Raw genomic sequence first — 115343 nt, forward strand, 5'->3', positions numbered from 1 at the left:
TACAAGTTATGCCTGATGACCATAGTAAATCGGTACCACCCCTTCCCATCCCGAACAGGACCGTGAAACGATATTACGCCGATGATAGTGCTGCAACCAGTGTGAAAGTAGGTTATCGTTAGGCTAGTTATAGTGAGAAAACCCCGTACAGCGATGTGCGGGGTTTTTTTACGTCTGCAGTATCGACCGGCGGCGCCGTCACACAGTGTGCTACTGTCGACTGCGACACCTGTTCCAATCTGACACAGGCCTGTTCCGATTGCGGGGCAGCGCGGCGTGGCATGGCATTTGCTCTTACCTGATGATTCATCCAACAATCATCAGCAGGAGACATCCATGCAACACCCCTACCGCAAACTGGCCCTGGCCCTCACCGTGTCGGCCGCTGCGCTGACCTCGTTTTACGCGGCCGCCCACGGCAACGTCACCCCGCAAGCCGTCGACACCACGGGACTGCCCGTGCTGGGCGATAAATGGCGCGAAGACAATCCCTATAAAACCAACAAGCTCGCGCTGAAGATCGGCACCTCGGCCTATAACCAGAACTGTGCGCGCTGCCACGGCATCGAGGCCATCTCCGGCGGCATCGCCCCCGACCTGCGCCAGCTCGACAAGGACTGCGTGGGGCTCAAAGCGGAGGCGAAGAAGGCCGCCTGCTTCAAGGAGATGGATGGGTATTACCTGACCTCGGTCCGCCATGGCAAAGTGCGCAACGGCGCCGTCTACATGCCGCCGTTTGAGGGGGTGTTCAACCAGGAGGCGATGTGGGCCATCAAGACCTACCTTGAATCGCGGCGGGAGACACAGTGAGACGCCCAGTGAGAAGCCCGGTGAGCGCCGTCGCCGCCCGCCGGCGCGCATGTTTGGCCCTGGCCCTGGCCCTGTGCGCTGCCGTGCCCGCACGCGCCGACTGGCTCAGAATCGCCCAATCGGGCCACCTGAAGGTGGCGGTGTACACCGAGTTCCTGCCGTTCTCCGACAAGGACGCGGGCATCGACGTCGACCTGGCCAGGGCGCTGGCGGCCCGGCTGGGCCTGAAACTGAGCCTGCTGCCATTCCCCGCCGGCGAGAATCTCGATGACGACTTGCGCAACATGGTGTGGAAGGGCCACTACCTGGGCTACGGTCCGGCCGACGTCATGCTGCACGTTCCCGTCGACCGGCGCCTGATGGCGCAGAACGACAAGGTGCACATCTTCGCGCCGTATCACGTCGAGACGGTGCGCCTGGCGAGAAGCGCGAAGACGATACCGCAGTTCGACGGCCTCGACTCGCTCGCCGGCAAGCGCATCGGCGTTGAAAAGGTGTCGATCGCGGCGATGGTGATGCTGGGCGAAGCCAATGGCAAATTCCGCGACACTGTCCGCATCTTCCCGACGGCGATCGAGGCCGCCGCCGCCCTGAAAAACGGCGAACTCGATGCCGTGCTGGCCACCCGCTCGGAGATCGAGTCGGTACTCAAGGGCGATCCCGCATTCCCCCTCGAGGAAGTGGCGTTCCAGCGCCTGCCGCGCGCGGGCTGGGCGGTCGGCATGGCGGTGCGCAAGGACGATACGGAGATGGCGACCAGGCTGCAGGCGGCCATCAACGAGATGGCGGCAAATGGCGAATTGAAAGCCATCTTCGCCAGGTACGGGGTACAGGCGGTCAAACCTTAGCGAGGGGGGCGGGCCGCGCCGCCCGCTGCCGTCCTAAAACGCGTAAGCGGCGCTGATGCCCGCCATCCAGTTGCGCCCCGGCGCCGCCTCGTAGTAACGCTTGTTGGTGTCGCCGACGATCAGCGAGCCCACATACTGGCGGTCCAGCAGATTATTCACCCTGACGAACTGCTTGAAGCGCCACGGCCCCAGTTCCTGGCGGGCGTTGATGCGCGCGTTGATGATAGCGTAGCCGGGCGCCGGGATCTCGGCGTTGGCGTCTTCCGCGTAGGCGCGGGTGCTGGCGACGCCCTCGAGCGCGGCGCCGAAGCGGCCGCTGGCATCCTTCCACGCCAGTTCGGCAAAACCGTTCGCGTTCGGCACGCCCGGCAGGCGGCTGCCCTGGGCGACGGCGCCGAAGCCCTGGTCGTAGACGGCGCGCAGGGCGGTGAGGGCGAGGCGGGCGCTCAAGCCCCCGCCCAGGTTGGCGTCGACCGACACCTCGGCGCCCTGGCGCAAGGTCTTGCTGGCGTTCTTGTAGCTGGTGCGTCCGCCGGCGGCGCTGTCGACCACGAGTTCGTCGGTGGTACGCACCTGGAACAGGGCGGCGTTGATGCGCGTGCTGCCGCCGACGATGGCCTTGGCGCCCACTTCCAGGTGGGTGCTCTCGGCCGCCTTCAGGCCGAAATTGAAGCCGCCGCCCGTGCCCGAATAAAACAGTTCGTTCAAGGTCGGCGTTTCGAAGCCGCGCGCCGCGCTGGCATAGACATTCAGGTTCGGATCGATCTTGTAGAGGGCGCCCAGCACCGGCGTGGTGTGGCTGTAGTTGACGCCGCCGCTGTCGTTGCCATTGCCGAGGAAGGCGTCGTCGACGCGCACTGTCAGGCGGCTGTGGCGTACCCCGCCCGTGAGCACCCAGGCGCCGCCTTTCCACTCCGTTTGCGCGTAGGGGTCGAGGCTTGAGAGCACGTCCTGCTCATCGCGGCGCAGATTGCCCTGCACGCCGAACTGGTTGCCGATGAAGTTCTCGTAGCCTTTGCGGGCGTCGCTCGAGTGGCCGTAGTCAAGGCCGACGGTGGTGGTGAGCTTGCCGCCGCCCAGCGCCCGCACGAAGGCGTAGTTGACGTCGGCGCCGTAAAAATCGCGGTCGAAATCGACCACGCCGCCCGAGTGGGTCGACGCTGCCTGAAACGCCTTCGAGAAGGCCTGGAACTGGCGTACCTGGCGGTTGCCGCCATATACCATCAGGTGCAGGCGGTCGTCGCCGAACTGCTGGTCCCAGGCCAGGCCGGCCTGGGTGTGGCGGATGTCCTTGCGGGTGGCGTAGCGATCGGCCAGGGTGCGCTTGGGCGTTTGCGTGTCGGTGGTGTCGGTCTCGCCGGCGCGCGGGTCGCGCTGGTAGGTCGCCCAGGTCACGCCCAGCGGATCCTCGGTGGCGTCCTGGCGCAGCGTGTTGGCCACCAGGGTCAGTTTGCCGCCCTCGGCGGGGCGCATGGTCAGCTTGGCGAAGCCCTGGTCGCGCGTGGCGGCGCTGTGCGCGCGGTAGCCGTCGGTGTCGAAGCGCGAGGCGTCGAGCACGTAGCCGATGCCGCTGGCGGCGCCCTGGGCGTTGACGTCGATCTTGCTGCTGCCGTAGCTGCCCCCGCTGACGGTCGATTCGAGCGTCGGCCGGCCTTCGCCGTCGCGCGTGACGAGCTGAATCACGCCACCCGAGTGGTTGCCGTAGATCGCGGAAAATGGCCCGCGCAGCACTTCGATGCGTTCGGCCATGTCGAGGTTGAAGGCGGACGGCTGGCCTTGGCCGTCGGGCATGGTGGCCGGCACGCCGTCGCTGATCAGGCGCACGCCGCGCACGCCGAAGGCCGAGCGGGCGCCGAAGCCGCGCGAGGAAATCTGCAAATCCTGCGCGTAGTTCTGGCGGTTCTGCGCCACCAGGCCCGGCACCGCGGCCAGGGCTTCGGAGGCGTTGACGCGCATCTGGCCATCGCGGATGCGGGCGGCGTCGACGACGTCGATGGCGGCGGGCAAATCGAAACTGCTGTGCTCGAGGCGGCTGGCACTGATGACGACGACGTCCATCGGCTGCTGCGGTGGCGGTGGCGCCACGGGCGTGTCGGCGGCGGCGGCGAAACCGGCGGCGGGCGCCAGCACGGCAAACAGGCTGGCAACGGCTTTCAAGCGGAACGGCGCAAGCATGGATTCTCCAGAAAAAGAACGGACATTTTAAGTATTAAGCAATATACCTGCCATGCCAGATGCTGCACCGCACACTTGGCGCTGTCGCCGCCCCGCTGCACATGGCACGGTGCTTGCAGCGTTTTACGCAGGCGCGCAGCCGCGCGCGAGGATCGATCGTCAAAGGGTTTTACCGTGAAAAAATCGCTACTGTTTGCGCTGCTGTGTTCGGCAGGCCTGGCCGGCGCCGCACCGTTTGCCTATGTCCCCAATGAAAAATCGGGCACCGTCAGCGTGATCGACACCGCCACCGACACCGTCGTGCGCGAAATTGCCGCCGGTAAGCGTCCACGCGGCATCGCCGTCGCCCCCGGCGGCGCCCGCCTGTTCGTCAGCGACGCCAGCGCCAACGTCCTGCTCAGCTTGCCCACCGGCGGCGAGCGCCGTGGCAGCACGCCGCTGGGCAAGTCGCCCGAGGGCGTCGGCATCGCCGCCGACGGCCGCCTGGTCGCCGTGGCCGTCGAAGAAAGCAATAGCGTGACCCTGATCGACGCCGCAAGCGGCGCCGTGGTGGCCGACATCAAGGTGCAGGGCAAAAATCCGGAACACGCCGTCTTCAGCCCCGATGGCCGCTGGCTGCTGGTATCGGCCGAGGAGGCCGAGCAGGTCGACGTGATCGATGTCGCCGCCCGCCGCCAGGTGGGCAGCATCGCCGTGGGCCTGCGCCCGCGCGGCATCGGTTTTACGCCGGACGCCACGCGCGCCTACGTCGCCTGCGAGCTCGTCAACACGGTGTATGCGATCGACCTGGCCAGCCGCAAGGTGATCGCCACCATCCCCGCCGGCAAGAATGCCAACGGCATCGCCATGGCTCCCGATGGCAAGCAGGTGTGGGTGTCGAACGGCACCGACGGCACCGTGATGCGGATCGACACGGCAAAGAACGTCATCACCGCTACCGTGCCGGTCGGCAAGCGTCCGTGGAATATGGCCATCACGCCCGACGGCGCCAAGTTGTATGTGGCCAACGGTCGTTCCAACAGTGTCTCCGTCATCGACACGGCCAGCGCGCGCAAGCTGGCCGACATCGCGGTGGGGGAATTGCCCTGGGGTGTCGTCATCGAGTGAACGGAAACGTGACACCTGTTCCATTCTGGATCAACTGATCGGCACAGTCGCCCGCTGCCAGCCCCGCAAACGGGCTGGCACGGTGTTTGCGAATCCTCTGGGTGTGAACAAGCACACCGTCGGCCCAGACGGCATCCATTACAACACCACACTAGAGGACGACATGAATCTCGCGGACATCAGCAAACTGGGCGTTGCCAATCCCTTCAAGCAACGCTATGACAACTACATCGGCGGCAAGTTCGTCGCCCCCGTCAAGGGCGCATATTTCGCCAACATCACGCCCATCACCGGGCAGCCGTTTTGCGAAATCGCCCGCTCGACGGCCGAGGACATCGAACTGGCGCTCGACGCCGCCCACGCCGCCAAGGATGCCTGGGGCAAGACCTCGCAGACCGAGCGCGCCAATATCCTCAACAAGATTGCCGACCGTATCGAGCAGAACCTGACCCTGGTGGCCACGGCCGAGACCATCGACAACGGCAAGCCGATCCGCGAAACCATGGCCGCCGACATCCCGCTGGCGATCGACCATTTCCGCTATTTTGCCGGCTGCATCCGCGCCCAGGAAGGCTCGGTCGCCCAGATCGATCACGAGACCTATGCTTACCATTTTCACGAACCGCTGGGCGTGGTGGGCCAGATCATTCCGTGGAACTTCCCGATTCTCATGGCTGTGTGGAAACTGGCGCCCGCGCTGGCGGCCGGCAATTGCGTGGTGCTCAAGCCGGCCGAGCAGACGCCCGCGTCGATCATGGTGTTGATCGAGCTGATCGGCGATTTGCTGCCGCCGGGCGTGCTCAACATCGTCAACGGCTTTGGCCTGGAAGCGGGTAAGCCGCTGGCCTCGAACAAGCGCATCGCCAAGATCGCCTTTACGGGCGAGACCGGCACCGGCCGCCTGATCATGGGCTACGCTGCGCAGAACCTGATTCCCGTCACGCTCGAACTGGGTGGCAAGTCGCCCAATATCTTCTTCGAAGACGTGATGGATGCCGACGACGACTTCTTCGACAAGTGCCTGGAAGGCTTCGCCATGTTCGCCCTCAACCAGGGCGAAGTGTGCACCTGCCCCTCGCGCGTGCTGATCCAGGAATCGATCTACGAAAAATTCATCGAACGGGCCCTGCAGCGGGTGGCCGCCATCAAGCAGGGCAATCCGCTGGACGCCTCGACCATGATCGGCGCCCAGGCCTCGCAGGAGCAGCTGGAAAAAATCCTGTCCTACCTCGACATCGGCAAACAGGAAGGGGCCCAGTTGCTGGCCGGCGGCGCGCGCAATACGCAAGAGGGGGATCTGGCCGGCGGCTACTACGTCACCCCCACCGTGTTCAAGGGCGACAACAAGATGCGCATCTTCCAGGAAGAAATTTTTGGACCAGTCGTCTCCGTCACCACCTTCAAGGATGAAGCGGACGCCTTGCGCATTGCCAACGACACCCTGTACGGCCTGGGCGCCGGCCTGTGGACGCGCGACGGGTCGCGCGCCTTCCGCGTGGGTCGCGCCATCCAGGCGGGCCGCGTGTGGACCAATTGCTACCACCTGTACCCGGCCCACGCCGCCTTCGGTGGCTACAAGCAGTCCGGCATCGGCCGCGAGAATCACAAGATGATGCTCGACCATTACCAGCAGACCAAGAACCTGCTGGTGAGCTACAGCCCGAAAGCGCTGGGTTTCTTTTAAGGACATGCCATGAACCACGCGCTGGCCCGGGTGGTGGCCACCGATGCCGCCCTACAGATGATTGCCGAATTACGCCAGAAGCACGGTCCGCTGATGTTTTTCCAGTCCGGCGGCTGCTGCGATGGCAGCACGCCGATGTGTTACCCGGCCGGCGAATTCCATCTCAGCGACACCGATGTCTACCTGGGCAACCTGGGCGGCGCGCCGTTCTACATGGGACTCGAACAGTTCGCCTATTGGGAGCACACGCAGCTGATCATCGACGTCGTCAACGGCAATGGCGGCATGTTCTCGCTCGACAACGGCACGGGCCGGCGTTTTCTGACCCGGTCCCGCTTGTTCACGGACGACGAGTGCCGCCAGTTGCAGAACGCCGGCGCGGCCCCGCGTCATCCTGCGCAGGAAGCAGGCACATAGCACTACAGCAGCGCATAACCATAAGACCAAAACAGGAGAAAGATTGTGCAGAAGAAAATCATCACGGGATGTGTGCTGGGCTTGGCCGCGGTCGCGGCGGTCCAGGCGGCCAACGTCACCCAGGCCATGCTGTCGAACACGGCCAAAGACCCGAAAAGCGTGCTGTCGTTCGGCATGGGCACGGAAGGGCAGCGCTATTCGCCGCTGACGCAAATCAATACGCAAAACGTCGCCAGGCTCACGCCCGCCTGGTCGATGTCGTTTGGCGGCGAAAAGCAGCGGGGCCAGGAATCGCAGCCGCTCATTCACAACGGCAAGATGTTCGTCACCGCCTCGTACTCGCGCATATTTGCCGTCGACCTGAAAACCGGCAGCAAGCTGTGGAAGTACGAGCACCGCCTGCCGGACGGCATCATGCCCTGTTGCGATGTGGTCAACCGTGGCGCCGCCCTGTTCGGCAACTTGGTGATTTTCGGCACGCTCGACGCCCAACTGGTGGCGCTCGACCAGGACACCGGCAAAGTGGTGTGGAAGGAAAAAGTCGACGATTACGCGGCCGGCTATTCGATGACGGCCGCGCCCCTGATCGCCAAGGGCATGTTGCTCACGGGCGTGTCCGGCGGCGAGTTCGGGGTGGTGGGGCGCGTCGAGGCGCGCGACCCGATGACGGGCCAGCTGATCTGGTCGCGTCCCACCGTCGAAGGCCACATGGGCCACAAGTACGACAAGGACGGCAAGGCCAGCGACAACGGCATCTCCGGCACCACCAACAAGACCTGGCCGGGCGATCTGTGGAAAACCGGTGGCGCCTCCACCTGGATGGGCGGCACCTACGACGAAAGTACGGGCCTGGCCTATTTCGGCACGGGCAATCCGGCGCCGTGGAACAGCCACCTGCGTCCCGGCGACAATCTGTATTCGTCCTCGACGGTGGCGATCGACCCCAGCACGGGCCTGATCAAATGGGCCTACCAGAATACCCCGAACGACTCCTGGGATTTCGACGGCGCCAACGAGTTCGTCACCTTCGACATGGACGGCAAGCGCTACGGCGGCAAGGCCGACCGCAACGGCTTTTTCTACGTCATCGACGCCAACAACGGCAAGCTGCAGAACGCCTTCCCCTTCGTTAAAAAAATCACCTGGGCCAGCAGCATCGACCTGAAAACGGGACGGCCGAATTTCATTGCCGCCAACCGCCCCAGCGATCCCACCAAGGGGGAAGATGGCAAGAAGGGCAGCACCGTGTTTTCGGCGCCCGCCTTCCTGGGCGCCAAGAACCAGATGCCGATGGCCTACAGCCCCCAGACCAGGCTGTTCTATGTGCCCGCCAACGAATGGGGCATGGACATCTGGAATGAGCCGATCAGCTACAAGAAGGGCGGCGCCTTCCTGGGCGCGGGCTTTACCATCCGTCCCCTCAACGACGACTACATCGGCGCCATGCGCGCGATCGATCCGAAGACGGGCAAGATTGTCTGGGAAAACAAGAATGTGGCGCCGCTGTGGGGTGGCGTGATGTCCACCGCGGGCGGCCTGGTGTTCTACGGCACGCCGGAAGGCTTCCTCAAAGCGGTCGACGCCAGGACGGGCAAGGAACTGTGGAAGTTCCAGACCGGCTCGGGCGTGGTGGCGCCGCCCGTCACCTGGATCGACGGTGGCGTCCAGTACGTCGCCGTGGTCTCGGGCTGGGGTGGCGCGGTGCCGCTGTGGGGCGGCGAGGTGGCGAAAAAAGTCAATTTCCTCGAACAGGGCGGTTCCGTGTGGGTGTTCAAACTGCCCAAGGCGTGATGACGTTGGTGAGGACTTCGCTCCTGGGACCTTCGCGCGGTTGATTGTCTCCTCGGCGTGAATGGGGCGAATTTGATGGCGGCTTCGGCCGCCATTTTTTTATTTTTAGTATAAACGCTATAAATGATTGTTCGGTGGTGGCGCCTGTATCGGAAACGATCAGAAACTGAACAGGTGCTGGCTCAGTTGATCCGATCCGCAACAAGGCGCCGCCGTCGCCGCCGGCATTGCCTCCTTATTCGACGGGCACGCTATTTGCCACAGAGGGGGTACATCGTCACGATGTGTCCATCAATAAAACAACACGAGGAGAGACGGATGAACAAGATCATTCTGGCCGGCGCACTGGCCGCGCTGAGCCTGCAAAACGCCCACGCAGTCGACATCAAGACGGGCGACTGGACGGTGTCGGTGGGCGGCATCGTCAACGCCTATTACACGGCCGTGTCGTGCTCGGGCGACGCCGTCGGCGGGCTGGCGCTGGGCGCCCAGGCGCTCGGTTGCGGCGGGCAGGGCGATCGCACCACCATCGGCAACGGCCTGCTGCCGAACGGCCTGATCACCTCGGCCTCCACCAACAGCGGCGGCTACGACGTCAAGGCCCTGATCGGCATTTATAACTCCACCGCCACCGACAGCGCCATCGGCCAGAACAGCGTGGTCGACGTGCGCCAGGCATTTTTTACCTTCGGCAACGCCAGCATGGGCACCGTCAAGCTGGGCCGCGACTACGGCATCTTCGGCGCCAACGCCATTCTCAGCGACATGACCCTGATGGGCGCCGGCGCTCCCGTGCAAGCGACCCAGCGGGGCCGGGTGGCGCTCGGTCACATCGGCGCCGGCTACAGCTACCTGGGCAACTACGGCCAGATCAGCTACAGCCTGCCCAAGTCGGCCTCGGGCTTCGGCTTCGATGTCGGCCTGATGAGTCCGGTATCTGACACCCCGGTCGTCAGCGGCGCCATCTACACCACCAAGTCCAGCCCGCAACTACAGGCGCAAGTGACGATGACGGGGGAACATGTCAAAGCCTGGCTGGGTGCCAAGACGCAAAAGTTCAATGGGGCCACGCCCGGCATCGGCGACCTCACCATGACGGGCCTCGAACTGGGCGCGTCCTGGACCATGGGCGACCTGGGGCTGTTGGGCAATGTGCAGGGCGGCAAGGCGCTGGGCATCCTGTCGGACGCCGACCAGGGCGACACCAAGTCGAAAAATTATTTTGTCCAGGGCACCTATAAAACCTCGGACAAGCTCAAGCTGGGCATCAGTTACGGCATGAGCAAAAATGACGACAACACCGCCGGCACCCGCGGCCTGAAGTCGAACGCCAACCTGACGCTGGGCGCCTATTACTCGCTCAACAGCCTGATCACGCTGGTGGGCGAGGCGGGCCAGACCCGCTCGAAAGCGTTCAACGGGCAAACGGCCCGCATGAATGGCGCCGCGCTGGGCGGCATCATTTTCTTCTAAGGTAAGGGGCCGGCGTGCGCATGTGGCGAGGATTGTTCCTGTGGCTCCTGTGCCTGTCGACGGGGGCCGCGCACGCCGGCGTGTTGAACAAGACGGACCTGGCGCGCCGTTTTCCCGCGCCGCTGCTGGTGGGCGACAAGCAGGCCGATCTGCCCGTCTGGCCCCTGTTCAAGCAGAACGCCACGGCGACGGCGCTGGTCGGCTATGTGTTCGAGTCGGTCGACCTGGCGCCCATCCCCGGTTTTTCCGGCGTGCCCGTCAACCTGCTGGTGGCGATCGATGCGCAGGGCAGTTTTATGGACGTGGCCGTGCTGTCGCACCATGAACCGGTGTTTCTCGACGGCCTGGGCGAAGCGCCCCTGTTCGCCTTCGTCAAGCAGTACCAGGGCCTGTCGCTCAAACAATCGCTGCAGATTGACAGCAAGGCCAAGCGCAGCAATCTGCCCGATGGCAGCCGCGCCTACCTGGACGGCGTTTCCAAGGCAACCGCCTCGGTCCGCATCATCAACCAGAGCGTGCTATCGGCGGCCTTGAAGGTGTCACGCAAAAAACTCGGCTTCGGCGAGGGCGCCGAGCCGGACCAGCTCGCCCGCGTGCGCACCGAGTTGTTCGAGCGAAAGGATGGCACCAGCCTGCTGGCGGACGGCTTGATCGCTCACCTGCGCCTGACCAATCGCGACGTCGAGCACTTGTTCAAAGGCAGTCCCGGCGCCGGCCTCGATCCCGTCGCGCTGGCGCAGCCGGACGCCGTGTTCATCGACCTGGTGATCGCGCTCGCCTCGGTGCCCACCATCGGCCGCAACCTGCTGGCCCCGGCCAGCTGGACCAGGCTGCAACACCGGCTCGAGCCGGGCGACCATGCGCTGCTGGTGCTGTCGCAGGGCCGTTACGGCATCTTGCACGATGACTTCGTGCGCGGCAGCATTCCCGAGCGCCTCGTCCTCAAGCAGGACAATCTGCCCTTCGACATGCGCGACCTCGACCTGGACCTGCGCCTGTCCCAGCCGGCTTCCCTGCCGTCCGACAGCGTCACCGTGCTGCGCGTGATTGGCCAGGCCGGCCTCGATCCGGCGCGGCCGTTTGCCTTCACCCTGCCCATCACCCGCCTCAAGGGCATGATCTACCCGGAAAAAATTACCCGCGACGTGGCGTTCACCCTGCAACTGCCCGCGCGCTTTGTCATCGCGCCGGCCGCCAGCGACAAGGCCTGGGGCGGGCTCTGGCGCAGCCGTCGCATCGAGCTGGCCATCCTGGCCGGCGCCTTGCTGGTGCTCACGGCCGCGCTGCTGATGCAGGCGCGGCTGACGGCGAACGGGCGGCGCTTCGCCTGGTTCCGCTGGGGCTTTTTGCTGTTTACGATCGGCTTCATCGGCTACACCGCCCAGGGCCAGCTGTCGATCGTCAACATTACCAGCATCATCCAGGCGCTGCTGGCCGGGCGCACTCTCAGCTTCCTGCTCTACGATCCCATCAGCGTGGTGCTGCTGGCGTACACGGCCGTGAGCCTGCTGGTGTGGGGACGCGGCACCTTTTGTGGCTGGCTGTGTCCGTTCGGCGCCCTGCAGGAAGTGGTCGGCAAGCTGGCCGCCTGGGGCAAGCTGCCCCAATGGCGCTTCAAGGCGCATACCGATGCCCGCTTGAAATGGCTGAAATATCCGCTGCTGGGCGCCATCGTGGTGAGCGCGGGGCTGGCGCCGGCGCTCACCGACCAGCTGGTCGAACTGGAGCCGTTCAAGACCGCCATCACCCTCAACTTCGTGCGCGCCTGGCCCTTCGTCGCCTGGGCGCTGGGCTTGCTGTTGCTGGGCGCCTTCGTCTACAAATTTTTTTGCCGCTACCTGTGCCCGTTCGGCGCCGCGCTGGCGCTGCTGGGACGCGTGCGCCTGTTCGCCTGGATCCCCCGCCGCGAGCAATGCGGCACCGCCTGCCAAAGTTGCCGCCATCGCTGCGACTACCAGGCGATCGCGCCCAGCGGCAAGGTGGCGTACGAGGAGTGTTTTCAATGCATGGATTGCGTGGTGATATACCACAGCGACGATCAGTGCGCGCCCCTGATCATGGAGAAAAAGCGCGCCCGCACGATTCCCATCACACCCGTGGTCCAGTTCAAGGAGACACCATGAAACGCCGCAGCTTCTTGAGCGCCTCGCTGGGCGGCATGGCGGCGGCCGCCAGCGGCTGCGGCGCGTCCGGCGCGCGCCTGCACAGCGGCGCCGCGCTCGCTTTCGGCACCACCATTACCGTGGCGGTGCTGCACGAGGACGCCCAACTGGCGCGCGCGGCCATCGACGCCGCGCTGGCGCAGGCGGCGCACGTCGATCGCCTGATGAGCATCCACGATCCCGCCAGCCAGTTGTGGGCGCTCAACCGCGACGGCGCCCTCGCGCAGCCCCATGCCGATCTGCTGGCGGTGCTGCGCCAGGCCCAGGCGCTGTCGGCCTTGACGCGGGGCGCCTTCGACATCACCGTGCAGCCCCTGTGGCTGGCGTTTCGCCAGGCTGCCGAGCGCGCCGGCCTGCCCAGCGCGGCGCAGCAGGCCCAGGGCCGCGCCCGCGTGGGCTGGAAACGGGTGGTGGTCGAGGACGCGCGCATCCGCCTGATCGGCAAGAACGTGGCCGTGACCCTCAATGGCCTGGCGCAAGGGTATGCCGCCGACCTGGCGCTGGCGGCCGTGCGCACCCATGGCATCGAGCACGCCTTGCTCGACACGGGCGAATTCGCCGCCCACGGCAGAAACCAGGCGCAGCAGGCGTGGACCATCGGCGTGGCCGATCCCCGTGACAGCGAGGCCATGGCGGGCGTTGTCGGCCTCGACGGGCGCGCCCTGGCCACCTCGGGCGACTACGCCGCCGCCTTCACGGCCGACTTCGTCCATCACCACATTTTCGATCCCGCCACGGGCGACTCACCCACCGAGCTGGCCAGCGTGTCGGTGGTGGCGCCCAGCGCCATGCTGGCCGACGGCCTGTCGACGGCGTTCATGGTGATGGGGGCGAAAAAATCGCATGCGCTGGCGGCGACCCTGGCCGGGGTCGACTTAATGAGCATCAACAAGCGGGGCGTGGTGTGGCGCTCGCCCGGCTTTCCGCTGGCGCTGTGAGGGCCGGCCGTGCCGGCCCGCGCCGCCTATTTCAGGTGCGGCAGCTTGCGGTAGATGGTGTTTCTCGATACCCCCAGCGCGCGCGCCGTCGCCGACACGTTGCCGCCGTGCGCCTCCAGCGACTTGACGATGACGGACTGTTCCATCTCTTCCAGGTTGGCGCCGGCCGCCACCATGCGCGCGGCGTCGATGGCGGGCGCGCCGTCGTGGTCCACGTCGATGTCATCGAGAAAATCGTCGGGCATGTGCTGCAAGCCGATTTCGACCTCGTCGCCGGCCATGATGATGGCCGTGCGCAGCAGGTTGGTGAGCTGGCGGAAATTGCCCGGCCACTTGTGCCGGTGGAACATGGCGAGCACGGCCTCGGACACGCTGTGCCGCTCGCCATTCGATTCGGTGGCGAGGATTTTGCGCACCACCGTGTCCAGGTCGGTGCGCTCGCGCAGGGGCGGCAGTTTGACGACCAGGCCGTTGAGGCGGTAGTACAAGTCTTCGCGGAACAGGCCGCGGGCCATGCGCTCGCGCAAATTGTGATTGGTTGCGCAAATGAGTTCGACATTGACGGGAATCGACTTGCCGCTGCCCAGCGGCGTCACCATGCGTTCCTGCAGCACCCGCAACAGCCGCGCCTGCAAGCCGAAGGGCATGTCGCCGATTTCATCGAGGAACAAGGTGCCGCCATTGGCCTGCAAGATCTTGCCGATCGCCCCTTTCTTGCGCGCGCCCGTGAAGGCGCCGTCTTCGTAGCCGAACAATTCGGACTCGATCAGGGTTTCCGGGATGGAGGCGCAATTGACCGCCACGAAGGGGCCCATGCCGCGGGGCGAATCGTTGTGGATGGCCTGGGCCAGCAATTCCTTGCCGGTACCCGTTTCGCCCATGACCAGGATGGGAATGTCGCGGCCCAGCACTTTATTGACCTTGGCAATGAGCTGTTCGATTTGCGGGTCGCCCGTGTTCAGGTAGCGCAGGCCCGACAGGCGGCGCGCGTTCTGGGCCGACTGGACCGACTGGGCGGGCGCCGCTGGCGGGCTGGCGGGCAACCGTTCGCTGCCGCTGGCGATCGCCTGCACCTCGCGCGCCAGGCGCAGCTGGGCGCGGCCGTACACGCGCACGCCGCTGTGCATGCACAGGTTCAACAGGCCGGGGGCGGCGGTGCGGTAATGGTCGTAGATGCTCGAGACGGGCATGCCGAACAGCGAGCTGAAGGTATGCGACTGCAGGGCCGAAAAGGACAGGCCCAGTTGAAACAGGCCGTTGCGGTTGGCCGACAGGAAGCGCCCGCCCGGCGTGAACGAGGCGATGCCTTCCATCAGGGTGCCGATGAATTCGGGCCGCGCATGAAAGTGCAGGGTGATCGCCTCTTCGAAGGTGGCGGCAAACAGCTGGTTTTCGATCATCAGCGCGGACATGCGCACCAGCGCCATGGTGTGCTTGTGAAAGCTGCGCTGGTCGCCCGAAACGTCGAGCACGCCGATGACCTTGCCCTGGTGGTCGGAAATGGGCGCCGCCGAGCAGGTGAGGAAATGGTTGGCCGCCAGGTAGTGCTGATCGGCATGCACGAGCGCGGGCGCTTTTTCCGCGATCGCCGTGCCGATGGCGTTGGTGCCCCGGCTCTGTTCCGACCAGGCCACGCCCGGTTGCAGCGCCACCCGGTTGGCTTTTTCCAGGAAATCGGCGTCGCCCAGCGAGTGCACGATGACGCCGCTCGCGTCCGTCAGGATCACCATATTGTGGGTGTTGACGATCTGCTGGTACAAGGTTTCCATCGCGGGCAGCGCGTGCAGGTGCAGCATGCGGTTGCGTTCGATCAGCAGCTTCAGGTCGTTGAGGGCCAGGGGGCTGACATCGGGCTGTGCGCTGGGGCACAAGCCATACGACAGCGATCGCTGGTGGGACGTTGCGATGACACCGGGGACGTTCTCATTCCACCGCATCGTCGGGCTGGCTGTTGCATGCATGAATTGTCTCCATATGGCCCCTGGGGAGCTCTATATCTGGCACGGCGCTGTGACAAACTGCAGCAACTGCTCCAAATTGGAACAGCTGGAGGCGTGCCGCTTCGGCAGGCAATGGCATAGCGCAGATCTGTGACTGTCCCCTTCAAAGGGGGCAATGTCAAGCTAAACGAAGCAAGCTTGATGCCATGCGGGAGCACGAGCTTGGCGCGCGATCAGGGAAGGGCGATCTGGCCGGCACCGTGCAGCCAGGCGCGCAGGTCGTCAAAGGCGAGGGCGGCGTCGGGCTCGTTGAAAATCTCGTGGAACATGGGTTCGTACACGCGCAGTTGCGCGAGATGGGGCGGCAATTTTTCGTAGAAACGCAGGGCGCCGGCCGGATCGACGGCGCGGTCGCTGCCGGCCACGAGCAGCAAGGTGGGCACGCTCATGCTGGCGGCGTCGCGCTGGCAGTCGTCGATGGCGCGCAGCATCGAGCGCAACAGGCGTGCACTGATGCGCGCATGCACGAGCGGATCGGCCTTGTAGGCGGCGACGACGGCGGCGCTGTGGCACAAGCTGGCAGGATTGATGCCATTGGGCACGCCCAGCCAGGGCACGAGCGTTTCGGCCACCCGCAGCAAGGCGCGCTCGACGGGGGTGAGGCGCAGCGCCAGCGCGGGCGAAGACAAGATGAGTCCGCGCAAGGGCGCGCGCTGGGACAGGGCGAAACGGGCGGCGAACAGGCCGCCCATGCTGTGGCCGAACAGAAACGGAGGCGCGCTGTAGCGGTCGGCGAAGTCGTCGATGATGATCTGCGCATCCTGCAGCAGCGGCTCACCGTGGATGACGTCGCCACGCCGGCCCTCCGAGCGGCCGTGGCCCCGGTGATCGTAGCAGCGTACCGACAGGCCGCAGCTGTTAAAAAAATCAGCCACGTGCCGATAACGGCCGCTGTGTTCGCCAAGACCATGCATGACGACGACGCTGCCGCGCGCCTGGCCCGGCGGCAGCAAGCTGTCGGTCACGTGCAGCAGGGTCCCGTCGGCGGCGCTGATCTGGTGGCTGCCGAGCGCCACCAGGTGCGGCATTAGACGCCCCAGAGAACGTCGTTGCCGCCGTCGCGCGAGGCGCGCAGCATTTCCAGCAGGGGGAAGGCGCGCGTGCTGAAGCTGACCAGCTGGGCCCCTTCGTGATCGCTGTCTTCGGTCGCTTCGCTGTGGTGGGCCTTGACGTCACGCTGCATGTCGTCGGAGGCGGCATGGGCGCGCGTGTCGGCGATTTCTTTTTCCAGCAGTTGCACGGCCTGGGGCGCCTCGGCGGACGTGATGACGCCCCGATCGACCTGCTTGCCCAGCAGATCGAGAATGCGCTTGGCGTGCTCCTTGTACATGGTGACGTCGGCGGCCGCTTTGGAGTGGAAGGTAATTAACATAAAGGGATGGTCTCTCTAAAATAAGGCGGCAATGGCGAAACGATAACACGAGACGCGCGCTGGCTCAGGTCCCAAGCGTGCGCACGTATTGACTGATCAAGCACGCTGGCGCCGCCACCAGGCCAGCGCCAGCAAACCGCACAGGATGGTGAACAGGACGGCGCCCACCGGCGCCATCCATGACCCGGCCCGGCCCGCTTGCGCCAGCATCAGCACCACCCAGGCCAGGCCGGTCCAGGCCAGCGCGGTGGCCAGCTCAAAAAAATTGCTCAGAAAATTGCCCTTGGCGCGCAGGCGGAAATCGCTGCGCGCGGCCGGCCGGGCGCACCAGCGCACCACCAGCGCGGCGTTGGCGCTGGCGCCCGCCACGCACAGCCACAGCAGCAGCGCCGCGCGCGGCTGGCGCAGGCCGATCCAGATCAGCGGCGCCACCATCAGCAGCAGCGTCGGCACGACCGCCGCGGCCAGCTTGGCGCGCGCGATCGTCGATGACCGTGCGGGCGAGGCGCGCAGCAGGTCGGGCGCGTCTTCGGCGGCGATGATCAGCCACGCCAGCGCCGTCGTCAGCGAGGTGCACAGGAAAATGAGCGAGGCGCCCAAGCCCGGGATCACGGTGGCGGACTTGAACACCAGCATGAACGACAGGGGCAGCAGGTACAGCAGTTGCAGCAGCACCTGGGAAATGAGTTGCGGGTCGCGCACGATCAGGCGCCACTCCTTGAGCAGCACGGTGACCGCCAGGCTGCGCCGAAAACGGTAGCGCTGGCCGCCCGCGGGCGCGGCGCTGCTGCGCACCAGGCTGACCGCCTGCTGCACGCCGTGCACAAAAAAGCCGTGCGTAAAATGGACGGTGAGGGCGAAGGCGGTCGCCCCCAGCACGGCGATGGTGAGCAGGGGAAGGGCGTCGCCCAGCGCGGCGCGGCCGGGCAGCCACAGCACGCTGTCCGGGCCAAACGCCGCGCCCGCCACCGTGTGCGCCTCGACCCAGGCAAGCAACCGTTGCTGGGTCGGCCCCAGGGTGTTGGCATAGACTTGCGAGAGCAGGAAAAACACGGCGCCCACCAGCGCGCCCAATACCTGGCCCACCACGCGCGTGCGGCGGATGCCGATGGCGCGCACCAGCGCCAGCGTGAGGAGCATCGACAGCGAAGCGGCCAGCGCCGCCGTGCCCAGCACCACCGGATACAGTGCCAGCCAGCGGGGCTGACCCGTGAGCAGGCCGATGTGGGCGAACGGCGTGAGCAGGAACAGGTAGAGGCTGGCGCTGCCGATCACCACGGCGGCCAGGCGCACCACGAAAATGCTGCGCGAAGGCAGGGGCGAGGACAGCAGCAAATCGAGGTCGCCCCGCTCGAACAGCACTTCGACGCTGGCCTTGAGACCCTGCGAGAGCATCATGCTCAAGGTCACCGCGTACAGCAGCGTGATGGCGGTCAGGCGCGCCTGATCGAAGGCGCCGGCGGCGCCGGGCCCGTCCCCGATCAGCTTGAAGGCAAAGGCGTGCAGGGCCAGCTGGGCCAGCGCCAGCAGGGCCAGGTTGCTGCGGCTGGGGCCGCGCCGGCTGGCACCACCGAGCCGGTACACATACAGGCGCAGCTCGTGGCGCAGCAGCCACAGCGCACTGCCGGCCCGCAAGTTCACGCCTGGCCCGTCAATTGCAGGAACACGTCTTCCAGGGTGGCCTGGCTGGCGCCCTCAGTGGCGTCGCCGCTCTGGCTGCGCAATTGATCGAGGGTGCCCTGGGCAATCAATCTGCCGTGCTGAATGATGCCGATGCGCTGGGCCATCCGCTCGGCCACCTCGAGGATATGGGTGGTGAGCAGCACGGTGCCGCCCTTGCGTGTGTGTTCCAGCAACAGGTCCTTGACCTGGCGGGCGGCGGCGGCATCGAGTCCCGTCAAGGGCTCGTCGAGGATCAGCAATTGCGGCTCGTGGATCAGGGCGCCGGCCAGCGCCAGCTTCTGTTTCATGCCGCGCGAAAAGCCTTCAGTCAGTTCGTGGGCGTGGCGCGTCAGATCGAGCCAGTCGAGCAAGTGGCGCGCGCGCGCTTCGGCCACGTCCGCCTCGACGCCCCACAGGCCGGCGACAAATTCGAGGTACTCGGTGGGCTTGAGCTTGGCGTACAGCATGGGCTCGTCGGGCAGGTAGGCGATGGCCTGCTTGGCGCGCGCCGGGTCCTTGGCCAGGTCGACGCCCAGCACTTCCACCGTGCCCGCGTCGGGTGCGAGCAGGCCGGCGACCATGCGCAAGGTGGTGGTCTTGCCGGCGCCATTCGGCCCCAGCAAGGCATACAGCTCGCCCTGTTGCACGGTCAGATCGAGGCGATCGACGGCGGGGCGGCCGAAATGCTTGGTCAGGCCGTGCAGGCGCAGGGCAGGCGGCAAGGCGTTCATGGGCGCCTCACTGTAATTTGAACGAGCTCATGAACTGCTCGACCTGCTCCGCGGGCATCGCCTGTTCCTTGCCCATCACGATCACCTGGTAAAAGCGCTTCTCGCGCGCTTCGAAGTGGCCGATCAGTTTGATGGGGGCGCCGTTGCGCGTGCCGCTGGCCTCGACATCGAGGGCGGCGCGCTGGCCGCTGGCGCTCGACGATTGGGCGCTGGCTTTTTCGCGGGTGACGGTGGCGCCGATATTGCGCACCAGTGCCGTCTTCATGGCGCCCAGTGCGGCGCTGGCCCTGGCCGCATCGGGCGCCTCGGCGCTGCCGACGGCGTACATGGTGCCGTCGCGGTCGACCGCCGTCATGGTCATTTCCACCTTCAGGCCGTCGAGGTCGATGGTGCGCTTGTGCACGGAAGGCTTGTCAGGAAACATGATGCGGTAGGGCGCATCGGGGCTGCTGTAGTCGCGCAAGTTGTTGGCGGCGCTGCAGGCGAGGATCGTCAGGCTGACGGCAAGTGCCAGCAGCAAGCGTGACAAACGGGCGACGGTGGAACCGGTAGGGGAGGGCATGGTCATGGTTTGATGGTAGCAGGGCCGGGGGCGGGGCGCCAGTATTGCAATGAGCCCTTGGAATTGGGCGCATCGGGCTAATATACGGTCGACAAGCTCAACGAGGAATCACCAATGACCAATCACACCGCGCACCACACCGACACCGCCATCCTTGCCGGCGGCTGCTTCTGGGGCATGCAAGACCTGATCCGCCGCATGCCGGGCGTGCTGGGCACCCGCGTGGGCTACACGGGCGGCGACGTGCCCAACGCCACCTACCGCAACCACGGCAGCCATGCCGAGGCGATCGAAGTGGTGTTTGATCCGGACGTCATCAGCTACCGCAAGCTGCTGGAATTTTTCTTTCAGATCCACGACCCCTCGACCAAAAATCGCCAGGGCAACGACCTGGGCCCCAGCTACCGTTCCGCCATCTATTACACGAGCGCGTCCCAGCAAGCGGTGGCCGAAGACACCATCGCCGACGTCGACGCCTCCGGCATCTGGCCGGGCAAGGTCGCCAGCGAACTGGCGCCCGCGGGCGACTTCTGGGAAGCCGAGCCCGAGCACCAGGATTACCTCGAGCGCATCCCCAACGGCTACACCTGCCATTACGTGCGCGCCGACTGGGTGTTGCCGAAGCGGGCATAAGCTAAGGTGGGGGGCGTTCAGCGCTCCTGCACATTGCGCCGGTAGCCGATCGCTTCGGCCACGTGCGCGCGGCTGAGGCGTTCGCTGCCGGCCAGGTCGGCGATGGTGCGCGCCACTTTCAGTACGCGGTGATAGGCGCGCGCCGACCAGTGCCATTGCAGCATGGTCTCGCGCAACAGCCTGGCGCCGGCCTCGTCGAGCTGGCAGAACGCATCGACCTGGCGCGGCCCCAGTTGCTGGTTGCTGCAGCCTTGCCGCTGTAGTTGGCGCTGGTAAGCCTGTTCGACCCGCGCGGCGACCACGGCGCTCGCTTCGCCGGCGGCGGGCGCGGCCACTTCGAGGGGCGACAGGGTGGCGACATCGACTTGCAGGTCGATGCGGTCGAGCAGGGGCCCGGAAATTTTATGGCGGTAGCGGGCCACCAGTTCGCTGCTGCAGTGGCACTTGCCGGAGGCGTGGCCCAGGTAGCCGCAGGGGCAGGGATTCATCGCCGCGATCAATTGAAAGCGCGCCGGAAAGTCGGCCTGGCTGGCGGCGCGCGAGATCGTCACCGTGCCCGACTCCATCGGCTGGCGCAGCACTTCCAGCACCCGGCGGTCGAACTCGGGCAGCTCATCGAGAAACAGCACGCCGCAATGGGCCAGTGAAATTTCACCGGGCCGTGGCACGGTGCCGCCACCGACGAGTGCCACGGCGGAGGTGGTGTGGTGGGGGCTGCGATACGGCCGCACTTTCCAGTGGGCGACGGAAAAATCGCGCGTGAGCGACTGCACGGCGGCCGCTTCGAGGGCATCGGCGTCCGTCATGGGCGGCAGCAGGGCGGTAAAGCGCGACGCCAGCATGGTCTTGCCGGTACCGGGCGGGCCGACCATCAGCACATTGTGGGCGCCGGCGGCGGCAATTTCCAGTGCCCGCTTCGCCTGCAATTGTCCCTTGACCTCGGCGAAGTCGGCGCAGGCCAGCGCCGCGCCGACGGGCGTGCTGCGGTGGCGGCCGATGCGGGCGGCCGGGTCGCCGCCGGCGCCGCTACTAAAGTGCGCGCACACCTGTAGCAAGGTATCGGCCGGATAGATCTGGGCGGCGGCCACCAGCGCCGCCTCATCGGCATTGGCGCTGGGCAGCATGAATGCGCGCGGCGACGCTTCTCCCCGCTTGTGCATGGCGAAGGTCATCGCCAGCGCCCCCCGGATGGGCCGCAGTTCTCCCGACAGCGACAATTCGCCGGCAAATTCGTACTGGTCCAGTTCATTGCCCGGCAGTTGCCCGGACGCCGCCAGGATGCCGAGCGCAATGGGCAAATCGAAGCGCCCCGATTCCTTCGGCAAGTCGGCCGGCGCCAGGTTCACGGTGACGCGCCGGCTTGGCACCTTGAAACCGGCATTGGCCAGCGCGGCCCGCACCCGGTCTTTCGACTCGCGCACTTCGGTGTCGGGCAGGCCGACGATGGTAAAACTGGGCAAGCCCTTGGCCAGGTGGACTTCGACACTGACGGCGGGCGCGTCCATGCCATTGAGGGCGCGGCTGCGGAGTACGGCGAGGCTCATGGCGAATCCGGAAGCGTGAACAGGTTGGGCCATGCTAGGCGCAGTGCGACGACACTTTTTGAGAGGGGCCAAATGTGCACCGGGGCGCTGGTCAGGCGTCGCTGTTGCGTTTCTTTGGCGCGTGACAGGAGTGCTTGCGTCGGGATGCTGGCACTGATCCCGGCCTTCCGTTTTGCTTCTTCAGCGTTCTGGCTGGTCGACGAGGGAAGCCCATCTCGGCACTGGCACGCGAGAATGGCATCTCAGAACAGACACTCTGTACTTGGCGACGATATTTAAAAGCGCAGGGAGTGCCGGTGCCAGGGAATGGAAAAAATTCCGAGGAATGGTCCTCGAGGACAAGTTCGGCGTGGTGCTGGAAACGCCAGGATTGAACGAGGCCGAGCTGGCCGAATGCTGCCGCCGAAAAGGACTCTTCATCGAGCAGATCAAGGCGTGGCGTGGGGCGTGCCAGGACGCGAATGCGCATGGCGCGGACCGGTCATGAGAGCAGCGCGAGCAGAGCAAGGGGGACCGCAAGCGGATCAAGCAACTCGAGAAGGAGTTGCTGCGCAAGGACAAGGCACTGGCGGAAGCAGCAGCGCTGATCATCCTCAGAAAACAAGCCCAGGCGATCTGGGGGATCCCGAGGAAGACTGATCGGGACCCCGGATCGCCTGCTGGTGAAGAACCTGGTTGAAGGCGCCGTGGGTAGTGGTTGCCGTCGTGCCGTTGCCTGTGAGGCCGTCCGCTTAAGTTCGGTGGATTGGCTCCGCACCCCGCGATTGCTCGCGACGCACGCCGGGGTAGGCTACGTCCGACGGAACGGACGGTTCAATTGATTCCATTCATAGAATTTCCTCCTGAACAATTACAACAGCGACTTTCGGGTCGCACTAGCGGCTCGCGTTTGAAAAAGTCCATGCTCGCATTCGACGCCGTTGTGGGCTCGAATTAGCTGCAGATGACCAGGCGCCCGCGCTCACGCTATCTGCAAATGAGCTTGCAATCGTCGGCGCCGGCTCGCATTCCACAGCGGCGTGCTCGCGCTAATAGACATCGTCTCTTTTGGGTCTAGACAAGCAGGCGACGATGTCTCGAAAGTGCTATACGAACCCTTGTGGGATACGGAAATTGTCTGGATGGCGGCGCCTCGCATGGGTGTAGCTCAACCTGACGTTCGTAAAAGTTACTAGTCTACAATGTTGTCGAGCGATACGATATTATCGAGTCTAACCGGCAGCTTTCGGCCCAGGCTGTGTAAAAACGTGAAGTAAATCCGAGAACGAAAAATTCGGCCTCTCACAACAGCCGCCCCGCGATTTTCTGCGGGTCGGGAAGGGTAACCATACCATTGGAAATTTCGAGTTTTTGCGTTTTTACACAGCTCCGTCTAATCCGGTTGAAAATTAAGCGAACGGCCAGTGCTGCAATCGGCTCATCGCCATGCCCGAATAATGCTTGCCGCGCGCGAGCACCACTTAGCGCTGGTCACTCTAAATTATTTTTTTAAGTTGTGACAATTGAATAGAATTCATTGCATTTAAGTATGTATTCTTGACAGCATTGCAATCTCTGCGAGCTGTCAAATCGGCGGCGCAAGAAAGGTTGTTGTCATGAGTCTTGCTTTTATGTCGCGTGCCGTGATGCGGCGGCGCTTGCCGATGATGGGCATGAGTTTGCTGGCAGCGCTGTCGCTTCACGCCAGCGCATGGTCCCAGGATGTCACCACCTACGATGAACAATACAAACGCATCAAGGCACCGCGTGCCTACACGCAACTGGGGCCCGATCTGTTCGGTGACAGCGTCAATCTCTACAACGGTAGCTTGTCTTTTACGCAAACCGATGTGAGCTTGCCGGGCAATAGCCGGCTACCGGTGTCGATCGGTCGCAGTGTGCGGGTCGAACCAAGCATGATGGGAGGGCGGGCCTTCGGTTTATGGGATCTGGAGATCCCGCATATACACGGTGTCTTCCCCAAGAGCATAGGCTGGCAAAGCCAAGGCAGTAATCCAGCGCTGCGATGCGCGCAGTCGAGCGTCATTGCGCCGCGCGGGGAGTCTAACTCCTACTTTGAGCCTGACGAATTCTGGCAAGGCACGTATTTATACGTACCAGGCGTTGGCGACCAGCGCATCCTGGGGCGTACCAGTGACACAGTCGCCCTGTCTGGCCGGTCACTGTCGCAGTTTCCCGCCATCACCTCGCAATTCTGGCTGTTTTCCTGCACGCCGTCCCTCGACAGCGACACCACAGCCGGCAAAACCCAGGGCGATGGTTTCGTCGCCCTGTCCCCTGACGGCACCAGCTACACGTTTAACTGGATGGCGGATTTTCCCGTCACCACGCTGACCAAAGCCAATCCATCTTACAACGCCTTCAATACCGGCGGCGCGGAAGCATTGCGCGCATCGGCGAGCCGGGACACAGTGGCTGCCGTGATTCCAGGCACCGATGCTACTGGCGGCGGTCCCATCTTTCGCCTCCCACGCAATGAGGTCTGGCTGCTGCCGACCCTGGTGACTGACCGTTTCGGTAACTGGGTCCGTTACACCTACGATCCGGCGCATCCGCGCAACCTGATGTCGATCACGAGCAGTGAATCGCCATCCAGAACCATCACGCTCACTTATGCGGGGCCCGATGCCAACGGCTTCATGCAGGTGCAGACGGTCAGCGACGGCAGCCGAACCTGGACCTATTCGTATCGTGACGTCAGCAATCTCGCAGCTGGAACCCGCCGCAGTCTTGACCGCGTGACCTTACCGGACGGCACCGCCTGGGACTTTTCGAACATGTACGGCATGTTGCCCGGTAAATTGCAGGTATCGACCTGCACCACCCAGAACATGATTCCCTGGTCGCCGAACATTGGCAGCACGGCGCATCCAGTCGGGGCGCCCAGCATGGTCCACCCATCCGGCGCGATCGGCAGTTTTGCGCTGACCCCGACGACCCATGGCCGCTCCGATGTGCCGCCGTGCGGGCCAAACGATGACGTGCCGTCGATTCCCAATTTTTTCAATAGCAACTCGCTGAACAACAAAACCGTCAGTGGCCCCGGCCTGCCTACCATGTCGTGGAATTACGACTACGGCCCGGCCAACGCCAGCTGGAGCCCCTGCAATAACTGCGTCACCAGCAAAACCGTGACCATCACCGATCCGGCCGGTGAAATGACCACCCATGTGTTTGGCAACCGTTATAACGTCAGCGAAGGCAGGCCCGAACAGGTCAGCGTGGGCGGGCGCACCACCACCACGCTCTACCAGCCGTTCGGCGCCGGTCCCTATCCTGCGCTGATGGGTTATGCCAACGACCCTTCGGGAGATGCCGAGATGGCAGCGCGTCTGGCGCCGGTCAATCAGCGCATCACCAGCCGGCAGGGCGCGACCTTCACCTGGACGGCTGGCGAGTTCGACGAATATGCGCATCCGAGACTGGTGACCCGTACCAGCAGCCTGAACCCTGGCCGTAGCGAGCGCACCGTTTTCGACAACAACATCGGCCGTTGGATACCAGGCCAAACGACTTCCGTCACCGAGATCAACACCAACAAGGTGATGGTCTCGAACGTCATCAACGCAAGCACGGGCTTGATCGAGTCGGTCTCGCAGTTTGGACACCTGAACCAATCGATGACGTACAACACCGACGGCACCTTGCTCACAAAATCGGACGGCTTGCAACATGCCACCAGGTTTGACAACTGGAAGCGCGGCATTCCGCGCAACATCAGCCATCCGGACGGCAGCACAGAAAGCGCCGAGGTCAATAACGACGGCACGCTGGCATGGATCACCGACCCGATGGGCCTGCGCACCACCCTGAACTATGACAGCGGCGGCCGCCTGAACCGTATCGTCTATCCCGTTGCGCCGGGAGAGTCCGGCTGGAATGACACGACCCTGACGCTTAGCCAGATCAATGGCAGCGAGTTCGACCTGCCGCCCGGCCACTGGCGCCAGGATGTCGTCACTGGCAACGCCGTAACAAGCACCTTCCTCGATGCCCTGTTCCGTCCCGCCTACACCTGGACTTACGAAAACAATGTCGCCACCGGCCAGACCATGGTCAAGACCGAATACGACCACGCAGGCCGCGCGACCTTTTCCTCCTACCCGCAGCGTGGCTACGTGAGCGAACTGAGCCAGGGCGTGCGCAGCTACTACTACGCGCTGGGCCGCCCCACCGAAGTGCGCGCCGACAGCGAGCTGGGCGCCTTGTCGACTTACACCTCCTACAACAACGGCTTTACCAGGACCGTGGTCGATCCTCGCGGAAACAGCAGCACCACCAGCTTTCAGGCCTTCGATACGCCCTCGGAAGAATCGATCGCCGCCATCGCCGCGCCGGAAGGATTGAACGTTGCCATCAACCGCGACGTGTTTGGCAAACCCACCGCCATCACCCGCAGCGGCACCAGTCCCGCAGGCCTCTATGCCACGGCCACGCGCAGCTACGTCTACGACAGCTACGAGCGGCTGTGTAAAACCATCGAACCGGAAACCGGCGCCACCGTGCAGCAGTTGGACGCCGCCAACAACGTCAGCTGGCGCGCGCCCGGGTCGACCCTGACCGGCGCCGCCTGCGACCAGGCCAGCGTGCCGGCCGCCGGCAAGATTGTGTTTGGCTACGACAGCATGAACCGCCTGACCTCCACCACGTATGGCGACGGCAGCGCCGCCATCGGTCGCGATTATTGGGCCGACGGCCAGCCGAAAACCGTGTCCTCGTCGGGCGCGTTGTGGACGATGAATTACAACGGCCGGCGCCTGCCGACCACCCAGTCGCTCGCCTTCGAGGGCCAGACCTACACGCTCAGAACTGACTACAACGCCAACGGCCACCCGGTGCAACTGGCCTATCCGGCCGCCACCAACGCCATCGCCAACCAGAGCGTGAGCTACGACCCGGACGCCCTCGGCCGCCCGTCCCACGTGGGCGCCTACGCCAGCGCCATCGGCTACCACCCGAGCGGGGCGATTGCCGGTTTTACGTATGGCAACGGCAAGGTACGCAGCATGACGCAGAACACGCGCGGCCTGCCGCGGTTGTCGCAGGACGGCGGCGTCCTGCAGGATGTGTATGACTACGACCAGAACGGCAACGTCACCCTGATCACCGACCAGATCAATGCCGGCCCCGGCGGCGCCAACACCAGCCGCGCCATGGCCTACGATGGCCTCGACAGATTGAAGGACGCCAACGCTCCCGGCATCTGGGGCAACGCGAATTACAACTACGACGTGCTCGACAACATCCGCACCAGCACCGTCGGCGGCCGCGCCAGCACCTATCACTATGGCGCGCGCAATCTGCTCGACAACCTGCAAAGTACTGCATCCGGTTTTAATTATGCCTACGGCTACGACAACCGCGGCAACGTCACTTCGCGTGGCGGCCAGGGATTTGGCTTCGATCTCGGCAACCGCCTGACCACCGCCGCCAATCTCGACACCTATGTGTATGACGGCTTTGGCCGGCGCATCAAGACCGCGGCGGTCGATGGCACGGTGACGATCAGTGTCTACAGTCCGGCCGGGCAGTTGCTATATACGAGGCGAACGGGAGGGCCGAATCCGGCCCAGTCGACCCAGTACATTTATTTGCACAGCCACCAGATCGCCGAGGTGAAGAAATGAGCGCCCGTTTCTTGAACTTGTCGCGCGCGGTACTCGCTGGCCTGCTGTTGCTGATGCTGTTTACTGGCGTGCAAGCGCATGCGCAAAGCAGCAAAGCAGCCGTCGTCGCCCAGCCCAATGCGTTGCCGCCGCCGGGAGGGGACGAACCGAATGACCCGCCCTACAATGCGGCCGTTGCCGTCAGCCAGTCGGTGCCGACGACGATGACAAGCGGCTCGGTCAACACGGTCACGGTCACCATGGTCAATACAGGCACGACGACGTGGTCATCGGCCGGCACATACGGCCTGGGGGCGGTCAATCCGCACAACAATACGACTTGGGGGACTGCCCGGATCGCATTGCCGGCCAGTGTGGCGCCCGGGCAGGGCGTGACGTTGACGTTTTCCGTCACCGCCCCCGCCGTGCCGGGCACCTACAATTTGCAGTGGCAAATGGTGCAGGATTCGCTGGAATGGTTCGGTGCGCAGTCGAGCAATGTTGCCGTCGCGGTCAGCGCCCCGGCGCCCCGAAACGGCGCGCAGGCGGTCGAACTGCGCGTGCCACCGCTGACGCAGGGGCAAGTAGCCGTCCTCTCCGTGACGATGCAAAACACGGGTTCGACGACCTGGGCGGCGGGCAGCAATTACAAGCTGGGCTCGAAGAACCCCGACGAGACGGCGATCTGGGGCGTGCAATTGCTGGACCTGGCCAGCGATGTGGCGCCAGGCCAGCAGTACACCTTCACCTTCCCGATCACGGCGCCGGCCGCCGGCACCTACACGATGCAGTGGCAAATGATGCAGCGCTACGTCGAATACTTCGGTGCCCTGGCCAGCGCAGCGGTGACAGTGGGGGTGGCCTCTGGCGACACCGTCACGTATATCCACACCGACGCGCTGGGCAGCCCGGTGGCGCGTAGCGACAGTGCCGGCAATGTAATCAGCCGTACCAGCTATGAGCCCTACGGGCGCACCGCCAGCGGCGTGACGCCGACCATCGGCTTCACCGGGCATGTGAACGACGCCGATACAGGGCTGGTGTACATGCAGCAGCGGTACTATGATCCGGTGGCGGGGAGGTTTTTGAGCATTGATCCGGTGACGACCGATGCAAATACTGGAGACAGTTTCAACCGCTACGCCTACGTGGAGAACAATCCATATCGGTATATTGATCCGGATGGACGTGGTCTCGTCGATGGATTGATCAAAGTTTTGGTCAAGGTTGTAGTGGCGGCCGTTAAGACAGAAACGAAACAAGTTGCGAAAGGTGCGGCAAAAGAGGCGGTCAAAGACGGTGAAAAAGTTGCGGTCGAGGCTGCGAAAAGAGGGCCAAAGACTGATCCTACGGCGCCGCACAACGCGAAAATTCGTGAACTCGGTGATAAAGTCGAAGCCGAGGGTGGTGAAGTTTTAGCTGGAGGTGGTCGCAAACCCGAAGTGCTCGTTCCTACACCTGGCGGAATCAAGGGCGGGCGCCGTCCCGACATGATTTCCCGTGACGCAAACGGGAACGTTTCGGCCACGCAGGTTGGTAGGACAAAGGCTGACGGTACGCCAGTAAAACGTGAAGTTGAAGCCCTAAAGGATCTTAATGGGCCCGGGCAACTTCCGACAAATTTTGAAGGTTATACGCACTAATGGCCAGAATAAATTTGCAATATCATGCTCTGCCAGGCGAGTCAGCGGATCTGCTTGCGGCTATTGCTGCGGCGCGAAACCTGCATGTGGTTGTGTTAGGTGGACTACCATTTTCTGCGCTTGAGGTGCCGCCAACTGCCCTGCGACACCACTTAGAGGCGGCCGCAACGAATGACAATCGGAGGGACGTCTTCCTGTTGTGCGGTGAACCGGTTTTGGGAGCGCCTTCACGGTTGAAATTCTATGACCAGAACGGCGATGGAATAGTTGTGGCAATTGGTCCTTTGAGTTCAAAAGGATTAGTCCAATCGGCTTTAGCTGTTGAGACGGAAGACCCGTGCTTGCTTGGAATCGCGAAAGAGCTCATGAAGCGCTTGCGAAAAAAAACGAAGGTAGGAGTTACTGCTGTGAATACGGAGACTGGTGCGAGGGCGGAATACAAGATGTTTCGATACACCGCTGGAGCGGAAGAATTGGAGCGTGGTGGTTTTAGGATGTTGCCATTTGCAGGTGGTGTCGCGCTGCAGCTTGGGCTAGCAAAATAACCGACTCACTTGCTGCCCAACGCCGCTGCGCGCCCGCGAGGGGCCCAAACTCGCGTCTAGGAAAAGTTCGCTCTTTGCGTACGATTCGATGGGGGAAAACGCCGCTAAGCCCTTGAATGGACTAAGGAGAACGGCTGGACTTACGATAGAGTCGCGTCGGGCGGACGCTACTTGAGCATTGATCCAATAAGCCCCGATACTGATTCTGGGGGCAACTTCAATCGTTACAATTATGCCAATAACAACCCATACAATTACATTGATCCTGACGGACGAGAAGCCGAACCTACCTGTAGTTCCGGAGAGCAATGTGTTGTAGGTGTTCCAGGTAAGAGGCCTCCTAATGACGGGGGCTGGTCGGTTGCCATATCTATGACATCTGACTGGGCCACGAATAGTGGGCCGGCAGTCCGAAATTTTGACGCGCGATCAACCTCAACTCAAAATATGATGCATGCTCGACGCGTGAACGAAGCACGGACGGCATGGTATAAAAAGAATCAAAAGCTGTTTGCGGCGAAAAAACCCTTGGCGGCATTGACGAATTATAGAGGAGATTTCGGTATATTCGACTTAATTTGGTACGCCGGTTTAAATCCAACTCAACAGTTTGTTGGAAGCTATCGTATCGATATCTCCCCAATGGACGGCGATCATATTAAGTTTGACGTGAGCAATAATTCCAGCCTCAAATCTTTTCTGTATGGAATCGGTCCGGAGGCGGAGCGGAGTGAATGGAGTAATTTCGGGAATATGCGTCAAACGTACTCCTGGACCGAGGAGATAAAACGATGAAGTTACTTTCTATCTGGGCATTTTTTCTTGTTGGATTGGCGGGGTGCTCGAATGAGCCTTTTGATCCCGCTGGGACTTATAGATTTAGATCTCAGAATAAAATATTAGTGTTGAGTGTTAATGCTGATCGGAGTTATTCTATTGAGGTAAAGGAATCTAATAGTAATTCATATTGGATTCGTGGGCGCTGGCAAAGCGAGGATATAAAAGAAAAGACTATATCTTTTTCTGGCATTATTTGGGTCGGTATTGTACCGCATGCAGGGAATGGATTTTGGATTGCAAAACTCGATGGTCAACCAGCTCAAATTTGTTTGGATGGCGAGCAGCTAGAATGTTTCCACAAGCAGTGAAAGATTAAGATCGAGGTCCATCTTGCACGACCAGTCCGTTGCTAATACGAGGCGGCTGGTCGATGATCAAGGTAAGTACCACGTCCCAACGAGTTGATCAGCAATACTCTTCATAACAAAAAAAGCCACTCCCTCCGGCTTCCCGGATGCGAGTGGCTTTTTATTTAGCGGCCAGGCAGCGCCGGCTTAGCTGCTCAAGTTTCCCACCATTTGCTTGGTCTGGTACTTGATGATCATCTCGTCAAGCAGCGCCTTGATGATGCGCCGCTCCTCATCCGGCATGTGACTGACCGCCTCGAACTGCAGGGCCAGATCGTCAGACGGACCACGGTCAGTCTCGTCGAACACCAGCATGTCCAGGCTCAGGTGCAGCGCCTTGGCAAGTCTGACCAGCGCCTCCAGATTCGGCTGAGCGGTACCCGCCTCGTAGCGCTTGATCTGGTTCACGTGAATCTGCGCGGCATCGGCCAGGCCTTGCTGGGTGTAGCTCTGCGCCTTGCGGAACTGGATCAAGCGGGAAGAAAACATGGGCGGTAGCAAAAAGGTGATGGTGCCCATACTGTACCCCCCGGTATCTTAAAAGGTGTTCGACTAGTCCGTTATACGGTATAACAAAAGTACACTAAAAGGGTCTTGACGCATTTTTAGAGAAAGAGGGATTTATGCCCCGTATCCCCGATGCCGACCTCGAGCGGCTAAAGATCAACGTGTCGGTGCAGGGCCTGGCCGAAGCGCGCGGCATCGAGCTGCACGGCCACGGCGCCAACCTGATCGGTCGCTGCCCCTTCCACGCCGACAAGACGCCTTCTCTCGTGATCACGCCCTCGAAAAACCTGTGGCACTGCCTGGGCGCCTGCCAGGCCGGCGGCGGGCCGATCGACTGGGTGATGCGAGAAAACGGCGTGTCGTTCCGCCACGCGGTCGAGTTACTGCGTAACGATGCTTCTGTTTTAGCTGCCGGGGTTGGTGTGCCGCTGCCTGCCGGCCCGCGCACGCTGGCGGCGCCGCTGGTACTGGACGCGGCCGACGACGAACTGCTGGCCCAGGTGGTCGACTTCTACCACCAGACCCTGCTCGACTCGCCCGAGGCGCTGGCCTACCTGGCCCGCCGCGGCCTGACCGATCCGGAGCTGATCGCCCGTTTTAGAATCGGCTATGCCAACTGCACCTTGGGCTACCGGCTGCCGGCCAGGAACGTCAAGGCCGGCGGCGAGGTCAAAGCGCGCCTGCAGAAAATGGGCATCCTGCGCGAGTCTGGCCACGAGCATTTTAATGGCTCCATCGTCGTGCCGGTGTTCGACGGCGCCGGCAAGGTGACGGAAGTGTATGGCCGCAAATTGCGCGACGATCTGCGCACCGGCACGCCGCTGCATTTGTATCTGCCCGGTCCGCACCTGGGCGTGTGGAACGCAGAAGCCCTGGCCGAGTTCGACGAGATCATCCTGTGCGAGGCCTTGATCGACGCGCTGACGTTCTGGCAGGCCGGCTTCCACAACGTGACGGCCAGCTACGGCGTGTCCGGTTTTACGCCCGACCACCTGGCAGCGTTCAGATTGCACGGCACGCGGCGCGTGTTGATCGCGTATGATCGCGACGCCGTCGGCGACAAGGCGGCGATCACCTTGGCCGAACAGCTGATCGGGCTGGGCATCGAGTGCTACCGCATCGAGCTGCCGAAAGGGATGGACGCCAATGAGTACGCCCTAAAGGTGACGCCGGCAGCCAAGAGCCTGGGCATCCTAATTCGCAAGGCGGCGTGGATGGGGCAAGGCGATGTGCCACAGCAGCAAAGCGAGTCCGATCCGCAGCCGGCGCCCGAGCCCGCGCCATCGACCTTATTAGCCGCTTCCCCTGTGGTGCCGCCTGCGGCGGCGACCATCGCCGCCGACGTCAAGGAAGACGAAGTGGTGTTCACCTTCGCCGAGCGGCGTTACCGCGTGCGCGGCTTGCCCAAAAACCTGTCGCCGGAAACCCTTAAAGTGAACCTGCTGGTGGCGACGGGCGATGTGTTCCACGTCGACTCACTGGACCTATACAGCGCAAAAGGCCGCGGCCACTACCTGCAGCAGGCGGCTAAAGAATTGAACGTGCGCGAAGACCTGATCAAACATGACCTGGGCCGCATTCTGCTGAAACTTGAGGCGCTGCAGGACGAGCGGATCAAGGCGGCGACGACGACGGCGCCGGTGGTGCCGGCGATGAGCGAGGACGAACGGGAAGCGGCGCTGGCGATGCTGCGCGCGCCTGGCCTGCTCGATAAAATCGTGGCCGACTTCGACGCCTGCGGGCTGGTGGGAGAACGCACCAATAAGCTGGTGGGCTACCTGGCGGCGGTGAGCCGCAAGCTGGAACGGCCACTGGCGATCGTGGTGCAGTCCTCGTCGGCGGCCGGTAAAAGTTCGCTGATGGATGCGGTGCTGGCGATGATGCCGCAGGAGGAGCGCATCAAGTACAGCGCGATGACGGGCCAGAGCCTGTTTTACATGGGCGAGACCAACCTGCAGCACAAGATCCTGGCCATCGTCGAAGAGGAAGGCGCGAGCCGCGCCAGCTACGCCTTAAAACTGCTGCAAAGCGAGGGAGAGTTGACGATCGCCTCGACCGGCAAGGACGCCAACAGCGGCAACCTGATCACCCAGGAATACCGCGTCACGGGACCGGTGATGATCTTCCTGACGACGACGGCGATCGAGATCGACGAGGAGCTGATGAACCGCTGCATCGTGCTGACGGTCGACGAGGGCCGCGCGCAAACGGAGGCGATCCACGGCCTGCAGCGGCAGCGCAGGACCCGGGCCGGCCTGATGGCGAAGCAGAGCAAAGAGGCGGTGCTGACCCTTCACCGCAATGCCCAGCGTTTACTCAAACCGGTCGCGGTGGTGAATCCCTACGCCGGCCAGCTGACCTTCCTGTCCGATAAAACGCGCACGCGGCGCGATCATGAAAAATACCTGACCCTGATCGACACCATCGCGCTGCTGCATCAGCATCAACGAGAAGTCCAAGTGGCGCGCGGCGAGGACGGAGAACAAATCGACTACATCGAGGTGAGCCTGGCCGACATCGAGCAGGCGAACCGGCTCACGCACGAGGTGCTGGGTCGCAGCCTCGATGAACTGCCGCCGCAGACACGGCGCCTGTTGACGCTGGTGGCGGAGATGGTAACGGCGGTGGTGTCCGAGTGCGGTGAAGCGCCGGCGATGGCGCGCAAGACAATCCGCTTTAGCCGCAAGGACGTACGCGACAAAACCGGCTGGGGCGACACCCAGCTAAAAATCCACCTGGGCCGGCTGGCCGAGCTGGAATACCTTCTGGTGCACCGGGCCGAGCGTGGCCAGGGCTATGTGTACGAGCTGCTGTATGACGGCGATGGCAGCACGGCGCCCCACCTGGTAGGCTTGCTCGATGCCGGCGCCTTGCAGGGCTACGACAAGCGGCGGTAGGGGTCTGAACAAACGCGGTCGGGGCCTGGTCGGGCCGTGGTCGGCGGGTGGCCGGGTGGCGGTCGGGCGCCCTCATTTGCAACGAAGCCAATGGCGGCAAGGGCTGGTGCAAATGACGATGCACCGGAGGCGGAAAACGCACATCCAGCGGCCAACGGCCATGCGCCGGTCGTCGCCGTAACGGCAGGCCGATCATGACAGCCACGCGCTTGGTAAAACCGCTGCATGCGGGTGACCCGGCCATCGCCGGCGGGTTCCACGGTCACCTGGTCGGCTTCGTCGACTGGCTGCGGGCGATGCGCTACTCGGAGCACACGATCAAGACGCGCCGCATCGACCTGGGCTACTTCGTCGACTGGTGCGAAGAGCGCGGCGTGCGCACGCCGCAGGAAGTATCGCGGGCGATGCTGGAACGCTACCGGCAATACGTGTTCGGCTACCGCCGCCAACGCGACGGCTTGCCACTCTCGTTCAACTGCCAGGGCACGCGGCTGGTGGCGGTGCGGGTGTTCTTCCGCTGGATGACGAGACAGCATCATTTACTGTTTAACCCGGCCGGCGAACTCGATCTGCCCAAGAAAGAGACGAGATTGCCGCGCCATGTGCTCAGCGTGGCCGAGGTGGCGCAGATCATCAACGCGGTCGACACCGGCGCCGCCTTCGGCCTGGGCCTGCGCGACCGCGCCATCCTCGAGACGCTCTATAGCACCGGCATGCGGCGCGGCGAATTGGTGGGCCTGGAGGTGGGCGACGTCGACGCCGAACGAGGCACGGTGCTGATCCGGCTTGGCAAAGGCAAGAAGGACCGCATGGTGCCGGTCGGCGCGCGGGCGCTGGCGTGGATCGCGAGGTACACGGGCGAGGTGCGTGCCGGCCTGGCGGCAGACGACGAGACAGCGCTGTTCCTGACGCGCCACGGCGACCAGCTGACAGGCAAGCAGCTGTCGAACATCGTCAAGAAGGCGATCGACGAGGCGCGGCTGGAGCGCGTGCTGACGGGCGGTCCGTTAAACAGTTCGTGCCACCTGTTCCGCCACGCCTGCGCCACGCACATGTTGGAGAACGGCGCCGATATCCGTTTTATACAGGCACTGCTTGGACATGGCGATCTGGGCACGACGGAAATCTATACGCGGGTGGTGATCACCAAACTCAAGCAGGTGCATGAAGCGACCCATCCGGCGCGCTTGCGCAGCCGTGCGGCAGAAGATGGGGCCGTGCAGCAGACGCAACAACAACTCGATTGAACTTCGTTACGGCGTAACGGTCTAACTCTCAACAGGAGGGGATATGGCGAAGACGACAGCAGAACGGCAGGCGGCGTACCGGGCGAGCCGCTGCTCGGCGGGGCCAAACGGCGATGGCGAGCGGCGCCTGAACACGTGGGTGAACACGGCGACGCACCTGGCCTTGGCGCGCCTGGCCAGGCGAGACAAGGTGACGCAGCGCGAGGTGATCGAGCGCTTGATCCGCGCCGAGGACGATGGCGTGCTGGCCGGCCTGGCTGCGGACTCGCCGGAGTGGGATGCCTACTTCAAGATGACATAGATCGGTTACGCAGTAACGCGGGCCTTGATGCTTGCGGACAAGTCCGTAAAACCCCCTGAACGGTCGCTGCGCGATACTGCCAGCCGCTGCGCGGATGGCAACGGCCACGCTGTGAATCTAACTTGGCCCAGGAAGCGCGCTCCGGTGCGCCATGGCGCACCTCACTTGCCGCCGCGCTTCGCCGGTAGCCAGTAACAAGCCACGAAACAGCACAGCCCCTCCGGGGTACATCGGCCGCTGCGCGGCCGCTTTAACATAACGCGGCATTCTGCCAAATCGGCCCAGTCGCTACGCTGCGCTGCGCTTGGTGGGCCGATCGCTGCGCGCCCTTCGGGTTGACAGAATAGGCGTTATGTCTTGCGCCCCTGCGGGACTGCCAGGCCAGCATGTGCGCCTGCGGCGCAAGGCTTCGTCCAGGCGCTGCGCGCGTCCACCACACGGGATAACTCAGGTCAGGTGCACAGGGCGCGCTCCTGCGTCGCTTGCCGCCGCGCTGCGCCGTCAGTCAGGTCAACCCCAGCAACGGCAACCCCGCCGCCATCATTAACTATTAGGCAAATAAACGCTTGCCTCGCGCGCGCACGCGAGCCAAAATCGCGTCTAGGAAAAAATTCGCTCTTTACACACCGTCAGCCAGGGAAAAACCGCGCCAAGTCATTGAAGGGACTAAGGAAAACGGCCGCGCTTACGACAGGTTCGGGTCGGGTGGACGCTTCTTGAGCGTTGATCCGGTGGTGACGGACGCAAACACGGGATCAAGCTTCAACCTTTATGCCTATGCGAACAATAACCCGTTTGGATTTGTCGATCCTGATGGCCGTGATGGCATTGGTGCATTCGGTGAACCGGAAGTCGGCGTCGGCAACATTTGCAAGGCCATGTGCAGGAGAGTTCGGGCGAACATTGTGCAAATTGTTGTTTGTCTCGTTTGCATGGCCAATGACAAGCGGCCGCCGCCCCCGCCACCCAAGCCGCCTTTATCACAGAAGCCTGTGCCTGGTGGGCCTCAACCTGGTGGGGACCCGAAGCCACCTGAACCAAAAAGGCCGGAAACTGCGTCACCTTCACCGGAGCAAGGCCCCGGCGGGACCGCACCGCAGCCTACTTCTGGCCCCACTTCAGTGCCAAAGCCACCGGAGCCACCGCCACCTCCGCCTAAGGCGGAGCATCTGCCGAACTGACCCAGGTAAGGAAAACGATGGATAACCCCTCAGCTGCTACTGCCATTGCTTCTGGTTTCGATGCATTGGCCAAAAACGAGTATCCGACTGCTAGAGCCGCATTTGAGCAAGCTCTTAACAAAGGTGGCGGCGACGATGCCTTGGTTCATCTTGGCTGGCTGCTGGAACAAGGTTTAGGTGGCGAGAAAGATATACCTCGGGCAATGAAGCTTTATCGAATGGGGCTCGAGACCGAATCTGCAGATCTAGCTGCTTATCATCTGGGTTTGTTGCTGATGAAACGCGGAGACCAGAGAGAAGGGGCGGGGTTCTTGCAGAGATCTGCCGATTCCGGCAACCCTTCAGCAGCATACTGGCTCTACGCTTATTGTAGTGAATCGAACGATATTGAGTCCTTGGCTCTTGCAGATCAGAGCTTATTGCGAGCTGCTGAACTCGGTCATGCCTATGCACTTCGCGACATTGCGCGGCGGCGCATGCGTACCAACAAGGATCTCAGAGGAAAGCTCGCCGCCCGATTAGCGTATTGGAAAGCAAAATTAGTTGGGATGGCGCTGACGATACGTAACGCTCACGACTGGCGAGTTCGTTGATGTTCGTGATCAGCAGTCCTGAGCGAGGGGCCGGGGGCAGTGCCGCTCTTAGACCTGACCCCGGCTCGATCACCTCGTTGGGGCGGAGGCCGGCGCCATGCTGAATGTAAAAGCGGGTTGAGTTGCCGCGGACGCGGCTGACGGAGCGTGGGAATGCACGCGACGTCACTGGGCTTAGGGGGTATGGGTCCCGGCCTGCGCCGGGACGACGGTCTTGGGGGCGCGTCCGGGGTCAGCCCCTTTCACCTTACCGCAGCGTCAGGCTGTCCATCGAAAACGGCGGCGCTTCGCCCTTGAGGCAGGCGGCCAGCAGCTTGGCGGAACCGCAGGCGAAGGTGAAGCCAAGCGGCCCCTGGCCGACGTTGAGCCACAGGTTCGGATAGCGCGTGGCGCCGATGATCGGTGCGCTGTCGGGCGTCGCCGGACGCAGCCCCGCCCATGGCGAGATGTGGTCGTAGTCGGCCGCATGCGGCATGGTCTCGCGCACCTGGCGCGTCAGGCCGGCGATGCGCGCAGCGTCCAGCGATAGGTCTTCGCCGACCATGTCGACCATCGCCGCCACCCGCAGCGAGTCGCCGATGCGCGCGTACAGCACCTTGCGTTCGAAGTCGGTCACCGAGATTTCCGGCGCGCGGTCGGTGGCGCGGATCGGCGCCGTCAGGCTGTAGCCCTTGACCGCCTCGAACTGCAAGGCGAGATCGTCAGAAGGGCCGCGCTCGGCCTCGTCGAACACCAGCACGTCCAGGCTCAGGTGCAGCGCCTTGGATGCGAGCGATTACGCGCTGAAGGTCACGCCGGCATCGAAAAGCCTGGGCATCCTGATCCGCAAGGCGGCGTGGATGGGGAAAGGTGTGGCACCGCAGGCGGCGCCAGGGCAGCACGTCGAGACGGTGGAGTGCGTGAAGCCCGCGCCGGCGATCGATGCCGCTCCCGTTGCGCCGTCGGAGTCCGCCGGCTTAGCCGCTTCGCCGGTGGCGGTGCCCGCGGCGGCGGCCATTGCCGCCGACATCAAGGACGACGAGGTGGTGTTCACCTTCGCCGAACGGCGCTACCGCGTGCGCGGGCTGCCGAAAAATCTGTCGCCCGAGACCTTGAAGATCAACCTGCTGGTGGCGGTCGGCGAGGCGTATCACGTCGACACGCTGGACCTGTACAGCGCGAAGTGCCGCGGCCACTACCTGCTGCAGGCGGCCAGGGAGCTGACGTCTTGTTTGAGACTGAAAACGCACATCCTGCGGCAAACGGCCATGTGCCGGTCGTTGCCGTACTGGCGGGCGAATCATGACAGCCGTGCGCGCCAAGACGCCGCTGCACGCCGGCGATCCGTCGATTGCCGGCGGCTTCCACGGCCACCTGGTCGGCTTCGTCGAATGGCTGCGCGCGATGCGCTACTCGGAGCACACGATCAAGACGCGCCGCATCGACCTGGGCTACTTCATTGAGGGCGCGGCTACGGAGTACGGCGAGGCTCATGGCGATCCCGGCAGCGTGAACAGGTCGGGCCATGCCAGGTGCGGTGGCCCTGTTCCTATTGAGGATCGCCAAAAGTGTGCTGCTGTGTTGTTGGGGGCAGGCTGTGCTCGTCGGGAGCGGTGCCGAATCATGGCGTGGGCGTGCTGTTGGGGCCGTGCTGGAATTTCGGCACAAGTATATTGAACCAGCCGGATCGACCTCCGATCACGGTGGCGATGACGCCGCCCTGCGGACGATTGAAATGGTCGCCCTGCGGACCATGCGCCGCTTTCTCGCCCTCTGCCTACTTCCACAAAAACGCAAATATCACGGCATTCATGGTCGCATTGAACGCCGCGTGCGCCGCCATCGGCGGGAACAGGGAGCCGCTGCGTTTGCGCAGGTGGGCAAACAGCAGCGCCGTCAGGAACATCAGCAGCACCCACAGCGCCGCCGACAGGGGCCGCACGCGCCAGCCCGCCGCTTCCAGCACCAGTCCGTGGTGGCACAGGTGGACCAGGCCGAAGGCGGCGCATTCAATATACGTGCTGGTGCGCACGCTCCAGCGCTGTTCCAACGCTTTTTGTAACATGCCGCGAAAGAAGATTTCTTCGCCGATGGGGCTGAACAGCAGGGCCGGCAGCGTAAAAATCAGGTACAGCTGCGTCATCGACAGGCGCGTGGTGTCCATGTTGGCGCGGTAACTGCTGGCGATGCTCGTGTACCAGTGGTCGGCGCTGGCGCCAAAGAACATGATGCCCAGCGCGAAGCAGACCAGCGCCGCCATCATGCCCTCGAGCACCGCGTCGACGTAGTGCGACCGGGCGGCGGGGCGGCGCAGCCCGATGGCGCGGCGGCCCGCCTGGTTCAGGAGCAGCCATGGCATGGCCATCATCGCCACGAAGCTAAGCGGCAGCAAGGCCCGCAGCGGCTGCTCGCCCAGCAGGCCGGCGCCCCGCATCGCGCCGAACAAGGCGGCCAGGGCCAGCATCAGCGCCAGCGCGGCCGGCGGCGCCAGGCGGCTGCGCCAGATCGACGACGGCGCGGCCGCCGTCATCGGCGAGGGCGCTTGCCGGCGGCGGGCAGGCGCGTGCAATCGGCACTCGGTTTCATCAACGGTACTTTCGAAAGGGGACGCCCGAGGGCGATCAAAAAGCTCGATTGTAGAATCGACGTATAAGACGTGCAATTTTTTCGGATGCATACGTCTCGATGCGGCGGTTGACGGCGCCAGCCTATCTCACCATCATGCCCATTTCGCCCTGATAAGGAAACCCGCGTGTTTGCTCACCTGACATTTTGCGCCCCCCTGCCGTCGCCGGCTTCTCCGCGGGGCACGCCATGAGCGGCAATGGCGCCAGCCGGCTCGTGTATTCGACTGAAACGGGACGGCTGTGCCCGGATTGCGGGCAGGCCGTCGCCGCCTGCCGCTGCGCGCAGGCGAAGGCAGCGTCGGTCAGGGGCACTGGTCAGGTGACGGTGGCGCGCCAGACCAAGGGGCGTGGCGGCAAGTGTGTGACGGTGGTCAGCGGCCTGGCCCTCGATGGGGCGGCGCTGGCCGCCCTGGGCAAGCAGTTGCGTAGCCGCTGCGGCGCAGGGGGCACCGTCAGGGACGGCCTCATCGAGATCCAGGGCGATCATTGCGATGTGCTGCTGCTTGCCTTGAAGCAGGCGGGGCATACGGCAAAGCGCAGCGGCGGCTAGCCCCTGCCGGGGCACCGCCCCGGTGCCCCGCTTGCCGCTTGCGTCAAGGGTTTATTTCGAGATAATCACCGGCGGCACCGTCGACGACGGCGCGCTCGCCTGCGCCGCCATGCGCGCTTCCAGCGAAGCGATCTGCTCTTCCAGCACCTCGAGCTTGGCCCGGGTCTTGGCCAGCACTTGCGCCTGGATATCGAATTCCTCGCGGGTCACCAGGTCGAGCTTGGAAAAGCCCTGGGTCATCATGGCCTTGACGTTTTTCTCGACGTCCTTGACGGGCGAGTTGTCGATGGCCTGGCTGATTTTGCCCTGCAAATCATTGAAGAAACTATTCATATCCATGGTAATCCTTGTAGTCAACTATCAAGCGCACCAAGGTGGTGCGTATTTTGCCTTAAATCGGTGCGAACGACGCTGCGCGCTGTGCACCACGGCCGTCAAAACGTTTATTAAATGCCCATTTGGGACGAATAGGCGAAAAAACAAGCGTCCATTTGCAACTTCGGGCTGGCATGCAATCTGCTAATAGAACCCTGTCCAAACGATTTTCGGTCTCACACTAATTCTAAACCGCCATCGCATCACACGATTCAATTCACTAGGGAATGTCATGAAAAAACTGAATACACAGTTGAAACTCGTCGCAGCGCTCGCTCTGGTCTTCACGGCCCTGACGTCCACCACTGCCCGTGCCGCAGATGCTCCCACCCCAGACAATGCAGTGAGCTTCAATGCCGCGCTGACCACCGACTACCGCTATCGTGGCCTGTCGCAGTCGCGCGTGAAGCCGGCCCTGCAAGGCGGCGCCGACTATGTCAACAATCCTACTGGCCTCTACCTGGGTACCTGGTTATCGACCATCAAGTGGGTCACGGATGCGGGCGGCGACGGCGATATCGAGTGGGATATCTACGGCGGCAAGAAGGGCGAAATCGCCCCCGGCGTGAGCTATGACGTCGGCGGCCTGTACTATTTCTACCCGTCGAACGGCTTGTCGACCAGCGCCAACACCTTCGAGCTGTACGGCCAGGTGGGCTACGGTCCCGGCTACATCAAGTACTCGCATTCGACGACGAACCTGTTCGGCACCTCGAACAGCAAGAACAGCGGCTACCTCGACCTGGGCGCCAACCTGGACCTGATGGAAGGTCTGGTGCTGAACCTGCACGTGGGCCGTCAGAACGTCAAGAACAACAGTGCCTACTCGTACACCGACTACAAGGTCGGCGTCACCAAGGATTTCGGCGTGGCGTCGGTGTCGCTGGCGGCCATTTATGCCAATACCAAGGCCTACGTCAGCCCGTCCGGCAAGAATCTCGGCCGTACCGGCGTCGTCCTGAGCGTTTCCAAAACCTTCTGAGCGAGCTTCCCATGAAACTGATTACCGCCATCATCAAACCGTTCAAGCTCGACGAGGTGCGCGAAGCACTGTCGGCCATCAACGTGCAAGGTATCACCGTGACCGAGGTCAAGGGCTTTGGCCGCCAGAAGGGTCACACCGAGCTGTACCGTGGCGCCGAATATGTCGTCGACTTTCTGCCGAAGACCAAGATCGAAGCGGCCGTCGATGATGCGATCGTCGATCAAGCCATCGAAGCGATCGAAAAAGCCGCCCGCACGGGCAAGATCGGCGATGGCAAGATTTTCGTCTACAACCTGGAACAGGTCATCCGCATCCGTACCGGTGAGACCGGCAACGACGCTCTTTAAGGGGAACATCAGATGAATCAAACGTTGAAAAAATGGCTGACCGGCGTGGCCGTGGCCGTTTCCCTGTGTGGCGCCATGAGCGCTTCGGCCCAGGATGCGGCCAAGCCCGCTGACGCCGCCGCACCGGCCGCGACCGCCACCTCGGCCGTGACCACCAACCCGATCGCCGCCCCCACGGTCGCGCCAATGGCCGCCCCGGCGGCCGCCACCGCGGCCCCGGCTGCGCCAGCTGCAGCGCCAGCGGCGGCGCCGGTGCCGAACAAGGGCGACACCGCCTGGATGTTCGTCGCCACCGTCCTCGTCATCATGATGACGATCCCCGGCCTGGCCCTGTTCTACGGCGGCCTGGTGCGCTCGAAAAACATGCTGTCCGTGCTGCTGCAAGTGTTTTTCATCTTCGCCGTCATCATCATCCTCTGGTGCATCTACGGTTACTCGATCGCCTTTACCGAGGGCAATGCATTCTTCGGCAAGTTCGACCGCGCTTTCCTGGCAGGCATCTGGAATCCCACCACGGCCTCGTTCACCTATGCCGCTACCTTCAGCAAGGGTGTCGTCATTCCTGAGTTTGCCTATGTCGCCTTCCAGGGCACCTTTGCCGCCATCACCTGCGCCCTGATCGTTGGCGCCTTCGCCGAACGCGCCAAGTTCACCGCCGTGCTGGCTTTCATGGTGCTGTGGTTCACCTTCGGCTACCTGCCGATCGCCCACATGGTCTGGTTCTGGACCGGTCCGGACGCCATCAAGGATGCCGCCACCCTGGCAACCGAAACGGCCAAGGCTGGCTGGCTGTGGCAAAAAGGCGCGCTGGACTTCGCCGGCGGCACCGTGGTGCACATCAACGCCGCTGTTGCCGGCCTGGTCGGCGCCATCATGATCGGCAAACGCGTCGGTTACGGCCGTGAGTCGATGGCACCCCACTCGCTGACGATGACGATGATCGGTGCGTCGATGCTGTGGGTCGGCTGGTTCGGTTTCAATGCCGGTTCGGCACTCGAAGCGGGCGACGTCGCTGCCCTGGCCTTCATCAACACCCTGCTGGCCACCGCCTGCGCTACCGTCTCGTGGGTGTTCGGCGAGTGGATCACCAAGGGCAAGCCATCGATGCTGGGCGGCGCGTCCGGCGCAGTGGCCGGCCTGGTGGCCATCACCCCGGCCTGCGGTTACGTCGGCCCGATGGGCGCCCTGGTCATCGGCCTGCTGGCCGGCGTGGTCTGCCTGTGGGGTGTGAACGGTCTGAAACGCCTGATCGGCGCCGACGATTCGCTCGACGTGTTCGGCGTGCACGGCGTCGGCGGTATCCTCGGCGCCCTGCTGACGGGCGTGTTCGCCGCGCCTCAGCTGGGCGGTCAGGGCATCTTCGACTACGTCACCAACAAGATGTCGACCGACGCCTACTCGATCGGTTCGCAAGTGATGACCCAGGCCACCGCGGTCGGCACCACCATCATCTGGTCGGCGGTCGTCTCCGTGATCGCCTACAAACTGGTCGACCTGGTCATCGGCCTGCGCGTACCGGAAGAAGAGGAGCGCGAAGGCCTGGACATCACCAGCCACGGCGAATCGGCTTACCACTCCTGATCTGCCCGGTATTACAATCGGCCTGCGCCCGCGCAGGCCAGCCAAGGCGCCCCGCAAGGGCGCCTTTTTTGCATTCAGGCGCGGCGCGCTCCTTTAAAATGACGGTTTCGTCCCGATTTACTGTTTTCACAATTACCGAAGTTTCAAGGACATCATGGCTCCCCACCTCGTTACCGCCCTGACCGGCCCGCTGCTCGACCTCGAAAAGAAGATTTTGCAGGCCACCCCGGCCATCGAGCGCTGGTTCCGTCTCGAGTGGCAGGAGCACACGCCGCCGTTCTATTGCTCGGTCGACTTGCGCAACGCCGGCTACAAGCTGGCGCCCGTGGACACCAATCTGTTCCCTGGTGGATTTAATAATCTTGCCACCGAGATGCTGCCGCTGTCCGTGCAGGCGGCCATGGCGGCGATCGACAAGTATTGTCCGGACGCCCGCAACCTGCTGTTGATCCCGGAGATGAACAACCGCCATCCCAGCTACATGCAGAACGTGGCCCGCCTGATGCAGATTTTCCGCCAGACGGGCCTGCACGTGCGGCTCGGCTCGCTGTCGCCCGAGATCACCGAACCCACGCCACTGGCGCTGCCTGACGGCAACATGCTGGTGATCGAGCCCATGGTGCGCTCGGCCAATGGCCGCCGGCTGGGTCTGAAAGACTTCGATCCCTGCACCATCTTGCTCAACAACGACCTGTCGGCCGGCGTGCCCGCCATCCTGGAAAACATCCACGAACAGTCGCTGCTGCCACCCGTGCATGCGGGCTGGGCCATCCGCCGCAAGAGCAATCACCTGGCCGCCTACGATGAAGTGGCGAAAAAATTCGGCAAGCTGATCGACGTCGACCCGTGGATGGTCAACCCCTTCCACGCCCGCTGTGGCGAAGTCGACTTCGAGCAGCCGGACGGCCTCGAGTGCCTGAGCGACAACGTCACCTCGCTGCTGGCGAAAATTCGCAAGAAATACAAGGAATACGGCATCAAGGACCAAAAGCCCTTCGTCATCCTCAAGCCGGACGCGGGCACCTACGGCATGGGCATCCTGACGATCAAGGACGCCAATGAGCTCAAGGACCTCACCAGCGCCCAGCGCGCCCGCATGTCGATCGTCAAGGACGGCCAGCGCATCAGCGACGTCATCATCCAGGAAGGCGTGCCCACCTACGAAAACATCAAGGATGCCGTGGCCGAACCGGTCGTCTACATGATCGACCGCTATGTGGTGGGCGGTTTTTACCGGGTCCACGCGGAGAAGGGCGTCGACCAGAACCTGAACGCGCCCGGTTCCCAGTTCGTGCCGCTGGCATTTGCCCAGCAGCACGCGGTGCCCGACCTGAAAGCCAAGCCGGGCACGGCGGCGCCGAACCGGTTCTATGTGTACGGGGTGGTGGCGCGCCTGGGCCTGCTGGCGGCCTCGCTGGAAATGGAACGCACCGATCCGAATCCCGAGGTGTATTGAGAGGGGACAGGCCGGCGCAAGCGGCCTGATCCCGCGCCAGCGGCCATTTCGGGCTAAAATCAGGCATTAGCCATGATGGATGCCCCATGAAAATCGCCTTTCTCGCCGACCCGCTGTCAAGTTTTAAGATTTACAAAGACTCGACCTTCGCCATGATGCGCGAGGCGGCCCGGCGCGGCCACACCCTGTACGCCTTCGAGCAGCGCCACATGGCGCTCGAAAATGGCATCGTCAGCGCCGAGGTGGTGGAAATCACCCTCACCGGCGAGGCCGACGCCTGGTACAGCGTGGTCGGCGCGGCGTCCATGCAGCTCAATGCCTTCGATGCCATCATCGAACGCAAGGACCCGCCGTTCGACATGGAGTACGTCTACCTGACGCAATTGCTCGAACTGGCGCAAAGCCAGGGCGCGCGCGTGTTCAACGACCCGGCGGCGATCCGCACGCACAACGAAAAGCTGTCGATCGCCCAGTTTTCGCACTACACCTCGCCCACCCTGGTCACCTCGAGCGAGACGCGCCTGCGCGCCTTCCACGCCGAGCACGGCGACGTCATCTTCAAGCCGCTCGACGGCATGGGCGGGGCCGGCATCTTCCGCATCAAGGACGACGGCATGAACCTCGGTTCGGTCATCGAGACCCTGACGGAACTGGGCACGCGCACGATCATGGCGCAAAAATACATCCCCGCCATCGTCCACGGTGACAAGCGCGTGCTCGTCATCGACGGCAAGCCGGTGCCGTTCGCGCTGGCGCGCATCCCGCAGGCGGGCGAAGTGCGTGGCAACCTGGCCGCCGGCGGCATGGGCCGGGCCCAGCCGATTTCCCCGCGCGACCGCGAGATCGCCGAGGCGCTGGGGCCGCAACTGGCTGCCCGCGGCCTGCTGCTGGTGGGCCTGGACATCATCGGCGACTTCCTCACCGAAGTGAACGTCACCAGCCCCACCTGCTTCCAGGAGATCTTCGACCAGACCGGTTTCGACGTCGCCGCCGTGTTCATCGACGCCGTCGAAGCGAAGGCGCGGCGCTGACATGATCGGGATCCTGCTGCTCACCCACGCGCCGCTGGGACAGGCGTTCATCGCCGCCGTGGCCCACGTGTTCCGCGGCGCCACCGAGCGCTTCGAGGCGATTGACGTCACCGCCGACCAGGACATCGCCGAAGTGCACGACCTGGCGCGCGACGCCATCACCCGTCTCGACGACGGCAGCGGCGTGCTGGTGATCACCGACATCAAGGGCGGCACGCCGTCGAACTGCTGCAACTCGCTGACCATTCCCGGTCACGTCGAGGTCATCGCCGGCATCAGCCTGCCCATGCTGCTGCGCGCCATTACCTACCGCCGCGACACGCTCGACGTGGTGGTGGAAATGGCCCTGGCCGGCGCCCAGAGCGGCGCGGTGCGGGTCGATAATCGCATTCGCCTCTAGCGCGGCAGAGTAAGCGGTGGTATAAAAACGGGGACGCCGGGACGCCCGGACGGTCAAGCGCAGGCACGAGCAACCAAGACGACGAGAACATGATCCAACAAGAGCTGGAAATTATCAACAAGCTGGGCCTGCATGCGCGCGCCTCCGCCAAATTCACCCAGCTGGCCGCCAAGTACAAGAGCGAGATCTGGCTGACCCGTAATGGCCGCCGCATCAACGCCAAGTCCATCATGGGCGTGATGATGCTGGCCGCCGGCAAGGGCGCCAAGGTGCTGCTCGAGGCCGACGGCGCCGACGAGGGCGACGCCGTGACGGCGCTGTCGGCGCTGGTCAACGACAAATTCGGCGAAGGCGAGTAATGCCGGCCTACGGCGTGCGCACCTTGCAGGGACCTTCGATGGCATCGTTCACCTTGCACGGCATTCCTGTTTCGCGCGGCATTTCGATCGGCCGCGCGCACCTGCTCACGCCCGCCGCCCTCGACGTCAAGCACTACCTGGTGGCCGAAGAGCAGCTCGAGGCCGAGGTCAAGCGCCTGCAGGACGCCATCGCCGAAGTGCACCGGGGCCTGCAGGCGCTGTGGACCGAGCTGCCCAAGGACGCCCCCACCGAACTGGGCGCCTTCATCGACGTGCACGCGCTGATCCTGTCGGACCCGATGATCTCCGACGCCGCCATCGACATCATCCGCAGCCGCCACTACAACGCCGAATGGGCGCTGGTGACCCAGATCGACGAGCTGTCGGCGCAGTTCGACGAAATCGAAGACGAGTACCTGCGCGAGCGCAAGGCCGACATCCAGCAGGTGGCCGAGCGCGTGCTCAAGGTGCTGATGGGGACCGCCCAGCTGGCCATGCCGCGCCAGCCCAACGACGAGTTCCAGCCGCAGATGATCGTCGTCGCCCACGACATTTCGCCGGCCGACATGCTGCAGTTCCGCGACCGCTCTTTCATCGGCTTCGTCACCGACGTGGGCGGCCAGAACTCGCACACGGCCATCGTCGCCCGCAGTCTGGACATTCCGGCGGCGGTCGGCATGTCGCAGGCCTCGCAACTGATCGAGCAGGACGACTGGGTGATCATCGACGGCGACGCCGGCGTCGTCATCGCCAATCCCAGCCCGCTGGTGCTCGAGCAGTACCGCGCGCGCCAGGTGGTGCTGCAAAAAACCCGCAAGAAGCTGCTCAAGCTGAAGAAAACCCCCGCCGTCACGCTCGATGGCACCACCATCACCCTGCTGGCGAACATCGAGCTGCCCGAAGATTGCGGCCCCGCGCTGGAAGCGGGCGCCAACGGCGTCGGCCTGTTCCGCTCCGAGTTCCTGTTCATGGGCCGGGGCGGTCACGCCCACATGGTGCCCAGCGAGGAAGAGCAGTTCGAACAATACAAGAAAGCCGTGGTGGCCATGAAGGGCCGCCAGGTGGTCATCCGCACGCTCGACATCGGCGCCGACAAGCCGCTCGACCAGACCGAGCACACGGCCCTCAATCCCGCGCTGGGCCTGCGCGCGATCCGCTACTGCCTGGCCGAGCCGCAGCTGTTCCTGACCCAGTTGCGGGCGATTTTGCGCGCCTCCGCGTTCGGCAAGGTGCGCGTGCTGATCCCCATGCTGGCGCACGCGTTTGAAATCGACCAGTCGCTGGCCATGATCGAGCAGGCCAAGGCGCAGTTGCGCGAGGCGGGCCACAAGTTCGACGAAGGCATCGACGTGGGCGCCATGATCGAGATTCCCGCCGCCGCGCTGGCGCTGCCCATGTTCGTGCGGCGCATGGATTTTCTGTCGATCGGCACCAACGACCTGATCCAGTACACCCTGGCGATCGACCGCGTCGACTACGAAGTGGCGCACCTGTACAACCCGCTGCACCCGGCCGTGCTGCAACTGATCTCGATGACCATCGCGGCCGGTCACAAGGCCGGCATCGACGTCGCCGTGTGCGGCGAAATGGCGGGCGACGTCAAGCTCACCCGGCTGCTGCTGGGCATGGGCCTGCGCGAGTTTTCCATGCATCCGGCCCAGCTGCTGGCGGTCAAGCAGGAGATCCTGCGCTGCAACCTGCCGGTGCTCACGCGCATGACCAGCAAGATCCTGCGCACCATGGAGCCGCAGGCGATCGCCGACGCCGTCGAGCAGATGCAATCGATGTGACGCTTCTGCAGCACCGCCGGCCACCACCCCACCACAACCAGATTCGAGTCTCATGGCGTCCATTGGAATAGTCTCACCGCAAACCATGTCGTTTTCCCAGCCCCTGCGCCTGCAAAGCGGCGCGCAGCTGGCCGACTACACCCTGATGTACGAAACCTACGGTGAGCTCAACGGCGACAAATCGAACGCGGTGCTGGTCTGCCACGCCCTGAACGCCTCGCACCACGTGGCCGGAGTGTATGCGGACGATCCGAAAAAAGTGGGCTGGTGGGACAATATGGTGGGACCGGGCAAACCGCTCGACACCAACCGTTTTTTCGTGATCGGCGTGAACAACCTCGGTTCCTGCTTCGGCTCGACGGGGCCGATGCACAGCAATCCCGCCACCGGCAAACCGTACGGCGCCGCCTTCCCCGTGGTGACGGTGGAAGACTGGGTGGCGGCGCAGGCGCGCCTGGCCGACCAGCTCGGCATCGAGCAGTTTGCCTGCGTGATGGGCGGCTCGCTGGGCGGCATGCAGGCGCTGGCCTGGTCGATCATGTACCCGGCGCGCCTGCGCAACTGCATGGTGATCGCCTCGACGCCGAAGCTGACGGCGCAGAACATCGCCTTCAACGACGTCGCCCGCCAGGCCATCCTGTCCGACCCCGATTACCGGGGCGGTGATTTTTACGAGCACGGCGTGGTGCCGAAAAACGGCCTGCGGGTGGCGCGCATGGTCGGCCACATCACCTATCTGTCGGACGACGACATGGCCGAAAAATTCGGCCGCAAGCTGCGCAACGCCGCCGAATCGAACGACTACAAGTTCGACTTCGGCATCGACTTCGAAATCGAATCCTACCTGCGCTACCAGGGCGACAAGTTCTCCGAGTATTTCGACGCCAATACCTACCTGCTCATCACCAAGGCGCTCGACTACTTCGACCCGGCGCTGGCCCATGGCGGCGACCTCACGCGCGCCCTGGCAGCGACCGAAGCGGCGTTTTTCATCGCCTCCTTCACCACCGACTGGCGCTTCGCGCCCGAACGCTCGCGCGAGATCGTCGAAGCCCTCATCTCCAACCGGCGCCAGGTCACCTATGCCGAAATCGACGCCCCCCACGGCCACGACGCCTTCCTGCTGGAAGACGCCCGCTACATGAACATGGTGCGCGCCTGGTACGCGCGGATCTGGCACGGCATCGCACAAGGGGAGAGCGCATGAATATCGACCAGCTTGAAACAGTGCGCCCCGACCTGGCCTTCATCGCCCGCTGGGTCAAGCCGCACGCCCACGTGCTCGACGTCGGCTGCGGTGACGGCGCCATGATGGGCTTTCTGCAGGCCGACAAGGGCTGCAGCGGCTACGGCATCGAAATCGCCGACGACAAGCTGCTCGAGTCGGCCCAGCGCGGCATCAACGTCATCCAGCAGGACATGGAAAAGGGGCTCGGCCTGTTTGGCGACAATTCCTTCGACACCGTGCTGTGCCTGCAGTCGCTGCAGATGATGCAGCACGTCGAGCCGCTGCTGCGCGACATCGTGCGGGTGGGCGCCGAGGCGATCGTCTCGTTCCCCAACTTCGCCTACTGGCCGCACCGGGTGGCCCTGCTGCGCGGGCGCATGCCGGTGTCGAAGTCGCTGCCGTACCAGTGGTTCGACACCCCCAACGTGCGCTGCGCCACCATCTACGATTTCGAGGAACTGGCCGCCGAGTGCGGCCTCGAGGTGCTCGAGCGGGTGGCCCTGGCCGAAGACGGCAGCGTGGTGTCGTTCCTGCCCAATCTGCGCGGCAGCCTGGCCGTGTTCAGGCTGCGCAAGAAAGCCGGACCGCGCCCGTGAGCACGCCCGTCAAGCCCGCCGCCGCCGCCGCTGACGCCGCGCAGGCGCCGTTCGAATGGCGCCACCTGTTCAGCACGCGCATGCTGGCCGTGCTGTTCCTGGGCTTTTCGTCGGGCCTGCCGCTGTTCGTCATGCTCTACCTGATGCAAGCCTGGCTGGCCAAGGCCGGCGTCGACGTCAAGGCGCTGGGCCTGTTCGCCCTGGTCGGTTTTCCCTACACCTTCAAATTCCTGTGGGCGCCGTTCATGGACCGCTACAGCCTGGGGCCGCTGGGCCGGCGGCGGGGCTGGATGGCGCTGACCCAGCTGGCCCTGTTCGGCATCATCGGCGGCATGGGTGCGCTCGACCCGCGCACGCAACTGCCGCTGATCGTGCTGGCCGCCGGCGTGATGACCTTCGTCTCGGCCAGCCAGGACATCGTCATCGACGCCTACCGCCGCGAGATCCTGGTCGACGCCGAGCAGGGCCTGGGCGCGGCCGTCAGCGTCAATGCCTATAAAGCGGCCGGGCTGGTGCCCAGCGCGCTGGGGCTGGTGCTGGCCGACACGCTGCCGTGGGCGAGCGTGTTCTGGGTGGTCGGCGCGTTCATGCTGCCGGGCCTGGTGTGCACCCTGCTGGCGCCCGAACCGGCCGCCTACGGCACGCCGCCGCGCAATATGCGCGAAGCGATCATCGAGCCGTTCCGCGAGTTCGTCAAGCGTGACGGCCTGGCCAAGGCCGCCGTCATCGTCGGCTTCATCCTGCTCTATAAAATCGGCGACAGCATGGCCACCGCGCTGGCCACCAAGTTCTACCTCGATATCGGTTTCAGCACCACCCAGATCGGCCTGGCGGCCAATGCCACCGGCCTGTGGGCCAGCCTGGCCGGCGGCATCGTCGGCGGCCTGTGGATGGTCAAGCTGGGCATTAACCGCGCCCTGTGGGTGTTCGGCGTGCTGCAGGCGGTGGCGATCCTGGGCTTTGCCTGGCTGGCCCAGGTGGGCCCCAACCAGTTCCTGCTGGCCGGCGTGATCGGTTTTGAGTCGTTTGCCAGCCTGGGCCTGGGCGCCGCCGCGCTGGTGGCGTTTATTTCTCGCTCGACCGATCCGCGCTACACGGCCACCCAGTACGCCCTGTTCTCGAGCCTGGCGGCGGTGCCGCGCACCTTCATGAATTCGATCACCGGCTTCATCGTCGCCGAGACGGGCTGGTTCGTGTTTTTTATCGTGTGCTTCGCGCTGGCCATTCCTGCCATGATGATGCTGCCGAAGATCGCACCGTGGAACGCCAAATGACGCCCCGTGTTCACCGCATTGCTGCGCTCACCGTTGCCGCCGGCCTGTGCTGGTCTGGCGTGGCGGCAGCCCAGGCCCCCGTGGTCCAGGACGGCATCGCCGTCAAGCCGCTGCCGTCCTACCGGGTGCTGGCCTCCGAAGAGCAGCTCGAACGCGACGCCGCCCAGCAGTACAGCGCCCTGATGACCAGCGCCCGCGAAAAGCAGGCGCTGGTCCCGCCCAACGACCCGCAGCTCATCCGCCTGCGCGCCATCGCCAGGCGCCTGATTCCGTACACGGCGCGCTGGAACCCGGCCGCCGCCAAGTGGGACTGGCAGATCAATTTGCTGGCCTCGAAGCAGGTCAACGCCTTTTGCATGCCGGGCGGCAGAATCGCCTTTTACACGGGCATCATCAGCGCTTTGAGCCTGACGGACGATGAAATCGCCGCCATCATGGGCCACGAAATCACCCACGCCCTGCGCGAGCACGGCCGCGAGCGCATGGTCAAGAGCACCGGCACCGATCTGGCCGCACGCCTGCTGGGCGCCGGCGCGGCCGCCTATTTCGGCGTCGATCCCCGCCTGGCCGACTCGGCGGCGCGGCAGGCGGGCCAGCTGGTGGTGCTCAAGTTCTCGCGCGACGACGAGCGCGAAGCCGACCTGGTGGGCCTGGACCTGGCCGCGCGCGCCGGCTACGATCCCCGCGCCGGCGTGGCGGTGTGGCAGAAGATGGCGGCGCTGGGCAAGCGCCAGCCCCTTGAGTTCATGTCGACCCACCCCAGCGGTGCCGACCGCATCGAGCGCATCAACGCCAATATGCACCTGCTGCTGCCCCTGTACGCGCGCGCCAGGGGCGTGCCGCAGGCGCAGTTGCCGGCCTATCGCAGCACGGCACTGCCGAATTAAGATGGGCAGGCAGGCCGACAAAAACGCCTTCTGTCCGCTGCCCGTGGTCGCTGGCGTCGCGCCCAGCTACCTGTGGCTGCCGCCGGGCAGCGGCGAGGCCATGCTGGCGTTTTTACTGCGCCAGTTCCCCGCCATCGACGCCGACTCCTGGCGCCGCCGCATGGCCAAAGGCGAGGTGGTCGATGGCGACGGCCGCCCACTCGCGCCCGACAGCGTGGCCCGCCCCGGCATGCGCATCTGGTACTACCGCGAAGTCGAGGTCGAAACGCCGATCCCCTTTGAAGAGACGATCCTGTTTCAGGACGCGCACCTGGTGGTGGTCGACAAGCCCCATTTTTTACCGATGACGCCGGGCGGGCGCTTCCTGCGCGAGACTTTACTCGTGCGCCTGAAGGACAAGCTGGGCCTGCCGGCGCTCACGCCCATCCACCGGCTCGACCGCGAAACGGCCGGCGTTGTCGTCTTCTCCAGCGAGCAGCGCACGCGCGGCGCCTACCAGTCGCTGTTTCAGCAGCGCAGCGTGAGCAAGGTCTACGAAGCGCTGGCGGTGCCGCTGGCGCTCGACTATCCGTTCACCTACCGTAGCCGGATGGTCGACGCCGAGCAGTTCTTCGTCATGCGCGAGGAAGCGGGCGCGCCGAACTCGGAGACCATCGTCGAGCTGATCGAGCCGCGCGGCGCGCTGGCGCTGTACCGCCTGCGCCCGCACACGGGCCGCAAGCACCAGCTGCGCCTGCACATGGCCTCGCTGGGCGCGCCCATCGTCAACGACACGTTTTACCCGGTGGCGCTGCCGTGCAAGGGCGACGATTACGCCGCGCCCCTGCAACTGCTGGCGCGCGCGATCGCGTTCACGGACCCGCTGACGGGCTTGCCGCGGGAGTTCGTCAGTCAGCGACGTTTAGCGCAGGCAGGCGCTTCTATTGCTCCGCCTGGCGAGGACGATAATCGATAATCAGGGGCGCATGATCGGAAAACCGCTCGTCCTTGTACACCGACACCGTGTGTGCCTGCGCCGCGATACCGGGCGTGGCCACGTGATAGTCGATGCGCCAGCCGACGTTCTTGGCGTAGGCCTGGCCCCGGTTGCTCCACCAGGTGTACTGTTCTTCGCGCTTGTCGAGGCCGCGGTGGACATCGACAAAGCCCACTTCGCCGAAAATCTGCGAGAGCCAGGCCCGCTCTTCGGGCAGGAAGCCTGAATTTTTTTTATTGCCCTTGAAGTTTTTCAGGTCGATCTCGTGGTGGGCGATGTTCCAGTCGCCGCAGATGACCAGTTCGCGCCCCTGCGCTTTCAGCTCGAGCAGGTGCGGCAAAAACAGGGCCATGAAGCGGAACTTCGCTTCCTGCCGCTCGGGCGAGGACGAGCCGGACGGGCAGTAGACGGAGACGATGCTCAGGTCGCCGCAATCGATGCGCGTGTAGCGGCCTTCGGCGTCGAATTCGGGGCTGCCGAAACCGGTGACGACAGCGTCCGGCTTGACGCGGCTGTACACGCCCGTGCCCGAATAACCCTTCTTTTCGGCGTAGTGAAAATGGCCGTGGTAGCCGTGCGGCGCCAGGAACTCCTCGGTCATGTCGCCATGCTGCGCCTTGAGCTCCTGCACGCAGACGAAATCGGCCGTCTGCGCGCCCATCCAGTTGAAAAAACCCTTCTTGTGGGCGGAGCGGATGCCGTTGAGATTGGCGGAGATAATTTTTGGCATGGGCGGGGGAGGGCGAGAGGTTTACAATACAGCCATTTTTCGACAGGGACGATCATGGACAATTTACGGCAGCAGTTTATCGCGTTTTCGGTCTCGGCGGGCGTGCTGCGCTTCGGCGACTTCACCACCAAGGCAGGGCGCCAGTCGCCGTATTTTTTCAATGCGGGCCTGTTTCACGAAGGCGCGACGCTGGGCCGGCTGGCGCAGTTCTATGCCCAGACCCTGCTCGACTCGGGCGTCGAGTTCGACATGCTGTTCGGCCCCGCCTACAAGGGCATCACGCTGGCCTCGGCCACCGCGGTGGCCCTGGCCGGCAAGGGCCGCGACACCTCGTTCGCCTTCAACCGCAAGGAAGCGAAGGACCACGGCGAAGGCGGCACCATCGTCGGCGCCAAGCTGCATGGCAAGGTGGTGATCATCGATGACGTCATCTCGGCCGGCACCTCGGTGCGCGAATCGGTGCAGATGATCCGCGCCGCCGGCGCCGAGCCGTGCGCCGTGCTCATCGCGCTCGACCGGATGGAACGCTCGGGCGCCGACGGCGCACTGTCGGCCAGTTCGGCGGTGCAGGAAGTGAGCCGCGAGTTTGGCATTCCCGTCATCTCGATCGGCAACCTCGACGACCTGCTGACCTACCTGGCCGAGCACGGCAACGACCCGGCCCTGGCGGCGTCGACCCAGAAAGTGGCCGACTACCGGGCCCGTTACGGCGTGTAAAAAAGGGGGGACAGGCGCGGCGGCCTGTCCCCGGCCCATCAGGCGCTGAGCTTTTTCTTGAGCAGTTCCGTCAGCTGGGCCGGATTGGCCTTGCCTTTCGACGCCTTCATGGCCTGGCCGATCAGCGCGTTGATTGCCGCTTCCTTGCCGGCGCGGTACTGCTCGACCGACTTGGCGTTGGCGGCCAACACCTCGTCGATGATCGCTTCGAGCGCGCCGCTGTCGGAAATCTGGCGCAAGCCCTTCTGGTCGATGATCAGGTCGGCAATGGCGGCGTCGTTCGATTGCGCCGCCCACATCGCCGCGAACACTTCCTTGGCGATCTTGTTCGAGACGGTGCCGTCGGCGATCCGCTTGAGCAGCAGCGCCAGTTGCGTCGCTTCCACGGGCGAGTCGGCGATGTCGACGCCGGCGCTGTTCAGGGTCGACGCCACTTCGCCCATCAGCCAGTTGGCCGCCGTCTTGGCGTTGGCCTGGCCGGCGATCGCCACCACCGCCTCGAAGTACGAGGCCATCTCGTGCGAGGACGTCAAGATCAGCGCGTCGTATTCCGGCAGGCCGTAGTCGCCAATAAAGCGCAGGCGCATGGCCGCCGGCAGTTCGGGCATGTCGGCCTTCACACGCGCGATCCATTCCTCCGAAATTTCCAGCGGCGGCAGGTCGGGGTCCGGGAAATAGCGGTAATCCTGCGCGTCTTCCTTGCTGCGCATCGAGCGCGTCTCTTTTTTGTCCGGGTCCCACAGGCGGGTGGCCTGCTGGACCTTGCCGCCGTCTTCGATCAGCTCGATCTGGCGGCGCACTTCGTAGTTGACCGCTTCCTCGATGAAGCGGAACGAGTTCAGGTTCTTGATTTCGCAGCGGGTGCCGAATTCGACCTGGCCGACGGGGCGCACGGAGACGTTGACGTCGCAGCGGAACGAGCCTTCCTGCATATTGCCGTCGCAAACACCGAGCCACACCACCAGCGAGTGCAGGGCCTTGGCGTAGGCCACCGCTTCCTGGGCGCTGCGCATTTCCGGCTCGGAGACGATTTCCAGCAGGGGCGTGCCGGCCCGGTTCAGGTCGATGCCGGTCATGCCCTGGTAGTCTTCGTGCAGCGACTTGCCGGCGTCTTCTTCCAGGTGGGCGCGGGTCAGGTTGATGGTGCGCGTTTCGAACTTGCCGTCTTTTTCAAAGCCGAAGCTGACCTCGCCGCCGATGACGACGGGATCGGCGAACTGGCTGATCTGGTAGCCCTTGGGCGAGTCCGGATAAAAGTAGTTCTTGCGGGCGAAGATCGACTGCGGCGCGATGGTCGCACCCACCGCCAGGCCGAAGCGGATGGCCCGCTCGACGGCGCCGCGGTTCATTACCGGCAGCACGCCCGGCAGCGCCAGGTCGACGGGGCTGGCCTGGGTGTTCGGCGCGGCGCCGAAACGGATCGCGCTGCCGCTGAAGATTTTCGAGTTGGTGGTGAGCTGCACGTGGTTCTCAAGACCGATGACGACTTCCCATTGCATGGTGATTCCTTCTTCTGTTCTGTTCGGTTCAGTTCTGACTAGATGCCGGCAGGGGCGCGCGCGTGCCAGTCGGTCACTTGCTGGTACTGGTGGGCGATGCCCAGCAGGCGCGCCTCGGCAAAATAATTGCCGATGATTTGCAGGCCGACGGGGCGGCTGGCGTTTTTTTCGCCCTGGCCGAAGCCGCACGGGATCGACATGCCGGGCAGGCCGGCCAGGCTGGTCGAGAGGGTGAAAATGTCGGCCAGGTAGGCCGCCACCGGGTCGTCGGTCTTCTCGCCCAGGTCCCACGCCACGGTGGGCGCGACGGGCCCCATGATGACGTCGCAGGTCTTGCCCAGCACGGCCTGAAAATCTTCGGCGATCAGGCGGCGGATCTTTTGCGCCTTCAGGTAGTAGGCGTCGTAGTAGCCGTGGCACAGCACGTAGGTGCCGACCATGATGCGGCGCTGGACTTCGGCGCCGAAGCCTTCGGCGCGCGATTTTTTGTACATGTCGGCCAGGTCCTTGTAGTCGCTGGCGCGGTGGCCGTAGCGCACCCCGTCAAAACGCGACAGGTTCGACGAGGCTTCGGCCGGGGCGATGATGTAGTAGACGGGAATCGACTGCGCCGTTTTCGGCAGCGAAATGTCGACCAGGGTGGCGCCCAGCTGGACGAACTGCGCCAGCGCGGCGCGCACGGCGCTTTCGACGTCGCTGGCCAGGCCTTCGCCAAAATACTCTTTCGGCACGCCGATGCGCAGGCCCGCCAGCGGCGTGGCCAGCTCGCGGGTAAAGTCTTCGCGCAGGTTGCCCTGCTCGGCCGTCAGGCTGGTCGAGTCGCGCGTGTCGAAGCCGACCATTTCATTGAGCAGCATGGCGCAGTCTTCGGCCGTCTGCGCCATCGGGCCGCCCTGGTCGAGCGAGGAGGCGAAGGCGATCATGCCGAAGCGCGACACGCGCCCGTAGGTGGGCTTGATGCCGGTGACGCCGCAGAACGAAGCGGGCTGGCGGATCGAGCCGCCCGTGTCGGTGGCGGTGGCGGCCGGCGCCAGGCGGGCGGCGATCGCCGCCGCCGAGCCGCCCGAGGAGCCGCCCGGCACGGCCAGCTGGTCCCACGGATTCTTGACGGCGCCGAAGGCCGAGTTCTGGTTCGACGAGCCCATGGCGAATTCGTCGCAATTGAGTTTGCCCAGCGTGACCATGCCGGCGGCGGCGAACTTGTCGACCACGGTGGCGTTGAACGGGCTGACGTAATTGGCCAGCATCTTCGAGCCGGCCGTCGAGCGCCAGCCTTCGGTGACGAAGATGTCCTTGTGGGCGATCGGGATGCCCGTCAGCGGGCCGCCGCCGCCGACGGCCAGGCGGGCGTCGGCCGCTGCCGCTTGCGCCAGCGACAAGTCGGCATCGATGTGCAGGAAGGCGTTCAAGTCGCTGGCCTGGGCGCGCGCGAGATAGTGGCGCGTCAGTTCGGTCGACGAAATGGTTTTGGCGTGCAGCATGGTGGAGAGCTGCTTGAGGGTTTTTGTGTGCATGGCTTTGGATTCGGGTGACGGCAAGGTGGTGCGAATGGAACAATCGATGCGGTGATCTTGGCGCTTTGCGCTCATTCGATCACTTTGGGCACCAGGTACAAGCCGTCGGCGGTGGCCGGCGCCGGCGCCTGGTAGGCGTCGCGGTGGTCGGTTTCGGTGACCACGTCGTCGCGCAGGCGCAGCGGCAAATTGCCCAGCACGGCCGCCAGCGGTTGCGACAGGGGGGCCACGCCTTCCGTATCGATCGCTTGCATCTGCTCGGCCAGCGCGAAGATACCGTTCAATTCGCCCAGCGCGACGGCGGCATGCGCGTCGTCCATGTCGAGTTGGGCCAGGTTGGCGATCCGTTTCACATCTGCGAGAGTCAGGGACATAGAAGGTAGCGCGGCGCGGGCCGCGTTCGAGTGATTGGAGAAAGGGTGAAGTTTATACAACGCGGCGCTAAACAGGCATAAAACCTTGGCAATCCCGTCGAATCAGGCGTCGCCGGGCCCTGCAAATGAAGGGCTTTTCAGCAGATAACAGGCAAATTATAAGGTAGAATGGCGGGCTATTGCGTTGCCGGTACTGTATACACGCTGCCGCCGCAAGACCACCCCGCCAGCCCACCGTATTTTGCGCGCCTTCGCGCCGGCGACCGGGGGAAACGCTTTCCGCAGTTCCCTATCAATGTTTCGCGCATTCGCCTGCGCATCAGGACACACATGTTTGGTTTTTTACGCAGTTATTTTTCCAACGACCTGGCCATCGACCTGGGCACCGCCAATACCCTCATTTACGTGCGTGGCCTGGGCATCGTTCTCGATGAGCCTTCGGTGGTGGCAATTCGCCAGGAAGGCGGCCCGAATGGCAAAAAGACCATCCAGGCGGTCGGCAAGGAAGCCAAGCAGATGCTTGGCAAGGTGCCCGGCAATATCGAAGCGATCCGGCCCATGAAGGATGGCGTGATCGCCGACTTCACCGTTACCGAGCAGATGCTCAAGCAGTTCATCCGCATGGTGCACGACTCGAAATTTTTCCGTCCGTCCCCGCGCATCATCATTTGCGTGCCGTGCGGCTCGACCCAGGTCGAGCGCCGCGCCATCCGCGAATCGGCGCTGGGCGCGGGCGCCTCGCAGGTCTACCTGATCGAGGAGCCGATGGCCGCGGCCATCGGCGCCGGCCTGCCCGTGTCCGAGGCCACCGGCTCGATGGTGGTCGACATCGGCGGCGGCACCACCGAGGTGGGCATCATCTCGCTGGGCGGCATGGTCTACAAGGGCTCGGTGCGGGTCGGTGGCGACAAGTTCGACGAAGCCATCGTCAACTACATCCGCCGCAACTACGGCATGCTGATCGGCGAGCAGACCGCCGAGGCCATCAAGAAGGCCATCGGTTCGGCCTTCCCCGGCTCGGAAGTGAAGGAAATGGAAGTCAAGGGGCGCAACCTGTCCGAAGGCATTCCCCGCTCGTTCACCATTTCGTCCAACGAAATCCTCGAAGCGCTCACCGACCCGCTCAACAACATCGTCTCGGCCGTCAAGAACGCCCTCGAGCAGACCCCGCCGGAACTGGGCGCCGACATCGCCGAGAAGGGCATGATGCTCACCGGCGGCGGCGCGCTGCTGCGCGACCTGGACCGCCTGCTGATGGAAGAGACGGGCTTGCCCGTGCTGGTGGCGGAAGACCCGCTCACCTGCGTGGTGCGCGGCTCCGGCATGGCGCTCGAGCGCATGGACAAACTCGGTTCGATCTTCTCGTACGAGTAATGACTTGAGTTGAGCTGGCCTGTGATCCGGCGCCGCGCCGGATTCGTGTTCGATATTGCGGGTCCGCTACAACCCGGCCCCGCGGTTTGCACTGGAAGTCATGGAATATAGTCCCCCGCCGTTATTCAAACAGGGCGCCCCTGCGCGGGTGAAGGTGACGGTGTTCGCATGCATTTCAGTGGCGCTGCTCGTTCTCGACGCCCGCATGCACGTGCTCGACCTGGTGCGCCAGGGCGCCGCCACCGTGCTCTATCCCCTGCAGATGCTGGCGCTGGTGCCGCGTGACGCCAGTGTCAACATGGGCAGCTATTTCTCCACCCTGTCGGCCCTGCAGAAAGAAGTGCGCGAGCTCAAAAGCACGCAGATGGCCAGCGCCCAGTTGATGCAGCAAGCGCAGCTCCAGATGGCGGAAAACGCCCAGTTGCGAAAACTGATGGGCGCGCGCGAGCACCTGCCCGTCACATCGATGATGAGCGAAATCCTCTACGACGCCCGCGACCCCGCCAGCCGCAAGGTGGTGCTCGACCGCGGCACCCGCCAGGGCGTCGCCCTGGGTCTGCCCGTGATCGACAACGCCGGCGTGGTCGGCCAGGTCACCCGGGTGTTCCCCTTCACCGCCGAAGTGACCCTGCTGACCGACCGCGAGCAGGCCATTCCCGTGCAGGTGCTGCGCAACGGCCTGCGCAGCGTCGCTTACGGCCGCGGCCAGTCGGGCGTGCTCGACTTGCGCTTCGTCGCCCCCAACGCCGACATCGTCGTCGGCGACGTGCTGATCACCTCCGGCATGGACGGCATTTATCCGGCCGGGCTGGCCGTGGCCAAGGTGATCCAGGTCGAGAGCAATGCCGGCGGCGTGTTCGGCCGCGTGGTGTGCCAGCCGCTGGCCGGCATCGACCGCAACCGCCAGTTGCTGATCCTGATGGCCGCGCCCGACGTGCTGCCGCGCCCCGCGCCGGAAGCGCCCAAGGTGGCCGGCAAGAAGGCGCTGCCGAAAATGACGCCGCTGGAGAACGTGGCGCCGCTGCCGCCGAAAGAAGCGCCACCGGCGCCGTCCGCCGCGCTGACCCCGCCCCCGCCCGCCACCGCCACGCCTGCCGTCAAGACCCCATGAACCGCCCCCACTACATCCTGCAACCGGTCAGTCCGCTGTTCATCGGCGTGAGCCTGATGGGTGCCTTCATGCTCAACCTGCTGCCCTGGGGCCACTGGCTGGGGGTGCCCGATTTCGTCGCCCTGGTGCTGGTGTTCTGGGGCATCCACCAGCCACGCAAGGTGGGCATCGGCATCGCCTTTTTCATGGGGCTGATGATGGACGTGCACGATTCGACCCTGCTGGGCGAGAACGCGCTGGCCTACACGCTGCTGTCCTACCTGGCCATCATGATTCACCGCCGCGTGCTGTGGTTCCCCGTGCTGACCCAGGCCTTGCACGTGTTCCCGCTGCTGCTGCTGACCCAGTGCGTGCAGGTGCTGGTGCGCTTCATCGTGGCGGGAAAATTTCCCGGCTGGGCCCAGTTCATCGAGAGCGTGGTGGCGGTCGCCCTGTGGCCGATCGTCACCTGGATCCTGCTGGCGCCCCAGCGCCGCGCGGTCGACCGCGATCACACCCGGCCGATTTGAGGCTGACCTGCACCGATGACTGAAATTAAAGACAACGACCGCGAAATCCACCTGTTCCGGATGCGCCTGACGGCAGTCGTGCTGTTCGTGTTCCTCTGCTTCGGCCTGCTGGTGGCGCGCTTCGTGTGGCTGCAGGTGATCCACCATGACAAATACCTGGCCCAGGCCGAGGAAAACCGCATCGCGGTGGTGCCGGTGGTGCCCAACCGGGGCCTGATCCTCGACCGCAACGGGGTTGTCCTGGCCCGCAATTATTCGGCCTACACGCTCGAGATCACGCCGTCGAAGCTCGAGAACAACCTGGAGTCCGTCATCGACGAGCTCGCCAAGCTGGTCGAGATCGAGCCGAAAGACCGCAAGCGTTTCAAGCGCCTGCTCGAAGAGTCGCGCTCGTTCACGGGCGTGCCGCTGCGCACCCGCCTGACGGACGATGAAGTGGCGCGCTTTTCCGCCCAGCGGTTCCGCTTTCCCGGCGTCGAAGTGCAGGCGCGCCTGTTTCGCCAGTACCCGCTGGGCGAGGTGGCCTCGCACGTGATCGGCTACATCGGCCGTATCAACGCCAACGAGGCCGCCGCCATCGACAACCTCGATGACGCCGCCAACTACAGCGGCACCGACCATATCGGCAAGGAAGGTCTGGAAAAGAGTTATGAGCGCCAGCTGCACGGCCAGACCGGCTACGAGCAGGTCGAGCGCTCGGCCGGCGGGCGCGCCATTCGCACGCTCGCGCGCACGGCGGCCGTGCCGGGCGCGAACCTGATCCTGTCGATCGACATCGAGCTGCAAAAAGTGGTGGAAGAGGCCTTCGGCGACTTCCGCGGCGCGCTCGTGGCCATCGAGCCGGAAACGGGCGACGTGCTGGCCTACGTGTCGCGCCCCGGCTTCGATCCGAACCTGTTCGTCGACGGCATCGACAGCGCCAGCTGGAACGAGCTCAATACCTCGCTCGACCGGCCCCTGATGAACCGCCCGCTGTCGGGCACCTACCCGCCCGGTTCCACCTTCAAGCCCTACATGGCGCTGGCGGCGCTCGAACTGGGCCTGCGCCGGCCGGAGCAGGGCATCAACGACGCCGGCTTTTTCATGCTGGGCGGGCACCGTTTCAACGATGACAAGCGGGGCGGCCACGGCTACATCGACATGTACCGCTCGATCGTGGTCTCGTGCGACACCTATTATTACCAGCTTGGCAACGAGATGGGCATCGACCGCCTGCACGACTTCATGAAGCCGTTCGGCTTCGGCCAGATCACCGGGATCGACCTCGAACACGAGAAAATCGGCGTGCTGCCGTCGCAGGACTGGAAGCGCGAGCGTTTTAAAAAGGCCAAGCAGACCAACAAGTGGGTCGGCGGCGACACCATCTCGATCAGCATCGGCAACGGCTACAACACCTACACGCCCATCCAGATGGCCCATGCGATGGCGACCCTGGCCAACAACGGCGTGGTGATGAAGCCGCACCTGGTCAAGATCATCGAAGACGGCGGCACCCGCGCGCGCACCCTGACGGTGGCCAGGAACAGCGGGCGCATCCCGCTCAGGCAGGAAAACATCGACATCATCAAGCGCGCCATGGTCGGCGTCATCACCGACCAGAGCGGCACCGGTTTTAACGCTTTCCGCAACGCCGGCTACACGGCCGGCGGCAAGACCGGCACCGCCCAGGTGGTCGGCCTGCGCGGCGGTAAATACAATGCCGCCGCCACCCCCGAGCGACTGCGCGACAACGCCCTGTTTACCGCCTTCGCGCCGGCCGACAAGCCGCGCATCGCCATTGCCGTGGTGGTGGAAAACGCCGGCTTCGGCGCCACCATCGCCGCCCCCATCGTGCGCAAGGCGCTCGACTTTTATTTGCTGGGCAAGCGCCCCGGCGACAAGACCCGCCTGCCGGTGCCGAAGGAAGACCCGGCGGTGCTGCCGGTGGAAGCGCCGGCCGGCGTCAACAGCGATTTCCAGCCCGGCGGCGAAACGCCGGGGAACAAGGAATAATATGTCAGCCTTCCAGGAACGCCGCTCGCTGTGGCGCCGCACGCGCCACTACTTCACCGTCTTCGACGGCCCGCTGGCCATCATCCTGTTCCTGCTGCTGTCGACGGGACTGCTGACGCTGACCTCGGCCGGCATGGATTTTCCTGGCCGCGTCGAAGGACAGATCCGTAACATCGTGCTCGCCTTCCTGGTGATGTGGATGGCGGCCAACGTGCCGCCGCAGACCCTGATGCGCTTTGCCGTACCGATCTACACGGTCGGCGTGGCCCTGCTGGTGGCCGTGTTCATGTTCGGCATCATCAAGAAGGGCGCGCGCCGCTGGCTGCACATCGGCTTCGACATCCAGCCGTCCGAAATCATGAAGATTGCCATGCCGCTGATGCTGGCGTGGTTCTTCCAGCAGCGCTCGGGCATGCTGCGCTGGCAGGCCTTCCTGATCGCCGCCGTGCTGCTGTTCATTCCCGTCGGCCTGATCATGAAGCAGCCCGACCTGGGCACCGCGCTGCTGGTGCTGGCCTCGGGCTTCTACGTGATTTTTCTGGCGGGCCTGTCGTGGAAAGCGCTGGCCGGCCTGGTGGTGGCCGTCGGCGCCAGCCTGCCGGTGGCCTGGTCGGTGATGCACGATTACCAGCGCCAGCGGGTGATGACGCTGATCGACCCCACCTCCGACCCGCTGGGCAAGGGCTTTCACATCATCCAGTCGACCATTGCCATCGGTTCGGGCGGCTTGACGGGCAAGGGCTACCACAAGGGCACCCAGGCCTACCTGGAATTCATCCCCGAGCGCACCACCGATTTCATCTTTTCCGTGTTCGCCGAAGAGTACGGCCTGATCGGCATCCTGGTGCTGCTGTTCCTGTATTTGCTGCTGATCGGCCGCGGCCTGATGATCGCCGCCAATGCGCCCACCCTGTTTACGCGCCTGCTGGCGGGCGCCATCACCATGATCTTTTTTACCTACGCGTTTGTGAACATGGGCATGGTCAGCGGCATCCTGCCCGTGGTCGGTGTGCCGCTGCCGTTCATGAGCTACGGCGGCACCGCCCTGTTCACGCTGGGCCTGGGCGCCGGCATCCTGATGAGCATTCAGCACAACCGCAAGCTGGTGCAGACATGAGGCGCCCGCTCGCGCGCGCCGTGGCCGTGCTGGTGGCGCTGGCGCTGGCCGGTTGCGCCAGCGACGGCCACGTGCGCATGTCGCCGTTTCCCGCGCCGAACGCCCCCGTCGCCAAGCATGGCAAGCTCGATCCGCGCCTGCCGGCGATGCCCGCCGCCGGCTCCGGTCGCGGCGGCTACTACCTCGACGACGGCCCTGGCGAGAACCCGCCACCGGGCCTGTACGACGTGCCCGACCCGATCGTCAAGAGCGAGGTGCTGTCACGCTACGGCAATAAACCGTATGTGGTGTTTGGCAAAACCTACACGCCGCTGGGCGGCGACAGCAGCTTTGTCCAGCGCGGCGTGGCCAGCTGGTACGGCAAAAAATTCCACGGCCAGCGCACCTCGTCCGGTGAACTCTACGATATGTACCTGATGAGCGCCGCCCATCCGACCCTGCCGATTCCCTCGTTCGCGCGGGTGACCAGCGTCGAGACGGGCAAATCGGTGGTAGTGCGGGTCAATGACCGCGGCCCGTTCCACTCCAGCCGCGTGATCGACGTGTCGTACACGGCGGCCCTGAAACTGGGCCTGCTGGGCAAGGGCAGCCATGAAGTCGAGATCGAGCGCCTGCGGCCCGAGGACAGCGCGCGCAGCGCCAGCGCGCGCCGCAATGCGCCGGCGCCGGTGGCGCTGGCGACCATGCCGACCATCGCGCAAGCCGATGCCACGCTGGTGTCGTCGGCCGTATCGGCGCAGTCGGCCGAGGTGCTGGCGGTGATGGGCGGCGACCCCGCCGCGCTCGCCCGCGGCAGCGCCGCGCCAGTCGCCAGCGACGGCTTTTATTTGCAGTTGGGCGCTTTCAGCCAGCTCGCCAACGCCACCGAGGCGCGCGCCCGCGTACTCGCCACCGGCATCGTCGAACTGGTCGAAATCGTCCAGGCCGGGTCTTTGCACCGCTTGTTCGGCGGCCCCTTCGCCAGCCGCGACGACGCCCTGAAAGCGGCCGCGGCGCTGCCGGCCGGGCTGGCGGTCAAGGCGCTGGTGGTCAAACGCAGTGGCGCCGCGGCGGTGCAATAGTCGATATTACTTGCAGGCCTTGCTGTCGACATCCTGAAAACTGCCGGCCACCTTGTCGATCTTGCCGTGCTCGGTGTCGTCGATGGCGCGGAACTGGAAACTCAGGCGCGCCGGGCTGCCGCCGCGCGGCGACAGGCGCGCGCTGTGCACGCCTTTTTTCACGAGCGCGGCCAGCGTGCTTTGCGCCGCCGACTCCGACTTGAACACCCCCAGTGAAATGGCGTATTTCATGGTCGAGCTGTCGTTCATGATGAAAAAATCACTGACCCCCAGGCTTTTCAGCTCGCCCGCCTTTTTATCGGCGCCTTCCTTGCTCGCCTGCGGCGGAATATAGACGATGTAGCTGGTCGGATCGGCGCCGCCGCTGGACAGGCGCTTCATGCGCTCGCCCAGTTGCAGCGACGCGAGGCGCGTTTCAAAGCGGCGTGCCTCGGTCGCGCCGAAGCTGCCCAGTTCCAGGCAGGCGATGACGGCGGGCGTGGCCACGGGCGCTTCTTGCGCGAGCGGCGGTGCCGCTGCCGGCGGGGCTAGCGGGGCCGGCGCCGGCACCAGCCGCAGCGCGCCGGCGTTGAGCTGGTTCTTCAGGCGCGCCGGTTCGTGCTCTTCGCCGTGACCGAACAGGCCCTGGCTGTATGCCAGCAGCAGCGCATTGAGAGCGAGCAGGGACCAGAGGGCGAATTTGAGCACGGTTTATTCTTTCGAAAGAGAAGCGGCGTGCAGCCCGAGCAGCACGATATTGTCGATCAGCCGATGCGGCACCCGCAAGGCGGGGCCGATGTAGCGGGCGGCCCCGCCCGAGAGCAGGCAGGTGGCGGCGTGCGCCTGCGCCACCGCCCGTTCGATGGCGCCGGCCTGGGCGGCCACGCAGCCGGCCAGGATGGCGTCATCGGTATTGTCGGCAAAGCCGGTCGGCAGGGCGGCGTTGGCCAGCACCTGCGGCAGTTGCGCCGTATTGCGCGCCAGCGAAGAGGCCATCAGGCCCAGGCCCGGCAAAATCATCCCGCCGACGAAGCGCCCGTCGGCATCGATCGCGTCGACCGTGGTGGCGGTGCCGCAGGTGGCGATGATCACCGCCTGGCCCGGCAGCAGCGTGTGCGCGCCGATGGCGGCGGCGAAGCGGTCGCTGCCCAGTTGGGCGGGATTGCGGTAGCCGTTGCGCAGGCCCGCGCGTTCGGCCGTGGCCACGAACGTTTCGAGCGGCACGCCGGGCGCGATCTCGGCCAGCGCCGCCCTGAGCTGGTCTGCCATGGCGATGCCGGCCACGTTCGACATCAGCGCGCGCGTGGGCGCCGCGCCCGCCGCGCGCCAGGCAGTGGCCAGCTCGCCCAAGGCGGCGTGGGCGACGGCGCCATCGGCCAGCCAGTCGCCGGCGGCGGCGGCCAGCGGCGCCAGCGCCCACTTGATGCGCGTATTGCCGGCGTCGATCAGCAGCAGCATCTTAAATGGCGTCCAGGCGCAGCGAGACGTCGCCGGCGGCGATCGCCACCCGTCCCGTGTCGGTGTCGAGCAGCAGGCGGCCGCTGTCGTCGACGCCGGCCGCGCGGCCCTGCTGCAAGGTGACGCCGTGATCGATGATGGCGACCTTCTCGCCGGCCCAGGCGTGAAGCCCGTTCCAGCGGGCGGCGAAGGGGGCGAAGCCGTGGCGCTCGAATTGCGCCAGCGTGGCGGCCAGCGCCTCGAGCAGCAGCGCCACCAGGGCGTTGCGGTCCATCCGCGCCAGCCATGGCGCGGCCGCCACCTGGCGGCCTATTTGCTGTTCGAGCGCATCGGGCATGCGCAGATTGAGGCCGACGCCGATCACGGCCAGGGTCGCGCCGGCGCTGGTTTGCGTTTCGATCAGGATGCCGGCCAGCTTGGCGCCGTTTCTGAGCAGGTCGTTCGGCCACTTCAGCTGCACCGGCACACCCTGGCCGGCGAGCGCCTCGGCCAGCGCCACGCCCACCGCCAGCGGCAGGCCCGACAGGCGCTGCGGCCCGTCCGCGCCGGCGAAGCGCCAGGCCAGCGAAAAGGTCAGCGAGTCGCCGGCCGCCGACAGCCAGCTGCGCCCGGCCCGGCCCCGTCCGGCGCTCTGGTGCTCGGCGATGCGCAGCACGGGCGCGCCTATGGTGCCGGCGGCGCCGCGCGCCATCAGGTCGGCATTGGTCGATCCCGTCTCGGCGACCACCTCGATGTCGATCCGTTCAGGCGTGCTGCGGTGGGCCGCGATCGCCGCGGCCGACAGGCTTGCGCTGTGCTCGGCCATCGCCTATTTCTTTTCCGCTTTGGCTTTCGCGACCAGGAAGTCCATCACCTGCAGGGCGCCTTGCTGCATTTGCTCTTCCGTCTGCAGGGCCTTGTCGGCCTCGCCCGCCAGCGAGGGCGAGGTCATGAAACGGCCGTCGATGGCCACCACCGGCCAGTAGTCGACACGGTAGGCGGCCATCATGGCGTTGGCGCGGCGCAGTTTGGCCTGCACGCCGAACGAGTTCCACGCTTCGACGAAACGGGCACGGTCGATGCCGGCCTTTTGCGCCCACTCGAACGCCGCTTCCTCGGTGGCCAGGCGGTTGCGCTCGACGTGGATGGCGTCGAAGGCCTTCTGGTGGTTGGCCTCGACGATGCCGAGCGCGTCGAGGGTATAAAAGATGCGCTGCTGGACGGCGACGGCGCCGCCACCGGAGACGTGCACGCGGCGGAACACGATACTGGCCGCGTTGTTTTTCGCCCATGCCTGCAGCGACGCTTCGAAGCGCGCGCAATGGGGGCAGTAGTAGGCGAAAAATTCGGTGACTTCGACCTTGTTGGCGGCGTCGGTGTTTTGCGCTTCTGGCAAGGTCAGGTAGTGGGTGCCGCTTTTATAGTCGGCGGCGCGGGCGCCACTCGCGGCGAGGCTGGCCAGCCCGAGTAGCACGGCGCCCAGCAGGGCAGGGAGCGAACGCATGATCTGGATCCTTATTTTTGGTTGCGCACGATGGCGACATCGACACCGGCGTCGATCAGTTTGGCACGGGCCTTGTTCATCGATTCGACCTGGCCGTAGGGACCGACACGCACGCGGTGCAGGACGCCGGCGTCGCTGTTGCGGTCGGAGATGGCCGCTTCAAAGCCCAGCAGGGCCAGCTTGGCGCGGGTGTTTTCGGCGTCGCCCATTTCGCGGAAGGCGCCCGCTTGCAGGAAGTACACCACCTTGCCCTCGTCCGTGGTTTCGGCGCGGGCGGCGGCCACGCGCGCCAGTTCATGGTCGGCCGCCACCGCCGCCTTCGCCGGTTTCGGCTCGGCCGGCTCTTTCAGGTTGGCGATGGCGCGCCCCAGCGGATCGGCCTCGGCCGGTGCCGGCCGTGCTGCTGGCGCCACCGGCGCAGCCGGGGCGTCCGGGACGGCGGCAGGCGCCGCCTTCGGCTTGTCGGCAAACTGCTTGTTCGCTTCGCGCACCGATTCCTTGTTGCCGTACATCGGCTTGTTCGGATCGCTGGCCTGGCCCGGCGGCGTGTCGACCCGGGCCGGCTTGGCCTGCTTGTCGGTGAACGGCGTGGCGCCCTTGGTGATGGCCAGGGCGACGGCGACGGCGATGCCGAGGCCAATGATCAGGCCGATGATCAGGCCGGTGAGGGTGGAGCCTTGCTGGCGCGCGGGTGCTGAGGTTCGCATGGGTGCCTTGACGGAAGGGAGACTAGGTGATTGACCAGGGCGCGTTACATCTGGGCCGGCGCGGACACGCCGATCATGGCCAGGCCGTTGCGCAGCACCTGGCGCGTCGCCACCACCAGCGCCAGGCGGGCGCGCTTGAGGTGCTCGTCCTCGACCAGCACTTTTTCGGCAAAATAAAAGCTGTGCAGATTGGCCGCCAGTTCGCGCAGATAGAACGCCACCTGGTGCGGGCTCAGCTCGACCTGGGCGCGCGCCAGCATTTCCGGGTAGGCCGCCAGGGTCGCCAGCAAGGCCGTCTCGGACGGCGCCGTCAGCGGCGCCAGGTCGGCGTCGACCAGGCTGGCCTCGTCGCCGCCGGTCCACAGCGAGAGCATCTTGCAGATGCGCGCGTGGGCGTACTGCACGTACAGCACGGGGTTCTCGTCGCCTTCCTTGAGGGCGACGTCGACGTCGAAGATGAATTCGGTGTCGGCCTTGCGCGAGATGAGGAAGAAGCGCACGGCGTCGCGGCCCCGTTCGATGTCGCCGTTGCCCGACCATTCGATCAGGTCGCGCACCGTGACGTAGGAGCCGGCGCGCTTGGAGATCTTGACCTCTTCGCCGTTCTTCATGACGGTGACCATCTTGTGCAGCACGTAGTCGGGGAAGCCTTGCGGGATGCCGATGTTGACCGCCTGCAGGCCGGCGCGCACGCGGGCGATGGTGCCGTGGTGGTCGCTGCCCTGGACGTTGATGGCCTGGGTGTAACCGCGCTGGAATTTATTGACGTGATACGCCACGTCCGGCAGGAAGTAGGTGAAGGTGCCGTCGGACTTGCGCATCACGCGGTCCTTGTCGTCGCCGTAGTCGGTGGTGCGCAGCCACAGGGCGCCGCCTTCCTCGAACGTTTTGCCCGAGGCGATCAGGGCGGCGACGGTCTGCTCGACCTTGCCGTCCTTGTACAGCGAGGACTCGAGAAAATAATTGTCGAACTTGACGCCGAAGGCCTGCAGGTCGATGTCCTGCTCGTTGCGCAGGTAGGTAACGGCGAAGGCGCGGATCGAGTCGATGTCGTCGGCGTCGCCGCTGGCGGTGACGGGGGCGCTGTCGCTGCAGGCGACGGTCTTGCCGGCCTTGAAGTCGGCGGCGATGTCGGCGATGTAGTCGCCGTTGTAGGCCGACTCGGGCCAGCCGGCGTCGCCCGGCGCGTGGCCTTTCAGGCGCGCCTGGACCGAGTTGGCCAGGGTCTGGATCTGCACGCCCGCGTCGTTGTAATAGAACTCGCGGGTGACGTCATAGCCCTGGGAGATGAACAGCGATGCCATGGCGTCGCCCAGCGCGGCCTGGCGGCCGTGGCCCACGTGCAGCGGCCCGGTCGGGTTGGCCGAGACGAATTCGATGATCACGCTCTTGCCGGCGCCGCTGGCGCTGCGGCCGAACTGCTCGCCCTGTTCGATGATGGCACGTACCACCGCCTGCTTGGCGGCGGCGGCCACGCGCAGATTGATGAAGCCGGGACCGGCCACGTCGGCCGACTCGACCAGGCCGGCGGCGGCGGGATCGGCCAGCACGGCCGCGACGATGCCGGTTGCCAGTTCGCGCGGGTTCATTTTCAGCTGTTTGGCCAGCTGCATGGCGATATTGCAGGCGACGTCGCCGTGCGACGGATCGCGCGGTCGCTCGAGCACCACGCTTGGCGACAGGGCGGTGCCGGCGACGAAGGGGGCGAGGGCGGCCTGGATCAGGGCGGCGATATCATTTTTTTGTTGGGCGAGCATGGGCAAACAATCGGTCAGGGTGAGTCATGGAAAAAGCCGGCGCCGGGCGGGCCGCCGCAGCGCGCCAGCGTGTTCACGCCGCCCTCTGGGACGGCCTGAACGAGCGCGCAAGGCAAGCGCCATTATACTGGTTTGGCGGGGCTGAAATAGCTTGCCTGGTGTAAAGGCAAGACAAACAAAGACGGCGCCGGCCCCTTATATTGCCGTCGAATGCGCGGTGGAACGGGCAGACCCGTTAAAATGGCGCCTTTCTTCCCGCCCGCACAGCACCGCGCGCACACGCCAAAGAGTCCCATGACAGTCAAGCGCCCCACGCTCTCGATCAAATCCGCCCCCGCCAAGCGCGCCGGCGCCCGCGCCACTGGCGATACCAGCAAGTGGGGCGGCCCGAGAAAGACCAGCACCCCCGCCAGCACCCCGGCCGGCGCCCCCGCCAGCAAGTGGGGCGGCCCGAAAGCGCCGGCGGCCCGCCCGGCCACGCCCACGGCCGCGCCCGAGCGGGCGCCGACGCGCGCCCCCGAGCCCGCCCCGGCATCGGCGCTGCGCGCCAGCTACGACGTCAAACCGGTGCTGCAGCCGGGCTACCTGCCCCGCCTGAAGGCCGATTCGCTGGCGCTGTGCCTGCTGGGGGCGGCCAACGCCGTCGCCCAGGTGCGCAGCGGCACCACCTTGCCGCAAGCGTTGACGACGGCGTTCGGCGTCACCCAGGCCACGCCGCAGGCGCGCGGGGCGATCCAGGACATCGCCTATCGCACCATGCGCCAGCTGGGCCGGTCGGAAACGCTGCTGGGATTGATGACCTCGAAGGCGCCGGAGCCGCCCATGCTGGCCGCGCTGCTGTGCTGCGCGCTGACCCTGATCGACCCGCTCGACGGCGCCGACGCCCCCTACGAGGCCTTCACCGTGGTCGACCAGGCAGTGACGGTGGCCACCTCGCACCCGGACATGGCGCATGCAAAAAACATGGTCAACGCCGTGCTGCGGCGCTTTTTGCGCGAGCGCGAGGCGCTGCTGGCGACCGCGCTGGCGCAGCCGGTGGCGCAATGGAACTACCCGCAATGGTGGATCGACGCCGCACGCGCGGCCTATCCGCGCGACTGGCAAGCCATCCTGGCGGCCGGCAATGCCCAGCCGCCGCTGACCTTGCGCGTGAACCGCCGCAAGACCAGCGTCGACGATTACCTGCGCACGCTGAGCGAAGCCGGCATCGGCGCGCGCCAGATCGGCCCGTCAGCGGTACGGCTCGACAAGCCGATCGGCGTGCAGCTCATTCCCGGCTTCGAGGCGGGCCTGTGCTCGGTGCAGGACGCCGGCGCCCAACTGGCCGCGCCCCTGCTCGACGTGCGTGACGGCATGCGCGTGCTCGACGCCTGCGCCGCCCCCGGCGGCAAGACGGGCCACCTGCTCGAACTGGCCGAGCTCGATCTGACGGCCATCGACGCCGATCCCAAGCGCCTGCTGCGGGTCGAGGACAATCTGCAGCGGCTCGGTTTGCACGCCACCCTGAAGGCGTTCGAAGCGCAAACGACGGTGTGGTGGGATGGCGAAGGCTACGACCGCATCCTGGCCGACGTGCCCTGCACGGCGTCGGGCATCGTCCGCCGCCACCCCGATATTCGCTGGTTGCGCAGGAAAGGCGACGCGCTCCAACTTGCAACACTTTCATCCAAAATTCTCGACAACCTTTGGCAGATGCTGCGGCCCGATGGTAAATTGCTGTTCGTGACTTGTTCACTCTGGCCCCAGGAATCGGAGGCGCAGGCGGCCGCGTTCGCACAGCGCCATGGTGCCCTGCGGCTGGAGGCGCCGGGCCAACTGTTGCCGACCGGGGGTGCCGCCGAGGATCACGATGGCTTGTTCTACGCCTTGTTCCAGAAGCGTGCCGCATGACCGGTCCTGATTGATGCGCGCGCCACCCACCCTCCATGGCAGCGTCGCAACGCGCCCTGTCATGCAGGCCCGGTGGGGCGCTTGGAAGTGCAATTTATGAAGGCTCCGGTCCCCTTGTGACAACCCGATTTTTTCGTCTCCTCGCCTGTCAGCTGCTGCTGTTGTTCGCGTGCGCCCAGGCGTTGGCGGCCGACACGGTCGATATCGTCCATGCGCACATCGAGGCCAGCGACGAGGGCTACAAGCTGCAGGCGAGCTACAGTTTCGACCTGACCCACGACCTCGAGGATGCCCTGCTGGCGGGCATCAAGCTGTCGTTCACCACTGAAATCGAACTGACCCGGCCACGCTGGTACTGGGCCGACGACAAGGCCATCGCCGAGCGGCGCACCATCAACATCTGGTATAACCCCTTGATGCGCAAGTACAATGTGCAGGTGGCCGGCAGTATCTACCAGAGCTATCCCACGCTCGAGGAGGCCTTGCTGACGATCCGCCGGCCGGGCCGCTGGGTGATCGGCCCCCGTGGCGCGCTCAAGCAGGGCGAGACCTACACGGTCAGCCTGCGCATGTTCATGGACCGCCAGGCGCTGCTCAAGCCCTTGCAGGTCAACGCCATCAACAACGCCGGCTGGCAGCTCAGTTCCGGCCGCAGGACCTTCATGTACAGGGCGGAGTAGCCGGTGAAACAAGCTTTGCGTTATGGCGTGATGGTCGGCGGCGCCGTCGGCAGCATCCTGCTGTTCCTGCTCGCCTCGGCCTCCGACAACTCGGGATTTTTCGACCGCTACTATTCATGGCTGCTGGGCCTGAACGCGGCGGTGGCCGCCATGCTGGTGGTGTTCGTCGTGGTGGCCCTGTGGCGCCTGTACTCGCGCTACCGGGCCGGCAAGTTCGGCTCGCGCCTGATGTCGCGCCTGGTGCTGCTGTTCGGCGCCATCGGCATCCTGCCCGGCCTGGTGATCTTCGTCGTCTCGGTGCAGTTCGTCTCTCACTCGATCGAATCGTGGTTCGACGTGAAGATCGAGGCGGCCCTCAAGTCGGGCCTGAACCTGGGCGTGGCCGCGCTCGATCAGGCGCTGGCCGAACTGGGCTCGCAAGCGAATGTGGCCGCCCTGACCCTGTCGGGCCAGGACGGCGGCGCCACCCAGGTGATCCTCAACCGCATCGTCGACGAGCAGGACGGCATGCAAAGCGCCATGCTGGTCGACGCCAACGGCGGCCTGCTGGCGTCGTCGTCGGACAGCCGCAAGGTCGACCTGGTGGCCGACTTGCCCACCGTGGCCATGCTGCGGCAGGCGAACATGCCGCGCGGCTTCGCCCAGTCGGAAGGGGGGATCGAGCGCGATTTCACCGACAGCGCCGCCGCCGCCAGCGCCGTGGCCCCGCCCGACGCGCTCGACGCCGCCACCGGCCTGCGCCTGCGGGTGGTGCTGCTGGTGCCCGATCCGCCCGGCGTGGCGCCCCGTTACCTGCAACTGGTGCAGTCGGTGCCGGTCAACCTGGCCACCAACGCCGAGGTGCTGCGCAACGCCTATTCGGAGTACCAGACGCGCTTCCTGGCGCGGGTGGGCCTGCGCAAGATGTACATCGAAACGCTCAGCCTGACGCTGCTGCTGGCCATTTTCGGCGCCATTGCCAGCGCCTTCCTGATCGCCTCCAACCTGGCCCAGCCCCTGCTGGTGCTGGCCGAGGGCACGCGCGCGGTGGCCGAGGGCGACCTGTCGCCGCGGCCGATCGTGCAGACGCGCGACGAACTGGGCACCCTGACGCAGTCGTTCAACACCATGACGGGCCAGCTGTTCGAGGCCAGGAGCGCCGTCGAGCGCAACCGGGCCGCCCTGCAAAGCGCCAAGGCCCACCTCGAATCGGTGCTGGCGAACATGTCGGCGGGGGTGATCGTGCTCGACGCCGAGTTCATCATCGTCAGCGCCAACGACGCCGTCGAACGCATTCTCCTGCATGACATCGGCGAGAGCTACCTGGGCCGCGCCCTGCACGAGATCGAGGGCCTCGACGTGTTCGCCGCCGCCATCACCCGGGCGTTTTCGGCGCAGAGCGCGCAGACGGCGGCGGCCAGCGCCGGGGTCGGCAAGAAGCCCCGTTCGCACTGGCAGCAGGAGATCGAGATCCCGCGCCGCAGCGGCAGCAGCGACGACCATGACATCGCCCTGCTGGCGCGCGGCTCGCGCCTGCCGGTGGGCGCCGGCAACGGCTACATCGTGGTGTTCGACGATATTTCCGACGTGATCTCGGCCCAGCGCTCGGTGGCGTGGGGCGAGGTGGCGCGCCGGCTGGCCCACGAGATCAAAAATCCGCTCACCCCGATCCAGCTGTCGGCCGAGCGCCTGCAGATGAAGCTCGAGCACAAGGTGACCGGCGCCGACCTGGAGCTGCTCAACCGCGCCACCACCACCATCGTCAACCAGGTCGACGCCATGAAGCGCATGGTCGACGACTTCCGCGATTACGCCAAGGCGCCGCCGGCGGTGCTCGAACCGCTGCACCTGAACGGCTTGATCCGCCAGATCCTCGACCTGTACCTGGCCGGCGACGACAGCGACATCATCCACGTCAGCCTGGCGCGCGACCTGCCGGCGGTGATGGGCGACGCCACCCAGTTGCGCCAGGTGATCCACAATCTGCTGCAGAATGCCCAGGATGCGATGAGCGAGCGGGGGCCGGATGCGCCGCCGGCGCGCATCGACGTCACCACCGAGACGATCCATTTCGACAGCGCCGAGGGCGGCCAGGCCACCGCGGTGCGGCTGGCCATCGTCGACAACGGGCCCGGCTTCGCGCCGCGCATCCTGTCGCGCGCGTTCGAGCCCTACGTGACGTCGAAGGTGCGCGGCACGGGGCTGGGCCTGCCGATGGTGAAGAAAATCATCGACGAACATGGGGGACGGATCGATATTCAGAATCGCCAGGACGGAAGCGGTGCGTCCGTCCTGATTTTGCTGTTAAAGTTAGCGCCTGAGGCTGCACGTTTGGCATAAAGGTCGAATCGACCATACAATCACAGGTGGCATGGCTTTTCGACGGCTGCGTACGGCGCAGCCTTTTCGGCGTTATATCGTGGAAGGCAGGAAAAGAGATGGCAAACATTCTCGTAGTTGATGATGAAATGGGGATCCGGGAATTACTTTCGGAGATCCTCGGCGATGAAGGCCACGCAATTCAACTCGCGGAAAACGCCCAGCAGGCGCGTGATGCCCGCAATGCCGGCGCGCCCGACCTGGTGCTGCTCGACATCTGGATGCCCGACACGGACGGCGTGACCCTGCTCAAGGAATGGCAGCGCGACGGCTTGCTGACGATGCCGGTGATCATGATGTCCGGCCATGCGACGATCGACACGGCCGTCGAGGCGACCCGCATCGGCGCCCTCAATTTCCTCGAAAAGCCCATCGCCCTGCAAAAACTGCTCAAGGCGGTCCAGCAAGGCCTGACGCGGGCGCAGGAAGTGGCGCGCGCGCCCGTGGTGGTGCCCAGCCGTCCGCTGGCGCCGCCCCAGCCGGAAGAGCATCACGCCGTGGGCAGCCCCGGCCTGTTCGCTTCGCCGTCGATGCAAAGCGCCGGCATCGCCCCGCGCATGGGCGCGGCCGGTGCCGGCGACACGCACGGTCACGCGCTCAGTTTCGATCTGCCCCTGCGCGAAGCGCGCGATGCCTTCGAGCGCATGTATTTCGAGCATCACCTGGGCCGCGAAGGGGGCAGCATGACCCGGGTGGCGGAAAAAACCGGGCTCGAGCGCACGCACCTGTACCGCAAGCTCAAGCAACTGGGCGTCGAGCCGGGCAAGCTGGCCAAGAAGAACGTCTGAGTGCACTGATTGTCGAGGCCGCCGCGCCCGTGCTCACCACCCTGGTGACGGGCGCCTCGGCGGCAGCGCGCGAGCAGGCCATCGCCGCGGCCGCGCCGCCCGGCGCCGCCATTTTGCTCGAAGGCATGCCCAGCGGCCACACCATCCTCCCCGACCATCTCGGCGCCGTGCGCATCGCGCCCGGTTGCCTGTGCTGCAGCGGCAACCTGGTTTTGCGTGTAACATTAAATCGCATTATGCGGCGCCGTCCGGCACGATTGTTCATCGGCTTGGCGTCGACGGAGCACCTTGATCAGTTGCGATCGTGGCTGCTGGCACCGCCATACGATCAGCTGTTGGCACTGACCCCGGATCTGAGCAGTTAAGCGCAGCCTGGCACCCCCGCAGGACGCGCCAACGCTTGAAATCAGTCCCGGTGGCCCCACCTCGGTAGCAAGAGGCCGGAGCGCAGTGATCCCCCATTTCGTCTGGTCGAGCTAAGGAGTCAGCATGAACATGATTTACAACAGCGAGCAGTACAGCGTCGTCGAGTTCGGCGTGGACCGCGATCTCGAAGCCTTGCGCTTCGGCGGCTATGAAATCGTCGACAAGTCCGGCCGGCGCGAAGCGTTTATCGGTGGCAAGCTTGCCCAGTCGTTCAGGCGCGATGTCAACAATCTCATCGCCAGCGAGCCGACGATGGAAGAAATCGACGACTTTTTGGGGTCCTACGATGTGTTGATGCACCAACCCGTGCTGCTGCACTGATGGCAGCGACAAGCGAACCTGCGGGTTCGCTTTTTTTTCGCCCCCGTTATGCACGATTTCGCATAATTGACCGCATGATGTGAACCGGGCAGGCGTCGTTATGTTACGCTTTGCCCATGTGCCAACTCCTCGGAATGAACTGCAATGTCCCTACCGACATTGTTTTTAGCTTTACCGGCTTCGCCCTGCGCGGCGGCCAGACCGACACCCACCATGACGGCTGGGGCATCGCGTTTTTCGAAGGGGCCGGCGTGCGCCATTTCGTCGACCACCAGTCGGCCGTGGCCTCGCCCGTCGCCGACCTGATCAAGCGTTTTCCCATCAAGTCGAAGAACGTCATCGCCCACATCCGCAAGGCCACCCAGGGCCAGGTGGCGCTGGAGAACTGCCACCCCTTCGTGCGTGAACTGTGGGGCCGCTACTGGGTGTTCGCCCACAATGGCGACCTCAAGCAGTTTGCGCCCGTGCTCGACGGCGCCTTCCGCCCCGTCGGCAACACCGACAGCGAACTGGCCTTCTGTTACCTGCTGCAGCAGTTGCGGCGCCGCTTCGGCGATACGGCGCCCGCCTTGCCGGCCTTGCGCGTGGCGCTGGCAGAGCTGGTGGCCGAGATCGCCACCCACGGCGTGTTCAACCTGATGCTCTCGTCGGGCGACGCCCTGTTCGCCCATTGCTCGACCAAATTATGCTACGTGGTGCGCCAGCATCCGTTCAACACTGCCCAGTTGTCCGACGAAGACGTCAGCGTCGATTTTGCCCAGCACACCACGCCCGCCGACCGGGTGGCGGTGATCGTGACGGCGCCCTTGACCACCAACGAGACCTGGACCGAGTTTGCGCCCGGCGAATTGAAAGTGTTTGTCGACGGCCTGCCGCTCGACTAGATTCGTGCAAATTAGCATCATTTTTGTGCCCCATCCAATGGCAAAAATTCACTAGCGCAACAGAATGCGGTACAGTACAGGCATCGATCCTAAAAAAATGCCCGAGATGAATAACTCCGCCGCTGCTTCTTCCACGACCAGGGATTTTGGCGTGCGCGATTTTTATCTCGGTCGCCAGCCCATCCTCGATGGCGACAATGCCTTGTACGCCTACGAGCTCTTGTTCCGCAACAGCAATGAAGGCGGCGCCCAGTTCAACACGGGTCTGTCCGCCACCGCCGCCGTGATCGCCCATGCGGGCCAGTTGGGTCTGGACCGCGCCATCGGCGACGCCCAGGCCTTCCTGAATGTCGACGCGGACGTGCTGATGAGCGATATATTCCTCTTCCTGCCGCGCGAAAAAGTAGTGCTCGAGCTGGTCGAATCGTTCGACGCCACCGATCTGCTGCTCGAGCGCATGGCCCAGTTGAAAGAGCACGGCTTTCGCTTTGCCTTGAATGGCGTCAGCGCCGTCACCGCCAACGTCGAGCGCCTGCTGCCGCTGATCGATTTCGTCAAGTTCGACATGCGCCAGGTCATGCAGGTGTCGACCGCCAAGGTGGTGGCGCGCTTTCGCAGCGAAAACAAGAAGCTGATGGCGGAGAAGGTGGAAACGCGCGCCGAGTACGAGCGCGTGCGCGCCTTCGGTTTCGACTACTTCCAGGGCTATTATTTTGCCAAGCCGGCCGTCATCAGCGGGCGCAAGCTCACGCCCTCGCAGCTGGCGGTGATGGAGTTGATGAAGCTGGTCACCTCGGACGCCGACAATCTCGAGATCGAGCGCGCCGTCAAGCGCGACGTCACGCTGGCGCTGAACCTGCTGCGGCTGGTGAACACGCCGGCCATCGGTCTGCGCCACAAGATCGATTCGGTCAGCCAGGCCCTGATGGTGCTGGGCCGCCGCCAGCTCGAGCGCTGGCTGCAGATCCTGTTGTACGCCGATCCCCAGCAGCGCAGCCACAGCGCCTCGCCCCTGCTGATGCTGGCCACCACGCGCGGCAAGCTGCTCGAACTGCTGGCCAAGCGCCTGCGGCCGGCCCAGCGCAATGTCGCCGACATCGCCTTCACGGTCGGCATCATGTCGCTGATGGACGCCCTGTTCGGCCTGCCGATGGACGAGATCCTCGAGCAGATTCCCGTCATCGACGAAGTTAAGGATGCGCTGGTCTACCGCAGCGGCTTTTTCGGCGAACTGCTTAAACTGGCCGAATCGATCGAGCAGATGGATGGCGACGACCTGGTCGTGCCGACCCTGAAAGAGCTGGCCATCTCCAGCGACGAGCTGGTCGAATTCGAGGTGACGGCGTTTTCGTGGAGTGATTCGGTGGCGCGGTATGCCGTATGAGGAATCAAACAAAAGTGAACCCCTACTTTTGTTTGGGACTGGTCGGTAAGCCAGGACTTACACCGGCTTAGAGGCGCACGGCCAGTCAGGCAAAAATCACCGGCGGAGCCGGATGATTTTTTGGGGGGGGACGCAAACCCTCTGCGAATCGTGCTGCGCCGCGGTGAGGGGCGGGGCGGTGTGCGAATGTCCGTGGGTTTAGGCGCAAGTGGTGACTTTTGTAATGGGCCAAATCGGTCTGCGCTCCGTACACTTCATGGCATCGACACTTCGGGATCGCCGCCATGGCTCCAGTTCTTTTGCAGGTTTCCCATCTGAGCAAATCGTACGGCGCCAGGCGCGCCGTCGATGATGTCAGCTTCCAGGTAAGGGCGGGCCAGACGGTCGGCCTGATCGGCCCCAACGGCGCCGGCAAATCCTCCACCGTCTCGATGGTCTGCGGCTTGCTGCGCGCCGATGGCGGCGCCATTGCGCTTGGCGGCGCCAGCATCGGCATCGGCCGCTGCGAGGCCAAGCGCCAGATCGGCTTCGTGCCGCAGGACCTGGCCCTGTACGAGGACCTGTCGGCGCGCCAGAACCTGCTGCTGTTCGCCGCCCTGTACGGCGTCAAGGGCCAGCAGGCGCGCCGCCGCTGCGACGAGGTGCTCGACCTGGTCAAGCTGCGCGAACGCGCCGGCGACAAGCCGGCCACCTATTCCGGTGGCATGAAGCGGCGCCTGAACATCGCCGCCGCCCTGATGCACGATCCCCAGCTGCTGATCCTCGACGAGCCCACCGTGGGCGTCGATCCGCATAGCCGCAACGCCATCTTCGACACCCTCGAGCAGCTCAAAGCCCTGGGGCGTTCGCTGATCTACACCAGCCACTACATGGAAGAGGTCGAGCGCCTGGCCGACCACATCGTCATCCTCGACCATGGCAAGGTGCTGGCCGACGAGAGCCCGGCAGCGCTGCACCTGCGCCTGCCGGCACAGGCGGCGCTGCGGGTCGAACTGGCCACGGCGGCGCCCGCGGCCTGGCTCGCCGCCATCGGCGCGCTGCCCGGCGTGAGCACGGCCAGCGCGCAGGCCAACACCGTCGAGGTGCTGCTGGCCGACAGTGGCGCCGCGCTCGGCGTGATGGCCTACCTGCAAGCGCAGGGCGCGAGCGCGCTGCACTTCGCCACCGCCCGCACCAGCCTCGAAGACATCTTCCTCAACCTCACCGGGCGCTCGCTGCGCGACTGACATGACCGCCTTCCTCGCACTCGTTCGCAAAGACCTGATCCTGTTCCTGTCGGACCGCCGCGCCCTGCTGATCAACCTGGTGCTGCCGATCGCCATCGCCGCTTTTTTCGGCTCCCTGTTCGGCGGCCAGGGCCAGACCAGGACCGGCACCATCGACGTCGCTCTGGTGCAGCAGGATAGCGGCGACATCGGCCGCCGCGTCGGCGCCGCCCTCAAGGCCGACCCCAACCTGCACGTGACGGAGATGAGCGTGGCGGCGGCGCGCGCGGCGGTGGGCAAGGGCGAGCAGAAAGCCGCCATCGTGATCCCGCCCGGCTTTGGCGAGGCCGCCGGCGCCGCCCTGTTCAATGCCGCCCCCAAGCCCCGTATCGAGGTGTTGTACGACCCCTCGAAAAGCGTCGTGCTGGCGATGGTCAAGGGCCTGTTGACCCAGCAGGTGATGCAGATCGTCAGCGCCGAAATGTTCGGCGGCCAGGCCGGCCAGGCGCTGACGGCGAAGTCCCTGGCATCGCTGGAGGGGCGCGCCGATCCCGCCGTGCGCGAGTTCCTGGGCAGCCTGCAAAAGTTCCAGGCCTCGCCCGCCGCCCGTCCGGGCGCCGCTGGCGGCGCCGTGGGCGGCCTGTCGATGCCGTTTGATACGAGCGAGCAGCCGGTCACCTCCGGCCCGGTGGCGGCCGGCTACAACGCTTACGCCCACTCGTTTGCCGGCATGGGCGTGCAGTTCATCCTGTTCCTCGGTGTGGACATGGGCATCGGCATCCTGCTGGCGCAGCGCAGCGGCATTTTCAACCGCCTGCTGGCCGCGCCGATCGGCCTGAACACGGTGCTGCTGGCGCGCGCCGCTTCGGCCGCCATCATCGCCTTTTGCCTGTTGTGCGTGATGTTCGGCTTTGCCGTCGTTGTATTCAAGGTGAACATCGCCAATCCGGTCGGTTTTATCGGCGTGGCCGCCTGCTTTGCCATCCTCACCGCCAGCTTCGGCCTGTTGATCGCCGCCTTCGGCAAGACCCCGGAAGCGGCGCGCGGCATCGCCATCTTCGTCACCCTGCTCATGGTGATGCTGGGCGGCGCCTGGCTACCCTCGTTCCTGTTCCCCGACTGGGTGCAGAAAATCAGCCTGGCCGTGCCAACCCGCTGGGCCATCGACGGCCTCGACGCGATGACCTGGCGCGGCCTGGGCTTCGATGCGGCCGGCATGGCAATGGCCGCGCAGTTGGGCTTCGCCCTGCTGTTCGGCGCGCTGGCGCTGATGAAATTCAAGCGCGATCGCGCCTGAGGACAATCCGCGGCAGGCAGCGCCGGATCAGATCAGGCGGACCTGATCACCCCTGTTGCGTCCACCCCCGAGGCGACGCATGATCTGACGCGGTTTTGCGTTCCCCGCCAAATCATCCGGCTCTGCCGGTGATTTGCGCCTGACTGGTTTTGCGCCTCTAAGCCGGTGTGAACCCTGGCTTACCGACCAGTCCCAAACAAAAGTAGGGGTTCACTTTTGTTTGTCCGGGCCCTATAAATCATCCGGCTCTGCCGGTGATTTGCGCCTGACTGGTTTTGCGCCTCTAAGCCGGTTTAAAACCTGGCTTACCGACCAGTCCCAAACAAAAGTAGGGTTTCACTTTTGTTTGATCACAAATTCGGCGCCAGCCACGTCTCAATCTGCCCCAGCCCCACCTGGCGCCGCGCGCTCATGTCAGCCACCTGGTCGGCGCCGATTTTCCCCACCACGAAGTACTTCGACTGCGGATGCGCAAAATAGAATCCCGACACCGCCGCGCCCGGCGACATCGCATACGACTCGGTCAGCTCGATGCCCACTTCCTGCGCTTGCAGCACGTCCCACATGGCGCCCTTGACGGTGTGCTCGGGGCAGGCCGGGTAGCCGGGCGCGGGACGGATGCCGACGTACTGCTCGGCGATCATCGCTTCGCTCGATAACTGCTCGTCCGCCGCGTAGCCCCACAGGTCGGTGCGCACGCGCTCGTGCAGGTATTCGGCAAACGCTTCGGCCAGGCGGTCGGCCAGCGACTTGAGCATGATCGACGAATAGTCGTCATGGGCGTCCTCGAAACGCTTCTCGTATTTTTCGATGCCCAGCCCGGTGGTGACGGCGAACATGCCGATGTAATCGCGCACCCCCGACGCCTTCGGCGCGATGAAATCGGCCAGGCACTGGTTCGGCCGCTGCACCCCGTCCACCAGCGGCTTGACGCCCTGCTGGCGCAAGCCGTACCAGGTCAGCGCGACGCGCTCGCCGCTGTCGTCGGTGTAGACCTCGATGTCGTCATCGTTGACGCTGTTGGCCGGCAGCAGGGCGATGACGCCATTGGCCGTCAGCCAGCGTCCCTCGATGATTTTCTTGAGCAGCGCCTGGCCTTCTTCGAACACCTTGGTGGCCGCTTCGCCCACCACCTCGTCGGTGAGAATGGCCGGGAAGGGGCCGGCCAGGTCCCAGGTCTGGAAGAACGGGCCCCAATCAATATAACGGGCCAGCAGCGCCAGGTCGACGTTCTTGATCAGGCGGCGGCCGATGAATTTCGGCCGCACGGGCGCGAAGTCGAGCGCCGTCTTGTTGGCGCGCGCCTGCGCCAGCGGCAGGATCGGCAGCGCTTTCTTGTTGGCGTGCTGCTCGCGGATGCGCTCGTAGTCGACGGCGATATCGTCGATGTACTTGTCGCGCGACTCCGGCGTCAACAGCGACTGCGCCACCGACACCGAGCGCGAGGCGTCGGGCACGTAGACCACCGGACCGTCGTAGTTGTGGGCGATTTTTACTGCCGTGTGGGCGCGGCTGGTGGTGGCGCCGCCGATCAGCAGGGGGATCTTGAGCATGCGGAAATGGGGATCGCGCTGCATCTCGCGCGCCACGTGGGCCATCTCCTCGAGCGAGGGCGTGATCAGGCCGGACAAGCCGACGATGTCGGCGTTTTCCAGCTTGGCGCGCGCCAGGATTTCGGAGCAGGGCACCATCACCCCCATGTTCACCACTTCAAAATTATTGCATTGCAAAACCACCGAGACGATGTTCTTGCCGATGTCGTGAACGTCGCCCTTGACGGTGGCGATGACGATCTTCCCCTTCGGCTTGGCGACGATGCCGGTGCGCTGCTCTTCCAGCAGCTTTTCCACTTCAATATAGGGAATCAGGTGGGCCACCGCCTGCTTCATCACGCGCGCCGACTTGACCACCTGGGGCAGGAACATCTTGCCCTGGCCGAACAGGTCGCCCACCACGTTCATGCCGTCCATCAGGGGGCCTTCGATGACGTGAATGGGGCGCCCGCCATTGCCCAGCAACTGCTGGCGCGCTTCCTCGGTGTCCTCGACGATCCATTGGGTGATGCCGTGCACCAGCGCGTGCGACAGGCGCTGCTGGACCGTCCCCTCGCGCCAGGCCAGGTTCTGGGCGTCCTGGCGGTCGCCCGCCTTCAGGGTGCCGGCGATGTCGATCATGCGCTCGGTGGCGTCGCTGCGGCGGTTGAGGACCACGTCCTCGGTGCGCTCGCGCAGTTCGGCCGGCAGGTCGTCGTAGACGCCCATCATGCCGGCGTTGACGATCCCCATCGTCATGCCGGCCTTGATGGCGTGGTACAGGAACACCGTGTGGATCGCTTCGCGTGCCGGGTCGTTGCCGCGGAACGAAAACGACACGTTCGACACGCCGCCCGAGACGCCCGCGTGGGGCAGGTTTTCCTTGATCCAGCGGGTGGCGTTGATGAAGTCGACGGCGTAGTTGTTGTGTTCTTCGATGCCGGTGGCGATGGCGAAGATGTTGGGGTCAAAAATGATGTCTTCGGGCGGGAAGTTCACCTGCTGGGTCAGCACGTCGTAGGCGCGCTGGCAGATCTCCTTCTTGCGCGCGAAGGTGTCGGCCTGGCCCTGTTCGTCGAACGCCATGACGATCACGGCGGCGCCGTAACGGCGGCACAGGCGCGCCTGGCGGATGAATTCTTCCTCGCCTTCCTTCATCGAGATGGAGTTGACGATGGCCTTGCCCTGCACGCACTTGAGGCCCGCTTCGATCACCGACCACTTCGACGAGTCGATCATGATGGGCACGCGCGAAATGTCCGGCTCGGAGGCGATCAGGTTCAGGAAGCGCGTCATCGCCGCCTGCGAGTCGAGCATCGCCTCGTCCATGTTGATGTCGATGACCTGGGCGCCGTTTTCCACCTGCTGGCGCGCCACCGACAACGCCTCGTCGAACTGCTCGTTGAGGATCATGCGCGCGAACGCTTTCGAGCCGGTCACGTTGGTGCGCTCGCCCACATTGACGAACAGCGAGTCGGCGTCGACCGTGAACGGCTCCAGGCCCGACAGGCGCAGCGCCACCGGCACCTGCGGCAGCACGCGCGGCGCGGTGGTGGACAGCAGCTCGGCGATGGCCGCGATGTGCTCGGGCGTGGTGCCGCAGCAGCCGCCGGCGATGTTGATGAAGCCGGCGTCGGCAAATTCACGCAGCAGCGCCGAGGTGTCGGCCGGCAGTTCGTCGAAGCCCGTGTCGCTCATCGGGTTGGGCAGGCCGGCGTTCGGGTAGATGCACACGAAGGTGTCGGCCACCTGCGACAGCTCCTGCGCGTAGGGCCGCATCAGGGCGGCGCCCAGCGCGCAATTGAGGCCGATCGTGAGCGGCTTGGCGTGGCGCACCGAGTTCCAGAATGCCGGCACGGTCTGGCCGGACAGGATGCGCCCGGAGGCGTCGGTGACGGTGCCGGAGATCATCAGCGGCAGGCGCGCGGTATCCGGGTGCTCGTCGAAATACAGGTCGATGGCAAACAGCGCCGCCTTGCAGTTGAGGGTGTCGAAGATCGTCTCGACCAGCAGCACGTCGGCACCGCCGTCGACCAGCCCGCGCACCTGCTCGTGGTAGGCCGTCACCAACTGGTCGAAGGTGACGTTGCGCGCGGCCGGGTCGTTCACGTCGGGCGAGATGGAGGCGGTTTTCGGCGTCGGCCCCAGCGCGCCGGCGACGAAGCGGGGCTTGTCGGCGCTGCTGTAGTTGGCGCAGGCGGCGCGCGCGATGCGCGCCGCCGCCACGTTCATTTCATAGGCCAGGTGGCCCATGTGGTAATCGTCCTGGGCGATGCTGGTGGCGCCGAAGGTGTTCGTTTCGATCAGGTCGGCGCCGGCGGCCAGGTAGCGCTCGTGGATTTCCTGGATGATGTGGGGCTGCGTCAGGGTCAGCAATTCGTTGTTGCCCTTGACGAACAGCTCGCGCGCGCCGCTGCCGGCCGGCGCGGCGAAATCGACGAAGCGTTCCCCGCGGTACTCGGCCTCGCCCAACTTGTACTGCTGGATGATGGTGCCCATGGCGCCGTCGAGGATCATGATGCGGCGCGACAAAATATCGCGCAGCAAGGTCTCGGTGGGGGATACGGCGGCGTGGGTCGTGGTCATGGCAGGCTTTCAGAGGGCGGGAGGCATCCGTGATCGGGCGCGGACGGCCTAAAATTATACGGCATCATGCGCGCCGAGTTTTTCCGTCGAGCATAAAGCGGCACGGACCGCATCGGACGCACCGCCGCCAATGCAAGGCGTGTATGTATCGCTATGTTTCAAGAAGGCATTTGTTACAGAGCGATACAATACCCGCCCCCGCCGCAATCTTGCCGATACATACAGCATCCAAAATCCTGTGCAGGGGTGGCTACAGAGTCCACTCCACCAACTTTACGTTTGACAGGAATCAACATGGACAAAGATTTTTCGCAAGAATGGGATGCCCCGCGCGCGCGCGACACGCACGTGGTGGCCGCCAAGCACCAGCAGGCAACGCTCAAGCAGATCGTCACCATCCGCCTCGACACGGACACGCTCGACTGGTTCAAGGGCGCCGGCCCCGGCTACCAGACCCGGATCAACCAGATCTTGCGCCAGTACATGGCCGAGCACCGTGACGACGCCCCCGTCGCCAAGGCAAACTAACTTTCAAGTCAGACGTTTTCCTTCAAGGGAAAAGCCCTTGAGAAACTCGGCGGCAGGCAAGCGCTTGCCGCCCGGTTTTTGCAAGATGCTCAGGCGCAAGGCGCCGGCCCCCGGGCCACAGGCGACGACGATGCCGTCAAGGGCATTGGCGCGCAGTACCTGGCCGGGCGCGGCGCCGTCGCTGTCGGCATCGACCAGTTCGGCCCCCCATATTTTGACGATCACCCCATCGACCTGCGCCTGCGCGCCCGGGAAGGGATTGAAGGCGCGGATTTTTCGCTCGAGCACGGCCACCGGCAGCGCAAAATCGAGCCGCGCTTCTTCCTTGCCGATCTTGGCGGCATAGGTCACGCCCGCCTCCGGCTGCGGCGTGGCCGTCAGCGGGCCGGCCGCCATCGCCGTGAGGGTGTCGACGATCATGCGCGCGCCCAGCGCGGCGAGCACGTCGTGCAGGCTGGCGGTGGTGTCGTGCGGGCCGATCGCCACCGGCGCGATCGACAGCATGGGGCCCGTGTCGAGGCCTTCTTCCATCTGCATGATGGTGATGCCCGTGTGCGTGTCGCCCGCCTCGATGGCGCGGTGGATCGGCGCGGCGCCGCGCCAGCGCGGCAGCAGCGAACCGTGGATATTCAGGCAGGGGCGGATGTCGAGGGTGGCGCGCGGGAGGATCAGGCCGTAGGCGGCCACCACCATCACGTTGTAGTCGAGCGCCAGCAGGCGCGCATGGGCTTGTTCGGCCTGGGCGGCGCGCACGGGATCGGCGCTGTCGCGCCGCAGCGACAGCGGCTGCAAGACGTCGATGCCATGGGCGAGGGCGAACTGCTTGACGCTCGAGGCCTGCAACTGCATGCCGCGCCCGGCCGGGCGGTCCGGCTGGGTCAGCACAAGCGGCACCGTGAAACCGGCGGCGTGGATGGCGGCCAGCGCGGTGGCGGCAAACTCCGGGGTGCCGGCGAAGACGACTTTCATGGGCCGCCTCAGTAGCGCCGGCCGGCGGCCTTGAGGGCTGCCTCGCGCTCGAGGCCACGGGTTTCCTTGAGCATTTTCGCCTTGATGCGGTTGCGCTTCAAGGGCGACAGGTATTCGACGAATACCTTGCCCAGCAAGTGGTCCATCTCGTGCTGGATGCACACGGCCAGCAGGCCATCGGCTTCCAGTTCAAAAAAAGCACCGTCGCCATCCTGCGCCTTGACCTTGATGCGCGAAGGCCGCTCGACGCCGTCGTAGATGCCCGGCACCGACAGGCAGCCTTCGTCGTAGACCTGGCGCTCCGCGCTCGACCAGGTGATGTGCGGATTGATAAACACCTGCAGCTGGTCCTTGGCGTCGGTGATGTCGATCACCACCAGTTGCTGGTGCACGTCGACCTGGCTGGCGGCCAGGCCCACGCCGGGCGCCTCGTACATGGTCTCGGCCATGTCGGCGATCAGGGTGCGCAAGCCGGCGTCGAACTCGGTCACCGGCGTGGCCACCTTGTGCAGGCGAGGATCGGGATAACGCAAGATATTCAGTAAGGCCATGGGATGCTCTAAATTAGTAAAAAGTCAAAAAGAAGGAAACCAGCAACGCCAGGCGATAGCGATTGCATCACAAGTGGCGGGCCAGGCAGGTAAATAATGCCCTAAACCAACAACACAAGGGACGTAAGGGGCCTCGACGGGGCTGTTTGCCTTGCTAGTTCAAGGATTTATGGGCAGAATTTGATCCAGTTGGGCAACCTTTTCGTCCATTCGCCGATGGAACTGGCTGGTTCTTTGTATCGCCCCGCGCCTGATGCCGGGAGAGAACGCAACCGGGTTGCCGTTTTGATGCCGCATTTACGGACACACCACCGGACACTCCATGAAAAATTTTATCACAGTCGGCACCCGCCTTGCAGTGGCCGGGCTGTTCGCCGTGGCCGCCGCCGGCGCCGCCCAGGCCGCCGAGTGCGCCTTCCGTCCGAATGCGCCGGACCAGCACACGGTCGTGCGGGGCGATACGCTGTGGGATATTTCCGGCAAGTTCCTTGAGCATCCCTGGTGCTGGCCCCAGGTGTGGGGCATGAACCGCGCCGACATCGCCAATCCGCACTGGATCTACCCGGGCCAGATCGTCTATTTCGATCGCCGGACGGGGCGCCTGAGCCTGAACCGCCCCGGCAGTGGCGAGGACAGCGAGGGCCTGCCCACCACCCGCCTGTCGCCCCAGCTGCGCACCGAAGGCATGGGCGCCGACGCCATCGCCGCGATTCCCGCCGGCGCCATCGAGGCGTTCTTGACCAGTCCCCTGATCGTCGACGGCGATGCCCTGGACAAGGCGCCCCGCATCGCCGCCCAGGAAGACGGCCACGTGTTTCTCGGCAAGGGCGACAGGGTGTATGTGCGCGGCGATTTGCAGGGCGGCACCAGCTTTCAGGTATTTCGCCCCGGTACGCCGCTGCGCGACCCCGACAGCGGCAAGGTGATCGCCTACGAGGCCGTCTACCTGGGCAGCGTCGCCCTGCAGAAGGCGGCCCGGCCCGGCGTCGATGTGCACACGTTCACGGTGTCGAGTTCGGCCCAGGAAATCGGCGTGGGCGACCGGCTGGTGGCGGCGCCGCCCACGCCGCTGCGCAATTATGTGCCGCATCCGCCGGCCCGCCCCGTCAAGGCGCGCGTGCTGGGCATTTATTCGGGCGTCACCTTCGCCGGGCAGAACCAGGTCATCAGTGTCAATCGGGGCGCGCTTGACGGACTCGATGTCGGCGCCGTCCTGAGCCTGTACCATTTTGGCGAGACCATCGCCGACCCCGGTGGCAGCAAAGGGGTCATGGGGTTTGGCAAGGCGATGCTCAGACTGCCCGACGAACAGATCGGGACCCTGTTCATTTTCCGCGTGTTCAAGAACGTCTCGTACGGCTTGATCATGCAGACGACCCAGCCCGTGCAGACGGGCGACGTGGCCGCTTCACCGGAGTAAGATCGCCGTGCCCGGCACGGACCCCCACTCGCCGCCGTCAGCGCCGCCCCCGCCGGAACAACTTGCCCACTGGGTGCGCCTGACGCTCACCCCGGGCGTGGGACCGGTCCGGGGGCGCCTGCTGCTGGCGCATTTTCACCATCCGGACGCCATTTTCGCGGCGTCGCCGCCGCGCCTGGGCGCGCTGGTCGGCGCCGCCGTGGCGCAGGCCTTGCTGGCACCCGTGCCGGCCGTGCTGCGCCAGCTTGAAGCGGCCCTGGCCTGGGCCGGGCAGCCCGGCAACAGCATCATCAGCCTGCACGACGCCCGCTATCCACCCGCGCTGGCCCATATCGCCGATGCGCCGCTGCTGCTGTACGCCAGCGGGCGCGCGGCCTTGCTGCGGGGGCCGTGCCTGGGCGTGGTGGGCAGCCGCAATGCCAGCGTGCAAGGCAAAACCAACGCCGAGGTGATGGCGCAGGCGCTCAGCATGGCGGGCCTGACCATCGTCTCCGGGCTGGCGCTGGGCATCGACACGGCGGCCCACGTGGGCGCCCTGGAAGGGGCCGGTTCGACGGTGGCGGTGGTGGGCACGGGGCCCGACCTGGTCTATCCGGCGCGCAACCGCGCGCTGTGGCAGCGCATCGTCGAACAGGGCTGCGTGGTCAGCGAATACGCGCCGGGCACGCCGCCGCTCGCGCACAATTTCCCGCAACGTAATCGCATCATCAGCGGCCTGTCGCTGGGCGTGCTGGTGGTGGAGGCGGCTGCCCAGTCCGGTTCGCTGATCACGGCGCGCCTGGCCGCCAGCCAGGGCCGCGAGGTGCTGGCCATTCCCGGCTCGATCCACTCGGCGCTGGCCAAGGGCTGCCACCTGTTGATCCGGGAAGGGGCCCGGCTGGTCGAGTCGGCCGCCGACGTGTTGCAGGAGATCCATGGCTCGCCCATCGCCCGCCTGGGCGCGCACGAGCCGACCCGGGAGGCGCCCGGCGCGCACCCGCAACTGCTGGCGGCCATCGCGCACGGGCCGCTGGACGTCGAGACCCTCGCGCACGCCTGCGCGCGGGCGCCCCACGAGATGGCGGTGGCGCTGCTCGAGCTCGAGCTGGCCGGGCAGCTCGAGCGCCTGGCGGACGGCCGCTACCAGCGGGTGCTGCGTCCTTGACCCGGTGTTACTGGTGGCGAATCTTCAGGCGGTCGAGCTCTTCCATGAAGGCGGGCGAATGGACCGCCACCAGCGCGGCGATCGGCACCACGTACAGTCCGCCTTTTTCGCTGCCATGGGGGGCCGCCGCCTTGAGCATCGCCTCCGCCGCCGTCCACAGGCGCTGCAGGTGGGCCAGCAGCAGCGGGCTGTTGCGGATCCTGGCGTAGCTGTCCGGGTAGCTGGTGCGCACCACCTTTAAATAGCTGAGCACGTACAACATCATGTCGGCGGCGCCGCCGATATTGCCGTCGAGGGCGGCGTTGCCATCGGCCCGAAAGCGGGCATACAGGGGCGAATCGACCAGCGCCAGTTCGATCGCGGCGGCGCCCACGTAGGCGTTCAATTCATCGAGCAAGGTGGTGAAATCGTTGGCGGGCACTTTCGGCGTGCGCACCAGGTAGGTCTGGTAGCGCACCGCGGCGCCTGCCTTGATGGCGGGCGGCACGGCGGCGGCGGCCACCACGTAGGGCGCGGTGCTGCCCCGTACCAGTTCGGTCACATAGGTCATGCCATCGAACACGTAGACGGCCCGCCCGCCATGGCAGGCCGCCAGCGCCACATCGATGGCGTGATTGGCCTCGTGGTAGGCGGTCGGCAGGCTCGACAGGTTGAGCGCGCCCTGGCTGCGCAGCCACCACAGCACGTCGGCGCCCACCGCGCCGCGCAGGCGCGCCGCCTGCGCCGAGACCAGCGGCGGCAAGCCCGCCAGCATGGCGGCGTCGGCTGCGCTGCGGCCGGCCGGGGCGGCGCTGCCTGCCAGGCGCGCGCAATCTTGCGCCGTGTAGGCGGGGCGCTCGCCGGCAGCGCCGAGGCCGTCGGTGGCGGCAGCGAACAGGGGGAGGGGGGCCGCCAGCAGGGTCAGCAAGATGAGTCGGTTCAAGTGGATACTCGGCAGTAAAAGTGGACGGGGCGGCTGACGCCTTGGTTTGATCTCGATTGTTTGATCTGGATTATTACCGGCCAATTGTAGGCCATCGCCGCCACATCCTCGGCCCGTCAACGGGGACAGCACTTGTACAGCCCTAAACTTAGCTGATAGAGTAGAGCCATGTTCGATATCCTGGTCTACCTCTACGAAACCTATTACCGCCCGGACGCCTGTCCCGAGCCGGCGGCGCTCGCGCGCAAGCTGTCGGCGGTCGGCTTCGACGAAGTGGAAATTTCCGAAGCCCTTGTCTGGCTGACGGACCTCACCGAAATGGCCGGCGCCGAGCACAGCGCCGTGCAGGCCTCGACGGGCACGCGCTTCTACGTCGACCGTGAAGTCGACGTGCTGGGCACCAGCGCCATCGGCTTCATTGCCTTCCTGGAAAGCGCCGGCGTGATCAGCGCCTTGCAGCGTGAAATCGTCATCGAGCGCGCGCTGGCGGTGGGCGAAAGCCCCGTCAGCCTGGGCAAGCTGAAGATCATCGTGCTGATGTTGCTGTGGAGCCAGGGCAAGGAGCCCGACGCCCTCATGTTCGACGACCTGTTCGGCGACGACGAGCAAGCCCCGCGCCTGCTGCATTAGCGCGCCTGCCGCCCCGTCGGCACCATGCGGGTCCTTGAAAGCGGCCCGTATCGGCCTTATTATTTGCCGCACTTCGGTTTTTGCCCCGCCTCATACTAATTAGCTATCGAAGTGGCAATTCGCCACTTCGCTTGACAAGCCATGTATCATGCGGCTGCTTTATCCCTTTATTTGCCCCAGAATCCGTACCACGAGAACCCTATGACAAAAACCCTCATCATCGCCGAGAAGCCCTCCGTCGCGAACGACATCGCCAAGACGCTGGGCGGCTTCACCAAGCACGATGAGTACTTCGAGTCCGACCAGTACGTGCTGTCGTCGGCGGTCGGTCACTTGCTCGAGATTGCCGTGCCGGAAGAGCACGACGTCAAGCGCGGCAAGTGGAGCTTTGCCCACCTGCCCATGATTCCGCCGTATTTCGCCTTGAATCCCATCGCCAAGACGGAGGCGCGCTTAAAAGTATTGAATCGCCTGATCAAGCGCAAGGACGTGACGGCCCTGATCAACGCCTGCGATGCCGGCCGTGAAGGCGAGCTGATTTTCCGCCTGATCGCCCAGAACGCCAAGGCCAAGCAGCCGATCAAGCGCCTGTGGCTGCAGTCGATGACGCCGGGCGCCATCCGCGACGGCTTCCTGCACCTGCGCAGTGACGCCGACATGCTGCCGCTGGCCGATGCCGCCCGTTGCCGCTCGGAAGCGGATTGGCTGATCGGCATCAACGGCACCCGCGCGATGACGGCCTTTAACTCGAAAGAGGGCGGCTTCTATTTGACCACCGTGGGCCGCGTGCAAACCCCGACCCTGTCGATCGTGGTCGAGCGCGAAGAAAAAATCAAGAAATTCGTTTCCCGCGATTACTGGGAAGTGCGCGCCGAGTTCGTCTGCGCGGCCGGCATCTACGAGGGCCGCTGGCTCGACCAGTCGTTCAAGAAGGATGAGAACGATCCCGAGAAGCGGCCAGAGCGCCTGTGGAGCAAGATTGCCGCCGACACCATCGCGATGGCCTGCAAAGGCCGCCAGGGCGCCGTCACGGAAGAGAGCAAGCCCACCACGTCGATGGCGCCGGCCCTGTTCGACCTGACCAGCCTGCAACGGGAGGCCAACGGCCGGTTCGGCTTTTCCGCCAAGAACACGCTGGGCCTGGCCCAGGCCCTGTACGAAAAGCACAAGGTGCTGACCTACCCCCGGACCGATTCGCGCCACCTGCCGGAAGACTATGTCGACACGGTCAAGGACACCATGCGCGTGTTGGCCGACAACAATAACTACCACCAGTTCGCCAAGCAGATCACGGACAAGGGTTGGGTCAAGCCGAACAAGCGGATTTTCGACAACACGAAAATTTCGGATCACTTCGCCATCATCCCCACCAACGTCGCGCCCAAGAACCTGTCCGAGCCGGAACAGAAGCTGTACGACCTGGTCACCCGCCGCTTCCTGGCGATTTTCTTCCCCGCCGCCGAGTTCCAGGTCACCACCCGCTTCACCGAAGTGTCCGGGCACCAGTTCAAGACCGAGGGCAAGGTCATGACCAACCCCGGCTGGCTGGCCATCTACGGCCGCGAAGCATCGACCGACGACGACAAGGAAGGCAATGCCAACGGCAACCTGGTGCCCGTGGCAAAAGGTGAAAAAGTTCACACCGACAAGGTCACCGCGAATGGCCTGTTCACCAAGCCGCCCGCCCGCTACACGGAGGCGACCTTGCTGTCGGCCATGGAAGGCGCCGGCAAGCTGATCGATGACGACGAGTTGCGCGACGCCATGGCCGGCAAGGGCCTGGGCACGCCAGCGACGCGCGCCGCCATCATCGAGGGCTTGCTGGGCGAGCGCTACCTGCTGCGCGAAGGCCGCGAGTTGATGCCGACAGCCAAGGCGGCGCAACTGATGACCTTGCTGCGGGGCCTGGGCGTGAACGAGCTGACCGCGCCCGAGCTGACGGGCGAGTGGGAATACAAGCTGTCGCAGATGGAAAAAGGCAAGATCTCGCGCGAAGAGTTCATGCTCGAAATCGAGAAGATGACCCAGATCATCGTCAAGCGCGCCAAGGAATACAACAACGACACCATTCCCGGCGACTACGCCACCTTGACCACCCCGTGCCCGAATTGCGCCGGCGTGGTCAAGGAAAACTACCGCCGCTTCGCCTGTACCAAGTGCGAATTTAATATGAGCAAGACGCCGGGCAGCCGCCAGTTCGAGATCCCGGAAGTGGAGCAGTTGCTGGCCAACCGCACCATCGGCCCCATGCAGGGCTTCCGCTCGAAGATGGGGCGGCCGTTCGCGGCCATCCTGCGCATCGTGCGCGACGAAGACATCAACAATTTCAAACTCGAGTTCGACTTCGGCCAGAACGACGAGGAAGGCGAGAACGGCGAAGGGGTCGATTTCACGGGGCAGACGGCGCTGGGACCGTGTCCGAAGTGCGCCGGCGGCGTGTTTGAAATGGGCCTGGCCTATGTGTGCGAGCACAGCGTGGCCAAGCCGAAGACATGCGACTTCCGCAGCGGGCGCATCATCCTGCAGCAGGAAGTGTTGCCGGAACAGATGGCGAAATTGCTCAACGAGGGCAAGACCGACTTGCTGCCAGGCTTCGTGTCGCAACGCACGCGCCGGCCGTTCAAGGCCTTCCTGGTCAAGGGCAAGGACAGCAAGATCAGTTTCGAGTTCGAGGAACGCAAGGCCAAGCCGGGCGCCAAGGTGAAGGCGGCAGCGGTGGCCGACCCGGACGAGGGCGCCGACGGCGCCACCGTGCCGGCCAAGAAAGTCGCCGCCAAGAAAGCAGTGGCCAAGAAAGCAGTGGCGGTGAAGAAGCCGGCCGCGAAAAAAGCCGCGACGAAGACGACGGCGGCCAAGAAAGTTGCCGTCAAGAAGCCGGCGGCGAAGAAAGTCGCTGCCGAATAAATCCCGGCACGCATAAAAAACCGCTGTCAGTCGCAAGGCTGGCAGCGGTTTTTTTTATCGCGCGTGTGCCCGGTCCATGAAAAAAGCGCCTGCGAAAGGCGCTTGCCGGCGCTCAGGCGTGCTGAGCAATGACGCAAGGTAGGGACGAGCGAATGCCGGGCCGCACGCGGCCCCGTATTTACTTAGTGTTGTGCCAGCAGGATTACTCTTCCCACTGTTTCTCCAGCGCGCGGATGGCCGCCTCGCCGTTGCGGATCGCCTTGACGCGGTGCACGATTTCGTTGCGCCATGCCTCTTCGGCGTCGTCGTCTTCCACGCCGCCATGTACATCGAGAAGCAATATGCGCAGCAGATCGCGTTTTTCCGCGCTGGAAAGCTGCTTGAGTTGGCCCGCTATTTCGTCAACAAGTGCCGTCATGTCTTACCCCTGGTGTCTTTTATCTTTTAAATACTTTTTTTAGTTTAACGCATTTCGATGTCAATGAGGTTGTCAGCAGGTTTGCGGTCGATCAATTTATTATCCGGATCGATCCCTGCCTTTGCCGGTCGTGTCGCCACCACCATGGTCACGGCCATCTCCTTGCCGCTGACCAGGCGCCGTTCACGCGCCAGTGGCCTGCCGTCCTTGTCGTCGACACCGAATTCGATGATGTCGTGCAGCGCCACCTCGCGCTCCTCGCCCAGTCCGCCCGCCCGCAGTTTGGCCACGCTGGCCGTGATGTTGACTTCGTAGCGGCCATCGGCCAGCCTGGTGGCGCGCGCCTGGGTGGCGCGGTTTTCGTAGAGGACGATGTGATCGAACAGATCGTTGACGAGGTCAGCGTGAGCGGGGCCGGCGGCCTGCCGCAGGGCGCCAGTCAGGGCGCTCACGTTCGGATACGGCGCGCCGTGAAACGCATGATCGAGCAGCAGTTGGCGCAGTACGCCGTTGACCTTGGCTTCGCCCAACAGGTCTTGCAGCAGGTACATGGCCAGGCTTCCCTTGCGGTAATTGATGTACTTCTGGTCTTCATTTTCGGCCAGCGGCAATTCGCGGCGCGGTTCCTGCGAACGCCCGCCCATGTAGCGCTCAAGCTCGTAGCGCAGGAAGCGTCGCATCCGGGCCGGGCCGACCGCCTGCTTCATCACCATCAGCGCCGTGTATTCGGCCAGCGTTTCCGACAGCACCGTGCTGCCGCGCACATCGGCGCCCACCACCTGCTGGCCCCACCACTGGTGCGCCACTTCGTGGGCCGTCATATACAAGGGGTAATCGATGTCCTTGGGGTTGTTGTCGTCGACCTTGGCGATAAAGCCGGCGCTTTCCGAGAACGCGAAGGTGTTCGGATAGGACTGGGCAAGGCTGGCGTAGCGGGGGACTTCGACGACGCGCAACACCTTGTGCTGATACGGCGTGAAATTGGTCGCGGCGTAATCGAGCGCCAGGCGCGCGCCCTTGATGATGCGCTCGAGATTGACATCGTGGCCCGGGTGGTAATACAGGTCGATCGTCACGTCCTGCCAGCGTTCGTGGCGCACTTCGTAGCGCGCCGATTGCACGGCGTACGCATTGAGCATCGGCTTGTCCATCTTGTAATGGAAATAGCGCCGTCCGCCCTTGATCCATTCCTGCTCGAGGGTGCCGGGGGCGACGGCGACCTGGTCGGGGCTGGTGCTGACGATGGCGTCGAAGTTGATCCAGTCGGCATCGTTGGCCAGGGCGCTGGTGGCGGCGCCGCGGGGATCGGTGGCGGCCAGCATGGGTGCGCGCGGGCGCAGCTGGTGACGCTTGCGGTCGCGCTCGTCGCGCAGTTCCGCCTGCGGCTGGTAACCGAGGCGGGGCAGCACGGTGTTGTTGAAAGACGTGCCGTTGCCCACCACGGGCGTGTCCAGGCCGAAACCAAGCAGACCCTGGGGCGCCGTGCTCAGATCGAACTGGACGGCCATGCGCTCGCCCGGCGCCAGCGGCTGGTGCAGACGCCAGGCATACAGGCCGCGCTGCTGGTCGGCCACCACCACGGTACCGCCGGGGGACAAGCTGAAGCTGGCGGTGCTGGTGGGCACCTGGTGAAGGACGATGTCCTGGATCGGCCGGCCGCTGCGGTTTTCCAGCTGGTAGGCGCCGCGCACGCGCAGGCTGCGCCGTTCGGGCACCAGGTCGATCTGCAGGTGGACGTCGGCGATGCGCGGTTGCGGCAAGGCGGCAAACGCCTTGTAGCGGCGCTCGTACTCGGCGCGCACTTCGTCGCGCCGCCAGGCGGTCTGGTAGTCGTTGGCGATGTGCAAGTTGTAGTAGAGCAGGGCGCCACTGCCGGCGAACAGCGCCAGGCCCAGGCCGAAGGCGGCCATCACGGGCAGGCTCAGGTGGCGGCGCGCCAGTTGCAGGCGGCTGCCCGCTTCCGCGTTATTCCCACGCGGCCAGAACACCACGGACAGCACCAGCAGCATCAGCGCCGCCCCCGCCCAGTACAGCTCGAACCAGCGCTCGCGCGCCAGGTAATGGCCGTAGCCGTTCATGGCCGAATAGACAAACTCGGGCGAGGTGCCATACAACAGCATCGGGTGATCGAGCCCCAGGGTGCCGAAGGTGAAGGTGGCGGCGTAATACAAGATCATGGCGAAATACGCGAGGAACTTGTTGTTGATGAGTACCTGCAGCGACATCGCCAGCACGGCCAGCAGCGCATACTGGGGCAGCTTGATCAGGAACAGCGCCTGCAGGTACAACATCGCATCGATGGCGAAATAGCCCTTGAAGACCTGGATCAGGATGCCGCACAGCATGGCGACGGCCAGCATCAGCGCCTGCAGCGCAATCAGGCTGAGGGTCTTGCTCAGCAGGGGCAGCCAGTTCGGCACCGGCATGGCGTCGAGCATCTGCGCCATGCGCGCTTCGCGCTCGCGCCAGATCAGTTCGCCCGCATAGAACGTGGTGATCACCAGCATGATCAAGCCATAGCCCTCGTTGATCAGTTCGAGCACCTGGTAGGTGACGGGGTAGGTGGTGGTGCCGTGGATCGAGCCCATGTTGATGGCGCTGGCCACCAGCACCAGCACGCCGGCCAGGGCGATGACGACGAAATAGACGTTCTTGACGGACTCGCGCAGGTTCAGCCAGGTCGACGCGAGCAGCAGCATGGCGGTGCTGCGGCCGCTGAAGCGGGGCGTTTCCCGGGTGTCGATGGCGGCCTGTGACAAGGGCGGCGCCACCGGACTGGCGCCATCGGCGCGCGGGCCGCCGCGGCTGTCGAGGGTGGCGCTGAACTGAAAGCGCCAGTAGCCCAGCAGCAGCACCACCAGGGCGAAGCCGCACCAGATCAGGCGGTTGAGCAGGTACACGCCTTCGAAACCGATGGCGCGGGTGTTTTTTTCGCCGATGGTCCAGTACTCGGTCAGCCGCACCAGCGAGGTGGTGCCAAACGGGTCGATCAGGGCGGCCAGGGTCTTGTAGTCGAGGTCGCGCGCGAGCGAGGGCGCGACGATGTAGCCGATCATCATCACCACGCTGGCCACGTAGACGGGCAGCATGCGCCGGGTCAGCGCGGCCAGGGTGAAAAACAGGCCGCCGAAGATGAACAGGTTGGGCAGCAGGGTAAAGACATAGGGCCGCAGGTACAGGCCGACGCTGGCCGGGCCGATCCGTTCGGCCTCCATGCCGGGCAGATAGGTGCCCAGCCAGGCCCCCAGCACGATGCTGGAAAACACCACCGCCAGCGTCAGGTAGGCGCCCACGAAGCGCCCGAACACATAGGCGTACTTGGGGATGGGCGCACTGAAGAAGAAATGGTGCATATCGTATTCGAAGTCTTGCTGCACCGAGCGGCCCATGATGGCAGCCATTACCACCACCCCCAGGCAGCCCAGCCAGGACACGGTAAATTCCACCGAGCGGGGCGCGTTGACCAGCACCCGCCCGCCGAACGACACCATGGGGTCCTTGAAGACGCCGCCGGCGGCCGCCATCCACAGCATCGCCAGGATGAAAAACATGGCGAAATAGACCCAGGTCGACAGCAGTTTCAAACGCTGTCGTGCTTCGAACAGGGCAATGGCCAGCATCTAGGCGTCCTGGCGCGGGCTGGCGCCGCTATGACGGCCGGCGATGGTGGCGAAATACACGTCTTCCAGGTCGGGCCGGGCCGGCTCGAAGCCATGGCCGGGATCGCTTTCATCGTAGACATGGATCAGGGTGCGCCCCGTCAGCAGGCGGCTGGAGATGACGGCGTGGCGGCGCTGGAAGGCCGGCACGTCCTGCTTGGCGACGAAGCGCGCCCAGATTTTGCCTTCGATGGCCTCGATCAGCTGGGCCGGTTCGCCGCACAGCAGCACGCTGCCCTTGTTGATGATGGCCATGTTGGCGCACAGGTCGGCCACGTCGGACACGATGTGGGTCGACAGCAGCACCGTGCGGTCGTCGCCGATGTCGGAGAGCAAATTATGAAAGCGCACGCGCTCTTGCGGATCGAGGCCGGCGGTGGGCTCGTCGACGATGATCAGGCGGGGATCGCCCAGCAGGGCCTGGGCAATGCCGAAGCGCTGGCGCATGCCGCCGGAGAAGCCGCCCAGGCGCTGGTGGCGCACTTCGAACAGATTGGTTTGCTGCAGCAGGCCATCGACCACTTCGCGCCGCCGCCCCTTGCCCGACAGGCCCTTGAGGATGGCGAAATGGTCGAGCAATTCGTAGGCCGTCACTTTCGGGTAGACGCCAAAATCCTGCGGCAGGTAGCCGAGCAGGCGGCGGATCTCGTCTTTCTCGTCGAGCACGTCGAGGTCGCCGAAAAACACCGAGCCCGCATCGCACTCCTGCAAGGTGGCCAGGGTGCGCATCAGGGTCGATTTGCCGGCGCCGTTGGGGCCCAGCAAGCCAAACATTCCGGCAGGAATGTTCAGGCTGACCCTGTCGAGCGCGACCACGCCATTGGCGTAGGTCTTGGACAAATTGCGAATGCGTAACTCCATGGACAACTCCTGATGCTGGTGACACTGATGGTGCGCGCGGACGGACCCGCGATCATTACATTGTATTAAATTTGTGGCGGAGTCGGCAGTGCGTTGCGACAGTCGGGGCAAACGGGCGGCCAGAGTGCGCAAACGGCGCCGTGGTCGGTGTGCGTGGTGGCGCCCGGCCGTGCAGATTGTTGTGCCGGCGCCGCCAAAGGGTGGATAATGTTTGCATGGATACAGCCATTCAAGAGCACGTGCTGCAAGTGGCGCGCGCCGCCCGCACCCGCGACGAGTCGCTCGCCTGGTTTCGCGTGGCCGTCGGCCTGCACTACCTGGCGGCCCTGGTGCGCCCGGAAGCGATCGATTTCACGGTGGTCGACAAGGCGTACAACACATTTATCTATCGCGCGGTGGGCCGCGGCCACAGCATTGCCAGCGCCTTGCAGTTCATGAGCGGCGCCAAGGTGGTGCCGGTGGTCGATTCGCCCCGCTTCATCGCCGTGTTCGCCGAACACTGCCCCGAGGTGCCCATCGACACCATCGGCTTTCTGCTGTCGCTGAATCTGGGCGTGGCCAAGGCCATCTCCAAGCTCGACATCGGCGGCCCCGTGCTCGACTGGATCGAAAAACAGAACCTGGCGGCGCAGCCGGGCGACCCGGCCCTGCCGGGCATCTTATAATCACGCTTTGATCGCTGGAAAAATTCCCATGAGTGCGTTTCCCCTGCTTCGTCCCGCGTTACCGCCCGCCCTCGACGGCATCGACGGTCTCATCGCCGGCTTCGACAAGGCCCTGCGCGTGGTCGCCGGCGCCGCCGTCGCCACCCGGCCGAACCCGGCCGCGCGCATCGACGACGTCAATCTCGAGGGGGCCGAACTGCGCCGCAGCACCGGCCTGATGCGCGTCAACCATGTCGGCGAAGTGTGCGCCCAGGCCCTGTACAACTCGCAGGCCCGCTTTGCCAGCACCAGCGCCATGCGCGCCCAGTTCGAACAGGCCGGCCGCGAGGAAGAAGACCACCTGGCCTGGACCGCGCAGCGCCTGGCCGAACTGGGCTCGCAGCCCAGCGTGTTCAATCCCCTCTGGTATGCGGGCGCCTATGTGCTGGGCACGGTGGCGGCGCGACTGGGCGACCAGCACAGTTTAGGGTTTGTGGTGGAAACCGAGCGCCAGGTCGAAGCGCACCTGGACAGTCACCTGGTGTCGCTGCCCGTGGAAGACGCCAAATCGCGCGCCATCGTCGCCCAGATGCGCGACGACGAAGCCGCGCACGGGGCCGCGGCCCAGGCGCTGGGCGCGATCGCGGTGCCGGCGCCCGTGCGCCTTGCCATGACGGCGATGGCCAAGGTGATGACGGGCACCGCCTATTACCTCTAGGGCGACTTAGCCCTCGACGATTTCGAACGAGTGGGTGATGTCGGCCGTTTTGGCCAGCATGATGGATGCTGAGCAATATTTATCGTGCGATAAATTGACCGCCCGCTCCACCACCGCCGGCTTGAGCTGCTTGCCCGTCACCACGAAGTGGAAATGAATCCTGGTAAATACCTTGGGATCGACTTCGGCCCGCTCGGCCTTGAGGGTGACGTCGCAGCCGCTGACGTCTTCACGGCTGCGCTTGAGGATCAGCACGACGTCGTAGGCGGTGCAGCCGCCCGTTCCCAGCAACACCATCTCCATGGGCCGCGGCGCACTATTGTGGCCGCCGCCTTCGACGGCGCCATCCATCAGGACCGTGTGACCGGAACCGGTCTCGGCTTTAAAACTCATGCCCGACGGGCCGTTCCAGCTCACTTTCGCTTCCATTGCTCCTCCATTGAACGAGGCACTATTGTAAGCGCGCCCGCCGCGGCGTGCCGGCAACGACGTCTTACACGCCCAGCACGTAGTTCTCGCTCTTCATGCGCCAGCTGGCGAAGGCGGCGAAGCCCAGTGCCGGCAGGAGCGAGCTGAGGAAGGTCAGCAGGTACGGCAGCGCGCCGATCACCTCGCCCTTGGCGATCTCCTTGAGCAAGGTCTGGTTCGACAGGATCGGCACCGCGTACATCCACAGTGCCGTTTTCAGTTCCAGCATCGACACCGCCACGCCCGGCAGCAGGGGCAGCAGCATCAGAAAGCTCAGGGTGCTCTGGGCCTCCTTGAACGACTTCGCATTCATCGCCACCGCCACCTGCATGGCGCCGGCAAACAGGGCCAGCGGCACCGACACCAGGCAGACCCGGGCCAGGTCGGCATTGGTGACGCGCCAGGCCATGCCGATTTCTTCCAGCGGCAGCCAGGACAGGATGGCGTGCGCCACGTACAGGCCGACGGTGACGCCGATCAGGGAAAACGTCGACGCCGTCAGCCATTTGCCCAGCACCAGTTCCCAGGCCTGTGCCGGTTGCGAGATCAGCACTTCGAGCGAGCGCCGTTCGCGCTCGCCGGCGGTGCTGTCGATGGCGGTGGACAGGCCGCACAGGAAGGCGGGGAAGAACAGCATGCCCAGCACGCTGCCGATCAGGCCGGCCGAGCGGGCCGCCGTGCTGCCGGTGTCGTAGCGCTGCACCAGCACCGGTTGCATCAGGGCGGGGGAGACGCCGTGCGCGAGCAGGCGCGCGCTCGTCACGCCCGAGCCGTAGGTGCGCAGCACCTCCTCGATGTCGCGCTGGCGCTGGCCGTTGTCGGCGGCCGAATCGAACCACAGTTCGATCCGGGCCGGGCGCATCGCCTGGTAGTTTTCGGAAAACTTGTCCGTGATGCGCAGCAGCGCCACCACCTTGCGCGCTTGCAGCAGCTTGCTGATGGCCGCCTCGTCCATCGGCGCCACCGCCTGCACCTGGATGTTCTTTTGCTTGAGCTGCGCCATCAGGTTGGGCGCCTGGGCGGCGCCGATCACGGCCAGTTCGGTGCCTTCGCGCTCGGGCTTGGTGGCGCGCTTGATCGACTGGTTCAACACAAAGCCCAGCAACACCGGGTACATCAGGGTAAACAGCGCCAACAGCGCCAGCGAGCGGCGGTCGCGAAAGGCTTCGCGCAGCTCCTTGACCATTACCACACGCCACTTGGCCATCATGCAATTCCTTCTTCGGTGCCCACCAGGCGGACGAAGGCGTCTTCCAGGTTGGCAATGCCAGTGCGCTCGCACAATTGTTGTGGCGACCCTTGCGCCACTGTGTGGCCGCGCGCGATGACGATCACGTCGTCGCACAAGTGGGTCACTTCCTGCATCACGTGGGTGGCCATGATGACGCAGCAGCCGTCGGCGCGCAGCGCCTGCAGGGCGGTGCGCAGGGCGCGCGTGCTCATCACGTCGAGACCGCGGCTGGGCTCGTCGAGCAGCAGGTGGCGGGGGCGGTGCAGCAAGGTGCGGGCCAGCGCCACCTTGATGCGCTGGCCCTGCGAAAATCCTTTCGAGCGCCGTTCGACGATGTCGTCCATGGCCAGCAGTGCGGCCACCTCATCGATGCGCTGGTCGAGCGTGCCGGCGGCCATGCCGTTGAGCTGGCCAAAGTAGCGCAGGTACTCGCGGGTACTCAGTTTTTCGTAGAGGCCGAACTGGTCGGTCAGAAAGCCGATATCGCGGCGCACCGCCATCGGGTCTTGTTGCGGATCGACGCCGCCGACGAGGATGCTGCCGTGATCGCGCTTGAGCAGGCCCACCAGCAGGCGCAACAAGGTGGTCTTGCCGGCGCCGTTGGGCCCCAGCAGGGCGGTGATTTCGCCATCGCGGGCCGTGAAGCTGACCCCGCCGAGCGCTTGCACGGCGCCGAATTGCTTGCGTACTTCGCGCGTTTCAATCATGGGTATCCTGACAGGGGCAGTCGTTGCAGTCGATGGAGCCGGGGCGGGCGGCGCTCATGGCTGCGGGCCGGCGCTGCCGAGCTGGAATCCGGGAATCGGAATTTCTTCGAGGCACTTGGCCAGCACGGGCTGATCCGGCTGGTCGATGAATTCGCGCAGCAGGCGCGGCGCGCAGCCCAGTTGCGAAATGCCGTGGCCGGCGCTGGCGACCACGAGGTGCTGCGCCCGGCGCATGAATTTGCCGGCCGCCTCAGCGCGGCGGGGCGGGGTGACGGGGTCGAGCGCGCCCGACAGCATCAGCGTGGGCGCGGCAATTGGCGTGGGCGCGCTCGCCGTCACGGGCGCCACGTTGAGGGCCTTGCACAGCCTGGGCAGGCGCTCGAGCATCGGCGCGGTCAGGGCCGATGCATCTTCGGCGCGCAAGGCGGGGGTCAGGCGCGGCATGTCTTCGGCGCAAATGACGGCCAGGTGCAGCAGCATGGCGCCGCCGCCCTCGGCGCCAAAATCGGCGGCCACATTGCGCCGCGCCATGAACGGCTCCCAGCGTCCCTGCGCCGCGCTGTGAATCAGGAAGGGCAGGCGGCGGCTGTCGACGGGCGAATACAGGATGCTGTGCACGGTGGCGAGAAAACGCGCACTGGTCATCGGCAGGCTGATGGGCAGGCTGGTGCGGGGATCGGCGATGCTGACGAGCACCTTGCCGGCGGCAACGCGTGCGCTCAGGGCGTCGAATTCCTGGCGGGCCTGGGGAAACGCCCGCTTGCATCCCGTCTCTTGCGCGCACTGGCGGAACAGGGCATCGAGCGCGCCCTGGCCGTCGCGGCCACCGGCCGGGATCACCTGGTCGGGCGCGGCCACCCCGTCGAGCATCAGCGAGCGCACCCGCGCCGGATAGGCGCGCGCATAGACCTGGCCCAGGCGGGTGCCGTAGGAGCCGCCCCAGACATTGATCTGCTGGTAACCGAGCGCCTGGCGCACGCTGTCGATGTCGGCGGCGGCCTCGGCCGTGCCGTAGGCGCCAAAGTTGGTCTTGAGACGGCCGATGCAGGCGATCAGCTCCTGCTCGAGTTGCTGCTCCGTCATGGTCTCCTGGGCCGGCGTAGTCTCGCAGTCGAGCTTGCCGGACAGGCCCGTGCCGCGCTGGTCGATGAAGACGATGTCGCGGGTGGCGCGGATGCGGCGGAAGGCATTGTTTACCAGCGGCAGCACGTCCGAGCCCGCCTGACCGGGGCCGCCGGCCAGCACGAACAAGGGGTCGGCGCGGCCCGCTTCGCGAAAGGCGGGCGCCACCGCCACGTGCAGGGCGATGCTGGCGCCGGCCGGACGGGCGCGCTCGAGCGGGACATGGAGGGTCAGACAGCGCAAGGGCTCTTCCACCCCGGGCAGGTGGCAGGGGCGGGTGGTCTGCGCCGCCGCGGCGGCGGCGCCATGCATCGCGGCAGCGAGCAGCGCGCCACGCAGCACCAGGGCCAAACACGGAGAAAAGGACAAGGGGTCTCCCGGGAATGCGGTTAGTTTGAGCAAGCAGGCAACCAGTCTAAATTGCCAATGTTTCAGCGGTCAATCGATAGTTTTATTTTTGAATGATGTTTTGCGGCAAGAATGCGCAGCCAGGGAAGTGGCCCATCGGGGATTGACGCGGCCCGTTCAAGCGCGCTATACTAGCCGGCTTTCCGTTTGCTCAGGAAAGAACATAAGGCAGAGTCCGCGGTAACATGGCGGAACCACCATTTGAGCGATGTATTGAATTAGGAAGTCATCATGAAAACTTTTTCCGCTAAAGGACATGAAGTCCAGCGCGACTGGTTGGTGATTGACGCGACGGACTTGATCCTCGGACGTGTTGCCAGCGAAGTGGCACTCCGACTGCGCGGCAAACACAAGCCAGAATTTACTCCCCACGTCGACACCGGCGACTTTATCGTCGTCATCAACGCAGGCAAACTGCGCGTCACGGGTACCAAAGCCACCGAGAAGACCTATTATCGTCACTCCGGCTACCCAGGCGGTATCTACGAAACCAATTTCCTGAAAATGCAACAGCGTTTTCCGGGTCGCGCGCTGGAAAAAGCGGTCAAGGGCATGCTGCCTAAGGGCCCGCTTGGCTACGCGATGATCAAGAAGCTCAAAGTGTACGCGGAAGGTTCCCATCCGCACGCTGCGCAGCAACCTAAAGCACTCGTTCTCTAAGGAGCTGACATGATCGGTAACTACAATTACGGCACCGGCCGTCGCAAGAGTGCAGTCGCTCGCGTCTTCATCAAAGTTGGCACTGGCCAAATCATCGTCAACGGCAAGCCAGCGTCGGATTACTTCTCGCGCGAAACGGGCCTGATGGTCATTCGCCAGCCGCTGGAACTGACCGGTAACGTCGAGCGTTTTGACATCAAAGTCAACGTGCACGGCGGCGGCGAGTCCGGCCAGGCAGGTGCAGTGCGCCACGGTATCACCCGCGCCCTGATCGACTACGATGCATCGTTGAAGCCAGACCTGGCCAAAGCCGGTTTCGTGACCCGCGATGCGCGTGAAGTCGAGCGTAAAAAAGTTGGTCTGCGCAAAGCACGTCGCGCAAAACAATTCTCGAAGCGTTAATTTGCTTCTGGCGGCGCCTTCGGGCGCTGTGCGAAAAAACCGCCGTGCGCAAGCCGGCGGTTTTTTTACGTCGATCGCCCTGGCCATCTGCCGGCCGTACGCGGCCGGGCGCAGCGTTTGTGCGCTGCTGGTAAAATTGCGCCTCGCTGGCAGCAGCATTTATTTCATCTTCAAAAGGAACAGACATGATCAAAGTTGGCATCGTTGGCGGCACCGGATACACGGGCGTCGAATTGCTGCGATTGCTGTCGGCGCACCCCGGCACCGAGCTGACCGCGATTACGTCGCGCAAGGAAGACGGCTTGCCCGTGGCGGACATGTTCCCCTCGCTGCGCGGCCACGTGGCGCTGGCATTTTCCGCCCCCGACAAGGTCGACCTGAGCGCCTGCGACGTGGTGTTCTTCGCCACCCCGCACGGCGTCGCCATGGCGCAAGCACCCGCCTTGCTTGCCGCCGGCGTCAAGGTGATCGACCTGGCCGCCGACTTCCGCCTGAAAGACCAGGCCGTCTTCGAGCAGTGGTACAAGATTGCCCACACGGCGCCCGAGCTGATCGAGCAGGCCGTGTATGGCTTGCCTGAGCTCAACCGCGAAGCCATCCAGGGCGCCAGCCTGATCGCCAATCCCGGTTGCTACCCGACCACGATGCAGCTGGGCTTTTATCCGCTGCTCAAGGCGGGCCTGATCGACGCCAGCCACCTGATCGCCGACGCCAAGTCGGGTGTCTCGGGCGCCGGCCGCAAGGCCGAGATCGGCACCCTGTTTTCCGAGTCGAGCGACAATTTCAAGGCCTACGGCGTGTCCGGCCACCGCCACACCCCGGAGACCACGGCGCAACTGCAGCGCTTCACGGACCAGAAGGTGGGGCTGACCTTCACCCCGCACCTGGTGCCGATGATACGCGGCATGCACGCCACCCTGTACGCGCGCCTGACCAGCGAGATCAGCAACGAGGCACTGCAGGCCCTGTATGAAGCGCAGTACAAGGACGACCAGTTCGTCGACGTCATGCCCTTCGGTTCGCACCCCGAGACGCGCTCGACGCGCGGCGCCAACATGCTGCGCCTGGCCCTGCACCGTCCCGAGGGCGGCGACACCGTCGTCATCCTGGTGGTGCAGGACAACCTGGTCAAGGGGGCCGCTGGTCAGGCGGTGCAGTGCATGAATCTGATGTTCGGTTTGCCGGAAGGGCAGGGCTTGCAGCACATCGCCCTGCTGCCGTAAAGCGAACGGGGCTGCACAGGCCGTTTTGCGATAGATCAAGGTCGTGCCTCGGGGGAATAGTACAGTTCACGGTGTCTGCATGACCGTGCCCTACCTCCCCTGTCCCGGTGCCTTGCGCGATCGGGCATCTACCGCGAAAGGTCGCTCCCATGTTCGGCCGCAACCAGAATCCCCGTCCAGAAATCGATAGTTTGATTGGCATCGCCGCCCGTATCGAGGGTGACCTGGTGTTTAGTGGCGGCTTGCGCATCGATGGCGAGGTGCTGGGCAACGTCATCGCCGCCGACGGTCCGGGCCATTTATTGATCGTGTCCGAGCATGCCCGCATCGAAGGGGCGGTCAGTTGCGCCATCCTGGTGGTCAATGGCTACATTGCCGGCACGGTGCGCGTGTCGGAAGTGCTTGAATTACAGCCAAAAGCCCGCATAGTAGGAGATGTCCATTACAAATTGCTGGAGATGCAAGGCGGTGCGGCGGTGACGGGTGTCTTGAAACATCAGCCCGATAGTCCCGCGCAGTTCCATCTGACCGAAGCGGAAGCGTCGGCAGCATGACTTGTCCCAACAGTCTATAATGGCCCCAACCGTATCCCGTCAGGAGTCACCCATGAATGCCGTAGAACTCACCATGCCGCCAGCGGCCGACGCCATGCCGTCGCCGATCGTCTTTACCGACAGCGCCGCCCAGAAAGTGGCCCAGCTGATCGAAGAAGAGGGCAATCCCGATCTGAAACTGCGCGTGTTCGTGCAAGGTGGCGGCTGTTCGGGCTTCCAGTACGGTTTCACGTTCGATGAAATCGTCAACGAAGACGACACCACGATGGTCAAGAACGGCGTGCAGTTGCTGATCGATTCGATGAGCTACCAGTACCTTGTTGGCGCCGAGATCGACTACAAGGACGACCTCGAAGGCGCCCAGTTCGTCATCAAGAACCCCACCGCCACGTCCACCTGCGGTTGCGGGTCGTCGTTCTCAGTGTAAAAAATCAAACAAAAGTACACCCCTACTTTTGTTTGGGCTAGTCAGATAAAAAAGCCCCCCGGCAGAGCCGGGGGGCTTTTTCAGTATACGCAAGCCCGATTCTGATCGATCGTCGCCTCGGGGAACCGCGCTGCGGGCTGACCCCGTACCGTTGAGTAGCGTGGACATCCTTCCCCGAGGCGAACCATGCACAAATCGGGGTTGCGTATACTGAAAAAGCCCCCGGCTCTGCCGGGGGCTTTTTTATCTGATCAAACCAAGCAAAAGTAGGGGTTCACTTTTGCTTGATTGTCATCGTGCCGCCATCGCCTGTCCCGCGCTACCCGGGCGCAGCAGGGCGAAGCGGTGGGTCATGTCGGCGGCGGCCGTCTTGAAGCGCGACAGCTCCGATGACGACAGCGGGGCCTGGGCGATCACGTTGAGCGTGTTCGGGTCACGGGCTTCGTTGTTGACGCGAAATTCGTAGTGCAGGTGGGCGCCGGTGGACCAGCCCGTCGAGCCCACGTAGCCGATGATGTCGCCCTGGCTGACCTTGGCGCCCTTGCGCAGGTTGGACGAAAAACGGCTCATGTGCGCATAGGCAGTGCTGTAATTGGCCCAGTGCTTGATCACCACCATGTTGCCGTAGCCACCGGAGACGCCCTGGAAGTCCACCACGCCATCGCCCGAAGCGCGGATCGGGGTGCCCAGCGAGGCGGCGAAGTCGATGCCCTTGTGGGCTTTCCAGTTGCCCGAAATCGGGTGCACGCGCATCGAGAAACCCGAGGAAATCCGGGAAAACTCCAGCGGCGACTTGAGGAAGCCCCGTTTCAGGGCCTTGCCGTCGAACGTGTAATAACCGCCACCTGCCTTGCTGCTGGGATCTTCGAACCATACCGACTGGTAAGTGGTGCCGCGGTTGACGAATTCGCCGGCCAGGATGCGGCCTGCCTTGACCATTTCGCCGTCTTGCCAGAACGTCTCGTAGACCACGTTGAAATGGTCGCCGCGGCGCAGGTCGGAACGGAAGTCGATGCTGGTCGAGAACATCTCGATGATTTGCGCCACGATGGTGTCGGGCATTCTGCCGCCGTCGGTGGAGGCGTCGGTGGCCGAGTACAGCGAATTGGTGATGGTGCGGGCGCGCATTTCGACGCGGCGTTCGAGCTTGGGCGCCGATTCCTGCGCGACCAGGCGATGGTTGTTATTGCGGCTGATCGAGATGGTCTTGACCGGCATGTCCTGGTTGTCGACCACGGTGGCGTGCAGCCACTGCAACTGGCCGTCGTCGTCCGTCTGGGCCTGGACGCGCTTGCCGGTCTTTAATTGCATGACGCCCTTGGCCACGCGGTCGCTCTTGATGAAGGCGGCCGCTTCCTGGTCATCGACGCCGAGACGATTGAGCAGCGAGGCGAGCGAATCGCCGGGGCGTACTTTTTCTTCGTGGATGAATTGCTGGGGTTCTTGCTGCAGCGCGGTGATCTGGTCCGACAGGTTGGGCAGTGCCAGGTCCTGGGCGATCGATTTGACGGGGAGGTCGGACGCATCCGGTAGCGGCGCGATGGCCGCGGCGCCGAATGCGCACACTGCAAGAAAGATCGCGCCAGCGCCGATGATGCGCGCCTTTCGCGATAGTACTGGCAGGCCGCTGAGGCGCGTGCTGGGGGTTTTTTGGGTAGGGTTCATGCAATCAGTTAAAATTTGCCGCTTGAACTTCCAATCGAAGACTAGGTATTTTTATTATTGTTATTGCGTTAGTTTTCATTGGGCAACGTTAATAGGATCGAGCATTATAACAAACTCGAGACCGCTAGCCGCCTTTTTTAATTTCTGTTGATAAAGTTATCATGACCACGACGACCATTTCCAAGCACGCTTCCGCTGTGCCCTTGCCATTGACGGACCGCGTCCGCGAAGCGCTCGCCATCACCAAGCGGGGCGTCGACGAACTGCTGATCGAAGCCGAATTTGCCCAGAAACTGGCGCGCTCGGAACAAAGCGGCACGCCCCTGCGCATCAAACTGGGCCTCGATCCCACGGCGCCCGACTTGCACCTTGGCCACACCGTTGTGCTCAACAAGATGCGCCAGTTGCAGGACCTGGGCCACCAGGTGATTTTTTTGATCGGTGACTTTACGTCAATGATCGGTGACCCGTCTGGCCGCAACGTGACGCGCCCTCCGTTGACGCGCGAACAAATCGAACAAAACGCCACCACGTACTTCAATCAGGCATCGATGGTGCTCGATGCCGCCCGCACGGAAATTCGCTACAACTCCGAGTGGTCCGATCCGCTCGGCGCACGCGGCATGATTGAATTGTCGTCCCGTTACACGGTGGCGCGCATGATGGAACGCGACGACTTTACCAAGCGCTTCAAGAGTGGGACTCCGATCAGCGTCCATGAGTTCCTGTATCCCTTGATGCAAGGCTACGATTCGGTCGCTTTGAAGGCGGACCTTGAGCTAGGTGGAACGGATCAGAAGTTTAACTTGCTCGTTGGCAGGGAATTGCAAAAAGATTATGGTCAGGAACAACAGTGTATCCTGACCATGCCCTTGCTCGAAGGCCTCGATGGCGTCGACAAGATGTCGAAGTCAAAAAATAACTATATTGGCATCACGGAGCCGGCCAACACCATGTTCGCCAAGCTGATGAGTATTTCCGACGTCATGATGTGGCGCTATTTCGAATTGCTGTCGTTCCGCTCGATCGCCGACATCGCCAGCCTGAAAGCGGCCACCGACGGCGGCGCCAACCCGCGCGACGCCAAGGTGGCGCTGGCGCAGGAAATCGTCACCCGCTTTCACTCGGCGCAGGCATCCGACGGCGCGCTGGCCGACTTCGTCAACCGCTCGAAGGGCGGCATTCCCGACGACGTGGCCGAATTGGCCCTGGCCGGCGCGCCGCTGGGCGTACCGCAACTGTGCAAGCAGGCCAATCTGTGCGCCTCCACTTCGGAAGCGATGCGCCTGATCGACCAGGGGGGCGTGCGCATCGACGGCGCGGTGGTGGCCGACAAGGCCCTCAAACTGGACGCCGGCGTCTACGTGTTACAGGTGGGCAAGCGCAAGTTCGCCCGCATCACCCTCAGCGCATGATCGCCCTGTTGCAACGTGTCAGCCACGCCAGCGTGGTGGTCGATGGCCTCACCATCGGCGCCATCGAGGCCGGTTTGCTGGTGCTGTTGTGCGCCGAAAAGGGCGATACGGACAAGCAGGCGGACGCCTTGCTGAGCAAGTTGCTGGCGTACCGCGTGTTTTCCGATAGTGCGGGCAAAATGAACCTGAGCCTGAAGGACACGGCGGGCGGCCTGTTGCTGGTGCCCCAGTTCACGCTGGCGGCCGACACCAACTCCGGCACCCGGCCGTCGTTCACCCCCGCCGCCGCCCCGGCCGACGCCACCCGCCTGTTTGACCATGTCGTGGCGCAAGCGCGCCAGCGCCACCCCACCGTCGCCACCGGCCGCTTCGGCGCCGACATGCAAGTGAGCCTGACCAACAACGGCCCCGTCACCTTCTGGCTCCAGGTCCCCCCACCGTCGCCGTAAAAGCCTGCGCGGCGCACACTGCACTGACGCCGTCAACGCCTGCGCTGCCGCCCGCCTCCGAGGCGAACGCTGCCCCCCGTCGGTTTTGCGTCCTCCCCAAAGGCCCGGCTTCGCCGGGAATTTTTGCCTGACGAAACTAACAAAAGTCGGGGTCCACTTTTGTTTGATCGATTGAACCTCCCCCCGCCCGCGTGGTCCAACCTTTCAAGCGGAGACCGACATGCGACTGTGGAGCGATTCATTTACCGAAGGCGGCGTGTTGCCGGCCGAATGCGCGTTTGCCTGCGTCGATCCGGCGCGCCGCATGCGCCTGGCGGCCAACCGCAATCCCCACCTGGCCTGGGACGATGTGCCGGCAGCGACCCACTCGCTGGCGCTGTTTTGCCGCGACGTCGATGCCCCCGTCAGCACCGAGCACATCAACCAGCCCGGTCAGCATGTGCCCGCCAATCTGCCGCGCGTCGATTTTTATCACTGGATCCTCGTCGATATCCCCCCCGAACTGCACGCGGTGGGAGAAGGGCGGTTCTCCGAACTGGTGACGCCGCACGGCAAAGGGGGCCCGCTGGTGCCGTTCATGGTCAAGAACGGCATCGAGCACCAGTTGCGCCAGGGCCTCAACGACTACACCACCTGGCTGGCGGGCGACCCGGACATGGCGGGCGAATACTACGGCTACGATGGCCCCTGTCCACCGTGGAACGACGAGCGGCCGCACGCCTACGTGTTCACCTTGTATGCGCTCGACACCTCGCGCTTCCCCCTCGAGGGCCGCTTCACGGGCGCCCAGGCGCGCCAGGCGCTGCGCGGCCACATCCTCGACGAAGCGCAAACGTTTTGCGTCTATTCGCTCAATCCCCAGGTCGTCGCCGGGCTCTAGCGGCGGATTGGCGCGCCCGCCTGTATCATGGCGGCCATGTCTTCTACCGCCACCACCAGCATCATCCTGATCCGCCACGGCGAAACCGCCTGGAACGCCGAACGCCGCCTGCAGGGCCACATCGATATCGGCCTGAACGAACGGGGCCTGGCGCAGGCGCGCGCGCTGGGGCAGGCGCTGGCGCAGACGCCCCTCGACGCCATCATCGCCAGCGATCTGCAACGGGCCTGGCAGACGGCGGCGGCGATCGGCACCGGCCGCGCGCTGGCCGTGCAGCAGGATGGGGCGCTGCGTGAACGCTGCTACGGCGGCTTCGAGGGCTTGTTGTACGCCGACATCGAGGCCGCCTATCCGCCCCAGTTTGCCGCCTGGCAAGCGCGCGATATCGATGCCGTGATGCCGGCCGGGGAGCGGGTGGCGGAAAGTTTCCGGCAGTTTTATGCGCGCGCCGTGGCAGCCATTCTCGGCTGGGCGGCGCGCCATCCCGGCGCCACCATCGCCATCGTCGCCCACGGCGGCGTGCTCGAGTGCGCCTACCGCGCCGCGCGCGGCCTGGCGCTGGACACGCCGCGCGATTTTCCCGTGCTCAACGCCAGCATCAACCGCTTCAGCGTGACGGACGGCGTGCTCGCCGTGCAGGGCTGGGGCGAGGTCGATCACCTGGCCCCAGCCACCCTCGATGAGCTACCGTAACAATTTTGTGCATATTAATTGAGCAGCATCTGGGGTAAAATCGCAGGTTCCCCTGATCACTTTCTTCGCTCCCTGTGCAAATCGGCCCCTACTTGCTGCGTAATAATGTGTTCGTCGCGCCCATGGCCGGCGTCACCGACCGGCCGTTCCGCCAGCTGTGCAAGCAGCTGGGGGCGGGCTATGCCGTCTCCGAGATGGCGGCCTCGAATCCCCGCCTGTGGGCCAGCGAAAAAAGTGCGCGGCGCACCGACCATGCGGGCGAAATGGAACCGAAAGCGGTGCAGATCGCCGGCGCCGATCCCCGCGACCTGGCCGATTGCGCCCGCTTCAATGTCGAGCGGGGCGCGCAGATCATCGACATCAACATGGGGTGCCCCGTCAAGAAGGTCTGCAACAACTGGTGCGGCTCGGCCCTGCTGCAGCACGAAGACCTGGTCGAGCGCATTCTCGACGCGGTGGTGGCCGCCGTCGACGTGCCCGTCACCTTGAAATTTCGCACCGGCTGGGACCGTGCCAACCGCAATGCCCTCACCATCGCCCGCATTGCCGAACAGGCTGGCATCGCGATGCTGACCTTGCACGGGCGCACCCGCGCCGACGGTTACAGCGGCGAGGCCGAGTACGACACCATTGCCGCCGTCAAGGCGGCCGTCGCCATTCCCGTGGTGGCCAACGGCGACATCACCACGCCGGAAAAAGCCCGCCACGTGCTGGCCGTGACGGGCGCCGACGCCGTCATGATCGGCCGCGCCGCGCAGGGGCGGCCGTGGATCTGCCGCGAAGTCGACCATTATTTGCGCACGGGCGCCTTGTTGCCGCCGCCGCTGGTGGCCGAAGTGCGCGCCCTCATGCACGAACACCTGGAAGCCCATTACGCCTTC

103 protein-coding genes, 1 rRNA gene and 1 pseudogene (1 of these 105 running past the window's edge) are annotated in these 115343 nt (G+C 64.7%); 71 read left to right on the forward strand and 34 right to left on the reverse strand.

The features are described from left to right. Positions 1-11: 11 nt before the first annotated feature. The 3 genes from rrf (at position 12) to ACP7EY_RS13055 (ending at position 1658) form a co-directional block, all read left to right on the forward strand. Positions 12-124, forward strand: a 5S ribosomal RNA gene (rrf, locus tag ACP7EY_RS13045). A gap of 212 nt (positions 125-336) precedes the next feature. Further along, positions 337-810, forward strand: a complete 474-nt coding sequence (gene pedF, locus ACP7EY_RS13050) for a cytochrome c-550 PedF (RefSeq protein WP_426194175.1) — start codon at positions 337-339, stop codon at positions 808-810. Between the two features lie 53 nt (positions 811-863). Beyond that, positions 864-1658, forward strand: a complete 795-nt coding sequence (locus ACP7EY_RS13055; protein ID WP_426194177.1) for a substrate-binding periplasmic protein — start codon at positions 864-866, stop codon at positions 1656-1658. A gap of 33 nt (positions 1659-1691) precedes the next feature. Here ACP7EY_RS13055 and ACP7EY_RS13060 read toward each other — a convergent pair whose 3' ends face one another. Continuing rightward, on the reverse strand, positions 1692-3833 hold the full coding sequence (locus ACP7EY_RS13060; protein WP_426194179.1) for a TonB-dependent receptor family protein: 2142 nt from the start codon (positions 3831-3833) through the stop codon (positions 1692-1694). Between the two features lie 174 nt (positions 3834-4007). On the opposite strand from ACP7EY_RS13060, the gene ACP7EY_RS13065 reads away from it, so the two are divergent. The 7 genes from ACP7EY_RS13065 to ACP7EY_RS13095 all read left to right on the forward strand — a co-directional run bounded on the left by ACP7EY_RS13065 (position 4008) and on the right by ACP7EY_RS13095 (position 13405). Beyond that, positions 4008-4940, forward strand: coding sequence for a beta-propeller fold lactonase family protein (locus ACP7EY_RS13065; RefSeq protein ID WP_426194181.1), 933 nt, complete (start codon positions 4008-4010; stop codon positions 4938-4940). Between the two features lie 163 nt (positions 4941-5103). Beyond that, positions 5104-6624 carry an aldehyde dehydrogenase gene (gene adh, locus ACP7EY_RS13070; RefSeq protein WP_426194183.1) on the forward strand — a complete coding sequence of 507 codons (1521 nt, stop codon included), beginning with the start codon at positions 5104-5106 and terminating at the stop codon, positions 6622-6624. Positions 6625-6633: 9 nt separating this feature from the next. Continuing rightward, positions 6634-7041 carry a DUF779 domain-containing protein gene (locus tag ACP7EY_RS13075; RefSeq protein WP_426194185.1) on the forward strand — a complete coding sequence of 136 codons (408 nt, stop codon included), beginning with the start codon at positions 6634-6636 and terminating at the stop codon, positions 7039-7041. Positions 7042-7113: 72 nt separating this feature from the next. After that, positions 7114-8832: a methanol/ethanol family PQQ-dependent dehydrogenase gene (locus tag ACP7EY_RS13080; RefSeq protein WP_426194496.1), complete on the forward strand. Its 1719-nt coding sequence runs from the start codon at positions 7114-7116 to the stop codon at positions 8830-8832. Between the two features lie 318 nt (positions 8833-9150). Continuing rightward, positions 9151-10305 (forward strand): porin, encoded by a 1155-nt coding sequence (locus ACP7EY_RS13085; RefSeq protein ID WP_426194187.1) that lies wholly within the window; start codon positions 9151-9153, stop codon positions 10303-10305. A 20-nt stretch (positions 10306-10325) separates the two neighbouring features. Beyond that, positions 10326-12428, forward strand: coding sequence for a 4Fe-4S binding protein (locus tag ACP7EY_RS13090; RefSeq protein ID WP_426194189.1), 2103 nt, complete (start codon positions 10326-10328; stop codon positions 12426-12428). Then, positions 12425-13405, forward strand: a complete 981-nt coding sequence (locus ACP7EY_RS13095; protein ID WP_426194191.1) for an FAD:protein FMN transferase — start codon at positions 12425-12427, stop codon at positions 13403-13405. The genes ACP7EY_RS13090 and ACP7EY_RS13095 overlap by 4 nt, the downstream gene beginning before the upstream one ends. Positions 13406-13431: 26 nt before the next feature. On the opposite strand, the gene ACP7EY_RS13100 is transcribed toward ACP7EY_RS13095, so the two are convergent. From ACP7EY_RS13100 to ACP7EY_RS13125, 6 genes are all read right to left on the reverse strand, one after another. Continuing rightward, positions 13432-15366, reverse strand: a complete 1935-nt coding sequence (locus tag ACP7EY_RS13100) for a sigma-54-dependent Fis family transcriptional regulator (RefSeq protein WP_426194193.1) — start codon at positions 15364-15366, stop codon at positions 13432-13434. A gap of 212 nt (positions 15367-15578) precedes the next feature. Continuing rightward, positions 15579-16433 carry a lysophospholipase gene (locus tag ACP7EY_RS13105; RefSeq protein WP_426194195.1) on the reverse strand — a complete coding sequence of 285 codons (855 nt, stop codon included), beginning with the start codon at positions 16431-16433 and terminating at the stop codon, positions 15579-15581. Next, on the reverse strand, positions 16433-16777 hold the full coding sequence (locus tag ACP7EY_RS13110) for a DUF1840 domain-containing protein (RefSeq protein ID WP_426194197.1): 345 nt from the start codon (positions 16775-16777) through the stop codon (positions 16433-16435). Before ACP7EY_RS13110 ends, ACP7EY_RS13105 begins: the two co-directional genes overlap by 1 nt. A 96-nt stretch (positions 16778-16873) precedes the next feature. Then, positions 16874-18418, reverse strand: coding sequence for a putative ABC transporter permease subunit (locus tag ACP7EY_RS13115; protein WP_426194199.1), 1545 nt, complete (start codon positions 18416-18418; stop codon positions 16874-16876). Then, the gene (locus tag ACP7EY_RS13120) at positions 18415-19170 is read right to left on the reverse strand and encodes an ABC transporter ATP-binding protein (protein ID WP_426194201.1); all 756 of its coding nucleotides are present in this window, start codon (positions 19168-19170) and stop codon (positions 18415-18417) included. Before ACP7EY_RS13120 ends, ACP7EY_RS13115 begins: the two co-directional genes overlap by 4 nt. Positions 19171-19177: 7 nt before the next feature. After that, the gene (locus ACP7EY_RS13125; protein ID WP_426194203.1) at positions 19178-19738 is read right to left on the reverse strand and encodes a hypothetical protein; all 561 of its coding nucleotides are present in this window, start codon (positions 19736-19738) and stop codon (positions 19178-19180) included. A 108-nt stretch (positions 19739-19846) separates the two neighbouring features. Here ACP7EY_RS13125 and msrA point away from each other — a divergent pair, with 108 nt between their 5' ends. Then, entirely contained in the window at positions 19847-20365 is a 519-nt protein-coding gene (gene msrA / locus ACP7EY_RS13130) for a peptide-methionine (S)-S-oxide reductase MsrA (RefSeq protein ID WP_426194205.1), read from the forward strand. A gap of 17 nt (positions 20366-20382) precedes the next feature. Here msrA and ACP7EY_RS13135 read toward each other — a convergent pair whose 3' ends face one another. Further along, entirely contained in the window at positions 20383-21909 is a 1527-nt protein-coding gene (locus ACP7EY_RS13135) for a YifB family Mg chelatase-like AAA ATPase (protein ID WP_426194207.1), read from the reverse strand. A gap of 212 nt (positions 21910-22121) precedes the next feature. Here ACP7EY_RS13135 and ACP7EY_RS13140 point away from each other — a divergent pair. The 6 genes and pseudogenes from ACP7EY_RS13140 to ACP7EY_RS13165 all read left to right on the forward strand — a co-directional run. Then, positions 22122-22646 (forward strand): annotated as a pseudogene (locus ACP7EY_RS13140) (IS3 family transposase); the annotation flags it as partial. An 858-nt stretch (positions 22647-23504) separates the two neighbouring features. Then, a complete protein-coding gene (locus ACP7EY_RS13145) occupies positions 23505-27536 on the forward strand; it encodes an RHS repeat domain-containing protein (protein WP_426194209.1) in 4032 nt (1343 codons plus the stop codon). Continuing rightward, complete coding sequence (locus tag ACP7EY_RS13150; protein ID WP_426194211.1) at positions 27533-29158, forward strand: RHS repeat-associated core domain-containing protein; 1626 nt, start codon at positions 27533-27535, stop codon at positions 29156-29158. The genes ACP7EY_RS13145 and ACP7EY_RS13150 overlap by 4 nt, the downstream gene beginning before the upstream one ends. Before the next feature lie 14 nt (positions 29159-29172). After that, a complete protein-coding gene (locus tag ACP7EY_RS13155; RefSeq protein ID WP_426194213.1) occupies positions 29173-29703 on the forward strand; it encodes a hypothetical protein in 531 nt (176 codons plus the stop codon). A gap of 171 nt (positions 29704-29874) precedes the next feature. Next, complete coding sequence (locus ACP7EY_RS13160) at positions 29875-30498, forward strand: hypothetical protein (RefSeq protein ID WP_426194215.1); 624 nt, start codon at positions 29875-29877, stop codon at positions 30496-30498. Continuing rightward, on the forward strand, positions 30495-30851 hold the full coding sequence (locus tag ACP7EY_RS13165) for a hypothetical protein (protein WP_426194217.1): 357 nt from the start codon (positions 30495-30497) through the stop codon (positions 30849-30851). Before ACP7EY_RS13160 ends, ACP7EY_RS13165 begins: the two co-directional genes overlap by 4 nt. A 186-nt stretch (positions 30852-31037) precedes the next feature. On the opposite strand, the gene ACP7EY_RS13170 is transcribed toward ACP7EY_RS13165, so the two are convergent. After that, positions 31038-31409, reverse strand: coding sequence for a helix-turn-helix domain-containing protein (locus ACP7EY_RS13170; RefSeq protein ID WP_426194219.1), 372 nt, complete (start codon positions 31407-31409; stop codon positions 31038-31040). 104 nt (positions 31410-31513) lie between these two features. Here ACP7EY_RS13170 and ACP7EY_RS13175 point away from each other — a divergent pair, with 104 nt between their 5' ends. From ACP7EY_RS13175 to ACP7EY_RS13195, 5 genes are all read left to right on the forward strand, one after another. Continuing rightward, positions 31514-34294: a CHC2 zinc finger domain-containing protein gene (locus ACP7EY_RS13175; RefSeq protein ID WP_426194221.1), complete on the forward strand. Its 2781-nt coding sequence runs from the start codon at positions 31514-31516 to the stop codon at positions 34292-34294. Positions 34295-34488: 194 nt separating this feature from the next. After that, a complete protein-coding gene (xerC, locus tag ACP7EY_RS13180) occupies positions 34489-35541 on the forward strand; it encodes a site-specific tyrosine recombinase XerC (protein ID WP_426194223.1) in 1053 nt (350 codons plus the stop codon). 43 nt (positions 35542-35584) lie between these two features. Then, positions 35585-35842 carry a hypothetical protein gene (locus tag ACP7EY_RS13185; RefSeq protein ID WP_426194224.1) on the forward strand — a complete coding sequence of 86 codons (258 nt, stop codon included), beginning with the start codon at positions 35585-35587 and terminating at the stop codon, positions 35840-35842. Positions 35843-36408: 566 nt separating this feature from the next. Next, a complete protein-coding gene (locus ACP7EY_RS13190) occupies positions 36409-37023 on the forward strand; it encodes an RHS repeat-associated core domain-containing protein (protein WP_426194226.1) in 615 nt (204 codons plus the stop codon). A gap of 17 nt (positions 37024-37040) precedes the next feature. Beyond that, positions 37041-37616: a hypothetical protein gene (locus tag ACP7EY_RS13195; protein WP_426194228.1), complete on the forward strand. Its 576-nt coding sequence runs from the start codon at positions 37041-37043 to the stop codon at positions 37614-37616. A gap of 247 nt (positions 37617-37863) precedes the next feature. On the opposite strand, the gene ACP7EY_RS13200 is transcribed toward ACP7EY_RS13195, so the two are convergent. Next, complete coding sequence (locus ACP7EY_RS13200) at positions 37864-38355, reverse strand: FAD-dependent oxidoreductase (protein WP_426194230.1); 492 nt, start codon at positions 38353-38355, stop codon at positions 37864-37866. Between the two features lie 22 nt (positions 38356-38377). Between ACP7EY_RS13200 and ACP7EY_RS13205 the strand changes: the two genes are divergently transcribed. Beyond that, positions 38378-39058 carry a hypothetical protein gene (locus ACP7EY_RS13205; protein ID WP_426194232.1) on the forward strand — a complete coding sequence of 227 codons (681 nt, stop codon included), beginning with the start codon at positions 38378-38380 and terminating at the stop codon, positions 39056-39058. A 314-nt stretch (positions 39059-39372) separates the two neighbouring features. Here the strand turns inward: ACP7EY_RS13205 and ACP7EY_RS13210 are convergent, their stop codons facing one another. Beyond that, the gene (locus tag ACP7EY_RS13210) at positions 39373-40164 is read right to left on the reverse strand and encodes a CPBP family intramembrane glutamic endopeptidase (RefSeq protein ID WP_426194234.1); all 792 of its coding nucleotides are present in this window, start codon (positions 40162-40164) and stop codon (positions 39373-39375) included. A 245-nt stretch (positions 40165-40409) separates the two neighbouring features. Between ACP7EY_RS13210 and ACP7EY_RS13215 the strand changes: the two genes are divergently transcribed. Further along, positions 40410-40772: a translation initiation factor Sui1 gene (locus ACP7EY_RS13215; protein ID WP_426194236.1), complete on the forward strand. Its 363-nt coding sequence runs from the start codon at positions 40410-40412 to the stop codon at positions 40770-40772. A 51-nt stretch (positions 40773-40823) separates the two neighbouring features. On the opposite strand, the gene ACP7EY_RS13220 is transcribed toward ACP7EY_RS13215, so the two are convergent. After that, positions 40824-41111, reverse strand: coding sequence for an accessory factor UbiK family protein (locus ACP7EY_RS13220; RefSeq protein ID WP_426194238.1), 288 nt, complete (start codon positions 41109-41111; stop codon positions 40824-40826). 268 nt (positions 41112-41379) lie between these two features. On the opposite strand from ACP7EY_RS13220, the gene ACP7EY_RS13225 reads away from it, so the two are divergent. The 13 genes from ACP7EY_RS13225 to ACP7EY_RS13285 all read left to right on the forward strand — a co-directional run bounded on the left by ACP7EY_RS13225 (position 41380) and on the right by ACP7EY_RS13285 (position 54036). Further along, on the forward strand, positions 41380-42129 hold the full coding sequence (locus tag ACP7EY_RS13225) for a TorF family putative porin (RefSeq protein ID WP_426194240.1): 750 nt from the start codon (positions 41380-41382) through the stop codon (positions 42127-42129). Positions 42130-42140: 11 nt separating this feature from the next. Further along, on the forward strand, positions 42141-42479 hold the full coding sequence (locus ACP7EY_RS13230; protein ID WP_426111723.1) for a P-II family nitrogen regulator: 339 nt from the start codon (positions 42141-42143) through the stop codon (positions 42477-42479). Positions 42480-42491: 12 nt separating this feature from the next. Next, positions 42492-44060, forward strand: a complete 1569-nt coding sequence (locus tag ACP7EY_RS13235; protein ID WP_426194242.1) for an ammonium transporter — start codon at positions 42492-42494, stop codon at positions 44058-44060. 154 nt (positions 44061-44214) lie between these two features. Further along, positions 44215-45516, forward strand: coding sequence for a glutamate--cysteine ligase (gene gshA, locus ACP7EY_RS13240; RefSeq protein ID WP_426194244.1), 1302 nt, complete (start codon positions 44215-44217; stop codon positions 45514-45516). 86 nt (positions 45517-45602) lie between these two features. Continuing rightward, positions 45603-46547 (forward strand): glutathione synthase, encoded by a 945-nt coding sequence (gshB, locus tag ACP7EY_RS13245; protein ID WP_426194246.1) that lies wholly within the window; start codon positions 45603-45605, stop codon positions 46545-46547. Position 46548: 1 nt separating this feature from the next. Next, entirely contained in the window at positions 46549-46947 is a 399-nt protein-coding gene (locus tag ACP7EY_RS13250; RefSeq protein WP_426194248.1) for a PTS sugar transporter subunit IIA, read from the forward strand. Between the two features lie 89 nt (positions 46948-47036). Beyond that, a complete protein-coding gene (locus ACP7EY_RS13255) occupies positions 47037-47306 on the forward strand; it encodes an HPr family phosphocarrier protein (RefSeq protein WP_426194250.1) in 270 nt (89 codons plus the stop codon). Positions 47307-47344: 38 nt separating this feature from the next. Continuing rightward, on the forward strand, positions 47345-49096 hold the full coding sequence (gene ptsP / locus ACP7EY_RS13260) for a phosphoenolpyruvate--protein phosphotransferase (protein ID WP_426194498.1): 1752 nt from the start codon (positions 47345-47347) through the stop codon (positions 49094-49096). Between the two features lie 52 nt (positions 49097-49148). Continuing rightward, a complete protein-coding gene (gene metX, locus ACP7EY_RS13265) occupies positions 49149-50303 on the forward strand; it encodes a homoserine O-succinyltransferase MetX (RefSeq protein WP_426194252.1) in 1155 nt (384 codons plus the stop codon). Further along, complete coding sequence (metW, locus tag ACP7EY_RS13270; RefSeq protein ID WP_426194254.1) at positions 50300-50920, forward strand: methionine biosynthesis protein MetW; 621 nt, start codon at positions 50300-50302, stop codon at positions 50918-50920. The genes metX and metW overlap by 4 nt, the downstream gene beginning before the upstream one ends. After that, a complete protein-coding gene (locus ACP7EY_RS13275) occupies positions 50917-52194 on the forward strand; it encodes an AmpG family muropeptide MFS transporter (RefSeq protein ID WP_426194255.1) in 1278 nt (425 codons plus the stop codon). The genes metW and ACP7EY_RS13275 overlap by 4 nt, the downstream gene beginning before the upstream one ends. Beyond that, on the forward strand, positions 52191-53081 hold the full coding sequence (locus ACP7EY_RS13280) for a M48 family metallopeptidase (protein ID WP_426194258.1): 891 nt from the start codon (positions 52191-52193) through the stop codon (positions 53079-53081). The genes ACP7EY_RS13275 and ACP7EY_RS13280 overlap by 4 nt, the downstream gene beginning before the upstream one ends. 1 nt (position 53082) lies before the next feature. Beyond that, entirely contained in the window at positions 53083-54036 is a 954-nt protein-coding gene (locus tag ACP7EY_RS13285) for an RluA family pseudouridine synthase (RefSeq protein ID WP_426194260.1), read from the forward strand. On the opposite strand, the gene ACP7EY_RS13290 is transcribed toward ACP7EY_RS13285, so the two are convergent. Next, entirely contained in the window at positions 54002-54787 is a 786-nt protein-coding gene (locus tag ACP7EY_RS13290) for an exodeoxyribonuclease III (protein ID WP_426194261.1), read from the reverse strand. The two genes, ACP7EY_RS13285 and ACP7EY_RS13290, sit on opposite strands and share 35 nt — an antisense overlap. A gap of 54 nt (positions 54788-54841) precedes the next feature. Here ACP7EY_RS13290 and pyrE point away from each other — a divergent pair, with 54 nt between their 5' ends. After that, positions 54842-55504, forward strand: coding sequence for an orotate phosphoribosyltransferase (pyrE, locus tag ACP7EY_RS13295; protein WP_426194263.1), 663 nt, complete (start codon positions 54842-54844; stop codon positions 55502-55504). A 38-nt stretch (positions 55505-55542) separates the two neighbouring features. Here the strand turns inward: pyrE and gatB are convergent, their stop codons facing one another. The 3 genes from gatB to gatC form a co-directional block, all read right to left on the reverse strand. Further along, positions 55543-57072, reverse strand: coding sequence for an Asp-tRNA(Asn)/Glu-tRNA(Gln) amidotransferase subunit GatB (gatB, locus tag ACP7EY_RS13300; protein WP_426194500.1), 1530 nt, complete (start codon positions 57070-57072; stop codon positions 55543-55545). Continuing rightward, positions 57042-58517: an Asp-tRNA(Asn)/Glu-tRNA(Gln) amidotransferase subunit GatA gene (gene gatA / locus ACP7EY_RS13305; RefSeq protein WP_426194265.1), complete on the reverse strand. Its 1476-nt coding sequence runs from the start codon at positions 58515-58517 to the stop codon at positions 57042-57044. Before gatA ends, gatB begins: the two co-directional genes overlap by 31 nt. Positions 58518-58588: 71 nt before the next feature. After that, positions 58589-58891, reverse strand: a complete 303-nt coding sequence (gene gatC, locus ACP7EY_RS13310; RefSeq protein ID WP_426194267.1) for an Asp-tRNA(Asn)/Glu-tRNA(Gln) amidotransferase subunit GatC — start codon at positions 58889-58891, stop codon at positions 58589-58591. A 330-nt stretch (positions 58892-59221) separates the two neighbouring features. Between gatC and ACP7EY_RS13315 the strand changes: the two genes are divergently transcribed. The 6 genes from ACP7EY_RS13315 (at position 59222) to ACP7EY_RS13340 (ending at position 66055) form a co-directional block, all read left to right on the forward strand. Beyond that, positions 59222-60265: a rod shape-determining protein gene (locus tag ACP7EY_RS13315; protein WP_099915654.1), complete on the forward strand. Its 1044-nt coding sequence runs from the start codon at positions 59222-59224 to the stop codon at positions 60263-60265. A gap of 100 nt (positions 60266-60365) precedes the next feature. Continuing rightward, the gene (gene mreC / locus ACP7EY_RS13320) at positions 60366-61376 is read left to right on the forward strand and encodes a rod shape-determining protein MreC (RefSeq protein ID WP_426194269.1); all 1011 of its coding nucleotides are present in this window, start codon (positions 60366-60368) and stop codon (positions 61374-61376) included. Next, the gene (gene mreD / locus ACP7EY_RS13325) at positions 61373-61885 is read left to right on the forward strand and encodes a rod shape-determining protein MreD (protein WP_426194271.1); all 513 of its coding nucleotides are present in this window, start codon (positions 61373-61375) and stop codon (positions 61883-61885) included. Before mreC ends, mreD begins: the two co-directional genes overlap by 4 nt. Positions 61886-61900: 15 nt before the next feature. Continuing rightward, positions 61901-63877 carry a penicillin-binding protein 2 gene (mrdA, locus tag ACP7EY_RS13330; protein ID WP_426194273.1) on the forward strand — a complete coding sequence of 659 codons (1977 nt, stop codon included), beginning with the start codon at positions 61901-61903 and terminating at the stop codon, positions 63875-63877. 1 nt (position 63878) lies between these two features. After that, positions 63879-64994, forward strand: coding sequence for a rod shape-determining protein RodA (rodA, locus tag ACP7EY_RS13335; RefSeq protein ID WP_426194275.1), 1116 nt, complete (start codon positions 63879-63881; stop codon positions 64992-64994). Continuing rightward, positions 64991-66055 (forward strand): septal ring lytic transglycosylase RlpA family protein, encoded by a 1065-nt coding sequence (locus tag ACP7EY_RS13340; protein WP_426194277.1) that lies wholly within the window; start codon positions 64991-64993, stop codon positions 66053-66055. The genes rodA and ACP7EY_RS13340 overlap by 4 nt, the downstream gene beginning before the upstream one ends. 6 nt (positions 66056-66061) lie before the next feature. On the opposite strand, the gene ACP7EY_RS13345 is transcribed toward ACP7EY_RS13340, so the two are convergent. The 6 genes from ACP7EY_RS13345 to argS are packed head-to-tail and all read right to left on the reverse strand — an operon-like array spanning position 66062 to position 71439. Beyond that, positions 66062-66742, reverse strand: coding sequence for an SPOR domain-containing protein (locus tag ACP7EY_RS13345; protein WP_426194279.1), 681 nt, complete (start codon positions 66740-66742; stop codon positions 66062-66064). 3 nt (positions 66743-66745) lie between these two features. Then, the gene (locus tag ACP7EY_RS13350) at positions 66746-67492 is read right to left on the reverse strand and encodes a type III pantothenate kinase (protein ID WP_426194281.1); all 747 of its coding nucleotides are present in this window, start codon (positions 67490-67492) and stop codon (positions 66746-66748) included. 1 nt (position 67493) lies between these two features. Then, on the reverse strand, positions 67494-68297 hold the full coding sequence (locus ACP7EY_RS13355; protein ID WP_426194283.1) for a biotin--[acetyl-CoA-carboxylase] ligase: 804 nt from the start codon (positions 68295-68297) through the stop codon (positions 67494-67496). Between the two features lie 3 nt (positions 68298-68300). Continuing rightward, positions 68301-68975, reverse strand: a complete 675-nt coding sequence (locus tag ACP7EY_RS13360; RefSeq protein WP_426194285.1) for a thiol:disulfide interchange protein DsbA/DsbL — start codon at positions 68973-68975, stop codon at positions 68301-68303. 11 nt (positions 68976-68986) lie between these two features. Beyond that, the gene (locus tag ACP7EY_RS13365) at positions 68987-69682 is read right to left on the reverse strand and encodes an SPOR domain-containing protein (protein WP_426194287.1); all 696 of its coding nucleotides are present in this window, start codon (positions 69680-69682) and stop codon (positions 68987-68989) included. A gap of 44 nt (positions 69683-69726) precedes the next feature. After that, positions 69727-71439, reverse strand: a complete 1713-nt coding sequence (argS, locus tag ACP7EY_RS13370) for an arginine--tRNA ligase (protein WP_426194289.1) — start codon at positions 71437-71439, stop codon at positions 69727-69729. A 294-nt stretch (positions 71440-71733) separates the two neighbouring features. On the opposite strand from argS, the gene rsmB reads away from it, so the two are divergent. The 10 genes from rsmB (at position 71734) to ACP7EY_RS13420 (ending at position 82672) form a co-directional block, all read left to right on the forward strand. Next, on the forward strand, positions 71734-73329 hold the full coding sequence (gene rsmB, locus ACP7EY_RS13375; RefSeq protein WP_426194291.1) for a 16S rRNA (cytosine(967)-C(5))-methyltransferase RsmB: 1596 nt from the start codon (positions 71734-71736) through the stop codon (positions 73327-73329). A 116-nt stretch (positions 73330-73445) separates the two neighbouring features. Beyond that, complete coding sequence (locus ACP7EY_RS13380) at positions 73446-74009, forward strand: DUF4390 domain-containing protein (protein WP_426194293.1); 564 nt, start codon at positions 73446-73448, stop codon at positions 74007-74009. Between the two features lie 3 nt (positions 74010-74012). Further along, on the forward strand, positions 74013-76328 hold the full coding sequence (locus ACP7EY_RS13385) for an ATP-binding protein (RefSeq protein ID WP_426194295.1): 2316 nt from the start codon (positions 74013-74015) through the stop codon (positions 76326-76328). A 98-nt stretch (positions 76329-76426) separates the two neighbouring features. Next, positions 76427-77155, forward strand: a complete 729-nt coding sequence (locus ACP7EY_RS13390; RefSeq protein ID WP_426194297.1) for a response regulator — start codon at positions 76427-76429, stop codon at positions 77153-77155. A 29-nt stretch (positions 77156-77184) separates the two neighbouring features. Then, the gene (locus ACP7EY_RS13395) at positions 77185-77520 is read left to right on the forward strand and encodes a GTPase (protein WP_426194299.1); all 336 of its coding nucleotides are present in this window, start codon (positions 77185-77187) and stop codon (positions 77518-77520) included. 124 nt (positions 77521-77644) lie between these two features. Further along, a complete protein-coding gene (locus ACP7EY_RS13400; protein WP_426194301.1) occupies positions 77645-77902 on the forward strand; it encodes a BTH_I0359 family protein in 258 nt (85 codons plus the stop codon). A gap of 116 nt (positions 77903-78018) precedes the next feature. Beyond that, positions 78019-78786: a class II glutamine amidotransferase gene (locus tag ACP7EY_RS13405; protein ID WP_426194303.1), complete on the forward strand. Its 768-nt coding sequence runs from the start codon at positions 78019-78021 to the stop codon at positions 78784-78786. A 106-nt stretch (positions 78787-78892) separates the two neighbouring features. Then, positions 78893-80170, forward strand: coding sequence for an EAL and HDOD domain-containing protein (locus ACP7EY_RS13410; protein ID WP_426194305.1), 1278 nt, complete (start codon positions 78893-78895; stop codon positions 80168-80170). A gap of 284 nt (positions 80171-80454) precedes the next feature. After that, on the forward strand, positions 80455-81396 hold the full coding sequence (locus tag ACP7EY_RS13415; protein WP_426194307.1) for an ATP-binding cassette domain-containing protein: 942 nt from the start codon (positions 80455-80457) through the stop codon (positions 81394-81396). Between the two features lies 1 nt (position 81397). Beyond that, positions 81398-82672, forward strand: a complete 1275-nt coding sequence (locus ACP7EY_RS13420) for an ABC transporter permease (RefSeq protein WP_426194309.1) — start codon at positions 81398-81400, stop codon at positions 82670-82672. Between the two features lie 350 nt (positions 82673-83022). Here ACP7EY_RS13420 and metH read toward each other — a convergent pair whose 3' ends face one another. Further along, complete coding sequence (metH, locus tag ACP7EY_RS13425; RefSeq protein WP_426194311.1) at positions 83023-86790, reverse strand: methionine synthase; 3768 nt, start codon at positions 86788-86790, stop codon at positions 83023-83025. A gap of 294 nt (positions 86791-87084) precedes the next feature. Here metH and ACP7EY_RS13430 point away from each other — a divergent pair, with 294 nt between their 5' ends. Then, positions 87085-87318: a BrnA antitoxin family protein gene (locus ACP7EY_RS13430; protein WP_426194313.1), complete on the forward strand. Its 234-nt coding sequence runs from the start codon at positions 87085-87087 to the stop codon at positions 87316-87318. A 3-nt stretch (positions 87319-87321) separates the two neighbouring features. Here ACP7EY_RS13430 and fmt read toward each other — a convergent pair whose 3' ends face one another. After that, positions 87322-88287, reverse strand: a complete 966-nt coding sequence (gene fmt / locus ACP7EY_RS13435) for a methionyl-tRNA formyltransferase (RefSeq protein ID WP_426194315.1) — start codon at positions 88285-88287, stop codon at positions 87322-87324. Between the two features lie 8 nt (positions 88288-88295). Beyond that, entirely contained in the window at positions 88296-88838 is a 543-nt protein-coding gene (def, locus tag ACP7EY_RS13440) for a peptide deformylase (RefSeq protein WP_426194317.1), read from the reverse strand. A gap of 322 nt (positions 88839-89160) precedes the next feature. On the opposite strand from def, the gene ACP7EY_RS13445 reads away from it, so the two are divergent. Both ACP7EY_RS13445 and dprA read left to right on the forward strand, forming a co-directional pair. Further along, a complete protein-coding gene (locus tag ACP7EY_RS13445; protein WP_426194319.1) occupies positions 89161-90258 on the forward strand; it encodes a LysM peptidoglycan-binding domain-containing protein in 1098 nt (365 codons plus the stop codon). Between the two features lie 7 nt (positions 90259-90265). Further along, positions 90266-91402, forward strand: a complete 1137-nt coding sequence (gene dprA, locus ACP7EY_RS13450; protein WP_426194321.1) for a DNA-processing protein DprA — start codon at positions 90266-90268, stop codon at positions 91400-91402. A 7-nt stretch (positions 91403-91409) separates the two neighbouring features. On the opposite strand, the gene ACP7EY_RS13455 is transcribed toward dprA, so the two are convergent. After that, positions 91410-92324: a hypothetical protein gene (locus ACP7EY_RS13455; protein ID WP_426194323.1), complete on the reverse strand. Its 915-nt coding sequence runs from the start codon at positions 92322-92324 to the stop codon at positions 91410-91412. Positions 92325-92492: 168 nt separating this feature from the next. Here ACP7EY_RS13455 and ACP7EY_RS13460 point away from each other — a divergent pair, with 168 nt between their 5' ends. Both ACP7EY_RS13460 and ACP7EY_RS13465 read left to right on the forward strand, forming a co-directional pair. Then, the gene (locus ACP7EY_RS13460) at positions 92493-92954 is read left to right on the forward strand and encodes a DUF494 family protein (RefSeq protein WP_426194325.1); all 462 of its coding nucleotides are present in this window, start codon (positions 92493-92495) and stop codon (positions 92952-92954) included. Between the two features lie 201 nt (positions 92955-93155). Then, positions 93156-95858 (forward strand): DNA topoisomerase III, encoded by a 2703-nt coding sequence (locus tag ACP7EY_RS13465; protein ID WP_426194327.1) that lies wholly within the window; start codon positions 93156-93158, stop codon positions 95856-95858. 202 nt (positions 95859-96060) lie between these two features. On the opposite strand, the gene ACP7EY_RS13470 is transcribed toward ACP7EY_RS13465, so the two are convergent. From ACP7EY_RS13470 to ACP7EY_RS13480, 3 genes are read right to left on the reverse strand one after another with little or no spacing between them, the layout of a single operon-like run. Beyond that, positions 96061-96276, reverse strand: coding sequence for an addiction module protein (locus ACP7EY_RS13470; RefSeq protein WP_426194329.1), 216 nt, complete (start codon positions 96274-96276; stop codon positions 96061-96063). A gap of 44 nt (positions 96277-96320) precedes the next feature. Beyond that, on the reverse strand, positions 96321-99896 hold the full coding sequence (locus ACP7EY_RS13475) for a M1 family aminopeptidase (protein WP_426194331.1): 3576 nt from the start codon (positions 99894-99896) through the stop codon (positions 96321-96323). Further along, positions 99897-100796 carry an ABC transporter ATP-binding protein gene (locus ACP7EY_RS13480; RefSeq protein ID WP_426194333.1) on the reverse strand — a complete coding sequence of 300 codons (900 nt, stop codon included), beginning with the start codon at positions 100794-100796 and terminating at the stop codon, positions 99897-99899. It abuts the gene before it with no gap. A 215-nt stretch (positions 100797-101011) separates the two neighbouring features. On the opposite strand from ACP7EY_RS13480, the gene ACP7EY_RS13485 reads away from it, so the two are divergent. Together ACP7EY_RS13485 and coq7 are read left to right on the forward strand one after the other, a co-directional pair. Beyond that, positions 101012-101461: a hypothetical protein gene (locus tag ACP7EY_RS13485; protein ID WP_426194335.1), complete on the forward strand. Its 450-nt coding sequence runs from the start codon at positions 101012-101014 to the stop codon at positions 101459-101461. Between the two features lie 28 nt (positions 101462-101489). Continuing rightward, positions 101490-102158 carry a 2-polyprenyl-3-methyl-6-methoxy-1,4-benzoquinone monooxygenase gene (gene coq7 / locus ACP7EY_RS13490; RefSeq protein ID WP_426194337.1) on the forward strand — a complete coding sequence of 223 codons (669 nt, stop codon included), beginning with the start codon at positions 101490-101492 and terminating at the stop codon, positions 102156-102158. Between the two features lie 6 nt (positions 102159-102164). Here the strand turns inward: coq7 and ACP7EY_RS13495 are convergent, their stop codons facing one another. From ACP7EY_RS13495 to ACP7EY_RS13510, 4 genes are all read right to left on the reverse strand, one after another. Then, a complete protein-coding gene (locus ACP7EY_RS13495) occupies positions 102165-102587 on the reverse strand; it encodes an OsmC family protein (protein WP_426194339.1) in 423 nt (140 codons plus the stop codon). A gap of 64 nt (positions 102588-102651) precedes the next feature. Further along, a complete protein-coding gene (locus tag ACP7EY_RS13500) occupies positions 102652-103836 on the reverse strand; it encodes an ABC transporter permease (protein ID WP_426194341.1) in 1185 nt (394 codons plus the stop codon). After that, positions 103833-104564 (reverse strand): ATP-binding cassette domain-containing protein, encoded by a 732-nt coding sequence (locus tag ACP7EY_RS13505; protein WP_426194342.1) that lies wholly within the window; start codon positions 104562-104564, stop codon positions 103833-103835. The genes ACP7EY_RS13500 and ACP7EY_RS13505 overlap by 4 nt, the downstream gene beginning before the upstream one ends. A 54-nt stretch (positions 104565-104618) precedes the next feature. Continuing rightward, positions 104619-106055, reverse strand: a complete 1437-nt coding sequence (locus ACP7EY_RS13510; RefSeq protein ID WP_426194344.1) for an alpha/beta fold hydrolase — start codon at positions 106053-106055, stop codon at positions 104619-104621. Positions 106056-106325: 270 nt separating this feature from the next. Between ACP7EY_RS13510 and rplM the strand changes: the two genes are divergently transcribed. The 5 genes from rplM to erpA all read left to right on the forward strand — a co-directional run bounded on the left by rplM (position 106326) and on the right by erpA (position 109360). Beyond that, positions 106326-106754 carry a 50S ribosomal protein L13 gene (gene rplM, locus ACP7EY_RS13515; RefSeq protein WP_099788240.1) on the forward strand — a complete coding sequence of 143 codons (429 nt, stop codon included), beginning with the start codon at positions 106326-106328 and terminating at the stop codon, positions 106752-106754. 9 nt (positions 106755-106763) lie between these two features. Beyond that, positions 106764-107156 carry a 30S ribosomal protein S9 gene (gene rpsI, locus ACP7EY_RS13520; protein WP_426111838.1) on the forward strand — a complete coding sequence of 131 codons (393 nt, stop codon included), beginning with the start codon at positions 106764-106766 and terminating at the stop codon, positions 107154-107156. Positions 107157-107341: 185 nt separating this feature from the next. Beyond that, entirely contained in the window at positions 107342-108379 is a 1038-nt protein-coding gene (gene argC, locus ACP7EY_RS13525; RefSeq protein WP_426194346.1) for an N-acetyl-gamma-glutamyl-phosphate reductase, read from the forward strand. Between the two features lie 149 nt (positions 108380-108528). Further along, complete coding sequence (locus ACP7EY_RS13530; RefSeq protein WP_426194349.1) at positions 108529-108933, forward strand: bactofilin family protein; 405 nt, start codon at positions 108529-108531, stop codon at positions 108931-108933. A gap of 52 nt (positions 108934-108985) precedes the next feature. Then, on the forward strand, positions 108986-109360 hold the full coding sequence (gene erpA / locus ACP7EY_RS13535; protein ID WP_426194351.1) for an iron-sulfur cluster insertion protein ErpA: 375 nt from the start codon (positions 108986-108988) through the stop codon (positions 109358-109360). Positions 109361-109651: 291 nt separating this feature from the next. Here erpA and ACP7EY_RS13540 read toward each other — a convergent pair whose 3' ends face one another. Further along, entirely contained in the window at positions 109652-111025 is a 1374-nt protein-coding gene (locus ACP7EY_RS13540) for a peptidoglycan DD-metalloendopeptidase family protein (RefSeq protein ID WP_426194353.1), read from the reverse strand. Positions 111026-111186: 161 nt separating this feature from the next. Between ACP7EY_RS13540 and tyrS the strand changes: the two genes are divergently transcribed. The 5 genes from tyrS to dusB form a co-directional block, all read left to right on the forward strand. Beyond that, positions 111187-112440, forward strand: coding sequence for a tyrosine--tRNA ligase (gene tyrS, locus ACP7EY_RS13545; RefSeq protein ID WP_426194355.1), 1254 nt, complete (start codon positions 111187-111189; stop codon positions 112438-112440). Further along, the gene (gene dtd, locus ACP7EY_RS13550; protein WP_426194357.1) at positions 112437-112889 is read left to right on the forward strand and encodes a D-aminoacyl-tRNA deacylase; all 453 of its coding nucleotides are present in this window, start codon (positions 112437-112439) and stop codon (positions 112887-112889) included. The genes tyrS and dtd overlap by 4 nt, the downstream gene beginning before the upstream one ends. 220 nt (positions 112890-113109) lie before the next feature. Then, positions 113110-113769 carry a YbhB/YbcL family Raf kinase inhibitor-like protein gene (locus tag ACP7EY_RS13555; protein WP_426194359.1) on the forward strand — a complete coding sequence of 220 codons (660 nt, stop codon included), beginning with the start codon at positions 113110-113112 and terminating at the stop codon, positions 113767-113769. A 36-nt stretch (positions 113770-113805) separates the two neighbouring features. Next, positions 113806-114462 (forward strand): histidine phosphatase family protein, encoded by a 657-nt coding sequence (locus ACP7EY_RS13560; RefSeq protein ID WP_426194361.1) that lies wholly within the window; start codon positions 113806-113808, stop codon positions 114460-114462. A 74-nt stretch (positions 114463-114536) separates the two neighbouring features. Beyond that, positions 114537-115343: the 5' portion of a tRNA dihydrouridine synthase DusB gene (gene dusB / locus ACP7EY_RS13565; RefSeq protein WP_426194363.1), read on the forward strand. 219 nt of this gene lie beyond the right edge of the window; only the first 807 of its 1026 coding nucleotides appear in the window; the start codon lies at positions 114537-114539; the stop codon falls past the right edge of the window.

Origin of the sequence: Massilia sp. DWR3-1-1 (assembly GCF_049898325.1) — a bacterium.
Taxonomy (GTDB): Bacteria; Pseudomonadota; Gammaproteobacteria; order Burkholderiales; family Burkholderiaceae_D; genus JAFCUW01.

Excerpts from the sequence above, each read along its gene's own strand:
- msrA (WP_426194205.1), top strand. The coding sequence starts at position 19,847 with ATGACCAATCACACCGCGCACCACACCGACACCGCCATCCTTGCCGGC.
- coq7 (WP_426194337.1), top strand. The coding sequence starts at position 101,490 with ATGAGTGCGTTTCCCCTGCTTCGTCCCGCGTTACCGCCCGCCCTCGAC.
- ptsP (WP_426194498.1), top strand. The coding sequence starts at position 47,345 with ATGGCATCGTTCACCTTGCACGGCATTCCTGTTTCGCGCGGCATTTCG.
- ACP7EY_RS13110 (WP_426194197.1), bottom strand. The coding sequence starts at position 16,777 with ATGTTAATTACCTTCCACTCCAAAGCGGCCGCCGACGTCACCATGTAC.
- ACP7EY_RS13170 (WP_426194219.1), bottom strand. The coding sequence starts at position 31,409 with ATGGGCACCATCACCTTTTTGCTACCGCCCATGTTTTCTTCCCGCTTG.
- ACP7EY_RS13135 (WP_426194207.1), bottom strand. The coding sequence starts at position 21,909 with ATGAGCCTCGCCGTACTCCGCAGCCGCGCCCTCAATGGCATGGACGCG.
- ACP7EY_RS13195 (WP_426194228.1), top strand. The coding sequence starts at position 37,041 with ATGGATAACCCCTCAGCTGCTACTGCCATTGCTTCTGGTTTCGATGCA.
- gatA (WP_426194265.1), bottom strand. The coding sequence starts at position 58,517 with ATGCACACAAAAACCCTCAAGCAGCTCTCCACCATGCTGCACGCCAAA.
- metH (WP_426194311.1), bottom strand. The coding sequence starts at position 86,790 with ATGACCACGACCCACGCCGCCGTATCCCCCACCGAGACCTTGCTGCGC.
- def (WP_426194317.1), bottom strand. The coding sequence starts at position 88,838 with ATGGCCTTACTGAATATCTTGCGTTATCCCGATCCTCGCCTGCACAAG.
- ACP7EY_RS13360 (WP_426194285.1), bottom strand. The coding sequence starts at position 68,975 with ATGCGTTCGCTCCCTGCCCTGCTGGGCGCCGTGCTACTCGGGCTGGCC.
- argS (WP_426194289.1), bottom strand. The coding sequence starts at position 71,439 with ATGCTCGCCCAACAAAAAAATGATATCGCCGCCCTGATCCAGGCCGCC.
- ACP7EY_RS13085 (WP_426194187.1), top strand. The coding sequence starts at position 9,151 with ATGAACAAGATCATTCTGGCCGGCGCACTGGCCGCGCTGAGCCTGCAA.
- ACP7EY_RS13365 (WP_426194287.1), bottom strand. The coding sequence starts at position 69,682 with ATGCGAACCTCAGCACCCGCGCGCCAGCAAGGCTCCACCCTCACCGGC.
- ACP7EY_RS13250 (WP_426194248.1), top strand. The coding sequence starts at position 46,549 with ATGATCGGGATCCTGCTGCTCACCCACGCGCCGCTGGGACAGGCGTTC.
- ACP7EY_RS13400 (WP_426194301.1), top strand. The coding sequence starts at position 77,645 with ATGAACATGATTTACAACAGCGAGCAGTACAGCGTCGTCGAGTTCGGC.
- ACP7EY_RS13470 (WP_426194329.1), bottom strand. The coding sequence starts at position 96,276 with ATGACGGCACTTGTTGACGAAATAGCGGGCCAACTCAAGCAGCTTTCC.
- ACP7EY_RS13215 (WP_426194236.1), top strand. The coding sequence starts at position 40,410 with ATGAGCGGCAATGGCGCCAGCCGGCTCGTGTATTCGACTGAAACGGGA.
- ACP7EY_RS13090 (WP_426194189.1), top strand. The coding sequence starts at position 10,326 with ATGTGGCGAGGATTGTTCCTGTGGCTCCTGTGCCTGTCGACGGGGGCC.
- gshB (WP_426194246.1), top strand. The coding sequence starts at position 45,603 with ATGAAAATCGCCTTTCTCGCCGACCCGCTGTCAAGTTTTAAGATTTAC.
- ACP7EY_RS13100 (WP_426194193.1), bottom strand. The coding sequence starts at position 15,366 with ATGCATGCAACAGCCAGCCCGACGATGCGGTGGAATGAGAACGTCCCC.
- rpsI (WP_426111838.1), top strand. The coding sequence starts at position 106,764 with ATGATCGGTAACTACAATTACGGCACCGGCCGTCGCAAGAGTGCAGTC.
- ACP7EY_RS13285 (WP_426194260.1), top strand. The coding sequence starts at position 53,083 with ATGGGCAGGCAGGCCGACAAAAACGCCTTCTGTCCGCTGCCCGTGGTC.
- ACP7EY_RS13500 (WP_426194341.1), bottom strand. The coding sequence starts at position 103,836 with ATGATGGCCAAGTGGCGTGTGGTAATGGTCAAGGAGCTGCGCGAAGCC.
- gshA (WP_426194244.1), top strand. The coding sequence starts at position 44,215 with ATGGCTCCCCACCTCGTTACCGCCCTGACCGGCCCGCTGCTCGACCTC.
- ACP7EY_RS13075 (WP_426194185.1), top strand. The coding sequence starts at position 6,634 with ATGAACCACGCGCTGGCCCGGGTGGTGGCCACCGATGCCGCCCTACAG.
- ACP7EY_RS13405 (WP_426194303.1), top strand. The coding sequence starts at position 78,019 with ATGTGCCAACTCCTCGGAATGAACTGCAATGTCCCTACCGACATTGTT.
- pedF (WP_426194175.1), top strand. The coding sequence starts at position 337 with ATGCAACACCCCTACCGCAAACTGGCCCTGGCCCTCACCGTGTCGGCC.
- ACP7EY_RS13145 (WP_426194209.1), top strand. The coding sequence starts at position 23,505 with ATGAGTCTTGCTTTTATGTCGCGTGCCGTGATGCGGCGGCGCTTGCCG.
- ACP7EY_RS13120 (WP_426194201.1), bottom strand. The coding sequence starts at position 19,170 with ATGAACGCCTTGCCGCCTGCCCTGCGCCTGCACGGCCTGACCAAGCAT.
- xerC (WP_426194223.1), top strand. The coding sequence starts at position 34,489 with ATGACAGCCACGCGCTTGGTAAAACCGCTGCATGCGGGTGACCCGGCC.
- dtd (WP_426194357.1), top strand. The coding sequence starts at position 112,437 with ATGATCGCCCTGTTGCAACGTGTCAGCCACGCCAGCGTGGTGGTCGAT.
- metW (WP_426194254.1), top strand. The coding sequence starts at position 50,300 with ATGAATATCGACCAGCTTGAAACAGTGCGCCCCGACCTGGCCTTCATC.
- argC (WP_426194346.1), top strand. The coding sequence starts at position 107,342 with ATGATCAAAGTTGGCATCGTTGGCGGCACCGGATACACGGGCGTCGAA.
- gatC (WP_426194267.1), bottom strand. The coding sequence starts at position 58,891 with ATGTCCCTGACTCTCGCAGATGTGAAACGGATCGCCAACCTGGCCCAA.
- ACP7EY_RS13125 (WP_426194203.1), bottom strand. The coding sequence starts at position 19,738 with ATGACCATGCCCTCCCCTACCGGTTCCACCGTCGCCCGTTTGTCACGC.
- erpA (WP_426194351.1), top strand. The coding sequence starts at position 108,986 with ATGAATGCCGTAGAACTCACCATGCCGCCAGCGGCCGACGCCATGCCG.
- metX (WP_426194252.1), top strand. The coding sequence starts at position 49,149 with ATGGCGTCCATTGGAATAGTCTCACCGCAAACCATGTCGTTTTCCCAG.
- ACP7EY_RS13105 (WP_426194195.1), bottom strand. The coding sequence starts at position 16,433 with ATGCCGCACCTGGTGGCGCTCGGCAGCCACCAGATCAGCGCCGCCGAC.
- ACP7EY_RS13505 (WP_426194342.1), bottom strand. The coding sequence starts at position 104,564 with ATGATTGAAACGCGCGAAGTACGCAAGCAATTCGGCGCCGTGCAAGCG.
- adh (WP_426194183.1), top strand. The coding sequence starts at position 5,104 with ATGAATCTCGCGGACATCAGCAAACTGGGCGTTGCCAATCCCTTCAAG.
- ACP7EY_RS13460 (WP_426194325.1), top strand. The coding sequence starts at position 92,493 with ATGTTCGATATCCTGGTCTACCTCTACGAAACCTATTACCGCCCGGAC.
- ACP7EY_RS13430 (WP_426194313.1), top strand. The coding sequence starts at position 87,085 with ATGGACAAAGATTTTTCGCAAGAATGGGATGCCCCGCGCGCGCGCGAC.
- ACP7EY_RS13475 (WP_426194331.1), bottom strand. The coding sequence starts at position 99,896 with ATGCTGGCCATTGCCCTGTTCGAAGCACGACAGCGTTTGAAACTGCTG.
- rodA (WP_426194275.1), top strand. The coding sequence starts at position 63,879 with ATGTCAGCCTTCCAGGAACGCCGCTCGCTGTGGCGCCGCACGCGCCAC.
- ACP7EY_RS13165 (WP_426194217.1), top strand. The coding sequence starts at position 30,495 with ATGAAGTTACTTTCTATCTGGGCATTTTTTCTTGTTGGATTGGCGGGG.
- ACP7EY_RS13415 (WP_426194307.1), top strand. The coding sequence starts at position 80,455 with ATGGCTCCAGTTCTTTTGCAGGTTTCCCATCTGAGCAAATCGTACGGC.
- ACP7EY_RS13225 (WP_426194240.1), top strand. The coding sequence starts at position 41,380 with ATGAAAAAACTGAATACACAGTTGAAACTCGTCGCAGCGCTCGCTCTG.
- ACP7EY_RS13530 (WP_426194349.1), top strand. The coding sequence starts at position 108,529 with ATGTTCGGCCGCAACCAGAATCCCCGTCCAGAAATCGATAGTTTGATT.
- ACP7EY_RS13290 (WP_426194261.1), bottom strand. The coding sequence starts at position 54,787 with ATGCCAAAAATTATCTCCGCCAATCTCAACGGCATCCGCTCCGCCCAC.
- ACP7EY_RS13495 (WP_426194339.1), bottom strand. The coding sequence starts at position 102,587 with ATGGAAGCGAAAGTGAGCTGGAACGGCCCGTCGGGCATGAGTTTTAAA.
- rplM (WP_099788240.1), top strand. The coding sequence starts at position 106,326 with ATGAAAACTTTTTCCGCTAAAGGACATGAAGTCCAGCGCGACTGGTTG.
- ACP7EY_RS13095 (WP_426194191.1), top strand. The coding sequence starts at position 12,425 with ATGAAACGCCGCAGCTTCTTGAGCGCCTCGCTGGGCGGCATGGCGGCG.
- fmt (WP_426194315.1), bottom strand. The coding sequence starts at position 88,287 with ATGAAAGTCGTCTTCGCCGGCACCCCGGAGTTTGCCGCCACCGCGCTG.
- mreC (WP_426194269.1), top strand. The coding sequence starts at position 60,366 with ATGGAATATAGTCCCCCGCCGTTATTCAAACAGGGCGCCCCTGCGCGG.
- ACP7EY_RS13390 (WP_426194297.1), top strand. The coding sequence starts at position 76,427 with ATGGCAAACATTCTCGTAGTTGATGATGAAATGGGGATCCGGGAATTA.
- ACP7EY_RS13255 (WP_426194250.1), top strand. The coding sequence starts at position 47,037 with ATGATCCAACAAGAGCTGGAAATTATCAACAAGCTGGGCCTGCATGCG.
- ACP7EY_RS13220 (WP_426194238.1), bottom strand. The coding sequence starts at position 41,111 with ATGGATATGAATAGTTTCTTCAATGATTTGCAGGGCAAAATCAGCCAG.
- ACP7EY_RS13465 (WP_426194327.1), top strand. The coding sequence starts at position 93,156 with ATGACAAAAACCCTCATCATCGCCGAGAAGCCCTCCGTCGCGAACGAC.
- ACP7EY_RS13485 (WP_426194335.1), top strand. The coding sequence starts at position 101,012 with ATGGATACAGCCATTCAAGAGCACGTGCTGCAAGTGGCGCGCGCCGCC.
- ACP7EY_RS13355 (WP_426194283.1), bottom strand. The coding sequence starts at position 68,297 with ATGGCCGAGCACAGCGCAAGCCTGTCGGCCGCGGCGATCGCGGCCCAC.
- mreD (WP_426194271.1), top strand. The coding sequence starts at position 61,373 with ATGAACCGCCCCCACTACATCCTGCAACCGGTCAGTCCGCTGTTCATC.
- ACP7EY_RS13560 (WP_426194361.1), top strand. The coding sequence starts at position 113,806 with ATGTCTTCTACCGCCACCACCAGCATCATCCTGATCCGCCACGGCGAA.
- ACP7EY_RS13350 (WP_426194281.1), bottom strand. The coding sequence starts at position 67,492 with ATGCTGCTGCTGATCGACGCCGGCAATACGCGCATCAAGTGGGCGCTG.
- ACP7EY_RS13445 (WP_426194319.1), top strand. The coding sequence starts at position 89,161 with ATGAAAAATTTTATCACAGTCGGCACCCGCCTTGCAGTGGCCGGGCTG.
- ACP7EY_RS13540 (WP_426194353.1), bottom strand. The coding sequence starts at position 111,025 with ATGAACCCTACCCAAAAAACCCCCAGCACGCGCCTCAGCGGCCTGCCA.
- ACP7EY_RS13230 (WP_426111723.1), top strand. The coding sequence starts at position 42,141 with ATGAAACTGATTACCGCCATCATCAAACCGTTCAAGCTCGACGAGGTG.
- ACP7EY_RS13060 (WP_426194179.1), bottom strand. The coding sequence starts at position 3,833 with ATGCTTGCGCCGTTCCGCTTGAAAGCCGTTGCCAGCCTGTTTGCCGTG.
- pyrE (WP_426194263.1), top strand. The coding sequence starts at position 54,842 with ATGGACAATTTACGGCAGCAGTTTATCGCGTTTTCGGTCTCGGCGGGC.
- ACP7EY_RS13480 (WP_426194333.1), bottom strand. The coding sequence starts at position 100,796 with ATGGAGTTACGCATTCGCAATTTGTCCAAGACCTACGCCAATGGCGTG.
- ACP7EY_RS13150 (WP_426194211.1), top strand. The coding sequence starts at position 27,533 with ATGAGCGCCCGTTTCTTGAACTTGTCGCGCGCGGTACTCGCTGGCCTG.
- ACP7EY_RS13175 (WP_426194221.1), top strand. The coding sequence starts at position 31,514 with ATGCCCCGTATCCCCGATGCCGACCTCGAGCGGCTAAAGATCAACGTG.
- ACP7EY_RS13185 (WP_426194224.1), top strand. The coding sequence starts at position 35,585 with ATGGCGAAGACGACAGCAGAACGGCAGGCGGCGTACCGGGCGAGCCGC.
- ACP7EY_RS13410 (WP_426194305.1), top strand. The coding sequence starts at position 78,893 with ATGAATAACTCCGCCGCTGCTTCTTCCACGACCAGGGATTTTGGCGTG.
- ACP7EY_RS13340 (WP_426194277.1), top strand. The coding sequence starts at position 64,991 with ATGAGGCGCCCGCTCGCGCGCGCCGTGGCCGTGCTGGTGGCGCTGGCG.
- tyrS (WP_426194355.1), top strand. The coding sequence starts at position 111,187 with ATGACCACGACGACCATTTCCAAGCACGCTTCCGCTGTGCCCTTGCCA.
- ACP7EY_RS13555 (WP_426194359.1), top strand. The coding sequence starts at position 113,110 with ATGCGACTGTGGAGCGATTCATTTACCGAAGGCGGCGTGTTGCCGGCC.
- ACP7EY_RS13235 (WP_426194242.1), top strand. The coding sequence starts at position 42,492 with ATGAATCAAACGTTGAAAAAATGGCTGACCGGCGTGGCCGTGGCCGTT.
- ACP7EY_RS13315 (WP_099915654.1), top strand. The coding sequence starts at position 59,222 with ATGTTTGGTTTTTTACGCAGTTATTTTTCCAACGACCTGGCCATCGAC.
- rsmB (WP_426194291.1), top strand. The coding sequence starts at position 71,734 with ATGACAGTCAAGCGCCCCACGCTCTCGATCAAATCCGCCCCCGCCAAG.
- mrdA (WP_426194273.1), top strand. The coding sequence starts at position 61,901 with ATGACTGAAATTAAAGACAACGACCGCGAAATCCACCTGTTCCGGATG.
- ACP7EY_RS13420 (WP_426194309.1), top strand. The coding sequence starts at position 81,398 with ATGACCGCCTTCCTCGCACTCGTTCGCAAAGACCTGATCCTGTTCCTG.
- ACP7EY_RS13280 (WP_426194258.1), top strand. The coding sequence starts at position 52,191 with ATGACGCCCCGTGTTCACCGCATTGCTGCGCTCACCGTTGCCGCCGGC.